Here is a 104595-nt window from a genome sequence, read left to right as displayed (position 1 = left end):
GCATCCCGATATTCGGTGACTGCATCCCGATATTCGGTGACTGCATCCCGATATTCGGTGTCGGCATTTCGATATTCGGAGTCGGCATCCCGATATTCGGTGACTGCATCCAGATATTCGGCGTCGGCATCTGGATATTCGGATACGGCGTAATGCCGGGCGCTTCCTCCTTCAACGGCGCTTGCGGCGCCTCCGGCATCATCGGCGCCTCCTCAACCGGCAGCGGAGATAACGGCATTACGGACGTATCCGCTTTGGCCAAGTGGTGATGCATTGACGGGCCCGTGTCGGATTTCAGCTTCGGAATGTACACGATCTCCCCGGTCATCAGCACGTTCGGATTTTTCAGCTGCTGGTTCGCAGCCACCATATCGGCCAACGGCACGCCCCAAGCTTTGCCAAGCTTCCACAGGGTGTCGCCCTGCACCACGACATGCTTATATAAGTAATCCGTCGGCTGCTGGACAGGCTTAGGTGAATCCGGGATTTTCACCTTCATCCCGACATCGATCACATCGGGATTAGCGATTTGCGGATTGGCGGCAATAAGTTGGTCGAGCTCCACGTGATATTTTTGGGAGAGCTCGTAAAGGGTGTCACCTTTTTTCACAAGATGGATTTTCAATTGCATAAACCTCCTTAGTTTTGCGCTTTGTGCTACCGGAACAAAATGACATTACAGTTTATGCACGAAGGTAGGCATTTGACCACGCAAACTTGAAAAATTTCCATCCTGTCGCTGATAAGGTCCTATTTCCAGGTTTCCCGGATGCCTTGGCTCTAATCTCCGACGATTAGCGCAGAACTGTCCACCTTCCCGCTATACGCTCCGTATGCGATTCAGGCTCGAGCCCCCAACATGACGTTACCCGGCAGCGTTGCCGTTCGCCTGCACTTCCGTATACCGGAACAATTCCTGTGAGCCCGTCCCCCCCTAACCCGAGCCACTTTCCTATCTAACGAAAAAATAGCGGAACTCTGACATCTTATTCCTTATACTTCGCCGCCAAACGGCGTCAATTTGCAGGAATAAGATACTGGAGTTCCGCTATGTTTATCGTAAGGGCACAAACACGCCGCGTTCGGCGGCGGACCGTGAAGGTGCGCGAGCCTACTCGTACACCTTCACGCCGTCTACTTGGACGAGCTTGCGGAATTCCCGCAGCAGGCTCGTCGTGATCGGTCCGGCTTTGCCTTCGCCGATCGTGCGCGCGTCGACTTCGCGCACCGCGATGACTTCCGCCGCCGTACCGGTGAAGAACACTTCATCGGCGACGTACACATCGTGCAGCGTGAAGGGCTCTTCCTTCAGCTTATAGCCGAGCTTGCCGCACAGCTCGATAATGGCTGCGCGGGTAATACCTTCCAGCGCCCCGCAGTAGCAGGGCGGGGTAAACACAACGCCGCGTTTGACGATAAAGATATTGTCGGACGAGCCCTCGGCTACGTAGCCTTGCGAATTCAGCATGATCGCTTCACCCACGCCGGCAAGGTTCGCTTGAATTTTCACCAAAATATTGTTCAGGTAATTCAGTGATTTGATCTTCGGATTGAGCGCGTCGGGCACATTGCGGCGCGTCGAGACGGACACCGTCCTCAGCCCGTTGACGTAAGCTTCTTCCGGGTAAATCGCCAGCTGTTCCACGATGATAATGACATTCGCCTTCGGGGAACGGCGCGGGTCGAGGCCGAGATCACCGGGTCCGCGGGAGACGACCAGCCGAATGTACCCGTCGCGCAGCTCGTTGCGGCGAATCGTTTCGACAAGCACGTCCTGCATCTCGCCAAAGGTCAGCGGGATTTCAAGCATGATCGACTTGGCCGAATCGTACAGCCGGTCCAGATGTTCCTTGCATTTGAAGATGTTGCCGTTATAAACCCGAATGCCTTCGAAAATACCGTCTCCGTACAAAAAACCGTGGTCGTACACCGAAACTTTAGCGTCCTCTTTGCTCACAAAGCCGCCGTTCAAGTAAATGACTTGGGCCACGTTCTTTACACCTCCGCTTGTTCTGGGTCATAGGAATACGTCGGGTAACAACCTAAGATGCGCACCTGGCAGCCGATCGCCTCAATTTCCTGCAGCGCGGCCGGCAGCAGCACGGAATCCATGGAAGCCTCGATGTCGATATAAAAGTAATAATTACCGAGCCGTTTTTTCGTCGGACGGGATTCGATCTTGGACAAGTTGATGCGCCGCCAGGCGAAAGCCGACAGCACCTGATGCAGTCCCCCCGGATAATCTTCGGGCATCGTTATAAGAATCGTCGTCTTCTGCTGCGGCGACGCCTTCAGCTGCGGCTTCTCCTGTCCGATCAGCACGAACCGCGTATAGTTGTTCTGGTGATCCTGCACGCCTGCCGCCACCGTCGACAACCCATACAATACGCCGGCACCTATCGGAGCAAGCGCCGCGACCGACGGATCGCCCAGCTCCCGCACAAGGCGGGCCGCTTCACCGTTGCTGCCGACCTGCTCCAGCTCGACATGCGGCAGGAATTTGCGCAGAAACCGTTGACACTGCGCCAGTGTGACGCTGTGCGAGTATACTTTACGGATCTCCCCGCACGCCGCCTCCAGCTCGGTCCCCTGCCCTTCGCCGCTCGGCAAACGGAGCAAATTGATCGAAATCGGGTACACCCACTCCGCTTGTATCGGCAAATCCACCTCATGGACCAGCATATCCACATGCAGCGTCACCGAGCCTTCGAACGTGTTCTCGATGGGAATAACGCTGTAATCTGTTGTTCCGTTCACGGTCGATTGGAACACATCCGCGATCAGTTTGCAGTTAACATATTCAAATTCATCCGTTCCGAGCACATAATGAGCCGATTCCTCGGTGAATGTCCCCGGACCGAGAAGTGCGATTCGCTTCATCCCAAGGTCTCCCCTTTAACGAATTCAAGCAAGGAACACCCTTGCTCCTCAGGCGCCAATACTTGGGCAGCGACGCCCTCCCGATCGGGCTTCAGCCACAATAAAGTCGCTTCGATCCCTTCGGCCCGAAGCTTGCCCCGCATGAATGATTCCAGCTCGTTCTTCCTATCCGAATCCCGATCCACCAGCGTCAATATCGTCGGCCCCGCGCCGCTCAACGCGACACCTAGCGCGCCGTGGTCGGTCGCTTCCGCGAGAATGCCGGCAAGGCCAGGCACAAGCGGAGCCCGGTACGGCTGGTGCAGCGCATCCTTCATCGCCACACGGATCATATCGAGCCGGCCCGTGCAGAAAGCGGCGACCAGCACCGACGAGTGACCCACGTTGAACACGGCGTTCTCGAGGCTTTGCTCACGCGGCAGCACGCCGCGCGCTTTCTCCGTAGACAGCTGAAAATGCGGTATCGCCACAAGCACGTCCAGCCTCTCGTGCGGCTCTACGCGAATATATTCTGCCCGCTTGCCGTCCCAGAATGCCACGACGATACCCCCGAACAAGGAAGCACCGACGTTGTCGGGATGCTTCTCCAATTCGGTGGCGATTTGAAACAGCTCATCCTTCGTGAACTTGTCCCCAATCAGCGCGTTTGCCGCCGTCAGCGCTCCGACGATGGCCGAGGCGCTGCTGCCGAGTCCCCGGGTCAGCGGAATGTCGCTGTACATCGCGATATCGAGTTCCGGAATTTCGACTCCCGCCCGCTTGAACACGAGCTGAGCCACTTCATAGATCAGGTTGCTTTTATCCGCAGGCACGCCGTTCATCTGATCCCCGTGCAGCGTAATCCGGGTTTCGTCCGACACGCTCATGTCAATCCATGCATACAAATCCAGCGCCATGCCGAGCGTATCGAAGCCGGGTCCGAGGTTCGCCGTGCTGGCCGGCACCTTCACACGCACTCTGCGTTTATTGATATCCGTCATGTCTGTCCGCGCCCCTAACCTTCAAGCTTTCGAATGGCTTCCATAACCGCTGCTTCGGAATCCTTCACCACAACCGGCTCGGCGGCCACGCTCTTAATGGCGATGTTCGGATCTTTCAGCCCATGGCCGGTCAGCACGCAGACGACGCGTTGACCTTTCTCGAAATACCCTTCGCGCTTCAGTTTCATCACGCCTGCGATCGAAGCCGCGGATGCCGGTTCGGCAAAAATCCCTTCGCGTGCAGCGATCGTTTTGTAGGCGTGCAAAATTTCGTCATCCGTGACAAAGTTGATTTGACCTCCGGAATCTTTAGCCGCCGCTTCGGCGCCCTTCCAAGTGGCCGGGTTCCCGATGCGGATCGCGGTTGCGATCGTTTCCGGATTCGGAATCGGCTCTCCGCGCACGATAGCCGCGGCGCCTTCCGCTTCGAAACCGATCATTTTCGGCAGCGATCGGGACTTGCCCTTCTCGTAGTATTCCTTGAAGCCTTTCCAGTAAGCCGTGATGTTGCCTGCGTTACCGACCGGAATCGCAAGATAGTCCGGCGCTCCGCCGAGCTGGTCGCACACTTCGAAGGCGGCCGTTTTTTGCCCTTCGATGCGGTATGGGTTGACGGAGTTAACAAGCGTGATCGGATGCTTGGCCGTAATTTCGCGCACGATTTCGAGCGCCCGGTCAAAGTTGCCTTCGATCGCGATGACTTTCGCGCCGTAGATGATCGCCTGCGCCAGCTTGCCGAGCGCAATGTTGTTGTTCGGGATGAGCACGATGCAGTTCAAGCCGCCGCGAGCCGCGTAAGCCGCAGCTGCCGCCGAGGTGTTGCCCGTCGACGCGCACATGATCGTACGGCTGCCTTCTTCCATCGCTTTGGCTACGGCCATAACCATACCGCGGTCTTTGAAAGAGCCGGTCGGGTTCAGCCCTTCGTATTTAAAGTACAGATCCAGGTCGAGCTCGTTTGACAAGTTCTCCGCGCGTACAAGCGGCGTATTGCCTTCCTGCAAAGTAAGCAGCGGCGTGCTCTCATTCACCGGCAAATAGGGTCTGTACGTTTCCAGAAGTCCCTTCCATCTCATGTCTTGCTTAGCCCTCCACTCGGTAGACGCTCTTGATCGCTTGAACGACGTTCATGGACTCGATTTGCTTCAACACGTTATTCATCGCAGCTTTATTGGCGTCATGGGTAATGATGATAATTTCGGCAAGCGGGTTGGTCGCGTTCGGGTGCTGAAGCACCGACTCCAGGCTCACTTCGTGCTGGGCGAACACTTGCGTAATTTGCGCCAGTACGCCGGCTTTGTCTTCCACATGCAGTAAAATAAAGTTCTTCGACGCGATTTGCTCGTCCGTCTTCAGCTTCTTCTCCTTATAAGGCACGAACCCGCGGCGGCCGTTGATGCCAAGGTTCAGGTTGCGCACGACGGCCACCAGATCGGCCACGACAGAGGTCGCGGTCGGCATTTCGCCGGCGCCCGGTCCGTAGAACATCGTTTCGCCCACCGCTTCGCCATAAACGTACACGGCGTTAAACACGCCGTTGACCGATGCGAGCGGATGCGAATGCTTGACCATCGTCGGCTGCACGCTGATGCTAATGTGCTCGTCTTGACGCTCCGCGATGCCGAGCAGCTTCACTTCATATCCGAGACGTTTGCCGTACGCGATGTCTTCTTTGGATACTTTGGAGATGCCCTTTACGGACACGTCCGACAGCTCTACGTTCGCACGGAAGCCGAGCGTGGCGAGAATCGTCATTTTGCGCGCCGCGTCGAAGCCTTCCACGTCCGAGGTCGGATCGGACTCCGCATAGCCGAGCTGCTGCGCTTCCTTCAGCACATCGTCGTACGCAGCGCCTTCCTGGCTCATCTTCGTCAAAATATAGTTGGTTGTACCGTTGACGATCCCCATAATTTTCGTAATGCGATCCGAGGAAAAACCTTCGACCAGCGTCCGGAGGATCGGAATACCGCCGGCGACGCTCGCCTCGTAGAGCACGTCGCAGCCTTTCTCTGCCGCTTTCGCCAAAATCTCCGGCCCGTGCAGCGCCATCAAATCCTTGTTGGCGGTGACCACATGTTTACCGCGATCCAGCGCTGCGAGAATCAATTGTTTGGACAGCTCGATACCGCCCATCACTTCCACAACGACGTCGATTTCCGGGTTCTCGATCACGTCCCACGGATTTTCCGTGATTTTATCCGCAGCCACATGAATGCCGCGGCTTTTGCTGCTGTCCTTGACCAATACTTTCACGATTTCGATCGGGGAGCCCGATTGGCTGAGCAGATCGGGCTGGTGTCCTTCCACAATACGAACGACCCCGGTACCGACTGTACCTAGACCGAGTAATCCTACTTTGACGGGTTTCATATGTGTCCTCCTTATGCGTTGTTGTACGATAAGTCCCGGTTCGTAATAAAGACCTCCAGCCTGGATTGAACATGAATGCTTTGAACGATAGCCCTAGGCGATGTTCGAATTCATTTTCAAAGGCGTTGCACGCCCCGGTTCTTTTTTACTGCCCTTATCATCATCCAAAACGCTGCTATTATTTAGTATTAGCCTTGCCCGGCGAGGGTGGCGCGGGTGACGCCGTCCTGGCTGCGCAGCGTGTCGAGCAAATGGCTCACGTTCTCGCCCATCATCGACGTCTCTACCGAGATGACGACATTGGCGATGCCCTGCAGCGGAATCGTTTGGTGGATCGTCAGCACATTGCCTTCCAGCCCGGCGATCAGCGCGAGCACGCGGGACAAGATGCCGGATCGGTGCTCCAAATCCATGGAGATCGTGACGATCCTGTCGCGCTCCAGCTTGGTGAGCGGGAAGATGCCGTCTTTGTACTTATAAAAAGCGCTGCGGCTTAATTCCACCTGCTCCACCGCTTCGTGGACCGTCTTCACTTCGCCGCGGGCCAGCAGCTCCTTCGCTTGCAGCGTCTTGAAGAGCGCTTCCGGCAAGATGTCCTCGCGGACCAAGAAAAATCGCTGCCCCTGCGGCGGTTTTCCCTCGGTATGTTTGTCAGGCACGATAACAGTCCTCTCTACACAGACGATTGTTTTCATCTAGTGGACATTATATCGCAACACGCTCTCCCCGGCAATAGGCTTTCCACTTGAAAATATGATAAAGTGATGATATACACCTGCGAAAAGGAGCGATTCCGGTTGATCCGAGCGAGGATGATAGCGACTGCTATATTATTCCATCAGAACGACATGCTGATGATGAAGCGTTCTCCGTACCGTACGTTATCCCCCGGTATGTGGGCGGCCGTCGGCGGTCATTTGGAGCCTCATGAAATTAATGATCCCGAATCGGCCGTGCTTCGCGAGATCCATGAGGAAACGGGGCTGCTTCCCGAAGATTTGCGCGACCTGCGCCTGCAGTACATCCTTATCCGGTTAAATCAACAGGAAGTGCGCCAGCAGTTCATTTATACGGGAAGGACCGGGAAGCGCACGGTCAATCAAACCGACGAAGGCGAGCTGTTCTGGATTCCCCGCGAACAGGTGCTGAATCGTGAAATCCCTTTTATTTTCCACCGCTTGCTTGAACATTATTTCGAGCACGGACCGAGCCCCCACGTCTGGGTCGGAACGGCAGGTTACGAACCGGACGGCTCGCCCGCGGTTCACTGGACGGAGCTGGTGGATCCGCAGCAAAGGTAACGATTTAAACGGAAGAAAGGGGCGAGACATCATGGCCATTGCCGAAATTACGGTTATACCCGTCGGGACGGCGTCGACCAGCCTGAGCGCCTATGTCGCCGACATTCACCGGTACTTGACGGATGAACAAGCCAAGGGCGCCATATCGTTTGAGCTGACCGCGATGAGCACGATCGTCGAAGGGGAATTCGACGAGCTGCTGCGCGTCATTCGCGGCATGCACGAGCTGCCCTTCGCCTCCGGCGCGCAGCGGGTGTGTACTTCGGTCAAGTTCGACGACCGCCGCGACAAGCAAGGCTCCGTCGCGCAGAAGCTGCGCTCGGTAGCGGATAAACTGGACTAGAGCCCCGTATGGGAGTGGGAGGAAAACGGAACGTGATCGATGAGAACCCGAAAGATGAAAGATACGTTTACGATATTGACGTGCAGGGTATCACCTACAACAGGGATCAGAAGACGCTGCTTTCGGACGTCACATGGCGCGTTCGCAAAGGGGAGCACTGGGCGCTGCTCGGCTTGAACGGCTCGGGCAAAACGACGCTGCTCAACATGATCACCGGTTACATCTGGCCGACCCGCGGAAGCGTCGCCGTGCTTGGCGAAACGTACGGGACGGTTGATCTGCGCGAGCTGCGCAAGTCGATCGGCTGGGTCAGCTCGTCTTTACAGGAAAAGCTGCACGCCAGCGATCGGACGCAATACGTCGTGCTCAGCGGCAAATTCGCTACAATCGGCTTATACGATAAGCCAGATGACGACGACTTCGAACAGGCTGCAGAGCTGATGCGCCAGCTTGGCTGCGCCCACCTGTGGGATCGGCCGTATCAGACGTGCTCGCAGGGCGAGAAGCAGAAGGTGCTGATCGCCCGCGCGCTGATGGCTTCGCCGAAGCTGCTCATTTTGGACGAGCCGTGCAACGGGCTCGATCTGTTCGCGCGCGAAACGCTGCTTGGCGGCATTGAAGCGTTGGGGGCGCAGGCGGATGCGCCTACCTTTGTGTACGTTACGCACCATACGGAGGAAATTTTGCCGATGTTCGGCCATACGCTGCTGCTGCGCCGGGGCAAAGTGTTCGATGCGGGCGCAACGAGGGCGCTGCTTACCGAAGAACGTCTCTCCCGCTTCTTCGAACTTCCCGTAGACGTGCATTGGCGGCAAGGACGCGCTTGGCTGTCGCCGCGGGAAAGCTAGCGAGCGCTAGGCCGCCTGCCGCAGCCGGACGAGGCCGCTTACGCCGGCCGTTTGCCGGGCGGCCGCAGACGAGCCCGTTACGCCGCTTCGTGCCGGACTCCAGACGCTGCGGCGGCTGACGGCAGCCTGCGCGCTTCCCTTTGCTCCGCTGAATGAAATCCATAAAAAAATAGCGGAACTGCGATGCGCTATTCGTCCCGAGATCTGGTTGTTCTACCAGAAATCGGGACAATACGGCATCCTAGTTCCGCTATTTATTTGGAATTGCGCCGCCCGGCAGTGATGCAGCAAGCGGCGTCCCCTCCTACTCCTGCTCGACAAATTCAAATTCGAAGCCGCCGATCCGTACCGTCGTACCATCCTTCGCACCACGCTCGCGCAGCGCTTTGTCAATGCCCTTCTTGCGCAGGATGCGCGCGAATCGCATAACGGCCTCCTGCGTGCTGAAGTTGGTTCGTTTGATCAACTTCTCGATGCTCGGACTTTCGACCACGAACGCCTCGTTGTCCCGGCGAATAACGAAGGAGTCGTCATCGCCCTCTTCCAGGCGGTACACTTTGCGCTCCGACAAATCGACTAGCTCCTCCACCATCGGCATCTCCGGAATCGTCTCGAGCAAATCCATGACTTTGTAGAGCATCTCCTGCACGCCCGACTTGGACACGGCCGAAATCGGGAAGATCGGTATATCGAGCCCGCGGGCAGCCAGCTGTTCCTTGAACGACTCGAGGTATACTTCGGCGTCCGGGATGTCCATCTTGTTCGCGGCTATAAGCTGCGGGCGCTCTTCCAGCTTGGCGTTGTACAGCTTCAACTCTTCGTTGATTTTCAACCAATCTTCGAAAGGATCGCGTCCTTCCGTACCGGCCATATCCACGACATGCAGAATGATCCGCGTTCGCTCGACGTGCCGCAGAAATTCGTGCCCGAGTCCGACGCCCTCATGCGCGCCCTCGATCAAACCGGGCAAATCCGCCATCACGAAGCTGCGTCCGTCGCCGACGTCTACAACCCCCAAATTCGGCGTCAGCGTCGTAAAATGGTACGCGCCAATCTTCGGCTTCGCCCCGGACACAACGGACAGCAGCGTCGATTTCCCTACGCTCGGGAAGCCCACTAAACCGACGTCGGCCATGACCTTCAGCTCCAGCACGACCCAGCGCTCCTGGCCTTCTTCGCCATTCTCGGCGATTTCCGGCGCCGTATTGTTCGCCGTAGCAAACCGCGTATTCCCGCGGCCCCCGCGGCCGCCCTTCGCAATGACGACCTCTTGGCCGTGACGCGTCAAATCGGCGATGATCTCCTGCGTGTCGTCGTCGATAACGACCGTGCCGGGCGGTACGCGCACGATCATATGCTCCGCATTCGCGCCATGCTGGCTTTTGTTGCGCCCCTTCTCGCCCCGCTCTGCCTTGAAATGCTTCTGATAGCGAAAGTCGACTAGCGTCCGCAACCCTTCGTCCACACGGAATATGACGTTGCCGCCATTCCCTCCGTCGCCTCCGGCCGGCCCGCCTTCGGGTACGTATTTCTCCCGGCGGAACGCAACCAGACCGTCGCCTCCGTCGCCGCCTTTAACATAAATCTTAGCCTTATCTACAAACATAACCCGTTCACCCTCTTTATGTATCCATCCTGCAAATTAATAGGTCCAGGCTGCCGCCCAAACGACCGAACGTTCATCGTACCGGCTCCGGATGCTCCACCCGCCCGTTTTCCAACGGGAGTTTAGGCTCGCTTCTAGCCGCTGCAGCCGCTCCGGAAGATAGCCGCCTTCATAGCTGATATCCAGGCATAGCGTCCGATCCTGCTTGGACCATGTCAATTCCAGCGTGTTGACCTCCGAATTCGTCGAAGAGACCGCTTCCTGCTTGAAGCCTTCCATCAGCGCCTTCACGCCCTCGGCCACCTCATGCGCGTGCGGCAGCTCCTGCAGGCGAATTTCTTCGCTCATCCGCATGTGCAGCTGCAGCTCCTTCACTTCCGTCTGGAACGAGAGCAGGTACACAATTAAAGACGGAATGCCAAGCTTCGAAATCAAGCTTTCCTGCTGCACCTTGTCTTTTATTTTTTCCATCATCGCCTGCAATTTATCATACTTTTTTAATTGCACGTAACCCATTAAGATTTGGATGTCGTTCATCCAATCGTGCCGGTAGTGATTGAATAAACGAAGCACAAGCAAGTCCTGCTCCGACGCAAGCGCAGCGGACTCCAGGGCAAGGCGCGGTGCCGGCTTGTCCGTATTATGCTGTTCGTTATCGCCATCATTTACCCTTGGGGCCATGCTCCGATCTCTCCGTTCCGCTCATGGATATCCTTAACAGTATAGCATGCCGTATAGCAAAGTTCACGATTTTCTGCAAAAAAAACAAACCCTGGCGAAGCTCAGTTCGCCAGGGTTTGGACGTTTGCCGTTTGTTACACTTCTACCGCAGCGGCTACCGGAGCTGCCGTTGCTGGGTAGACGCTCACTTTTTTACGATCGCGACCGAGACGTTCGAATTTCACGACGCCTTCCACTTTCGCGAACAGCGTGTCGTCGGAACCGATCCCCACGTTATTGCCCGGGTGAATTTTCGTTCCGCGTTGACGAACGAGGATGCTGCCGGCCGTTACGGTTTGACCGTCGGCACGTTTCACGCCAAGACGTTTCGCGATACTGTCACGACCGTTCTTGGTGGAACCTACACCCTTCTTCGATGCGAACAATTGAAGATTCAATTGTAACATGTCTGTCTACCTCCTTACTTGGATGATGTCTGGTCTTGCATTGCTATATATGCGCTATACGACTGTTCAATAGATTTCAGCATGATGACCATGCCTTCAAGTAACAACTGCATCTTGCTTTCCGTCTGGGCATCGGCCGCTGGCGGAATGTCCGCCGACAGAAATCCGTGCTTCATCCGGGTTTTCAACTGCACACCGGTTAACGCTTCAATCGCGTTGACCGTGCCGACCGTGACTGCCGATACGCCGGCACAAACGATATCTTTGCCCGGTTCGTCGTACTGCGCATGACCGTCCGCATGAAAACGCTCGATCCGACCGCTCGCTCCCCGTTTAATCGTGACGCGAATCATATCGTTCTTACGCTTGGATCTTTTCGATCACAACTTTTGTGTACGGTTGACGATGACCTTGCTTACGGCGATAGTTTTTCTTCGCTTTGTATTTATAAACGATGATTTTCTCGCCTTTGCCGTGTTTCTCGACTTTACCGGAAACGGTAGCGCCGGAAATGAGCGGAGCTCCTACGACCAAGCCGCTTTCCTTGGAAACGGCCAGCACGCGATCGAACGTTACGGCATCGCCTGCGCCTGCTTCCAGTTTCTCGATGTAAAGAACATCGCCTTCGGAAACTTTGTATTGTTTACCGCCTGTTTCAATAATAGCGTACATTTGTTGCACCTCCTCATGTCTCAGACTCGCCTAAGCCAAGGTGGCTTGACCCGAAAGACAAGCGCTTGAACGGAACCCGCTTCGTGCGGTTACAGCATGCTATAGCAACACACCATGATATTCTATCATAAACACCTGGAGCAATGCAACGGTTATTTCTCGCGGTTCGCGAAGCCGGTGCCGCCGCAGGCCCGGCAAGGCTCGGGCGACGTAATCTCCTTGCTGTCGCGCACCTTCTTACGGGTCATTTCCACCAAGCCGAGCTTCGTCCAGCCGACGACAACGGTTTTCGTCCGGTCCTTCTTCACTTCCTTGATCAGCTCGTCCAACACTTGCTGCCGCAGAGCTTCCGTTTCCATATCGATAAAATCAATGATAATAAGTCCGCCGATATCCCGAAGACGCAGCAGCCGGGCAATTTCCCGGGCCGACTCCATATTCGTGTCGTAAACGGTCTGCTCCAAATCAATCGATCCGGTATACTTGCCGGTGTTCACATCGAAAACCGTCAGCGCTTCCGTCCGGTCCACGATCAAATATCCGCCGTTATCAAGCCATACCTTCCTGCGCAGCCCTTGATCGAGAAGCTTGCCGACGCCGAAGTCATCCATCACGTCCGCGCCGGTATGAACCTTCACCCGTTCAGCCAGCCAATGCGAACCGGGAATCGATACGATCCCCCGTACCTCGGCCATGACGTCCGGTGAGCTCACCAGCACTTCCTGCACGTCCTCGCGAAACAAGTCGCGGATCAGGCGCGGCAGCATCTCCAGATCGCTGTGTATTTTGCGCGGCACGGAACCCTCCTGGTTCAAGGCCTGCTCCAGCCGCTGCCACCGGTTTCGCAGCTCCTGCAAATCAGCGGCAAGCGCCTCTTCCGTCTCGCCGAGCGCTGCCGTCCGGACGATAAACCCTTCGCCCGGCTGCAGCTGGCGCTCGGCCATCTTCTTCAGCCTATCCCGCTCCGAAGCGCTGTCGATCTTGCGGGATACGCCGACATAGTCGGCATAAGGCATATACACCCCGAAACGCCCGGGAACCGAATAATGGGTGGTCACCCGCGCGCCTTTGGTGCCGACCGGCTCTTTCGCCACTTGCACCATCACTTGTTGGCCGACGCTGACCAAATCGTGTATCGGGGGCTTCTCCTTCGGCTGCTTGTCCAAATTCGCGGGAAGCAAATCATCAATATACAAAAATCCGTTCCGTTCCAACCCGATATCGACAAACGCCGACTGCATGCCCTGCAGCACGCGCACGACGCGGCCGATGTAGATGTTGCCCGCAAGCTGGCCTTGATCCCTCCGGCCTTTATAATACTCGGTTAATTTGCCGTGCTCTAAAATCGCCAATTCGGTATGCTCGTCATCGCATTTCACCAATATTCGTTTCATGTGCAGCAACACCTCGGCTATATTGTACCATAATCTTTGGCGAATCGCGCGCTCGCCGCGCTCATGCGAACAGCTCGGCAACCGTCCTTCCCCGCTTCGTTTGGTCAAAATAGCAATCGAGCATCGCCTGCTCGGGAATAATATGGCAAATGCGCGCCGCCCGGTCATCGAGGACATAGACGACATGATAGCGGTCCCGCATAAACAGCTGTACGACGTCCACCGCTTTGCGGTGACCGTGCACGACAATAGGCCCGGCGAGGGTGCCGTAGAAGACCCGCTCCTCAAACCGCCGCTCGCGGTGCAGCAGGAAACGCATGAAGCGATACGGAACCCCGCGCCATTCGTACCAATTGGAATAAAACAAGAAGCCGCCGATCAACAGCCCATTCAGTTGAATGCCCCCTCGGTCCGTCAACAGGTGAAAGACCGACACGGCGATAAACAGCGCGCTCATAATTAAACTGACCATGGAGGCCGCTTGCATCGTTTTTTGGTAAGGAAGCCATAAACCGATCACCGCTTGCATCACTTTGCCCCCGTCGAGCGGAAGCACCGGCATCAAGTTGAACAAAGCGATCAGCAGGTTCGCTTCTATGAAATATTGCCCCCAGACGGGCGGAATGATTCCAAGCAGCATCAGCATATAACCGACCAGCATCATCCAGACGTTCTGCAGCGGCCCGGCCAGAGCTACAGCCGCCTCTTGATAAGCGGGCGTGCCCGCCGCTTCCTCGACGACCGCCACGCCTCCGAAAGGAAGCAGCTGCACTTCGCGGATATCCCAGCCGAAGCTTTTGGCCGCCGCCACATGCCCCATTTCGTGAATCAGGACGATCCCGAACAGCGTGAGCATCTCGACGACATACCCGGTGACGACGGATAATAGAAGCAGCAGCGTGAACAGCGGATGAAAGCGAAATGTAATGCCGAACCATAAGTTCCAAGAGATGCCCCGGCGTTTATTCAAATGTAATCACATCCGAAGGGTCGAGAGGCTTGCCCGCCTTGGAAACGGCGAAGAACAACGCCCCGGACGCCTGTCCCGCTTTCGGTTTGGCCAGCGTGCCCACCGTCTCTCCTCCTTTTAGCCAATCCCCCGCCTGAATGTTGCCTGCGGCCAAATGCCCGTATACCGTCTCCATCCCGCCGGTGTGCCGCAGCACGACCGTAAAGCCGGTATCGTCCTTCTCCCCGGCGAACGTAACCATTCCCGTATCGATCGCGGAAACCGGCGTCCCCGCCTGCGCTCCCAGCAGCACGCCGCCCTGCTCGGGCGTAAATTCGGCGATCAGCCTGCCCTGTACCGGCGCAAAATAATGCTTCGGAAGCGCGGCCACCTTCTCCGCATCCTGATGCTTGGCCGGATTAATCGCCGGCAGAAACGAAGGCGGCCCGCCGAAATACCGCTCGTACCAGACGGCGAGCGCAGCGGTATCGAGCGGCTCCGACAAAGCGGCGGATACGATGTCCTTCCCCCGTTCGGCCCAAGGATGGTCCAGCTTATATAAGCCCCAGACGGCGGCAAAAAGCAGCCCGCTCAGCAGTATTCGGACGGCAAACCGGTTGAAGCGCGGACGATCGGCCACCCCGCCGCCTGCCGGATAGCGTTTATCGTAAGCCGCCCATTCCCGTTGATACTTGCGGTTCCATTCCTCTTCAGGATCGGAACGTACGGGCGGAATGCCATCATTGCGCCGGTTGAAGCGCCCCTGTTCCTCGCCAGGCTCGTCCGGATACGCGTAACGCGGATCGGCGTTCAGCGGAAAATGCATATGGGTCAAGTCCGGCTCCCCGAAACCGCGCCGCCAATCATGCTCCTGGAGCTTGCGGATTTTTTCGTTCCTTCGTTCACGCACATTTTTTCTCGTATTCAAGCCCCTGCCCCTCCCTCGCCCTATAGCTAGCTTGTTTACTTCATCCTATGAGCCTGCAGGGGCAAATATACGGGCCGCCGCGCGAAAAACTCCCATCCGTTCTGCGCCAGCAGCGGATGGGAGTTGCAGGGAAAACCTAACCATGTACGCGTTCGACTTGAACCGCGCAAATTTTAAATTCCGGCATGCGGCTTGTCGGATCGAGCGCGTCAACCGTCAACCGGTTAACCGACATTTCCCCGCCCCAATGGAAAGGAACGAAGACGGTGCGAGGCTGAATCCCCTCCGTTACCTTAACCTGAAAGACAAGCGAGTCGCGGCGGCTCGTCAGCCGGATTTTGTCTCCGACGCCTAGCCCGATCTTACCGGCCAGCCACGGGTGAATTTCCGCAACCGGCTCCGGCGACTTCCGGTTCAAGCCTTCGGTACGACGGGTTTGCGCCCCGCTCAAATAATGATTCGGGATCCGGCCGGTCGTCAATACGTAGGGATAATCCGTATCGATCGGCTCCGCAGGCATTTTCGGCGTAATGCCGAACAGCCGGGCTTTGCCGTTCGGATGATGGAAGCGCTCCTCGAACAGGAGCGGCGTGCCGGCATGCTCCGGAGACGGACAAGGCCAGAACAAGCCTTTCTCCCGCTTGAGCCGATCGTAGCTTATGCCGCTGTAATCCGCTTTGCCCCCGGCGGAGGCAAGAGCCAGCTCGTTGAAGACATCTTCGATGGTTTCGTATTGAAAATATTGACCGCGGCCCAGTTCTTCCGCCAGCTCGCAAATGAAGCGGTAATCCAGCTTCGCCTGACCCGGCGGCTCGAGCGCCTGCCCGCGGTGAAACACCCGGCCTTCGAGATTCGTCAGCGTCCCCTCGCCTTCGAGGAACGATGACCCGGGCAGCAGCCAGTGCGCGTACTTCGCCGTCTCCGTCTCGAACATATCGACGACGACGAGCAGCTCGAGCTTCTGCAGCGCCCGCTCCACCATCCGGCTGTTCGGACTGGAAACGATCGGATTCGAGCCGAGCACAAGAAGCGCTTTGATTTCGCCCTCGTCCACCTTCTTCAGCAGCTCGTAGGCGGAAACGCCTTTCCCGGGAAGCTCCCCCGGATCGATGCCCCATACTTTCGCGACATGCTCGCGCGCCGCCGGATCTTCGATCAGCCGATAACCGGGAAGCTGATCCGCCTTTAACCCGTGCTCGCGTCCCCCTTGGCCGTTCGCCTGTCCGGTAACGGCGCCGTAACCGCAGCCTCGGCGCCCGATTTTACCGGTCAGCAGCGCAAGATTGATATAGTTGAGCGTATTCTCCACGCCGTTCACTTGCTGCTCCAAACCGCGGGCGGTCAGCACCATGCCCGTCTCCGCCTTCGCGAAGCCGCGCGCGATCGTCCGAACGACGCCCTCGAGCACTCCGGTCAGCTCTTCCACTCGTGCGGGCGTGAACGGCATTACCGCTTCAACAAGCTGATCGAAGCCGGTCGTCCGCTCGTCGACGAATGATTTCGCAACCAGCTGTTCCGTAATGATCACGTGCAGCAATCCGTTCATAAACACGGAGTCGAAGCCCGGCTGCAGCCTGACGTGAATGTCGGCCATCTTCGACGTCATCGTGTTGCGCGGATCGATGGTGACGATCTTGGCGCCGTTCTTCTTCGCTTCGAGCAAATACGGCATCATGGTCGGCTGGCATTCGGCGATGTTCGTGCCGGCCAGAATGATATACTTCGCATTCGGAATCTCCGACAGCGGCATCGTCATGCCGCGATCGAGCCCAAACGCTTGATTGCTCGCCGCCGCCGCCGAAGACATGCAGTACCGACCGTTGTAATCGACATACCTGGAGCGCAGCGCAACACGGGTGAACTTGCCGAGCAAGTAGCACACCTCGTTGGTCAGCGAACCGCCGCCGTAAACGGCTACCGCATCGTTGCCGTATTGCGCCTGCAGCGCCTGGATTCGCGACGCGATATCCTTCAGCGCGATATCCCAGGGCGCCGAGCTCCACGCGGCTCCGGCCGAACGTGCCGAAGGAAACGCCGCAGCGGGAGCTTCCTTCCCTGCAGCCGTCTCGCGCAGGCCTTCTTCCGCGGGGCGGAACGGCAGCTTCAGCCAGTCCGTCCGGAACAAAGGAGCGGTAATCCGCTCCGGATGCAGCACATGATCCAGCGCGTTCAGCCCTTTTTGGCAAAGAAGGCCTGTCGCTACCGGAAAGTCAGGGCTCGGTTTCACGGTCAAGCCCGGGCTTCCCCCGCTCGGCTGCAGGGTGAGCCCGCACTGCATGCTGCAGAAGCAGCAGTGCGAGGCGGTTTGTTTGTTTGTTAATGACATTAAGGTTGCAATCACGGCACCTCACACTCCCGCTAGAAATGACGTCAGCTGGCTAATTCTTCCGCTTTCGAGAAGCCGATGAACACGAGGCCGTCCTGGATTTTCGTCGGATAGGTGCGTACGCAGCCCGTATCGGGCTTTTGCACAACCCCGGTCGGCAGATGAATTTTGCGGTCGTGCATCGGACAAAAGACGTGCTCGTCGCAGACGATGCCTTCCGCGAGTACCCCCTGTTTATGCGGGCAGCGGTTTTGAATGGCGTGAAGCTTGCCGCCGCTCAATTTGAACAGCGCCACCTCTTCCCCTTGATAACGAATCGTCTTTCCCGTGTTCACGGCCAAATCCTCGTAGGAAACGGCCTTGACCCATACCGTTTGTTCTTCTTGTACGCTCATCGCAAACGCTCCTTCCGGCACCTGTTTGTCTGTCGGATTCCTCTTACGAATTAGTTCAGCTCGACCACTTCATACAAATCTTTTTGAAGCTTTTCGCTGTGAATCGCTTCTTTCCACGGATCCTCCGTGACGGACAAAGCGATGTCCATTCTGGCGCAGAGCGCTTTACGCTGCTCTTCGTCCTCGACGACTTTACGGATATGGTCGATGCCTAAACGGTTGACCCACTCGCTTGTGCGCTCGCCGTATTTGCCCGTTTCCCGGTAATATTGCATGTAAGCTTCCGTATATTCGATAATTTCGCTTTCCGTCTTCACCGTCGTCAGCAGATCGCCCACGCGCACCTTCACGCCGCCGTTACCGCCCGCATACAGCTCCCAGCCGCCATCCACGGATACGATGCCCAGATCTTTAATGCCGGACTCCGCACAGTTACGCGGGCAGCCGGATACGGCCATCTTGAATTTCGCCGGCGTATTCAACCGCTCGAACCGTTTCTCAAGCGCGATGCCGACGCCCATCGAATCGCCCGTTCCGAATCGGCAATAGTCTTCGCCGACGCAAGTTTTGACGGTCCGGAGCGCTTTGCCGTAGGCGTAACCGGACGGCATGTCGAGCTCTTCCCACATCGCGGTCAAGTCTTCCTTCTTCACGCCGAGCAAGTCGATCCGCTGACCGCCGGTCAGCTTCACCGTCGGCACGTTATATTTCTCCGCGACTTCGGCAATCCGTTTCAGGTCGGCCGGATTCGTTACGCCGCCGTAAATCCGGGGGACGACCGAGTACGTGCCGTCCTTCTGAATGTTCGCGTGCATCCTCTCGTTCACGAAACGCGACGCCTTGTCGTCTTCATAGGTTTGCGGATGAATCATGCCGAGGTAGTAGTTCAGCGCCGGACGGCATTTGGAGCAGCCTTCCTCGTTCTTCCAGCCGAGCACATGCATCACTTCGCGCACGTGGCTGAGCCCTTTGTCGCGGATCGCCTCCACGATTTCTTCACGCGTGTGCCCGGTACAGCCGCACATCGTTTCCTTCGTATGCGATTTATCGTAAGCATCGCCGAGCGTGTAAGCCAGCAAATCGCTGACGAGCGGTTTACAGCCGCCGCAAGAACGCGAAGCCGTCGTACAGTTTTTCACTTCCTCGACGCTGGTTAATCCTTGATCGCGGATCGAAGAACAGATCGTTCCTTTCGTAACCCCGTTACATCCGCAAACGATCGTACCGTCGCTCATGTCCGCCACGCCGCCGCCCGCGCCGCCTGTCCCCGCCGTATCCTTCAGAATGGCTGTCTTCTCCATGCCGCTAATATCCGTGCCTTCGCGAATCATTTGCATCAAGCGGGTGCCGTCGGACGTGTCGCCGAACAGGACGGCCCCGATAATTTTGTTGTCTTTAATGACGACCTTCTTGTAGACGCCCGAGAAATCGTCCTGTACGCGAATGGCTTTGGTTCCTTCGGCATCGTTGAAGCTTCCGCCGGAGAACACATCCACGCCGGACACTTTAAGCTTGGTGTACACGACGGAGCCTTCGTACGGCCCGGTTTCCACCCCGGCGAGATGCTTCGCGAGTACGGCACCCTGCTCGTATAACGGAGCGACAAGGCCGTAAGCAATGCCCCGGTGCATCGCACATTCGCCGACTGCATAAACGTTCGGCGCGCTCGTTTGCAAGTAGTCGTTGACGACGATGCCCGGGCTGCATTCGAGGCCGGCCTCTTTAGCCAGCTGCACGTTCGGCCTGATGCCGACGGCCATGACGATCAGATCGGCTTCGGCGATCGTGCCGTCTTTGAATTTCAGTCCGGTGACGCGCTGATCCCCGACAATCTGTTCCGATTGCTTGCCGAGCAGAAAGTTCATCCCTTGCGATTCAAGCGCTGCCTGCAGCATCTTCGACGCGGTCCGGTCCAGCTGACGATCCATGATCGTATCGACGATGTGCACGACGTCCACCTTCATCCCCAGGTTAAGGAAGCCCCGCGCCGCCTCAAGCCCGAGCAAACCGCCGCCGATGACGACTGCCTTCTTATAGGTCTTCGCTGTGGCGATCATCTTCTCGCAATCGTGAATCGTACGGTAAGCCATAACTCCTTCTTTATCGGCTCCCGGCAGCGGAAGCATGAACGGATTGGAACCCGTTGCCAAAATTAATTTATCGTAAGCAACCGTCAGCCCTTGATCGCTCGTGACGGTTTGCGCCGCCGTATCGATAGCCGTCACGGTTTGCCCCGTATATAACGTAATTCCGTTGTTTTCATACCATTCAAAAGGATGGATGACGATATCGTCAACACTCGAATCGCCCGCCAGCACGTATGACAGAAGAATCCGATTGTAGTTCGGATGCGGTTCGCTCCCGAAAATGGTAACGTCGTACTTTCCTGGAGCCAGCTTAAGCAAATGCTCGACAGCGTTCACCCCGGCCATTCCGTTTCCAACCAATACGAGCTTCTCTTTTTGTGCCATGCAGAATCATCCCTTCCCATTATGTGTTCTCAATATCGCCGTATATCTATCCACATCCCGCCGGAAAAAAGGTCACCGGGAGCCGTGCGCTTCCTCACTCCCGAATGACGAAAGTTGGGATATCGAGCTAGCCTAGTTCGACCCGCGAACTACCAAAGACGAGTGGTCGTAAACGTCTTTGCGTATGCAGCCCACAGGCCCAGAGCTGCATATGCCAAAACGTTTGCGCGGATCCGGCTGCCGCTGGCCGATCGGCCAGCGTGCCCGAACGATCCCGCGGTCCGTTATGCGCTGACGCCATCTAACCCGCTTGTCTTGACTTTACCGCCTTCGCCGATCCAAGTGCGCTTCCACTTGCCTTGAACGACCGCAATGACAACGATGCAGACGAGAGCGATGCCGCTCAGGATCAGGAAGCCGGGGGTGAAAGAGCCGGTTGAAAGCTTCAAATTGCCGAGAATTTTCGGCAGGAAATAGCCGCCCAAGCCGCCGGCCGCGCCGACGATGCCTGTAATGATGCCGACCTCCTGACTAAAGCGCTGCGGCACCAGCTGGAACACGGCGCCGTTCCCCATGCCCATAGCCATCATCGCGATGAACAAGAGTCCGGTCGTGAGCCACAAAGCAGGAAGCGTGGAGACAAAAGCCAGCATGATGCCGATTACCGCGTACAGCGTTATGAGCATCCGGATGCCGCCCATCTTGTCGGACATCCATCCGCCGATCGGGCGGAACAGGCTTCCCGCGACAATACAGATGGTTGCGAAATCCGCCGCCGTTACCGCACTGAGCTTATATTCCGTATTGAAAAAGATGGTCAAGTAGTTTGCCATACCGGAAAATCCGCCGAACGTCACCATGTACAACAGACAGAACAGCCATGTGTCTCTCTGACGAAGCACCCGTCCGTAGTCGGCCAGCTTTAATGGAGCAGGCTGCGTCGGGCTGTCTTTCGCCAGGAAGATAAAGATGAGGAAAACGATGACAAGCGGAATGAGCGCTATGCCGAAGACGACGTGCCAGTCTCCGTAATGCCCGGCCAGCCGGTTGGCGAACAGGGTGCTGAAGATCGTTCCGCTGTTGCCCGCGCCGGCGATCCCGAGCGCCAAACCTTGATATTGCGGCGGATACCAGCGGCTGGCCAGCGGCAGCGCTGCTGCGAAGCTCGCTCCCGCAATCCCGAGCATGAGAGCGACAAAGTACATGTCGTTAAGCGTATCGGCAGCTTGCCACCCGTAAATCAAAGGAATAACGGTCAAGAGCATGCCGGCGATTGCCGTTTTCTTTGGTCCGATACGGTCGGTTAAGTATCCCAATACCAATCGGAGAATCGATCCGCCCAGAAGAGGCAGCGCGACCAAGTTTGCTTTTTCCGCGGCGTTCATGTTAAAGTCGTTCGCAATCAAAACCGCCATCGGACCGATCAAAACCCATAACATAAAACTCACGTCAAAATACAAGAATGCGCTGATTAACGAACCTTTGTGCCCGCTTTGCAAGAAACCTTTCCGATCGACCATGGTATCCTCTCCCTTGTATAAGCTTGAAGCCTGCCTATCCGCAAGTTTCTGTCTCTGTTTCTGTCTCTGTTTCTGTCTCTTTCTTTGTCTCTGTCTCTTTCTGACTCTGTTGCCGTTTTTTTAGTGTTGTGCCGTGATGTCTTGATGATCACATACGCAAAAAGGCCGACGGACAAACCCGCGCCAGTAGGGCACAGCGTCCATCGGCCTCATTGCCGCAGCAGCCACAGCATTGTGAACTGCATGTAAGATGGCGTCGCGTGTAAGCGCACATAAAAAGCCTATCCGTTTACGTAATTGTAAGGGATAGGCGCCATTGCCTCAAGGTTTGACACACCATTGTGTCAACGAACGTTTACTGTTCATATCGTTATTATAGTACGGGATTTTTGATGTGTCAATAAACATTACATAAAAAAACCAGAACCTAACCATTTCCTTTCGTTTGTCGACAAAAAACAGAGTCTTATGTTATATTTCTAATTGGAAAGCGAGCATCATCAACCAAAACCTAACATATACATGACGCAATATGAAATTATAATTCGTGGGGGCGTTGACATGTTACAGTCTTTTTTACTTATTGACGAGTTGGAGCCAACTCGCGCTGCCGCCTCCATGCCAAGTATCCGGAAAGACCCCGACGCCGTCATTAAGGAATCCGTGCCCGAAGCGATGCTGAAAGATATGGGATTTCGCGTTTACGCGGCCTTCAGCTCCAAGGAGCTATCCTTTCACATCGGAAAAGCGGATGCGGTCCTGTTATCGGTGCCGACCGATCAAGTGGCGAACTGGCGCAGCCGGGTGCTTGCCGAACGCAGTCTCCCCGTCTTCTGGTGGTGCGACCGCGAGACATTCCCGAGCCACGCATGCAAGCTCGATCCGGGCATTGACGGCTTGCTCGGTTCCTGTATGAGCGAGTTGGAAATTCACTGCGCGCTGCTGCTCGGTGTGAACCATTACTTCCAAAGGACCGAGTGGCAGCAGGAACGGGAGCAGTTGTTATCCAAGCTGGAGGAGCGCAAATGGGTCGATCAGGCGAAACGAATCCTGTGTGAAATCAAGCACATTTCAGAAGCGGAAGCTTACGATTTTTTACGCAAGCAGGCCATGAACGAACGAAAACGAATGGTAGACGTCGCCACCTCCATCGTCAAGGTATATCAGCTGCTGCAGGATGAGAATAAAGGAGGCCGAAGACGATGATATCTTTACTTAAAGAAGTAGGTCGCGGCAAACGCGGCGCCAGAGACCTCACTTACGACGAAGCCGCACAAGGGGCCGAGGCCATTCTCACCGGCGAAGCGACCCCGGCTCAAATCGGCGCCTTCCTGGTCGCGGAACGGATCAAAATGGAATCGCCGGTCGAGCTGCGCGCCTTCATCGACGCTTTGCGCAAGCGCATCACGCCGTATCCGATTCGCGGCAGCTTCGATTGCGCCGGCCCTTACGACGGCCGAACGCGCACGTTCATCGCCACGTTCCCGACCGCGTTCGTTCTGGCTGCCTGCGGAATGCCGGCGACGCTGCACAGCAGCCCGAGTCTGCCGCCGAAGTACGGCGTCACCCTTGCGGACGTGCTGCAGGCGCTTCATATTCCAGCCGTCCACGCCTCCCGGGATGCGTTGATCTCTGCAGCAGAGCAAACCGGATTTATGTTCGTACCGACCGAGCGCTGGTGCAAGCCGCTGGGCGAATTGCGCGGGCTCAGGCAGGAACTCGGCTTGCGCACCGTGTTCAATACGGCCGAGAAGCTGCTTCGCTTTACGGATGCCGAAGCGATGGCCGTCGGCGTATTCCACGGCACGGTGTTCGAGAAAATCGCCGGCACACTAATCGAACTCGGAGTAAACCGCGGCATCGTCGTACAAGGGATGGAGGGCTCCGAGGACTTGGCCGTCGATAAGCGTACCCGTACTTATGTGATACGGGACGGCGCCAGGGAGCTGTTCATCGTCGATCCGGAATTGTTCGAGCTGATGGTCGAAGTGCCGGAAGGCGAATGGACGGCGGAGCGTCAAGCCAGCACCGCGCTCTCCGTGCTTCGCGGCGACGCCGAGCTGCCCTACTTGAACATGGTGCTGCTGAACAGCGCCGTTCGTCTCTGGACGGGCGGAATCGCCGGTTCCATTGAAGAGGGCGTCTATTTGGCCCGTCACGCGCTGATTCAAGGAACCGCGCTTCAGACCTACAAGGATTGGACGGAAGCGGTCAATCCGGTTTCGACGCTGTAATTCCAAGAAGACCCGAGGCTTCTGTGGCCTCGGGTCTTCTTTTTGCGCTGCCGCACCGCTTGGACTCGCCACAGCCGGCAAGTGAAAGCAGCGAAACGATGGTGCGCTATCGGGCTTTTTTTGCGGCAGCCGTACGGTCCCGTCGTTCATTCTTCGTCCAACAGCTTGTCGTCATGCATACGAATGCTCATTACGAGCCCCATCGCCACCATGTTGATCAATAACGACGTACCGCCGTAGCTGATGAACGGCAGCGTAATCCCGGTGAGCGGCATAATGCCGATCATCATGCCGACATTCTGAAAGATTTGAAAGACGAGCATCGACACAATGCCGATAATGATGAACGAACCGGCATAATTGTCGCAATAAATGGAAATGAGGATCATCCGATAGATGAGCACGAAATACATTAAAAGCAAGATCGACGCGCCTACGAACCCGAACTCCTCGCCGACGACGACGAAGATCGAATCGGTATAGGCGACCGGAATGAAATTGCTGTGGATGGACGATCCGTTCAAATACCCTTCCCCCGTCAGCGAACCTGAACCGATTGCGCGGATGGCGTTATCGACGTGGTACGTATCGTTCTTATCGGCTTCGGTCGGGTTAACGAACGTATTGATCCGATCCATCCAGTGCGTCGGCAGCTCCTTCGATCTCAAGAACGCTTGCAGCGGCACATGGTACAGCTTGAACAAAAATATAAACAAGTACGAGAGGCCGGTGATGATCGCCGCGCCAAGAAAAGCGTAGATGAGCTTGATATTTCCGATCCAATACATACCGATCAAGATAACGCCCAAGATGATCGCATTGCCGAGATCGGGCTGGATAATGACAAGTGAAATCGGCAGCAGCGCGATCAGACCGATGGGAATGACATCGCGCAGCAGTTCAAGCGGTTCGCCCTTTCGTCTCGCCATGAAGGTAGCCAGCGTCAAGATTAAAATAATTTTGACAAGTTCGACCGGTTGAAAGTCGAGTCCGAACGGCAGTCCTTTGAACCAACCGCGGGCGCCGTTGATTTTGGAACCGAAGAAATAAACGGCCACCAGCAGCAAAATACCGATACCGTACAAATAATACGACGTCTTGATCAACACCCGGTAATCGAAAGCCGCCGTCAAAAAGAATGCCACAATGGAAATCGAGTAAACGATCGCCAGCTTCTTCGTATCGAATGTGAACATACTGTCATTCAAGGTCGCACTGTACAGCAGCAGCGTGCTGATCACCATAAAAGCGAGCAGCAGGAAGACGATCAGCGGGTCAATTTTTTTAAACTTGTGCAGCACTTGACTTTCATCCTATCCCGAAAAACTTTTTCATTTTGATGAACATACCGGAACGGTCTTCAAGCTGCATCAACGGCACGGAGTCGCCAAGTATACGGCGGGCGATATTGCGGTAAGCGATCGCCGCGCGGGAATTCGGGTTCATCACCGTAGGTTCGCCCATGTTGGCCGCTTTAATGACATATTCGTCATCAGGGACGATGCCGAGCAAATCGATGGCGAGCACCGAACAAATTTCATCGACGTCAAGCATTTCGCCCTTCTTGACCATGTTCGGACGAATGCGGTTGATCACCAGCTTCGGCGACTCCACGTTCGGTTCCTTCTCCAGCAGCCCGATGATCCGGTCGGCGTCGCGGACGGCCGCATTCTCCGGCGTCGTGACGACGATCGCCTTGTCCGCGCCGGCGATCGCGTTCTTGAAGCCCTGCTCGATACCGGCCGGACAATCAATAATGACATATTCGAAGTCCCGCTTCAGATCGAGCACAATTTGCCGGACCGCGTCCGGGGAAATCGCATGTTTGTCTTTCGTTTGCGCCGCAGGAAGCATGTACAGTTCATCAAAGCGCTTGTCTTTGACCAAGGCTTGCGGCAAACGGCAGCGTCCTTCGGCTACGTCGATCAGATCGTAAATAATCCGGTTCTCCAAGCCCATCACGACGTCCAGGTTGCGCAACCCGATATCGGTATCGACCATGACCACTTTCTTGCCCTGCAGCGCCAATGCCGTGCCGATGTTGGCCGACGTCGTCGTTTTACCGACACCGCCTTTGCCTGAAGTGATGACGATTGCCTCTCCCATAGGTCCCACTCCTTCAAGGGTAGTTTAAAAAGTACACAGTGATCACATGTATAGTTCCGGTCTTTAATTTTATTATAAGAGCGCAAATCGGTGCATGTGATGAATTTTGTCGATTTCCATTTTACCATGCTTCACATAAGCGAACTCCATATACGCATCAAAAGCTTCGCTGAGGTCCCACTCGTCCGGCGGACGACTGATGATACCCCCTATGCGAAGCTGCGTCGGCCGCATGTGCGAGGCGGCGATAACGGCTGTCTCGTCTCCGTCCGCTCCCGCGTGCGCCATTCCGCGCAGCGAACCCATAATATAGATGCTGCCCGTGCTGACGATGGCGCCCCCCGGGTTGATATCTCCAAGCAGAAGCATGTCGCCTTCATGCGTCAAGGTTTGTCCGGAGCGAACGATGCCTCTGACGATCTTCACGTCTGAGGCGTCCGGCATCTCCCTGTCTTGCGAGGGATCCAGCGACTCCATCGATTGGATCAACAGATTGCCCTTTTGACTAATAATCCGGCGCACCTGTTCTTTCTGTTCGTCCGTAACCGCCCGCTTTCCGAGCTTTACATGGACATGGATAATCGGTCCGGTTAAAATTTGCTGATGCGTCTTTTCCAACTTGTGGTTCAATTCTTCCAGCACGTCAGAAAATTCACATGTATCATCAAGTAAAAAGACGAGCCCGTCTTTAACACCTTTGATTGTCACATGATGTTTGGCTGCCGTCATAAACGTTCCTACCTCCTAAGCCTATACAATTCGGCTTGGCGCAGGCGTTCTCCTGCCGGGCCGCGGAAATTTATTCTTCGTTCTCCGCCGGTTTTCCGGGCATGCTCTCGAACAAACGACGTATCGGCACGTAAATGGCCAGTGCGAATAACAAATTAATGAGCATGCTGGGCAGCATCCGATGCAGGAACACCCACTCAAACTGGATATGGGTCACGCGAAATAAACGATAAATTCCGAATAAGGCTGCGTCGTAAAATAAATGGCCGAGACCGATCACTAGCATGCTGATCACAATGCTGGAATAAATCCTCCCCTGCATCAAGCCGGCCAAATACCCGGCCAGCCCCATGGCGAACGTCACCGGCCCCAGCATCGGCGAGAAGGTCATGAAATCGAACAGCATGCCGAAAATCAATCCGTACATCAGCGCCACATGCCGATGGATGTATAGCCCGATGAACAGAACGACAACGAGCACGAAGTGCGGGTTCACTTCCACGTTCGACTGCCAACTGAGGGGGATGATCCAAGGCAGCAGCGTCGTTTCCAACAAAAACAAACCGAACAAAATCAACCAAAGCTTCTTATAACTCACTTTTGCCCGTCACCTCAACTCTCCGGCACTTCAACGACGAACACTTCGCGAAGATGATTGAAGGAAGCGAACGGTTCTATCGTGGCGACGTGGGTAATGCCAAAATCGCCTTCGCGCCGTTCGATGACTTTGCCCACCTCGATGCCGCGCGGAAACACAAGCCCTTTGCCCGATGTAATGACCGTATCCCCAACCTGGAGCGGGTCGTTCGGATCGATTTTGGTCATGACGAGCTTGCCCGCCTCCGGATCGTATTTCTCGATCAAACCGAATGACTCGTTCTCCTTCGTCTTGACCGTGACGGATATCGCTTTGGACTCAAGCGCCGCTTTGTCGTCGATGCCGGTCAACAGCTGCACGTTCGAATAAAACGCAGACACCTCGGTCACACGGCCGATCAAGCCTTCTACCGATATGACCGCCATGTTCGGCCGAATGTTGTCCTTCTCGCCTAAATTGATCGTGATCGATTTCCCTTGTTGGACGAACGACACGACCTCGGCAATGCGGAATTTGTATTGATTCATCTGTTTTTGCCGTTCGGTAAAGCCAAGGGCGTCCTGCAGCCGCTGATTCTGCAATTCAAGATCGTTCAAACGCGTCGTATCGCGGGCATAACGGGACAACGTTCCCCGAAGCACCTTGTTTTCTTCGTAGATCGTCCACAGCTGGCCTACATCTTGAAAGAAACCGGTGATCATGCCCACCGGCTTATAAATCAATCCCTGCGTCCAGGAGATTGAGTCTTTGACAAACTTTTCCGGCCATGTTTCATATCCCCGCTTACCGAACGTCAATCCCATAAGCGCGATGAAACAAATCAGGCCGAGCATCAGAATAAGCAGTCTTTTGTTCCCCAGTAGCTTCAATGCTTACACCTTCCACCTGCAACCTTTAATGCGGTAAATCCGGCTATCGGAACAATCATCTTAACGTCTGGCTTTACTGGTAGGACCCGATCTCGTTTTGAACAAATGGATGTTCTCAAGCGCGCGGCCCGTTCCGATCGCTACGCAGTCGAGCGGATTTTCCGCCACAAGCACCGGCATCCCGGTTTCGCGTGCAAGCAGCCTGTCCAGGTTGCGCAGCAGTCCCCCGCCGCCTGTCAGCACAATACCGCGATCCATGATGTCCGCAGACAGCTCCGGCGGGCATTTCTCCAGCGTCACCTTTACCGCGTCAACGATGCTGTTCACCGTATCGCTCAACGCTTCGGTGATCTCATCCGAGCTGATCGACATCGTTTTGGGCAGTCCCGACACCAGGTCGCGGCCGCGGATTTCCAGCTTGGCCGACGTTTCCATCGGAAGCGCCGAACCGATTTCCATCTTGATCTGCTCGCTGGTCCGTTCTCCAATCATCAAGTTGTAGGTGCGCTTAATGTATTGGGTGATCGCCTCGTCCATCTCATCGCCGGCTACTCGGATCGAACGGCTCGTGACGATACCGCCGAGCGAAATGACAGCCACCTCGGTCGTCCCGCCGCCGATGTCAACCACCATGCTGCCGGTCGGCTCCCAGACCGGCAAGTCGGCGCCGATGGCCGCGGCGAACGGCTCTTCAATGGTATAGGCATCGCGCGCGCCGGCTTGCCGCGTCGCGTCTTCCACCGCGCGCTTCTCGACGGCGGTTATCCCGGAAGGCACGCATACCATGACGCTGGGGTGGCGCTGGAACAGCAACCGCTGCTTCTGCGCCTGGCGAATGAAATATTTGATCATCGTCGACGTCGTCTCAAAATCGGCAATGACGCCGTCCTTCATCGGACGGATGGCCCGGATGTTGCCGGGGGTGCGTCCGATCATTTTTTTGGCGGCCTCGCCGACGGCTTCAATTGTTTTCGTATCGGTACGGATCGCGACTACGGACGGTTCCCGGACGACGATGCCTTTTCCTTTGACGTAAACTAGTGTGTTGGCGGTACCGAGATCGATACCTAAATCTTTCGTAAATCCTTCGAAACCAAACATAAATAGGGTACTCCCTTCTCTATTTGAAGGCGTGTCTCACGCGTTTTGTATTATATTACATCAATCCGAGTTCCTTCAAACTCACGAAGCGGAGGTCGCCGATAATGAGATGATCGAGCACTTCGATTCCCACGATGTCACCGGCCTCCACAAGCCGTTTCGTCATTTGAATGTCCTCGGGACTTGGGGTCGGGTCGCCGCTCGGATGGTTGTGAGCACATACGATGGAAGCGCTGCTTCGTTTGATCGCGGCCCGAAACACTTCGCGCGGATGCACGATCGAAGCGTTCAAGCTGCCCATCGATAGCGTCTCCTGTCCGATCACATGGTTTTTCGTGTTCAGAAACAAGCAGACGAAATGTTCTTTTTGCAAATAGCGCATATCCTCCGTCAAAATCGCGGCGGCATCCTGCGGCGAACGGATGGTCACGGTTTCGTTCATCGCCGACCGCGCCAATCTTCGTCCAAGCTCGATCCCGGCTTTGATTTGCAGCGCCTTGGCGGCGCCGATGCCTTTGAAAGAAGTCAGCTGCTCCAGGCTTACATCGACGAGCGCCCGCAGCCCCCCGCTCTCCCGAAGCAGCCGCTCGGCCAAGCGGACCGCCGATTCCTGGTAGGTGCCGGTTCGCAGTAATATGGCGAGCAGTTCCGCGTTGCTTAAAGCCTCAGCCCCATGCTGCATCATTCGTTCTCTAGGTCGGTCTTCATTCGGGACATCGCGCAATGTGATATTGTGCGATTCCATGCATTCCCCTCTTTCTTCTCCCTGGCGGCCGACAGCGGACAAACCCGCCGTCACGCCTGCAGCCGGTTATTCTAGAACACCCATTATACCATTTCACCCGGTCAAAAAACAGCAATAGAAAAATCAGCCAACATGTCGGAAAGCAGCGACATCGGAAGTCCGACGACATTGAAATAATCGCCCTCGATTCGTTCCACGATCGTCGCGCCGATCCCTTGGATCGCATAAGAACCGGCCTTGTCCAGTGGTTCGCGGGTTGCGATATATCGGCGGATCCGCTCATCCGACATCGGCTTCATCCGGACGACGGTGCGCTCGTGGGCCACGCTCGTCCGTCCGTCGGCAAGTCCGATGCAAGTGACGCCGCTGTACACCTCGTGCTCGCGTCCTTGCAGCCGTTTCAGCATCCGGAAAGCGTCCTCTTCGTCGCGCGGCTTGCCGAGCACGTTCCCATCCAACACAACGATCGTATCGGAACCGACAATGACGCCGTCCTCCGCTTGGGCAGGTTCTCTCTCATAACGTTCGTAGATCGCCCTCGCTTTGCGTTCGGACAACTCTTCTACGATTTGCGACGGCGTCCTTCCAGGGTCCGTCGTCTCATCGACATCGCTGACTTCGATCCGATACGGAAGCGACAAAGAGCTTATTAATTGTTGCCGCCGCGGCGACGATGAAGCCAAAATGACGATTTTTGTCGTCGTAATCGACATAAAACGATCCCCCGCTTCGAATTTTTAATAAGGTAGCCGTTTCTTACAGTTTCCTAAAAGTCCAAAAGCCCGCCGCCAATCCGGCAATGCTGATCAGGTTAAGTCGGATATGAAAATCGAGGTAGTACCGGATGACGAGCAAATCCGCCTTCGGCTGCCAGGAGAGCTCGACCGACCTGGTCAAAAAGGCAAGTACGGAATAAGCCGACAATAACTGCCCGATGAGCGTTCCCGCAATGAGACCGACAAGCAGCAATAGAATGAGGGTAAACGTATTTTTTTTCAAGATATAGGTTACCTCTTTCGGGAAAATATTAACCCGTGCTGTCTGATTTTTATACGTCAGGGCCATTCGTTATTATACCATATTTGGAAGAGGCGGGCTGTTTTTTGTTGGAGGATGTTACCAGCTTACAGTGCTCATAAAAGCCTGTAGAATAATGACGGAAAGGGGGGGGACCGGATGGCACAACGTTGGCTTCGAGCCGCACTTGTTGCGTTATGCGTCTGGACGCTGCCCGGACAAGCCTCGGCGGCGACCGTGGTCGTCGATCCGGGGCATGGAGGTTACGATCCGGGCGCGATCGGCGTGAACGGACTGCAAGAGAAAGTTGTCAATCTGGACATTTCCCGTAAATTGCGCGATTTGCTTGAACAACGCGGCTACGATGTGCGCATGTCCCGCGACTCCGACGTTTATTTATCGCTGAGCGAGCGGGTCGCCTTCGCCAAAAACCAAAACGCGGATTTGTTCGTATCCATCCATGCGAATTCGTACTCGAATCCGTCCACTCGAGGCGCCATGGTTCTCTACTACGATGATGCTTATCCCCAAGCCAGTTATCCGGCCAGCGCGGAGATGAGAGCGCTGACCTCCGAAAGCCGCGAGCTCGCCAGGAAGGTGCTGGACAGCTTCGTTGCAACCGTCGGCGGCGAAGACCGCGGTCTGGTGCCGAGCGCCGTGTACGTCGTTCGGTCGGGTAATATTCCCAGCGTGCTGGTCGAGACGGCGTTTCTGTCGAACTCCGCGGATGCGGCGCTGCTGGCGAACGATTCGGCTCGTCTGACGATGGCGGAAGGAATCGCCAAGGGCATCGAGGCGTATCTGCCGCCGAATCTAACCTTCCCCGATACGCGCGGCCATTGGGCGCGCGAAGCGATCCAGCGCCTCGCGGATCAAGCCATCGTGACCGGCACCGGCAAGCGCTTCGAACCGGCACGTGCGCTGACGCGAGCCGAGTGGGTGACGCTGCTCGGCCGCTTGTTCGACCTGGACGCGGCCGCGGCTGAGAACCCGGCTTGCGCAAGCGGCGCCGCAGCGACGGTCGCACAAGCCGTGTATGACGCGGGCGGCTGCCGCAGCGACGCGACGAAGAAAGGCGCGGCCGCCTTCCGCGACGTGACGGCGGGGCACTGGGCTTACGCCGCGCTGGATCAGGCTGTGAAGGCCGGCCTGCTGGACGGCTACCCCGACGGCACGCTGCGACCGGACAACCCGGTCAGTCGCGCCGAGGTAGCCGCCCTGTTCCAGCGCTTGGCCAAGCCTGCGCCGGCGGACAGCGTCCGCCAGCCGTTCCGCGACGTGCCCGGGGACTACTGGGCGGCGGAGGCGATCGCGGCGCTGAAAGCGAGCGGCTTCATTGACGGCGTTACCGCAACCGAATTTGCGCCGGAGCGCGCAATGAACCGGGCGGAGGCCGCAGCGCTGATCGACCGTTATAAGAATCCCAAATAACGGCCAGTCCGATAAAATCCGATGTTCCCTGGTCAGGGAGCATCGGATTTTTCTAGTTAAACCAACCTTTTTTTCTAAACCAGGTAAACATGCCAAAACCGATGGCGAACATCAGCGCCAAAACGATAAAATAGCCCCACTGCCATTTTAACTCGGGCATGTTCTCAAAGTTCATGCCGTAAATGCCCGCAATGAAGGTTAAAGGCATGAAGATGGTCGTAATAACGGTTAAAGTTTTCATAATCGTATTCATCCGGTTTGAATTCAGCGAGATGTAGCTATCCCGCATATCGGCCGTTACATCCCGGTTGGAGTCAATCATCTCGGACAGCTTCAGCAGGTGGTCATGGACATCCTTGAAGTAAAACAAATGTTCCTTGATGCCTTCAATACGTTCGGAATTAATGACCCGGTACAGAAGATCGCGCATAGGTACAATCGTTCGCCGAAGCTTTAACAATTTGGAGCGGATTTCGAAAATATCGTCCATTAACGCCTGGATCGATTCCGACCTAACCTTATTCTCGATATCGTTCAGCTGATCTTCGATTTGATAAACACTGGGGAAATATTGATCCACCAGCTTGTCCATAATGAGGTAAGCCGCATAAATGGGGCCTTGGTCAACGCCTTTATTCTGCCCGCTGATCTTGGCCCAGGCATCCTCCACTTCCCTCGCAGGGTTCAAATGGAAGGTGACGACAAAGTTGTTTCCTAAAAATAAATCCACTTCCTCGGCGGCAAGTGTTTGGGGATGAATCGCGTGCATGACGAAAAAATGCACATCCTCATAATGATCTAATTTAGGCCTTTGCAGCAAATGGAAGCAATCTTCGACGGCAAGCGGGTGAAAATGAAAATGACTTTCTAAAAGTTTCGCTTCCTCTTCGGTTGGATCATTAAAGTCGACCCAATACCAACGAATATCGGCATCTGCAAGACGGTTTAATGAAACGTCCTCCATCACTTGCAAATCGTAGGTTACCGCTAATGAACGAATCATGAATAACTCCTTGGTCATTCGGTTTGTTGGTATAGTTCTGAGTATACCATAATCTTATTCTTTGCAAATGATTCGTCCCTACACCTGCAAACGCAGAAAGAAGAGCTCCTTACCGGAGCCCTTCGAGGAAGATATATTCGTGTTTTTGCCACAGCTGATCTTGCGATACAGAAACCGTTCGTGCTTCCCGACCTGAGTTCTACGGCAGCGCGATCGCCTTGAGCAGCTCTTTCTCAGCTACCAGGTACTGCATCAGCGACGTTTGCGCCTGCCATATGAACGCGGCGGAGGGGTTCTTCTTGTACTCCTCCATAGAGGCGACGGCCGTATTCAAGGCGCTGTTCATCTTGGGCAGCGCCGCCTTGCCCGCCTCGCCGAGCCCGTCGCTGACGGAAGCGGCCGATTGCGACCAGCTTTGGTGCGTCGTCTTGATCGTCTGCAGCGCCTTCTCGTCCAGCGCGCCGGCCGTCTTCTCGCCGGCGTGAACGGCCGTTTGTGCCGCGATGAGCTGCACCAGCTTGGCGCCCTGATTCATGTAGGCGCCGAATATATCGGTTTGCTTGCCGTTCCAACGGATTTTGGATACCGCCGGAATGTCGTAAGGCTTTAGCATCACGTCGATATCCTGGGCCTCGTAGACTTGCGAAAGCCCCAGAGCTTCATCACGGCCGGACGCCATACCGACATAGACCGTATGTTTGTCTCCCGCCTCGCTCACTGCGGCAAGACCTTTCTTGCGGAAGTCGGCCACCGCCGTCTCCGCGCTCTGCGCGGTGCTGAACACGCCGCCCTGCAGAAACGTATAGCTGGCAGCCGGCAGCGCGATCGCAACGCCGTCCGCGACCGCAGCCGGCACCGAGGCGCCTGCAGGCGCAGCTGCCTGCGTCCCCGTTCCGCTGCCGGAGGCGTCCGCTTTGTCCCCGTTCTGCGGCTGCGCCGCGCCGCCTGCCGAGGCTTGCGCCTGCGTCGGGTCGGCGGTCGTGCCGCTCCCTTCGCCGCCGGAGAACATCGACAGCACCAAAAAACCGAAGGCGACGCCCGTAATAACCGCTCCGGCCACCGAAGCCGTAATTTTCAAGAACGAGCCGCCCCCCGGCGCCTTGGAGTAATGTACATGATCATCTACGATCACCCCGCGGTGGGAGCGGCGGCCTCCGGACGGCCTCGGCTCGCGTTCGAAATAGCCTGTCTCCGGATCGGCGGCGGGTCCGCCGGCAGAGCGAATGATCTGCTCGACGCGCTCCGTCTCCAAATCGAAAGAGCTTTGCCAACCCCCAAAATCGGTCGTAAAATCGTTAAGCGGCTTCACGCTTGGCGAAGAGAACTCACTCCGGCCCGCAGGCTTTACCGATGTTCGGGACGTCCGGGAGGGAGCCTGTCCCGTATGGAACGGCGTCCCCCCGTTCGTTTCCGTGCCGCTGCCGAACCGCGCTCCCGCTTCCCCGCGCCTCCCCGCCTTATCGTCCAAACCAGTTTCCGTCTCCGTCTCCGTCCAAGCCTCAGACCCGTGCAACGGAACCTCGGCGCGTTGAGTTTCGGGCTCTTGCACCACACGATACTCTTCCGCATGCAGCGGAATCACTTTGACTTCCCTGCGCGGGGAAGAATCATCCTGCCGGCGTTCATGCGAAAATCGAAACGTCATTTTGGCTTTATTCATTGCTCCTACTCTCCCTTGTCCGGTTTCGTGTTACTAGACTATGAGAGTCGGACATGAAATAGAACAAAAAAACTCCGATTTCCTTCAAGCTTGCAAGGAATCGGAGCCTCTCTTCGCAGTACTATGAACTTTGCCGTTCTTCCAATGCTTTGGCGAGACCCGCCGCCGCTTTCCAAATGTCCCCCGCGCCCATCGTCAGCACCAAGTCTCCAGGCTGCACCGCACGGGACAAATACGCCTGAACCTCTTCCTTCGTCGGGATGTAACGCACGTTCCGATTGCTGTTCTGCTTAATCAGTTCCACGAGCTTGGCCGAGGTAATGCCTTCGATCTGTTTTTCGCCTGCCGGCGAGTAAATGTCCGTAATAATCACTTCGTCAGCCTCCGGAAACGAGCGGCTGAACTGCTCGAACAAGAAGTACGTGCGCGTATAACGCTGCGGCTGAAACACCGCCACAATGCGCTTGCCCGTCGCCTTCGCCGCTTGAATCGTCGCTTCGATCTCCGTCGGATGATGCGCATAATCGTCGATCACAAGCATGTCGTTCACTTCGCCGAGCACTTGAAAGCGCCGCTTCGCGCCGCGGAACGAAGGAATCGCTTCCGCCACCTGCTCGAACGACAGCCCCGCTTCCATGCAGGTGATCAGCGTGGCGAGCGCGTTATACACGTTATGCTTGCCCGGGACCGACAATCGAATCGTACCGAGCGTCCGGCCGCCGCGCACGACGTCGAACGAAACTTTACGGTCGCCGAGATCGATGTTGCGCGCGACGACGTCCGCTTCCGAATCGATCCCGTACGTGATGACCTCGCTTTGGATGTTCGGCATCATTTCCAGCAAATACGGATCGTCCTTGCAGATGACGGCTTTACCTTGCGGCTTCACTTGGCTAAGAAATTGCGCATACGCTTTTTTCAAATTTTCAAAGTCACCGTCGTAGTTTTCCAAATGATCCGCTTCGATATTGTTCACCAAAGCGATCAAAGGCTGATATTGAAGAAACGATCCGTCGCTCTCGTCCGCTTCGGCCACGACGTAATCGCCTTTACCGGCCTTCGCGTTGCTGCCGACGTTCAGAATTTCCCCCCCGATAATGAAGGTCGGATCTTGCCCGCACTGTTCAAGCACGAGCGCAATCATGGAGGACGTTGTCGTCTTTCCGTGCGCGCCTGCTACGGCAATCCCTTTCTTCGCATTCATCAGCTGCGCGAGCATTTGGGAACGGTGAAGAATCGGAATGTTCAATTCCTCAGCCGCCAGCATTTCCACATTATCTTTGGACAGAGCGGTCGAGTAAACGACGACGTCTGCGCCTTTCACATTTTGCGCTTCGTGCCCGATGAACACTTGCGCTCCCTTGGCTGCGAGCTTTTCCGTAAGCTCGGCTTGCGCCAAATCAGATCCCGAAACTTGGTAGCCCATTTCCAGCATCACTTTGGCAATGGCACTCATACCATACCCGCCGATGCCGATAAAATGGATGTGCTCCGATGTATTCACGCCCGTTTCACCAGCCTTTTTCAGAATCGGATTGATGCTTGATCCAGGAACGTATATCCCCCATCAAATATAACGTACCTGAAACGACGGCCAAGTCGTCTTGTGCCGTCAACTCTTTTGTTCGTTCAAACGCCGTCTTCCAATCCGGTTCGATGATCACTTCCACCTGGTCTCGGCCGAGCTCGGCGAGCATGGTACGGGCGATCGCGGCAAGATCCGCGGCGGACGCTTTTTTATGCCAATTCGGCTCGGTCAAGATAAGGGTATCCACTATTGGTAGTATATGCCTGAAGTAGCCTGAATGATTCTTGCCCGCCAGCATCCCCATCATAAAATGCAGCTTGCGGTACTTGTAAGTGGTCGTCAGCGAAACCGCAAGCGCTTCGGCTCCTTCCGGATTGTGCGCCCCGTCGATGACGATCCGCGGGTTGTCAGACACCTTCTCCAGCCGTCCCGGCCAAGATGTCGTCTTCATCGCCCGATACAAGTCCTCGTCGTCCACGATCAGCGCGTAATACTGGCGCAGCACTTCGAGGGTCATAAGGGCTACGGCCGCGTTTTTAACCTGATGCGGGCCGTTCATCGAGATCGAGACGTTCGGAATGCGCCTGAACAATCCTTCGAAATGAAACGTCTGCTCGCCTTCGACCGAAGCAACCGTCTCCAGGTGAAACTCGCGACCCAGCAAATAAACTTTGCTCTTCTTCTCGGCAGCCTTGTCTTCGATCGCCTGCAGCGCTTCCGGCTGCTCGACGGCGCTGATGACCGGAACTCCGGCCTTGATAATCCCGGCCTTCTCGGCGGCGATCGAGGCGAGCGAGTCCCCGAGGTAGTCCATATGATCGTGCCCGATGTTCGTAATGACGGATACGAGCGGCGATACGATATTCGTCGAATCAAGCCGGCCTCCAAGACCCGTCTCCCAAACAACGAAGTCCGGGTACGCGGTCCGGGCAAAATATTCGATCGCGATGACGGTCGATATTTCGAACATGGAAGGCTGCCCGTATTCGGCGGCGACTTCATCGATCAGCGGTTTAATTTTGTTAACGACCTGCAGCAAATCCTCGTCGCTGATGTTTTCCCCGTTCAATCGAATCCGCTCATGGAACGTTTCGATGTAGGGGGACGTGAACGTCCCCACATCATAGCCGGCTTGCCGGATCGTTTCGGTCAAATACGCGCAGACCGAGCCTTTGCCGTTCGTGCCCGCCACATGAATGAACTTCAAGCGGCGGTGCGGATAATCGAGCAGCTCCATCAGCTTCTCCATACGCTCCAGCCCAAGCTTGATACCCGTCATCGGAATGAAACGGACGATCCAGTCGATCGCTTCCCTCGCGGTGCGGAAGGAACCCTGGATCGGAGCGTTAGCGTCCTTCGTCATCTTACGTTCATCCTTTCAGTTCCGCGATACGAGCCGTCACTTTATCCCGCTTGCCGGAGTAATCGGCCAGCTTCGCTTTTTCTTCTTCAATCACTTTGGCCGGCGCTTTGGCGACAAAGCCTTCGTTCGCAAGTTTTTTCTCAATGCGCTCAACTTCGGCGTGGAGCGTCTGAAGCTCTTTCTCCAAGCGGCTTATTTCCTGGGCAATGTCGATTAATCCGGCCAAAGGCAAGAACAATTCCGCGCCTGTGACGATTCCTGTCATCGCTTTATCCGGCGCGCCCAGCGTGCTGTCGATCGTCAAGACCGACGTATTGCTGAACCGACGGAGGTACTCTTCGTTTCGCTTCAAAATATGTTCCGTCTCGGCGCCGGTCGGCTTCACTTGCAGCTCGATCTTCTTGCTCATCGGCACGTTCACTTCCGCCCGGATGTTGCGCACCGTCCGGATAATGTCCATCAACAGCTCCATCTCGCGCACCGCATCCGGCGCTTCGAACTTCGCTTCGAACGTCGGCCATGCGGCAAGCGTGATCGTATCGCCTTCATGCGGCAAGTGCTGCCAAATTTCCTCGCTGATGAACGGCATGAACGGATGCAGAAGGCGCTGGGTCCGGTCCAGCACGTAAGCGAGGACAGACTTCGTCGTCTTTTTCGCCGTTTCGTCGTTCCCGTATAAAGACAGCTTGCTGAATTCAATATACCAGTCGCACAAATCGTCCCAGATGAAATTGTACAGCAGCCTGCCCGTTTCGCCGAATTCGTACGCATCGATCAGTCGGGTTACCTCGCGTACCGTCTCATTCAGACGATGCAGGATCCAACGGTCCGCCGTTCCGAGTTGGCCGGTCAAATCGATATCTTCGTATTTGAAATCCCCGAGGTTCATGAGCGCGAAACGCGAAGCGTTCCAAATCTTGTTCGCGAAGTTTCTGGCCTGCTCGACCTTCTCCCAACGGAAGCGAAGATCTTGCCCCGGTGTAGAGCCCGTCGACAGCATGAAGCGCATCGCGTCGGCGCCGTATTTCTCAATGACGTCGAACGGATCGACGCCGTTGCCGAGCGATTTGGACATTTTACGCCCTTCGGCGTCGCGCACAAGTCCGTGAATAAGCACGTCCTTGAACGGAATGCGATCCGTAAATTCAAGACCGCTGAAAATCATCCGCGCCACCCAGAAGTAAATAATATCGTAGCCCGTCACCAGCAGGTCGTTCGGGTAATAACGCTTCATGTCTTCGGTCTGATCCGGCCAGCCCATCGTCGAGAACGGCCACAACGCCGAACTGAACCACGTATCGAGCACATCCTCGTCCTGCTTCATATGCGTGCCGCCGCAATGCGGACAAACCGTGACATCTTCGCGCGCGACAATCAATTCTTTACAGTCGCCGCAATACCAGGCCGGAATCCGGTGACCCCACCACAGCTGACGGGAAATACACCAGTCGCGGACATTCTCGATCCAGTGCAAATAAATTTTCTCGAAACGGTCCGGCACGTAGTTGACGCCTTGCCCGGACTTCTGCGCTTCGACGGCGCGTTCGGCCAGCGGCTTCATCTTCACGAACCACTGCGTCGACAAATACGGCTCTACGACGGCGCCGCTGCGCTCGCTGTGTCCGACCTGATGCACGTGCTCCTCGATCTTGATCAGCACGCCGAGCTCCTTCATGTCCGCCACGATCTGCTTGCGGCATTCGAAACGGTCCAGCCCTTGATATTTGCCCGCGTTCTCATTCATCTTGCCGGACTCGTCCATCACGAGCACCTGCGGCAAGCTGTGGCGGTTGCCCACCTCGAAGTCGTTCGGATCGTGCGCCGGCGTAATTTTTACGGCGCCGCTTCCGAACTCTTTCTCGACGTACTCGTCGCCGACGATCGGAATTTCGCGGCCGATAATCGGCAAGACAAGCGTCTTGCCGATCAAGTGCCGATAGCGCTCATCCTCCGGATGCACCGCTACCGCCGTATCGCCGAGCATCGTCTCCGGGCGAGTCGTCGCGACGACGATGAATTCTCCGCTGTCTTTGACCGGATATTTCAGGTGGTACAACGCGCCTTGAACTTCCTTATATTCGACTTCGATGTCCGACAGCGCCGTACGGGCCGCCGGATCCCAGTTGATAATATATTTGCCGCGGTAGATTAAACCTTTCTCATAGAGACGGACGAATACTTCGCGAACCGCCTTGGAAAGCCCTTCGTCCAAAGTAAACCGTTCCCTGGAGTAATCGAGCGACAGGCCCATTTTGGCCCATTGTTCACGGATCGTGCCGGCATAATGCTCCTTCCACTCCCACACTTTCTCGAGAAACTTCTCGCGTCCGAGATCGTATCGGGACAGGCCTTCCTCGCGAAGCTTCTGCTCCACTCTCGTCTGCGTCGCGATTCCCGCGTGGTCGGTGCCCGGGAGCCAGAGCGCATCGTAGCCCTGCATCCGTTTGGCCCGGATGACAATGTCCTGCAGCGTGTTATCCAGCGCGTGTCCGATATGCAGCATCCCCGTCACGTTCGGCGGCGGTATGACGATGCTGTAAGGCTTGGCGTCCGGCCGTTGGCCGGCTTTGAAATATCCGCCCTGCAGCCAATAATCGTACCATTTCTTCTCACTTTCCTTCGGATCGTACGTGGTCGGCATCGACGTTTCCGGTGCCGCTGGTTTCGTTTCTTCCATAACCTTTTCTCTCCTCCAACTGGTTACTGTTCGCTGTATCGGCAAGCTTACGGCTTGAAGCCGCGATTAACGGCCACGCTTTCCTTGTCCGGCAAGGAAACGCGCCTTCGTCAAGGTTGATGCCTTCTATCAACCAAAAAAAGCCTCTCGCCCGTAAAGGACGAAGGCTTTCGCATCCGTGGTACCACCTTTATTCCGCATGAGCCTGCAGGAGCGCGGGATACCCGCATTCCATCGGGATGAAAGCCGCCCATACGGCGCTTAAACAGATAACGGCTGTGACCGGCCGAATCTAAGCCGCATGGCTTTCAATTCGGCAACTCCGGGGCGACTTCGACAGGTACGCATCCTGCGGGAAACCTCTCAGCGTGGTGCCGGTTCCGCTCTCTGAAGGGCTTGCTGCCTACTATTCCCTTTCCACGTTATTACAGCATCTTATGCGTATTATGATAAACAATCGCAACGGCAGAGTCAATACGAGGCCGCGTTTAATACCATCCACTTTCCGGGCCGCGAACCTCCATCCGATCAGTATAACCAAAAAAACGCCCGGACAAGCCTGCTTCAGGCTGTCCGGACGCATTGTTTTGGGTGCGCGCCGTTATTTCGGGATATATACGATTTGTCCGGCGGCCAGCTCGCTTTCGCCGAGCCGGTTATGAAGCGCGATTTCCCGCGGACTCACATTGTATTTTTTGGCAATGGTTTCGAGCGTTTCTTCCTTCTGCACGATCACCAGCCGCAGCTTCCGGAACTCCTGCTGCCCCTGCCTGCCCGGGAGCAGGTTTTTCCACTCCACCTTCTCGTCGGCCTGGCTTTGCGCGGCTGCGGCTGCGGCTGCGGCGGCTGCGGCTGCAGCCTCTTCCGCTTCGCGCGCTTCCGACTTCGACGCCGCGTACTGAACGAGCGAAGTGAATCCGAACGGCTTGCCGCTTGCCGGTTGTGCCGGGGCCGGAGACGGCTCGACGGCGGACGAGCCCTTGATGCCGAAGCCCACTTTCACATCTTTCTTTTCCTCCGCAGGTTGCGCAGGTTGCTCATGTTGCTCTAGTTGGGCAGACTCGGGCGCAAGCGCAGGCTCAGCAGCCGCTACGCTCTGCACGGACGCTTTCTCGGACGCCTCCGTTCGGGGTTCCTCCGGCGTCCATCCGTTCTGCCGCTCCTCTTGACGGGACGTAAACGGACTTGCAGGCTCCGCTGCGGAAGAGTGAAGAATCGATGGCTCCCGCTCCGCAACTCTTTCTGCCTGTTCTTCAGCCCATGGTTCAGCCGCAGCCTCACGCTGTGGAACCCGGGCTTCATGTACGAAGACGACCTCTTCTTCCGTCTCGCTCCAGGACCGCTCGCCTTCGGAAGAAGAGAACACTTCCAGACCGTTTAACGATAACACGCCGGTAATATTCAAGCTCCGCTCGGACAGCAAATCGACGTCGAAGTTTTCGATTTCCACCGCGATATCTTCAACGCGTTGAACACGGTTCATCGGCAGCGTAATTTCGACCGGGATCAGATGCTCCAGCGTTTGCGCCTCGCGGCCTTGTTCATCCACATAGGCGCCGGTCAAGAGCAGATTGCCGCGCAGAACGGCTTGTTCTCCTTGAGACAACACTTGAATATGCGGGACAAGCTCGACGCTCTCCAGCTCCTTAATGCCGAGCACGCCCTCACTTAAATGTACACGCTCGTAAATATCGAATCGCAATCCGTTTTGATCAGTTGCCAAGGTTAAGTCCTCCCTTTCGTATGACTTCCTTTTCCCGTAAGAAAAGTAAGATACTAGACCGCATTGTCATATAACAACCTCTACAACATGTATATGGGTTCGGGAGGAGCAGCATGACTACAAATTTTTCAACCGTTCTTGCAGTGCGCCGAAATCGGCAGGCCAAGGCGATGAAACCGCCACGGGCTCATTCGTAAAAGGATGCGGAAAAACCAGCGCTTCCCCGTGCAGCGCTTGACGGCCGATGGCATCCCGCCGCCCGCCGTACAACGCGTCTCCGATCAACGGGTGACCCAAATGACTCAGGTGCACGCGAATTTGGTGCGTCCGCCCCGTTTCGAGCGTCAACCGCACGAGCGCAGCGTCCGGATACGTTTCCAGCCGTTCATATAAGGTGACGGCTGACTCGCCTGTCGGGGAAACCCGGCGACGTGTCGGGTGATGCCGGTCACGGCCGATCGGTGCGTCGATCCGGCCCTTCGCTTTCGCAAGCCTGCCTTGGACGAAGGCGACGTACGTGCGGCCGATGCTTTTCTCGCGCATCCGGGCGTCAAGAATCGTCTGCACCCAGTCGTACTTGGCAAACAGCACCGGACCGGTCGTGTCTTCGTCCAACCGGTGAATATGCCGCGGACGGCAGAGCTGCCCCTCGGCGGCAAGCCTGGAGGCTGCCGCTTGCAGCAGCGTCCCCTTCTCGCCTTCCGCTGTCGGGTGTACCTTCATCCCGGCAGGCTTATCCGCCACGAAGCAAAAATCGTCTTCATACAAGAACTCGATATCCGTCCACTCGTCCGCTTGAACGTTCGGCTCCTCGGGAAATAACCGCAGCCGCAGCCGGCTGCCCTGCCACAGCAAGCCGCCGTTATGCAGCAAGGTGCGGCTCCACTTCTCACCTATCAAAGCCGAAGCGAGCTGCCTCGCCTGCTCCCTGCCCTGGATATCGCCGGCCGCACGCCATTCGAGCCATTCTCCTTGTCTGCGCCATCCGCTCATGCCGAGTCCTCCCCGCCGCGGACTCTTCGCGGTTTGCTCCTGCGCCGCTGTTCCAGGAAGGCGTAACCGACGATAAGTGCAAGCAGCAGCCCGAATATGCCGAATACGAGCAGCATGTCCAGCGTGATTCCGTAAAAACTGTATTTTTTTAACACATGTACAGCTCCCGTCCTCGATAAATAGATACCGAAGCTTATTTTACCAAACCGGTCCCCATTATCAAAGCGGTTACACTGCCAATTGTGCCTTCATCTAACTCTAGCAATTGCTGTTAAATGCAGCCTTGATATGATAGAATATTGTAGATTCATAGATAGAATACGGCATTAAGCCTGTTATTAGGAGAGGAATATATTGAAAGGCAGCTTGCAAGCGATCCAACAGTGGAGTTTGATGAAAAGAACGTTGTTTTATATCGCGCTGCTCACTTTTTTGACCTCCAGCTTTTTGTTCCTGACCCCGCCTGGCGGAAAAGTGCGCGAATGGATGGCACAGACCGTCATTACGACGCAGCACCGCAGTTGGGCCTGGATTTTCGTGGGCGCGGAACGACGCGATTTGCTAGTGAAGAAGATGCAGGACGATATCGAATTGGCGTCCTTGGAGAAGCAAAATCTGGGGCTCGTCTCCGTTCGCAAAAAAAGCGGGAAAGCGCGTTCCATCGATGAATTGATCAAAGTCGAAGATATTTCCGGCCCGCTCTGGAAAGGTAAAAAAATGTATGTCTACGATCCGACGACGATCAAGATCATGACCCCGAACAAGCCCGGCGAAGGCGAACGAATCACGTCCATGGTTAACCGTACGGGCGCTGTGGCCGGCTTAAACGGCGGCGCCTTCGACGATCCGGAAGGCTTGGGCAACGGTTTTGCCGCACTCGGCATGATCATCTCCGGCGGAGACATCATCTTTACCGATCAGGACGGCTCGATCCCGCAGCACATCGTCGGCTTTACGAAGGAAGGCCATCTGGTCGTCGGGAAATACGACGCCTTCGAATTGCGCGATATGGGCGTATCCGAAGCGGTTTCGTTCTATCCGCGGCTGATCGCTAACGGCAAGCCGATGATCACGAGCGGCGACGGCGGCTGGGGCCGCGCGCCGCGTACCGCCGTCGGGCAGCGTGCCGACGGAACGGTTATCTTCGTCGTTATAGACGGACGTCAAAAGCACAGCGTCGGCGCCACCTTGAAGGAAGTGCAGGATTTGCTGCTGGCGGAAGGCGCCGTTATCGCAGGCAATCTGGACGGAGGGGCCTCCTCAGAGCTTGTAGTCGACGGTCAGCTCGTCACGAAGCCTTCCAGCCGTTACGGCGAACGCCGGCTTCCTTCAGCGTTCCTCGTCTACGACGATCCCGATTCGGTGCAAGCGACGCGCGTCTGGGACGGCATCGACAAGATTGATGCGGGCGGGTCGCACGACCATCCCGACTTCTTGCGCGAGCAGGCGGAGAAGCGGGCGAAGGGCCAGACGACGACCCCCAAACCGGCGACGGAAACGAAGCCGCCTGCGCCTGCGCCGAAGACGGAACCGGCCAAGCCCGATACGAGCGGCAAAGCCCCGGCGAGCAGCGGGACGTCCGGCGAGGCAAAGCCGGGGACGGCGCCAAGCGGCAAGGAGCCGGCAGCTGGCGGCGGCGGTACCGGCTCGGCCGGAAACGGCTCTGGCACGGGCGCTGCGGGCTCTGGCGGCGAGCCGGCGAAGCCCGCAGGCACGCAGGGCCAGACGGGTACGGAGCCCGGCGGGAGCGGTACGGCGCCTAAGCCCGCAGGCGCCGGCGCTGCCCCGTCAACGGACTCGACGCCCGCGCCTTCGGCGGCTAAGCCAATCACGCCCGACGGCGGCGGGACAGCGACCAAGCCGGTGGAAGCCGGCGACGCCGCAACAACGCCGGCAGCGACGCCTGCACCGGCAGCAACGGCTGCAGAGCCTATTAAGACGCCATAAAGTACGATACATAACAGCAAAGCAAAGCCCATCCGGACCTGCGCCGGATGGGCTTTCGTTTGTTCGAACCTATAGCTGCGAAGCCCGGGCGGGAGCCGGGAAGCTCGCTCCGGCCTCTTGCGCTTTCCCCACTCAAGGACTTCAGCGCCTCCTGGTTCCGTTAACCGCGAGTCTCCGCTTTGCGACTATAACCGCTTCAAAGCCTCGCGCTGCGCTTCGATCGTCGCTTCAATATCTTCCTCGCTGTGAGCGGTCGAAACGAACATGCCCTCGAACTGCGACGGCGGAAGACTGACGCCTAAATCGAGCATCGCGGCAAAATAACGGTTGAACCGCTGCAAGTCGGACCGTTTGGCCGTCTCGTAGTCGGTCACCGGTTGGTCCGTGAAGAACGGACATACCATCGAGCCTACCCGGTTGATGGTCAGCGGCACGCCAAGCTCGCGCGCATTCGCGGCGAAGCCTTCCTCCAGCCGTGCGGAACGGCGCTCGAGCTGTTCGTACACGCCCGGCTCGCCCAGCAGCTTCAGCGTCGTATAACCCGCCGCCATCGCCAGCGGATTGCCCGACAGCGTGCCTGCCTGATAAATCGGCCCTGCCGGAGCGATCTGCTCCATAATCTCCCGCTTGCCCCCGTAAGCGCCAACCGGTAGTCCGCCGCCGATCACCTTGCCCAAACAGGTCAAATCCGGCGTTATGCCGAACAGCCCTTGAGCGCTGTTCAAGCCGACGCGGAAGCCCGTCATCACTTCATCGAAAATAAGCAGGCTGCCCTTCGCCTTTGTGACCTCACGCAGCCCTTCCAAGAAGCCCGGTGCAGGCGGCACGACCCCCATATTACCGGCAATCGGCTCAACGATCACCGCGGCGATCTCGTCCCCGAATCGCTCGAACGCCAACCGGACGGCCTCCAGGTTGTTGTACGGCAGCGTAATCGTATTCGCGGCAATGCTCTCCGGTACGCCCGGACTATCGGGTAAACCAAGCGTCGCAACGCCGGAGCCCGCCTTGATCAAGAGCGAATCGGCATGGCCGTGATAACAGCCTTCGAATTTCACGATCTTGCTGCGCCCGGTATAACCGCGCGCAAGCCGCAGCGCGCTCATCGTGGCTTCGGTACCGGAGCTGACCATGCGCACCAGGTCAATGGACGGGATACGCGCCGCCACCAGCTTGGCCATTTCCGTTTCCAGCTCGGTCGGCGCGCCGAAGCTCGTGCCGAGCTCCGCCGCCCGTTTAATCGCTTCGACGACTTCGGGCTTCGCATGACCGAGAATGAGCGGTCCCCAAGAGCCGATATAATCGATAAATTCGTTATCGTCGATATCGGTAACGCGGGAGCCGGCCCCTTTTTTCATGAAGAGGGGGGTCAATCCAACTGATTTAAATGCGCGGACGGGGCTGTTGACTCCGCCGGGGATAACTTGTTTCGCTTCCTCAAAAGCTGTCGCGGAGCGCGCTGCGAAGCGTTGTTGCGGTTCGTTCATTCCATCCACACCTTTACTAGAATATGCTTGAAAACGAAGAAAAACCGAGCCGGGATTTTCAAGAAAAGCAAATTCTCGCGCTCGCAGGGAACGATATCCTATTGGATTTGGCCAAACTTCGCGGATAAGCCCGGTACTCACACCGGGCTTTTTTCTTTAAGCAGCCGGGAAAGCTCCAGCGCCGATTCTTTGCCCTGCTTCACGCAATCGGGAAGACCGACGCCGTGGAACGCGGCTCCCGTAATCAGCACCTCCGGCATCCGCTTCGCTAATCCTTCGCGTATACGGCGAATCCGATCCAGATGGCCGACCGGGTATTGCGGCATCGAGTGCATCAGCGGCGTCAGCTCCGTGAATAACGGCTCGGCCGTAATGCCCATCGTCGCCTTCAGATCCTGGCGCACCGCCCGGACGACTTCGTCCTCGGACATGTGCAGCCAGCGGTCGTCGCCCGAGCGGCCGACATAACAGCGCAGCAGCGCTTTGCCGTCAGGAGCGGTGTGCAGCCATTTCTTCGAGGTCCAGGTGCAGGCCGTGATGAAGCGCCCTTCCCTGCGCGGCACGACGAAGCCGGATCCGTCCAGCTCCCGCTTCATATCCTTCTCATCATAAGCAAGGATGACGTTGCCGACCGATACATAGTCGACCTTCCGCAGCTCCTGCGCTTCCGGTTTCGAAGCCGCCAGCAGATCGGCGGCGGCGTAAGCCGGGAGCGTCAGGATGACGCCGTCGGCCTCCTCGATCTCGCCGTCCTCGCGGGTCAGCCGGTAACCGCGTCCGTCCGCCGCTTTCTCGAGTTTGGCAATGCCGCATTGTTTCACGAAACGCACGTTGTCCAGCGCATCCAACAAACCGTGTACGATCGTCTCCAATCCTTCTCTGAAGGTGAGGAACGTCGTATTCCGCGCCGATTCCGGCAGCGTCCGGCTTTCCTCGCCGCCTTCTTTCCGGTTTTTCATCATCCCGAGAATCAGGCTGCGGTGTTTTTGCTCGATGCTATGAAATTGAGGGAACGTCGCCTTCACGCTCAAATCATACGTGTTCCCGGCATAAATACCGGCCAGCAGCGGCTCGGCGATTTGCGAAAGCACCTCGGAGCCGAGCCTGCGTTCCAGGAAGTGGCCGAGCGATTCGTCTTCGTCCGCCGTCCGTTTGGGCAGCACCAGGTCAAGCGCCGCACGCGCTTTAGCTGCGGGCGAAAGCAGGCCGGTCCGCATAAACGGCATAATTTCAGTCGGAATGCCGAGCATTAAGCCCGGTGGCATCCGGTGCAGCTTGCCCCGCGATAAAATGTATGTCTTTTTCGCATTCGGATTCGTTCCCGTTAATTGATCCTCGAGTCCCAGCTCGCGCGCCAGCTCGACCAGCGCGGGCTTGCGGGCGAGAAAGGAATCCGGCCCCTTCTCGATGACGAAGCCGTCCCGCCGAAGCGTGCTGATCTTGCCGCCGAATCTGTCGCTCTTCTCCATGACGGTAATCCGGCAAGCCTGCCCGGTCTCTTCCATCTGCTTCTTTAAATAATAAGCGGCGCTTAGTCCGGTAATCCCGCCGCCGATGACGACCACATGCGGTTTGGTGTCCATGGTGTCAGTCCTTCCGGGCGAGGGCGTACACGACGTCGCTCAAGGTCTCCATATATAGCGGATCGGTATTGAGCGAACGCGTCCGCTCCAGCTGAATGCCGAGCTCCCGCGCTACTTTTTGCGCTTCGATGTCAAGGTCGTACAAGACCTCCAAATGGTCGGACACGAAGCCGACCGGACATACGAGCACATGCTGCGCGCGTTCTTCCTGCTTGATCGTACGCAAGACATCCAAAATGTCCGGTCCGAGCCACGGTACGCCGGTTTGGCCTGCGCTTTGCCAGCCGAATTGCCACTGCGTAATGCCGGTTCTGTCCGCAATCGCCCTCGACGTCTCGAGCAGCTGCTCCGGGTAAGGGTCCTTCATTTCCAGTATTTTCTCAGGCAAGCTGTGCGCGGTAAACAGCACCTGCACCCGCTCCTTCGGCACCTCAAAACGGGCCAACGCTTCCTCCACCCGCAGCGCCAGCGCTTCAATCAGCTTCGGATGCAGATGATAGCTGCGCACGAACGCGATGTTCAAGCCGAGCTCATCCGCTTTCTCCTGCGCCCGCTTGATGTAACCGCCGACGCTCATCGCGGAATAATGCGGCGCCAGTACGACACCCACCGCTTCCGTAATGCCGTCTTGCACCATCCGCTCTACGCCGTCTTCGATGAAAGGCGACGCATGCTTGAGCCCTTGGTAACAGACGAACGTGATGTTCGGATATTTTTCGTTCAAACGCGCTTCCAGCGCCTTCACCTGATTGTCGGTGTTCTCGCGCAGAGGGAATACGCCGCCGACGATCGCTTCGTAACGATCCTTCAAATCCTGCAGCTGTTCGGGCGTCGGCGCATGGCCCCGGCGAATATGCGTATAATACGCTTCGATCTGATCGATGCTCTCGGGTGTTCCGTAAGACATCACCAGCACGCCGATTCGTTGAATCCGGTTCTCGCTCATCTTATACACCGCTTTCCTGCTTCAATGTGCCGCGTTGTTGAATCGCTTGACTGGAATACGCATGAATAAAGTCGGTCAATTCCTTCAGTTTCTCGAGCGACGCCTCCGGGAACAAGCCGTGTCCCAGATTAAACACGTAGCCCGGCTCTTCAATGCCCGCATCGATAATGGCTTTCGTCTGCTCTTGAATGACGCTCATCGGCGCCGTCAGCACGTATGGATCGAGATTGCCCTGCACCGCATAACGGCTGCCTAACCGCCGCCGCCCTTCAGGAATCGAAACCCGCCAATCGAGTCCGATCACGTCGGCTTGGACACCCTGGAGCGTGGGCAGCAGTTCGCCCGAGCTGACGCCGGGGAAATAAATTTTCGGCTGATCGAGGTGGCTGAGTTCATCGAAAATACGCTTGATCGTCGGCAGCACGTACGTTTGAAAGTCGACCGGCGACAACGCGCCCACCCAGCTGTCGAACAACTGGAACGCTTTAGCCCCGGAGGCGACGTGCGCCTTCAAATACGTGATGACCATGTCCCCAAGCTTATCCATCAGCTGGAACCACACTTTCGGTTCACTGTACATCAGCGTTTTGGTGCGAATATAGCTTTTGGACGGCTTGCCTTCGATCAAATAACTGGCGATCGTAAACGGCGCCCCCGCGAACGTAATGAGCGGCACTTCCAGCTCCGCGACAAGCAGCTCGATCGTCCGCAAAATATGCGGCAGGTGCTCCTCCACTTGAATCGGACGAAGCCGCTCGACATCCGCCGCCGTACGGATCGGGTTATGGATGACCGGTCCGATATTTTTGACAATGTCAAAGTCGATGCCGATGGAAGCGACCGGATTCATGATGTCCGAATACAAGATCGCCGCATCGACGCCAAGCTTTTTCACCGGCATCATCGTCACTTCCGCGGCCAATTCCGGCTGCGTACAAATTTCGAGCAGGCTGTACTTCTCCTTAATTTTCCGGTAATCCGGGTCATAGCGGCCCGCTTGGCGCATGTACCATACCGGCAGCCTATCGACCGGCTGCTTTTTACATGCGCGAATAAACAAGTCGTTGTAACTCATTCCCGTACCTCTTTTCCGTATACTTCCATAGTCTAAGTATCATTATGCCCTATTTGGAACCGGGTAACAACGGAAATCATCCGGTTGTTTCCGACAAATCTTTGACATCAGGCGTAACCTGCCTGCAAAAAAAGTCCTGATTTCCCGGAAGGAATCAGGACGCAATGCCGTCGGAACGGCTCGGGTTTAAGCTTCTTGCCTTTATGCCTGCAGCCAACGGACGATATCTTTCGCAAAATAAGTAATAATCAGATCGGCGCCGGCCCGTTTGAAGCCGAGCATCGTCTCCAAGACGATCGCGCGCTCGTCAATCCAGCCTTGAGCGGCAGCTGCCTTCACCATCGAATACTCGGCGCTCACATTGTAGGCGACAAGCGGCAAATCGTAACGGTCGCGCAGCATCCGCAGCACATCCATGTAAGCCAGAGCCGGCTTGACCATCAGGAAATCAGCGCCTTCCGCCACATCGCTGTCCGCTTCGCGCAGCGCTTCCCGGGCGTTAGCGGGATCCATTTGATACGTTTTGCGGTCGCCGAATTGCGGAGCGGAATGAGCGGCGTCGCGGAACGGGCCGTAGAACGCAGAGGCGTACTTGACGGAGTAAGACATGATCGGCACGTTCTCATAACCGGCCTCGTCCAAGCCTTGGCGAATCGCATAGACGAAGCCGTCCATCATGTTCGACGGGGCAATGATGTCCGCGCCGGCCTCGGCCTGCGATACCGCTGTCTTGACGAGCAGTTCGAGCGACGGATCATTCAGCACGTCGGCCCGCCCTTTGGCCTCGTCGTAATGCACCACGCCGCAATGGCCGTGATCCGTAAATTGACATAAGCACGTATCCGCGACCACGAGCAGATCCGGCGCCCATGCCTTCACTTGGCGCGTCGCCTGCTGGACGATCCCGTTCGGATCGTAAGCCGAACTCCCGTGAGCGTCCTTCTCATGCGGAACGCCGAACAACAGCACGGCCTGGATGCCCAGCGAGACGACCTCGCGGATTTCTTCCTCCAGCCGATCCAGCGACAAGTGATATACGCCCGGCATCGAGGAGATTTCCTCTTTCACATTCGTGCCGTGCGTGACAAAAATCGGATAAATCAAGTCGTTCGCCGTAACGGCATGCTCGCGGACTAAATTCCGCATAGCCGCCGACGTGCGCAGACGACGGTTACGAACGATCGGAAAACCCATGATTGTTACCTCCTTGCAGATCTGGGCGGGCCGGCCTGAACAAGACCGGCCTTATGCCATTTTTTTAGGCGTACAAGCTTTGAACGAGCGCGTCAACGGTCGCTTCCTTAGCCAAATAATCGACCTTCAAGCCGGCTTTCTCGGCCGTTTGTGCGGTCATCGGCCCGATACAGGCGATTTTACAGCCTTGCAGCAGCTCAAGCGGCGACTCTACCCCAAGCCGTTTCAGCGCTTCCAGCAGGTTGGTGACCGTAGACGAGCTCGTAAACGTGACGATATGAAGCTGGCCTTTCCGGAGGAAGTCGACGATCTCGTCGCCTCCCTCGGTTTCCAGCACGTTTTCATAGATATCGATTTTGGTAACGTCGAGGCCCATCTCCCGCATTTTATCGGGCAAGTAGGTTCTCGCAATATCCGCGGTCGCGAGCAGCACCCGCTCGCCCGCCTTCAGCTGCGGCGCTAACGACTCCAGCAGCGCATCTCCTTGGAACACCGGCGGAATCGCCTCGACCAGCAAGCCCCGCGCCTCCAGCGCGGCGGCCGTCTTCGGTCCGACGGCAACGAGACGCGCCCCGGCCATGGCCCGAATGTCCACACGCAGTTCCTTCAACCGCTCAAAGAACGCATCCACCCCGTTAACGCTTGTGAACACGATCCAATCAAAGCTGCCCAGACGGCTCAACGCGGCGTCGCGCGCTTGCTGCGCCTCCGGGCGGCTGGAAGGCTGGGTGCGGATCACCGGAAACTCGACCGCTTCGCCGCCGAGCTCTTCGATCTGGCCAACCAGCTCGCTCGCTTGACTGCGCGCCCGGGTCACAAGAATGCGCCGTCCGAATAGCGGCTTCGTTTCGAACCAGGCGAGCTTCTCGCGCAGCTTGACCACCTGGCCTACAATCGTAACGGCTGGCGATTGAAAGCCTGCGGCGCGCACCTTCTCGACGATGTCGGTTAATGTGCCCGTCAACGTCTCCTGTTCCATCCAGGTTCCCCAGCGAATAAGCGCGACCGGCGTATCCGCCGGCTTTCCGCCCTCAACCAGGCTCTTGCAAATCGTCTCGAGGTTGGCAACGCCCATTAAGAAGATGAGCGTACCCGACGCCTGCGCCAAATTGGGCCAGTTCACGTTGGAATACGTCTTGTTCTTGTACTCGTGCCCGGTTACGATGGAGAACGACGAAGTGAAGTCGCGATGTGTGACAGGAATGCCCGCATAAGCCGGAACCGCAATGGCCGACGTAATGCCCGGTACGATCTCGTACCGGATGCCGTGTTCCGCCAGCAACTCGGCCTCTTCGCCGACGCGGCCGAACACGCTCGGGTCTCCCCCTTTAAGACGCGTAACCGTCTTGCCCTGCAGGGCGAGATCCACGAGCAGCTGGTTAATCTCTTCCTGCTTGAGCATATGTTTATCGGGCAGCTTCCCGACGAAAATTTTCTCCGCACCCGGTTTCATATGCCTCAAGAGCCGCGGATTGGCCAACCGGTCGTACACGACAACGTCCGCGCGCTGGATCGCCTCCAGGCCGCGCAGCGTAATGAGTTTAGGGTCCCCGGGTCCAGCTCCAACCAAATACACGCTCGCCTTACTCATACCGCTTCTCCCCTTACTTCCGAATCCGAATCTCTCTATCCCATGGCATTCTTTGTCCTTGTACGAACGGGTTATTCCTGAACGGCAGCGAGCAGCTCCGCCGCCCCTTTGGCGAGCAACGATTCCGCCAGCCCTAAACCGAGCGCCTCCGGATCGGTTCCACGCTGCGTATCTTTAAGAATTTTCGCGCCGTCCGGCGAACCGACCATCCCGGTCAGCTCGATTTGAGGCCGCCCGTCGCGACCGGTCTCGCCGGTCAGCTTGGCGTACGCGCCGATCGGCACCTGGCAGCCGCCGTTGAGCTTCCCCAGGAAGCTGCGCTCGGCCGCAACGGCGACCGTCGTCGCCTCGTGCCGGTATTTCGCCAGTAAATCCAAAATGAATGGATCGTTGTCCCGGCATTCGATGCAGAGCGCCCCTTGGCCGACCGCCGGCAAGCAAAGCTCCGGATCGAGATAGGCCGATATCCGGTCGCTCCAGCCGATGCGGTGCAGCCCCGCGCCTGCCAGCAAAATCGCATCAAAGCCTTCCGTCTCCAGCTTGCGCAGACGCGAATCGATGTTGCCCCGCACCGGTTCAATTTTCAGATCCGGGCGGTAATGCTGGAGTTGGCTGGCCCGGCGCAAGCTGCTCGTTCCGACCTTCGCTCCCTTCGGCAAGTCGTCGATGCCGTACCCGTCGCGCATGATCAGGCAGTCGCGCGGATCTTCCCGCTCCGGCACTGCGCCGACCGTTAAGCCCGGAGGCAGCTCGAACGGCATGTCCTTCATGCTGTGAACGGCCAAGTCGATATCCCCGTCGAGCAGCGCTTGTTCAATTTCTTTGACGAACAGCCCTTTGCCTCCCACTTTGGAAAGCGTCACGTCGAGAATCCGGTCGCCTTTGGTCACGATTTTCTTCAATTCGAATTCCGCTTCGATGCCGTTATCTTCGCACAGCTTGCGCAAATGCTCAACCACCTGTCCGGTTTGAGTCAAAGCAAGCGCGCTCTGCCGTGTTCCCACTACAATTTTGCGCATATGGTTAACTCCCTAGCTTAGTGAATTCATTCGATTCTGTAACGTCACGTTCCCTCGTCCAGCCGCAGCAGCGACTCGCCGATTCGCCGGATGCCCGAGAGCGTCGGGTGCTGCCTGACCTCGTGCAGCAGCATCTGCCGCAGCCCGGCAGGCACCTCCGTTTCTCCGCGCAGGCGCGGAAGCAGCTCCCACTGCAGCATGGCGCGAAACATCGCCTGCCGCTCGCCGGAGTCCGCCACCAGCTCCTGCAGCGTGTGGCGCAGCTCGTGCAGCAGCTCTACGTACGGAGCATAGCCGTCCTGATCCAGCCGGCGCTCGATGTCCGTGCGCACGAGCCGGGACAAGCCGGGGCTGGCGCCTGCCGTCGAGACCGCGACCGTCAGCCGCCCGCGCCGCGCCGTCGCCGGCAAGATGAAATCGCCGTGATCCGTATCGCCCGCTCCGTTAACCCAAATGCCGAGCGAGCGGCCCTCCTCGCACACAAGGGCGTTGACCGCGGCGTCATTCGTAGCCGCGAACAGCAGCTGCGCGGACCGCACTTCCGCCATGCCGGGCGCGTACGGCCGGCGAATCGCATGAACGTCGCCTGCGGCCGCCAGTCGGTCCAGCTCCGGCGTGAAGGCCGGGCTAATCATCGTCACGGCCGCGCCCGCCTGCAGCAGACCTCTGGCTTTCCGCTCCGCCACCCGACCGCCGCCGACGACACAGCACGGCTTTCCTTCCAGATCAAGCATAATCGGGTAATACGTTTTCACCGCCGCATCCCTCCGTTACGACCATTGATGAAACGTCGAATAATAGTTGGTCAGCACGAAGTTCAACAGCGTAATGGCGAAGGCCGCCAAGTTCCATACCGCCAAACGGTTGCCCGGGGCTTTCAACAACAGCCGCTGAAACATATAAAATACATAGGCGAGCAGAACGAACCAGGAATTCAGCACCTTCGGATCGAAGAACAACCGGTAATCGCCCTGCAGCGCGATCCACACAATGCCCAGCGAGAGGGACAAGAGCAGCAGCGGGGCCCCGATCACTACCGAAACAAGCGCGTAATGATCCATCTTCTCCAGACTGGGAAGCCGCTGCATGCGCTGGGTCCACTTCTTCTCTTTGAGCTTGCGGTGCAGAAACAAGTACATGCCCGAGAACACGGCCGATACGACAAACGCGGCGTACCCGGTAACGGCGAGCGTAATATGTATGAATAGCAGCTCGTCCGTTACATTCCAACGGGACAACGTTGGCGCCAGGCCCGGCTTGCTGAAGATGTTCAGAGCCAGCATGGCGAATCCGAACACATTGACGAAAAACACGAACAGTTCGATTCGAAAAAACCGGCTCATCGCCAGCGACACGGTAACAAGGAGCCACCCGAATATGAACAGCGTCTCAAACATCGAGAACGCCGACAAGCTGAGATGTGAGGTCAGGCTGTACACCAAATAAATCGTCTGCAAAACCCATACAAAAAGAAGCAACCCTGTCCCCATCCGTTTCGCACTTCGGTTCGGATTGCTGAAATCCGCGAAGTAAAACAAGAGGCTCAGGGCATAAATATACAGTATCGCATCGTAAAACCAGGTTTGCGTGACCATGGTCTTCCTTTCCGGTTAAGCCTTGGCCAGAGCATCGCCGCCAGGCACCGCATGCCGCACCTTCGCAAGCAGTTCCTCTTTCGCCCGCTCCTGTGCCGCCTCGGCTTCCCGCTGCCGCAGTTCCTGCTCCGCCCGCTTTTGCCCTTCCAATTGCTCTTCCAAAGCAAAAATTTTCGTGAACATGTCCAGCGCGTCATCCCCGTGACGCTCGGCAGCCATTTCTTTGATGCGGACAATGGGATCGCGCAGCATTTGATTGACAATGCTCTTCGTTAGTTTACGTATAACCTTCAGCTCGTGTTCGTCGAGCTCCGGCAGCTTCTTCATTAAGCTGTCCATCGTTTCCTCATGGATCGCGGACGCTTTCGTTTGCAGCGCTTGGATAACGGGACTGATGCCCAGCGTTTTGGACCATTGCTCGAATGCGGCTATCTCGGCCTTGATCATCTCTTCGATTTTCACCGCCGCTTTATGGCGTTCTTCCATGTGCGAATTGACAAGCGACTGCAAGTTGTCGATATCGTACAGGAACACATTCGGCATATCCCCGAGACGCGGATCCAAATCGCGCGGCACGGCAATATCGATCATGAACAGCGGTCGCGATCTGCGCCGCTGCAAAATACAGGACACCTGCTCCGACTTCAATACGTAACCTGCGGAACCGGTGGAACTGATTACGATGTCGGCATCCTCCAGATGCGTAAGCAGCTTGTCCATCGTACTGGCTACGCCCCGGAACCGTTCCGCAAGCTCTTGAGCACGGGTTAACGTACGGTTGACGACCGTCACCTTATTGGCGCCGTTGCTGACGAGATGCTTGACGGTGAGCTCGCTCATTTTGCCTGCGCCGACGATCAGCACGTTCTTGTTCTCATAGCTGCCGAAAATTCGTTTGCCAAGCTCAACCGCGGCGTAGCTGACCGATACCGGATTCTCGCCGATGCCCGTTTCCGTATGCGCCCGCTTGGCCATCGTGATCGCCTGCTTAAACAGCGTGTTGAACAGAACGCCCGTCGTCTTCTCTTGCTGAGCGAGCAGGAAGGCATCCCGCACTTGCCCCAAGATTTGCGTCTCGCCAATAACCATGGAATCGAGACCGCTCGTCACCCGGAACAAATGCTGGATGGCCATCTCGTTCTCATAAATATATAAATGCTTGTTGAACTGCTCTTTGGGCACGTTGAACCATTTCTCGAGAAAGGCACGCAAATGGTGCCCGCATAAGTGCTGCGTATCCACCGCCACGTACAATTCCGTCCGGTTACAGGTGCCCACAACGACGCATTCCATCACGCTCTTGGTCGCTTTCAGCTCCTGCAGCGCTAACGGTAAATCTCCGTCGACGAATGCAAACTTTTCACGAATCGACACCGGTGCCGTACGATAATTCAAGCCCGCTACGACGATATGCATCTGGTTCACCTGCCTCCCCCTCTATAAATTTCAATTTATTATACCATACGATACTTGATACTTCGATCTTATTTATGAAGATTTTATTACAGCCACAGCCTGAAGGACAGTTCTGCCAATTTAGTTTCAACGGAAAATCGTTCCGTTATACTTCTGACGGTTAATTCTTATGTACCCGACCACCGCTTATTACATCTCTAGGGCAGCAGCTTCCGGTCGAGCAGCTCCGCCAGCGCCTTGTCGGCTTCCGTCAGCTTGGTGTTCTGCGAACTGACGACCGCGTCGCCCGGCGACATCAGGCTGCCGTAAGCCGCGAACAATGCTGCGAAGCCGCGCGCCGCTTCGGCAAGTGTCTGCTGCTCATCGGCTTTCAAAGGGCGCGTTCCGGCAATTTGAAGCCGCACCAAATATTGAAGCAGCTTCGAGGGCGCCTCCAGCTTCGCCAGCTTGCCTTCCCCGTAGGCTAACACCAGATGCTCGTGCGCGTAAGCCGCGGAATACGCCGCCTGCCGCAATGAATTGAGCCCGTCGGTATCTTTCGCTTTCGCGCTTTCCGTCAAATGACTGCCGAGCAGCTCCATCTGAAACCGCGCGACTTGATACAGCATTTTATCCGCACGCTCCACTGGCGTCCCGCGGCCGGCCAGCTCGACGATTTGCAGCCCCGACCATAATACAAGGACGCCCACGACGGCGTACATAAACCATTTTTTTCGCTGCCGCTTCATTTACCGGTTCCACCTTTCCCGCACCGGACAACAGGCGCCGATGCCCATACAAGCCTTCTCTGAGATTGTATGGGCCAAGCGAAAAAGAAATAACCTCGGAATTTGACCTCCGAGGTTACCATATATGCATTGCCTTATTATTTAACCAATTGCGCTTGCTTCAGAACCGGTGTTTCAACTTGCAGCTCGCCCATCCCGCGAACCAGCTTCTTCGCATGAACCGTCTCAGGCTTCAAAACGGACAGCATATGCTCGATTGCGAGCTGTGGATCAACCGTTTCACCGCAGGTGTAACAGTCAAGGGCCGCGAATCCTTTCTCAGGATACGTATGAATGGAGAGATGGCTTTCCGAGAGCAATACGAGAACTGTTGCTCCTTGGGGTTCAAATTGTTTGGATTGTACCGACAATACAGTTGCTCCACATACCTCAGCAGCTTCTACCATTTGCGCCTGCAACCATTCTGCATTGTTGAGAAGATCAAAATCGACTCCCCAAGTGTCTACAGCTACGTGTCTTCCGAAAGTTGAGTATTCCATCTTTCGGTTCCCCCTTCCTAGGAATAAAATGTTTTGAAAATTTCATCCGCTAGGACCTACGTCATTCACTTCTCGAGGGAATAATCTCTCGCAACATTCAATGTCCTGAGTGAATCCTGGTTCCTATTTTGTTTTCAACGAGAATAAAAATAACATCTATTGAACAGAAATGCAATACTTTTTTTATGAAGATTATTTCCATGTCCCCGCTTCCTCTGCGCATGACACCCTGTATTCGATGCCCTGAGCGGTGTGATCGCCGCGGAATCCGCCAACTAGCCCGCTTATGCACGGTTGAGCTGAATAAAAAAAAGAACCCTGATCCCCTGCTGTGTGCGCCAGGGAATCGGGCTCTCGGCCAATCCTGTATATTAAGCTTCAAGTACGAACAGTCGGTGTGTGAGTTTGTGCAAACGGCCGTCGATATGTTCGCGGATGCCGTTCTCTGCGATCTCGTTTCTCAAATCGAGCAAGCTGTTGATTTGAGCCCGGATGGCGTCGATCTCGGCTTCCACTTCGTTTTTGTTATACAACCGCTCCAACTGGCCGGCCGTATCGCGGTATTCGTAAACGATTTTTTCGGACGTTTCGGTATTTTCCGTAATCTTTACCACGGCGCCTTGCTTGTACGTATAAACCATCGTGTAGCCCGTGTAAATCCGGTGAACGATAGCATCGCCTTTGAAGACAGACACTGCTTTTCGCATCAAATTGACGATGTTTTTGTTATGAATGCGGCAGGTTCCTTGGCACACGTACAAGTTCATTTTTCGTTCGAACGACAGGACGATTTCTTCGCCCGCGTCATCCTGCAATACCACCTCTTGATTTCCGTTTTCGAGTACTTTGACTTGCATAGAAGCTCCATGATCTTTGAACATCCGAATAAAGCTGTCCATTTCGGCTTCCGTTAACTGTAGGCAGGTTTTGACATATTCAGTCGCTAACCTATTTGCCATAAAAATCCCTCGATTCATTTTTTTCGAACCATTTCGAACCATGCTGCTTGAGATTATTTTCGTTGCTCTATATACATTATACTACATATTTATTTAATATTCCTGCTAGACGAATTGTGTTTTTCGCCAGAATTCAGAAAATAATCCATTCTCCCGTGAGGAAGACGACGGAATGTTCAAAAAACTCGAGTTCCCTATCGATGTTCCGCAGTTCGCTCCCTGATGTAAGGAACGGGCACGGCCAAAACTCTTGGCCCGGGATAGGCCAAAAAGCCCCCGGCCATGTAGCGGCAAGAGGCTTTGTTTATAACGGGTACGAGGATACGCTTCGTTCTACTCGCCGTCGATAGACGGTTCTTTGACTTCGTCCTTGTCAGCGGCGTTCCCGGCCTTATCCGCCTGCTCGCCGGACGCAGCATAACCGATTCGCTGCTCGATCACGCTCCACAGCTCTTCTTTGCCCATGCCGGTTTCCGAAGAAAACAGCACGAGCGGGTCGGACTTGTCCGCCTGCAGCGTTTCCTTGATGATCTTGATATGCTTTTGCCACTTGCCCTTCGGTATTTTGTCGGCCTTCGTCGCGACGATGCAGATCGGTACCCCGTGATGCTTCAGCCAAGCGTACATCGCCTGATCGTCTTTGGAAGGCGGATGGCGCAAGTCAATCATATGCAGCAGCAGCTTCATCGGCTCGCGGTGCATTAAATATTGTTCGATGAACTTGCCCCATTTCTCACGCTCGGTTTTGGACACTTGAGCGTACCCGTAACCCGGCAAATCAACGAAATACAAATCGGAATTAATGCGATAATAGTTCAATTGCTGGGTTTTGCCAGGCTTCGAGCTTGTTCTTGCCAAATTTTTGCGGTTGATCATCCGGTTAATCAGAGAGGACTTCCCTACATTAGAACGCCCTGCCAGAGCAATCTCCGGCAAGGCATCGACAGGGTACTGACTCGGACCAACCGCGCTGATAATAAACTCAGCTTGATTGACCTTCATGTTCGTTCACTCATTTCACAAAGTTATACGCGCGCGGGCTTCACAAGCGCATGCTCGAGCACCTCATCCATATGCGACACCGGAATGAACGTCAGCTCGCGGCGGACGCTTTCCGGTATTTCTTCAATATCCTTCGCGTTATCCTTCGGCAGGATGACCGTGCGAATGCCTGCGCGGTGCGCAGCCAAACATTTTTCCTTCAGACCGCCGATCGGCAGCACACGGCCTCGCAGCGTAATTTCTCCGGTCATCGCCACATTCTTGGAAACCGGTATGTTGGTAAGCGCCGATATTAACGCCGTTCCCATCGTAATCCCCGCGGAAGGACCATCCTTCGGAATCGCCCCTTCCGGAATGTGAATATGGATGTCGAACTTCTCGTGGAAGTCCGGTTGAATGCGAAACTGATCGGCGCGGGAGCGGGTGTAGCTGAACGCGGCTTGCGCGGACTCTTTCATGACGTCCCCGAGTTTCCCCGTCAGCGTCAGCTTGCCGTTGCCCGGCATAACCGTCACTTCGATCACGAGCGTATCGCCGCCCACCTCTGTCCAGGCCAGACCGGTAACGGCGCCGATTTGGTCACGTTCCTCCGCCATGCCGAAGCGGAATTTCGGAGGTCCGAGAAAGTCCTGCAAATTATCCGGCGTCACGTGTACGGAGGCGGTGCCGCCGACCACCTGTTTCGCCGACTTCCTGCAGACGGAAGAAATCTGCTGCTCCAAATTGCGCACGCCCGCTTCACGCGTGTACTCACGCACGATACGCATCAGCGCAGATTCTTCGACGTGCAGTTGGCCGTCCTGCAACCCGTGATCGCGCTGCTGCTTCGGCAGCAAGTAATTTTTCGCGATATGCAGCTTCTCGATTTCCGTGTACCCCGGAATATAAAGCACTTCCATCCGGTCGAGCAGCGGCCGGGGGATATTATGCACAGCGTTGGCTGTCGTCACGAACATGACGTTCGACAAATCAAACGGCACTTCGACGAAGTGGTCGCTGAACGTGCTGTTCTGTTCCGGATCGAGTACTTCGAGCAAAGCCGAAGCCGGATCGCCGCGGAAGTCCATCGCCATCTTATCGATCTCGTCCAATAGAAAGACGGGATTGTTTGTACCCGCCGTCTTCATCCCTTGGATAATCCGGCCCGGCATAGCTCCTACATAGGTGCGGCGGTGACCGCGGATCTCCGCTTCATCGCGCACGCCTCCAAGCGAGATGCGTACAAATTTACGGTTGAGCGAACGGGCGATCGAGCGGGCAATCGACGTTTTGCCGACGCCGGGAGGCCCGACGAGGCACAAAATCGGCCCTTTCAGCTTCTGGACCAGCTTCTGCACGGCCAAATACTCCAGCACCCGTTCCTTTGGCTTCTCCAAGCCGTAGTGGTCCTCGTTGAGGATCTCTTCCGCTTTGCGGATGTCGAGGTCCAGATCGTCATTCCCCGCCGGCGACCAAGGCAGGCCCAGCAGCCAATCGATGTAATTGCGGATGACCGAGCCTTCCGCGGATGTCGCCGGCATTTTCTCCAGCCGGTCAATCTCCTTCTCGATCTTCTCGCGCACCTTCTCAGGCACTTCGCTTTGCGCCAGCTGATTGCGCAGATCGTCAGCTTCTCCGGCCCGGCCTTCCTTGTCGCCAAGCTCCTTCTGGATCGCTTTCATCTGCTCGCGAAGGTAGTACTCCTTCTGCGTCTTCTCCATCTGCTTCTTGACGCGCTGGCTGATCTTCCGCTCCAGCTCAAGCACTTCCCGCTCGTTGTTGAGGATGCCCAGCAGCTTCTCCAAACGCTGCTTGACGTCGACCGTTTCCAATATTTCTTGTTTATCTTTAATTTTTAACGATAAATGACTGCAGATGACATCGGCCAGACGGCCGGGCTCATCAATGTCCGACACCGCGGCAAGCGTCTCGGGCGTTACTTTCTTGGACAGGTTGATATAGTGTTCGAACTGGTTCAATACCGTACGCATCAGCGCATCGATCTCCGGGTCGGACGTTTCCTGCTCCGCCAACTCCCGGATGTTCACTTCATAGTATTCGTCGTTCGTCAAAAACTCAACGATTTCTGCACGGATGACGCCTTCAACCAGCACGCGGATCGTACCATTCGGCAGTTTCAGCATTTGCCGTACTTTCGCAATGGTCCCGATGCGGTAAATATCTTCGGTCTTCGGTTCCTCGATGTTGACTTCGGACTGCGAGCACAGCAGTATCATGCTGTCGTCGACCATCGCCTTCTCGAGCGCACGAACCGACTTCTCTCTGCCGACGTCCAAGTGCAGCACCATACTCGGGTACACCAACAGACCCCGCAGCGGCAGCAGCGGCAAGCGGCGCATCTTATGTTTGCTCGGTCCCATCCGCGAGCACCTCCAGACTATACTAACTTGCGTGTGAATTACATTTTAACAAAATTAAAATCAAAACACCAATGAGGGGCGGTTCGATCACCCCTCATGGAAAGACGCTCTCTATTCGAGCGCATCAGCGTGCAAAATCGTAACGGAAGCCGGCGACATCGCATCCTGCTGCGGCAGCGCTTCAGGTTCGGACGTTACGGCGAACCGAAGCCCGAGCGAATGAAACAACGCTTCCTCCACACTATCTACAGGAACGACCTCAAGCCCGTTCAACCCCGCGAATATTTCCTGCCAATTTTCTTTCGGAATGATCACTTTCGTAGCCCCCGCTTGAAAAGCAGCCTCCACTTTAGCGACGACGCCGCCCACCGGCTTCACTTTACCGTGGATGCTCATTTCGCCTGTCATGGCAATATGGTTATCCACCGGAATTTGCTTAATCGCGGAAGCGATGGCAACGGCCATCGAGATTCCGGCCGACGGACCGTCAATAGGCACCCCGCCGGGAAAGTTGATGTGCAAATCATAATCGTTCGGCTTCAATCCCAGACGCCGCAGGACGGTCAGCACGTTCTCCACCGAGCCGCGGGCCATGCTTTTGCGCCGCAGTGTCCTGCTGCCGCCGCCCATCTCCTCTTCGTCGACAACCCCGGTAATGGTGAAGCGTCCGGCTCCAGGCGCGGCTGCAGGCATCGAGGTGACTTCGATGTCCAGCAGCATGCCAAGATTCGGACCGTATACGGCGAGTCCGTTCACTAAACCGATTTCCGGACGGCTGTGAATTTTTTTCTCGGGACGCGGCGCAATTTGCGAGCTGTTGACAACCCATTCCACATCGGCGGCCGATAACTCCCTCCGTTGGTCCGTTAGCGCCATCCCCGCAGCCAACTGGATGATATTAACCGCTTCGCGGCCGTTGGTCGCATACTTCTTCACGACTTCAACGGCGGCCTCATTGTCGGGGAAGCCGATTTTCTTTAGTGCCTTGGCCGCAATCAAACCAATTTCCTCCGGCAGCAGCGGGCGGAAATAAATTTCCAGGCAGCGCGACCGAATCGCCGGCGGCAGCTCCTGCGGATTGCGCGTCGTCGCCCCGACAAGGCGGAAGTCGGCGGGCAGACCGTTTTGAAATACATCGTGAATATAACTCGGTACATTCGTGTCCTCAGAGTTGTAGTAAGCACTCTCCAAAAACACCTTGCGATCCTCCAGCACCTTTAATAATTTATTCAGCTGATGCGGATGCAATTCACCAATCTCGTCAATAAACAATATGCCGCCGTGCGCCTTCGTCACCGCCCCCGGTTTCGGCTGCGGAATCCCCGCTACGCCCATCGCGCCGGCGCCTTGATAAATCGGATCGTGCACCGAGCCGATCAATGGATCCGCGATGCCTCTTTCGTCAAAGCGGGCCGTCGTCGCATCGATCTCGGTAAATTTGGCGTCCGGCCGAAACGGCGACTCCGGATTTTTCTTCGCTTCCTCCAGCACGACTCGTGCAGCGGCCGTCTTGCCGACGCCCGGCGGCCCATAGATGATCACATGTTGGGGATTGGCTCCGCACAGCGCCGCTTTAAGCGCCCTCAGCCCTTCCTTCTGGCCGACAATGTCCTCCATCGCTTGCGGCCTTGTTTTTTCAGCCAGCGGTTTATTTAAGGAGATGTTCCGCAGCCTGCGAAGCTTCTCCAATTCTTTTTTCGACTCTTTATCCACCGCTGAACGGTTGGTTTGTTGGTTGCGCAGCAAATTCCAAAAATACAAGCCGATGACAATGGCAAAAAACAATTGAATCACCATCAAAACTACACTGATACTCATCCCACGGATCGACCTCCCGTTACTTAATATATTTGGTAGTATTGCCCTCCGTTGGTAGCATTAATCCCCCTATGCGCAATCTTTTTCGGGGAAGCTATGGACGATGCGATTTGCAAGCATCGTACACTCGGAAGAGGATGGTGACTGATGATGAAACAACGCGTTAGGGCCTTGCTTTACGCCGTAATTTTAGCGATAGCCTCGGTTTGGCCTGCCTCGCCGACCGCAGCCGGCTCCGTTCTTCCGGATTCGTTCTTACTGCCTGAAATCAAAACGGATCACCCGGCTATCTCGGGGGTTGACATTGTCATAGACGTCGGTCACGGCGGTATCGACGGCGGGACGTCCCACGGCTCCATTCTGGAAAAAAACATCAATTTGGCCATCGCCCAAAAAACGTATGAGGCACTGCGCCGCAACGGTTATTTGGTATTGATGAACCGGATGAACGACTATGCGCTCAGCGGCGAGAACCTTTGGCTGCGCAGCCGCTCCCGGCATATTAAAGACTTGGCCCAACGCAGCCATCTGGCTAATGAAGTAAACCCGAAGCTGCTGATCAGCCTTCACGTCAACTCGGCCCGCAACGCCAATACGCGCGGAGCGCTGCTGCTTCATCAAAAAAACGAGCAAAGCAAATCGCTCGCTGCCGCCTTGCAAAGCCGCTTAAACGAATTGTACGGAATCTCGAACGATGCGGTATACGGACGGACGTATTACCTTCTCAAGCATACGAACGCGCCCGCCGTTATCGTCGAGATGGGCTTTCTGACCAACGCGTCGGATCGCGCGTTCCTGACCAATGCTGCCGGCCAACAAGCGATTGCCGACAAAATTGCCGAAGGCGTCGTGGCTTACTTGAAATCCGCTGAGCAGCCGAATTGAACGCGCAAAACACGCAAAAAGCGTTCCAAGGATTATCCCTGGAACGCTTTGTTCACTTTACGCCAGCATGATGTTTTCTTCCGGGAATTTCCCCGGTTCGTTCGTAATGCTCCACGATGAGGTCGATTTCTTTCTTCAGCTCGGACAACAGCTCCGCTTCCGGCACTTTACGAATCATCTCGCCGTAGCGGAATAACATGCCCTCGCCCCGCGCGCCGGCGATGCCGATGTCGGCTTCGCGCGCTTCGCCGGGACCGTTAACCGCGCAGCCGAGCACCGACACTTTGATCGGCACCTTCAGCTTAGAGATGTAATCCTCCACCTCATTGGCGATCGAGAACAAGTCGATGTCCAGTCGGCCGCATGTCGGGCACGATATGAGGGTAGCGGCGTTGGTTATAAGGCCGAACGACTTTAACAGCTCGCGACAAACCTTCACTTCTTCAACCGGGTCGGCGCTGAGCGAAATGCGGATCGTCGATCCGATGCCCATGCTGAGCAGCGCTCCGAGTCCGGCCGCGCTTTTCACCGTACCCGAGAACAGCGTCCCCGCCTCCGTGATCCCGAGATGCAGCGGATATTTAAAGGTCGACGCCGCTTGCGTATAGGCGGCAATCGCCATAGGCACGTCCGATGCTTTCAGCGAAACGATAATATCCCGGAAATCGAGCTCCTCGAGAATTCGAATGTGGTATAAGGCGCTCTCCACCATCGCTTCAGGTGTCGGGTAACCGTACTTCTCCAGCAAATGGTTCTCGAGCGAACCAGCATTCACGCCAATACGGATAGGAATGCCGCGCTCCTTGCAGGCTTTCACGACCGCTTCGACCTTCTCCCGGCGGCCGATATTGCCCGGATTGATGCGCACTTTGTCGATGCCGTTCTCAATCGCCATCAAAGCCAGACGGTAATCGAAGTGAATATCGGCGACGAGCGGAATCGAAATTTGCTTCTTGATGTCTTTAATCGCTTCTGCCGCTTCCTTATTGTTTACCGTCACGCGCACAATTTGGCAGCCCGCATCTTCCAGACGGTGAATTTCCGCGACGGTCGCTTTTACATCGGCCGTCTTAGTCGTGCACATGCTCTGAATGATAACGTCATTGCTTCCCCCGATGGTCAAATTGCCGACTTTAACCGGTATCGTTTCCCTTCTGTGGAACATGCGTTTTCTTCTCTCCCATGATACCAAACATCCTCCGCTCCGCTGACGGATTTCGCCTGACAAGAAGACGATCCATCAACGGATTGGAGGTGTCCGGTTTTTTTAGTATACGTGCGCTTACGCGCTTTCTTCTTTTTTCTTGACCGGCGGCGCATCGGCAGCCGTTATCGGCGGCGCGATTTTCGCTTGAACGGCATCCTTCGTGACGAGGCATTTGGACGATTCGGTGCGCGAAGGCGCTTCATACATCACTTCCAGCATAATGCCTTCGATGATGGCCCGCAAACCGCGGGCTCCGGTATTCCGCTTGATCGCTTCCTTGGCAATTTCTTCAAGCGCCTCGGAATCGAATTCAAGCGTCACGTTGTCCATCTCCAGCAGTTTCTGGTATTGCTTCACCAGTGCGTTCTTAGGCTCTGTCAAGATACGCACAAGCGCAGCTTCATCAAGCGGCTCCAGGGTGGAGATGACTGGCAGACGACCGACGAACTCGGGAATCAAGCCGAATTTGAGCAAGTCTTCCGGCAGCACGAGCGACAAATATTCACCCGGTTTCAGGTCGGCTTTGTGGCCGTCCGTACCGAAGCCGATCACTTTCTTGCCGATACGGCGTTTGATGATCTGCTCCAGGCCGTCGAACGCCCCGCCGCAGATGAACAAGATGTTCGTCGTATCGATCTGGATAAACTCTTGATGCGGATGCTTACGGCCTCCTTGCGGAGGAACGGAGGCAACTGTGCCTTCCAAAATTTTCAGCAACGCCTGTTGGACGCCCTCGCCGGATACATCGCGCGTAATCGACGGATTCTCGGACTTGCGGGCCACTTTATCGATCTCATCGATATAGATAATGCCGCGTTCCGCTTTTTCCACGTCGTAATCCGCCGCTTGAATCAGCTTCAGCAAAATATTCTCGACGTCTTCGCCTACATAGCCGGCTTCCGTCAAAGACGTCGCATCGGCGATCGCAAACGGTACGTTCAAAATTTTGGCCAGCGTTTGGGCAAGCAGCGTCTTACCACTGCCCGTAGGGCCGACAAGGACGATGTTGGACTTTTGCAATTCCACGTCCTCGCCTTTGCTTGCTTGAGAGTTAATCCGTTTATAGTGGTTGTATACCGCGACGGACATGGACTTCTTCGCTTGCTCCTGGCCGATGACGTAAGAATCCAGAATGGCGCGGATTTCTTTCGGCTTCGGCACGTCCTTCAAGTCGAGCTCTTCCTCGTGACCCAACTCTTCCTCCACGATTTCGGTACAAAGCTCGATGCATTCGTCGCATATATAAACGCCGGGTCCGGCGACCAGCTTACGCACTTGTTCCTGCGACTTGCCGCAGAAGGAGCATTTCAGCTGACCTTTCTCATCGTTAAATTTAAACATGGGATCACTCCTTTTCTAAGTCAAATCACTCCGAGTGATAACCGCATCAATAAGCCCGTAAGCTTTCGCTTCTTCCGCGCTCATGAAATTGTCGCGGTCCGTGTCGCGTTCGATTTTCTCGTAAGGTTGACCTGTACGGTTCACGTAGATTTGGTTGAGCTTTTGCTTCGTCTTAATGATCCAGTCAGCGTGGATTTTAATGTCCGACGCCTGTCCCCGAACCCCGCCGAGCGGCTGATGAATCATCACTTCGCTGTTCGGCAGCGCAAATCTCTTACCCGGCGCGCCTGCCGTGAGCAGCAAAGAGCCCATGCTGGCAGCCATGCCTACGCAAATCGTCGACACGTCCGGCTTGATAAACTGCATTGTATCATAAATACCCATTCCGGCAGTAACTGAACCGCCCGGCGAGTTAATGTACAAGCTGATATCCTTCTCGGAATCTGTAGCAGCCAAAAACAACAGCTGCGCAATAACCAGGTTGGCGACGTCATCGTCAATCGCGCTTCCCAGAAAAATAATGCGATCCTTCAGCAAACGGGAGTATATATCGTAAGATCGTTCTCCGCGTCCTTCCTGTTCCACTACCATAGGTACTAGAGTCAAATGTCCCAACCCCTTTACGCCAAAGTGCCTAACCTTTTACGCCTCAACCAACATTGTAACACGTTTGAAACCCAAAGTCATATTCCGCTGCCCCATGCTTGTTTTCCCGCGACGTTCCCGGGCTTCCTTGCCCGCCCTGCGGCTATTGTCACCAAGGTCTGCCCTATGTATGTATAGCGTTTGAAGGTAAAACAAAGGCACGCATGAAGGTACACGTGCCTTTGTTAACTATGTGCGCCGTTCGCGACGCTTAAGCCGTTTTGCTGTTGTCTACAAGGAATTTAACCGTTTTGCGGGCTACGATATCTTGCACCAGTGTACCAAGCGTACCGTTGGAAGCGAAAATGCTGCGAATCTCGTCCGCGGAACGGCCGTACATTTTGGACAAGCTTTCAAGCTCGGCTTCGATTTCTTCTTCCGAAGCCTCAATGTTTTCCGCTTTCGCTACCGCTTCAAGCACCAGGTTGTTGCGTACGCGTTTTTCCGCATCGCCTTTCATTTGGGCTTTCAAGTCGTCGGCGCTTTGACCGGTGAACTGGTAGTACATTTGGATGTTCATGCCTTGCGTGCGCAAACGGTTTTCGAATTCTTTCACCATTTGCTCCGCTTCATCATCCAGCATAACTTGCGGGATTTCCACTTGGGCAGCGGCTGCCACTTTCTCGACAACTTCCGCTTCTTTTTTGCTGTTGAGCTCGTTTTGCTTGCGTTCCTTCAGCTTCTCGGCAAGATCCGCTTTGTACTCGTCAAGCGTTTCGAATTCGCTTACGTCTTTAGCGAATTCATCGTCGAGCGCCGGCAAGTTTTTACGTTTGATGTCGTGCAGCTTGATTTTGAATACAGCTTCTTTGCCTTGCAATTCCTCGGCCTGATAGTTCTCAGGGAACGTGACGGTGATCTCTTTCTCGCCGTCTTTGGCCAGTCCTACAACCTGCTCTTCGAAGCCAGGGATAAAGCTGCCGGATCCAAGTTCGAGCGAATAACGCTCGGCTTTACCGCCTTCGAACGGTTCGCCGTCGACGAAGCCTTCGAAATCGATCACGACCACGTCGCCATTCTCGGCTACGCCTTCTTCAACAGGCACAAGCTCGGCATGACGTTTTTGCAGTCTTTCCAGCTCTTCGTTGATTTCTTCTTCCGATACGGATGCATCGCCGGCTTCAACCTCAATGCCTTTGTACTCGCCAAGCTCCACTTCCGGCTTAACGACGACTTTCGCTTTGAATTTCAAAACCTGGCCTTTACCAAATTGCTCGACGTCCACTTCAGGACGGTCGACCGGAACAATGCCGGTTTCTTGTACAGCCGCCACATAAGCGTCCGGTACAATAATGTCAAGCGCGTCTTGATACAAGCTTTCCACACCGAATTTCGATTCGAAAATCGCGCGCGGCACTTTGCCTTTGCGGAAGCCCGGGACGTTCACTTTTGCTACAACTTTCTTAAATGCCTTGTCCAGAGCGGCGGCCACCTGTTCCGCATCCACTTCGATATCCAGAACGCCGACGTTCTTCTCTATTTTTTCCCAACTTGCTTTCATTTTATGCCTTCCCCTCCAAAAATGTTCCTTCGCGTATTTTTTCACGTGCGGCTGCCAGCCTCCGATCATTCGGACAAGCCCGCCCATATAACCATTCTATTATAACCATAATGAATTTCGTTTTCAAGGTATGGATCAAACGGAATCGAGAGAGTTACAACCTCCGCGTAAATACGGCCGATGCGAAATGCTGCATAATCCGATACGACTGCTCCCACTGAAAAGAAAGCTCGGAGGTGATTCCGTAAAGTTCCATCAATTCGGCCTTATCTCCGCCCTCGAAAACATGCTCAAGCAGCGTCAGATGCAGGGCGGCCGCCCACACATCCACACATGCGGCGTCCTGCCTGAGCATTTGCCGGTAAGCGGACGTACCATAAATGTAAGCAAGAAATTCGTTCCACATCTCGCTGGCGAAATACGCCAGCGCCGGGTGGTTCATTTCGCTGATTTCCTGCACGCGGGCGATAATGTCCTGGATTTGCGAAGGAAATCTTTCGAAATTTTCAGGCGTGTCTTCGATGTCGCAAATGACGTCTTCGCCGTTTTTCCGGATCGAAACAGAGCCCGCAGCTCCCCGCTTCTTCAACGTCTGCAGCGTTTTGAACTGGATCAGGGGGTGAAGCTCCTCCTCCTCCAGCCATCCGGTCAACGTTTCGTCGATCCCGGGGTGCTCGAGAAACGCAAGCTGGTCGAGCGCCAGCATCAGCTTATCGGGCGCATGCTGACTGCGAATGCTCTCCAGCAGCCGCTGCGCGTAGGCTTCGCTCTGCTCGCCCTTCGCCAGCATTTGCTGCCGCAGCAAATCGGACTCGCTCTCATCCTCCTCATCCGGTTGGTCCTGATTCTGCAAGGCCATATCCGGAAACATCATCTGCAGCCATCCGAGCAAAGATTGCCATTCCTCCCGCGCGGTGACATCATCCGAACGGCAGCCCAGCAAAAAGCGAAGCATCTTCATCGCTTCGGCGTATCGTTCCGCTTCAAGCAGCCGAGTCAGCTCGTATTGGTAGTACTCGACGGTTTTCGGAAAAAGAATCACGTTTTCATGGGGCAGCGAATTCATCAAGTCACCGCCTTTCCTCGGTACTTTCGTCTTTGAAAGCCAGTGTACCGGAATTTGTTGGCGAAAGCAAAACTTCTATCCGCCATGCAAAAAAGCAGCCGGAGTGCGATCCCCGGCTGCCGTATGTAACAGGCCTATTCCATTTTCATGGCGGCTTGAATCAGCTGCGCTTTAATGTTCGGATTTTGATCGATGAATGCGTACATACGATCGACGGAATCTTTGTTTTTCAAATAGTCGCGCTCATTCTGAATCATTTCGTGCGACCATTCAAGCAGTGCCTTCTCCGCAGCCCCGAGCCGGTTTAAAGCGGTGTGCAGCCCCGTATCCTCGACCAAACGCTCCATCACTTCCTGAGTGACCTTCCCAAGTTTCTTGGTCGTAGCCAGCTTTTTCTCAAATTCGCTGTTTGCTTGTTGGAAAAGCTCCTTGGCTTCTTTATATTCCTTTTGCTGCTCAGACATTGTCCTTTTCAATGTGACGACCACCTTTCATGTTGATCCATTCCACCCTGCCCTCGTCCTAAGGATAGATTGGGACAAAACCAGCCTTTTCTATTCACGGAGAAGTTGGCGGGACCTACCAAGTAATTACTGTTCTATTAGTGTAGCTTGTCCGAAGCCTTTTGTCCAATCTGTACCTGTCAATTTCGGATTGTCGAAACGAAGCGGACAGACATGAACCGCCCCCCGCCCGCATAACCTTTATCATCTTGCTGTCGCCTGCGAAGGCCTAGAAAAGCCGCTCACTTATGAGACCAGAGAGGATGAGACGTATGTGTGGCATAACGGGATGGATTGATTGGAACCGAGATTTAACCCAGCATCCTTCCATTCTTGTCAATATGACGGATACGCTGTCGCTGCGCGGACCGGACGCATCCGGGACGTGGATCACTCCGCGATGCGCACTCGGACACCGGCGCCTTAGCGTTATGGATCCGGCGAACGGCTCCCAACCGATGACGCGCAAATACGGCGACAATACATTCACCGTGGTGTATAACGGAGAGCTTTACAACGCCCCCGAATTGAAGAGGGAGCTGGAAGCGAAAGGCCACCGTTTTACTACGACGTGCGATACGGAGGTGCTGCTCGTTTCGTTTATTGAATGGGGCCGCGCTTGCGTAGACCGTTTTAACGGCATTTTTGCATTCGCAATATGGGAAGACGAGGAACAAACGTTGTTTCTCGCCAGGGACCGGCTCGGCGTCAAGCCGCTGTTCTACTCGCATTCCCCGGGTCGGCTGCTGTTCGGCTCGGAGCCGAAGGCGATTTTGGCGCATCCCGATTTCCCTGCGCAGATCAACGGGGAAGGGCTCGCTGAAATATTCGCCGTCGGACCGGCGCGCACGCCCGGCCACGGGATCTATAAAAATATGCATGAGCTCAAACCCGGCCATCTGATGGTGATGGATGCGAACGGCATTCAAATACGCGCCTATTGGAAGCTGGAAAGCAAGCCGCATGAGGACGACGTGGACACGACGGCGGCCACCGTGCACGATTTGCTGAAAGACACGGTAATCCGCCAGCTGGCGTCCGACGTGCCGATCTGCACCCTGCTGTCGGGAGGTCTCGATTCCAGCGCGTTAACCTCGTTCGCCGCGGCCTATTACAATGAGCAGGACCTCGGTACGCTTCATACGTACTCCATCGATTATGTCGACAACGATAAACACTTCAAGGCGAACGTCTTCCAGCCGAATGCGGACGCCCCGTGGATCAAACGGATGACCGAATACCTGGGCACGGTTCATCATTATAAGGAATTCGATACCCCGGAGCTCGTTGAGTCGCTGAAAACGGTCGTAGCGGCCCGCGATATGCCGGGGATGGCCGACGTCGACGGCTCGCTGTACTTGTTCTGCCGGGAAATCAAGAAGGACGCTACGGTCGCGATATCCGGCGAGGCCGCCGACGAAATCTTCGGCGGGTATCCCTGGTTTCACCGGGAGCAATCGCTTAACGCGGATACGTTCCCTTGGGCGCTGGCCACCCCGGACCGCGTGTCGCTGCTGGCGCCGGACTTCGTGGACTGGGTGAAGCCGGAGCAGTACGTGCATGAGCGCTACCGTCAAGCCTTATCCGAAGTGCCCCGGCTCGCCGGGGAAAACCAGCAACAAAACCGGATGCGCGAGATGTCGTATCTGAACATCACCCGCTTCATGCCGACGCTGCTCGACCGCAAAGACCGGATGAGCATGGCTGTCGGCCTCGAGGTTCGGGTGCCGTTCTGCGACCATCGCCTCGTCGAATACGTCTGGAACATCCCCTGGGAGATCAAAACGTCCGGCGAACGGGAAAAAGGCATTCTGCGCAAGGCGCTTCGCGGCGTGCTGCCGGAAGACGTGCTCGGCCGCAAGAAAAGTCCGTACCCCAAAACGCACAACCCGAACTACTTGGCCGCCGTCCGCAGCTGGGTGCTTGAAATATTGAACGATTCCTCCTCGCCGCTGCTCCAATTCATCGACGTTGCCAAAATCCGCGCGCTCGCGGAGAACGACAACGGCGCCTTCAACCTGCCGTGGTTCGGCCAGTTGATGACGGGTCCGCAGTTGTTCGCCTATTTGGCGCAGGTGGATACGTGGCTGCGTCAGTATAAAGTCGCGATTCGTTGAGGAACACCGACCCGATTGGCGGAAAGCGATGCCGGTCGGCGGGGCGCTCGGGAGGGCCCGGCGCGATGCGCTGGGCGGCAGCTAGCCGCGCCTGTTACGGGCGCGTACTTTTCCAAAAAAGGCGAGTTTCCGCAGCCGCGGGAACTGGCGGAACCGCAACACAAATAGCGGAACCACCGTACCTTATTTCACCCGAAACCGTGCCGGAGCACGGATTTTCGAGAAATAGAGTACCAGAGTTCCGCTATTTGGTATACCCATAAATAAACGGCGAAATAAGGCATCGTAATGCGGCTCTAGCCCTGCTTGTCCATGGCCTGCCACAGCTTGCGCAGCGCTTGCCCCCGGTGGCTGAGCGCGTTCTTCTCTTCCATCGACAGCTCAGCCATCGTGCGGCCGAGCTGCGGGATGTAAAACAGCGGATCGTAGCCGAAGCCGTGTTCGCCTCTCGGCTCCGCCGCAATCGCGCCGTCGCATTCGCCCTCTACCGCCGCAAGGACTGTCCCGTCCGCGTCAACGAACGCCATCGCGCAGACGAACTTCGCGGCGCTGAGCAGCTTCACGCCGCCCGGATTCGCGGCAGCGCCGGCCGTCGCCCCAAGCTGCCCGAGCTCGGCGAGCAGCTTGCGGTTATTCGCCGCGTCGTCGGCCGGTTCACCCGCATAACGCGCCGAGTAGACGCCGGGGGCGCCGTTCAGCCGCTCCACGGCGAGACCCGAATCGTCGGCGACGGCAGGCGCGCCGATAGCCTTCGCTACCGCTCTCGCCTTGATGAGCGCGTTCGCTGCGAACGTTTCGCCGTCCTCCACGATATCCGGAATATCCGGATAATCCCGAAGGCTTCGGACGGCGATTCCTCGTTCACCGAACAGCGCTTGAAATTCCTTCACCTTACCGGCGTTCTTGGTGGCGATGACCACCTCAGGACCGGGAAGCGGCATGCGAATTCCCCCTTATCCGATCTGCGATCGGCCCCAGGGCTTGCTGCTGTTCCGCGATCATCGCCTGGATGCCCGCTTCGGCTAAAGCGAGCAGCTCGTCGAGCTCCTGGCGGGAGAACGGAGCTTCCTCGCCGGTTCCCTGCACTTCGACGAACTTTCCTTGACCGGTCATCACGACATTCATGTCGACCTTGGCTTTCGAATCCTCTTCGTAATTCAGATCGAGGCAGGCGGCGCCTTGAATGATGCCGACGCTGAGCGACCCGAGAAAATCGTTGATCGGAAAGCGACTCAAATTTTTCTCCCGCGATATTTTATCGATCGCGATCGCCATCGCGACGAATGCACCCGTAATCGACGTCGTTCGCGTGCCGCCGTCCGCTTGAATCACGTCGCAGTCAAGCGTAATCGAGCGTTCGCCGAGCGCTTCCAAATTAACGACAGAACGCAAGCTTCGGCCGATCAGACGCTGAATTTCCATCGTGCGGCCTCCCAGCTTGCCTTTGGCCGACTCCCGCTGATTGCGAACCGTCGTAGCCCGGGGCAGCATCGAATATTCCGCCGTCACCCAGCCTCGCCCTTGTCCTTTCATAAAAGGCGGCACCCGTTCCTCAACCGTCGCCGTGCAAATGACCTTGGTGTCTCCGACTTCGATTAATACGGACCCTTCCGCATGTTTATTATAGCCCGTCGTAATCCGGACCGGTCTTGCCTGATCGGCTCTTCTCCCGTCGCTTCTCATGAACTCGTCGAATCCTCCTTTTACTTTAACGTACCCATTGTACCAAACGCTTCCTGGAAAACCAAACGCCTGATGACCGGCCGCGTCAAAGAAAAGCGCCCGATCCCCGAGGCGTCGAAGCTTCCGGAGAGGGCGCGGCTTGCGGCGAAAGCCCTATAATTTATTCGGGTTGACCGTCGAAGGGCGGCTGACCGGCTTGGCATAACTTTGATTGTCGGTTCCGTTGACTTTGGCATCGCCGTTCACGAGAATTTGCACCTTCGTGCCGGTCCCGGCATTTTCGGTAATCGACAGAACGACCGCCTTCAACGCTTCAGCCGGCGCTTTGGCATCCGGTCCGAGCACTTTGTCAGAGAAGTTGACGGTGATCACGTCGGACGACTGACTGACGCCGAGCAGCTCGCTGCCCGCGTTCAAGACGGCTTCAAGCCCTTTGCTTTGATCCGGTCCCGCGATCAGCTGCTGTACGACCGCTTCGGAGATTTGGTCTGTACGTTTAATCAAACGGGTAACCGGCACATAATACGGATACTCTTCTTGGTTTTGGCTCAGGAAGTACAGCGTGACCGGCGTCGTCTGCCCGTACTCAACGCCGTCCGGCTTCTCAATGTTGATGCCCATTGTGCGGGACAGCGGCTCGTCGAGCGGCGTTCCGCCAACCGGCATCTCTTTGATCGCCGTGCCTTCGACCCGGATTTGCACCTTATCGACAGTCGGAAATCCGGTCACGGTCCACGTTACGGCTTCCAATATTTTACGCTCGTCCTGCAGGTTGTAGTCGTTAAAGGCTTTGGAAAAGTCGACAACCGCGAGCTTCTGATCTTTGATAATGTTGATGCCCTTGACCTCGGTGCCTTTGGGCAGCAGCGCGCTGAAGCCCGCAGGCAGACGTCCCTCGGAAGGACCGCCTTCGACCATATACTCGAGCGCTTTCTTCGCTGTGCCTTCGGTTTTCTCCACCTGCAGCGAAATCGGGGCTACGAACCCTCGCTCGTCTTTGGCGTACACGGTCAGCTGCATCGGATTGGCGATCTCCGCGGACGGCTGTACACTCGTCGTTTTCGCTTCTATACCGCTCGGAGGCTGGTCGATGGGCTGCGATTGTTCCTTCGTGTCCAATAACGAGCAGCCTGTCGTCACAACCATGACAAGGCCGGTAACGGCGGCCCACCGGATCCACTTATCCTGTTTCATTTACGTTTCCTCCTTGGTATTGGGGTGTTGTCCGTTTACCTCTATATATACGGGAGGAAGACAAGTTTATGCCTGTACTTTGTCCATTTTGAGCAGAAACTTATTTGCTTCCAAAGTCGCATATTATCTTGATTTAACTAGCCCCCGAAACCTATAATAAAGGAGAGTTTTTCCAAAAAGAGGTGATTCCGATGGAAAACCGTCTCCCCGATTCTTTCACCGACCGTCTATACCGGACAGCCGTTCAGCAATCGCCGGACTGGTTGTGGCTGTTTGATGCAGCCGGAACGCCGATCGGCGTCTCTCCTGCTCACAATGCGGGCGAGCCTTTATATGCCAAGGTATTCGACGGGGATTTACAGGGGCTTCAAAACGCCTGCCAGGTGTTGCTTCAGCAGTCCCAATCCTTTGTCATGATGTTCCGCATCTTCCTGCCCGACGGCAAGCTGCTTTGGCTGGAAGCCAAAGGCTACCCGCTGAACCACGACGGAGCCTGTGGACAAGCCGCTCTATCCGCGAAAGACATCAGCTCCTATAAGCAGCAGGAAGAACGGCTTACTCGTCTTGCCTATCATGATGCGTTAACGGGGCTTCCTAACCGCCGTCTATTTCACGATCGATTCACGCAAGCGCTGCATATTGCGAGGCGCTATCATCATAAACTAGCCCTGTTGTACTTGGATTTGGACGATTTTAAGCGCATCAACGACACCTACGGGCACGCCATCGGCGATGAGCTGCTCGCTACCGCCGCCTCCCGTCTCTCCCATTCCATACGCGAGCCGGATACGATATGCCGGATGGGCGGGGATGAATTCGTTGTGCTGCTGCAGCAGTTCGAACTGCGGGAGGATGTCGCCAAGATCGGAAGGCGCATTGCAGAGGTGCTCAGCCAGCCGTTCGAGCTGAGCGGCCAACAGATCGCGATTACAAGCAGCATCGGAGCTGCTTTCTACCCGGAGGACGCCCCTGACGCCGATTCGCTCCTCCAGTGCGCCGATATCGCCATGTACGCGTCGAAGCAGCAGGGCAAAAACGACTTTCAGTTTTACACGCAGCCCAAAGGAGGATCCGCATGACCTACAGCTTGAACAGTCAACAAGTAGCCGAGGCTTCCAAGCAATGGCTGCAGGAGCGCGGCGTTCGTATCGAAGATATCGCCGAACTTACGTTCTTACTTCAGCAAAATTATTACGACACCTTGACGATCGAAGAATGCCAAACAAGTGTCGAGCAGGTGTTGTCCAAACGCGAGGTGCAGAACGCCATCCTGACCGGCATTCAGCTCGATATTCTCACCGAAGAAGGAAAGCTGCGTTCCCCGTTGCAGGAAATGATCGAGAACGACGAAGGCCTGTACGGCTGCGATGAAATTTTGGCGCTGTCGATCGTCAACGTGTACGGCAGCATCGGATTAACGAACTTCGGGTACATCGACAAGCTGAAGCCCGGCATCGTCCAAACCTTGAACGATAAATCCGGCCCGCACAAGCATACGTTTCTGGACGACATCGTCGGCGCAATCGCCGCCTCGGCCAGCAGCCGCATCGCCCATCGCAAGCAGGAGGAAAAAGAAAAGAAGGGCTTGCTCCCTCCTTCCTGACGAATTGAAAACGGCGCTTTCTCTTTGCGAGAAAGCGCCGTCTTCTTATGCATTCACTTTAAACCCTCCGCCGCTGCCGTTCGAACGAACCCGGTCCACAGTCCCGGCGTTGCGGCATGCGTCCAGCGTCAGATCGTTGCTGTACTGGTACAGGTTGGCTTCATCGAGCGTACGTCCGCGGCTCCATGCATACGTCAACCCTATATACGTCACGTCGTCGACCCGGTCCCGGATGTACGTCACCGCGTCGTACGTGCCGTAAATGCCGAGCGGCCAGCTCGCGCCGCCGTTGTCTTGCGCATACTGCCGCATCCGCTGCTGGACGCCTTCGAAATACCGCTCCACATTCGCCAGACGCGAATCTTGCGCCCTCACTTCGAAGTCGACGGCAAAATAAATCGGCGTGCCGGTCGGTTGACCGACGTCCGTTGCCCGTTGAATCGCCCTGCTGCAATCGCTGACCCCGCGCTCATACGTAAAATAGCCGGGGTTATTCGCCGCATCCTGATAAACCGTCACGATCCAAAGGCCGCGCGAAGAAATGAGCTGCGCTTCGCTGCGGGTCAAGTTTTTCCAATCGGAATTGCTGTAATATCTGCCGATAAACGTGATGCCGTTGCTGCGCAAACAGTCGAGCGGCGCCGCCGTCGTAAAAGGGGCCGCGCGGTCGATGCCTTCCGCCATGATGGATCCCTCCCGCAAGTATCGAATCGAACTGCTGCATTCATCCTATGCGCGCAAGGGACAATCGAGCTGAGAAGAACGCCCGTCTTCGCGGTCGGCAGGTACCCGTTACTTCATGGGCGCCAACGTTTCGGCGATGGCTTCAATTTCTTGCGGCGAGACGGATTTTGCCGAGCTTAGCGCCAAATACGTATCGCCGAGCTTCAAGTAGAGCGTAGGCTGCCCGGCGACGGTGACCCATTTGCCCGTGCCGATGTTGAGCTTGACCTCCCGTTCCGATTCGGGCTTGTCCGCCGGTTTGATTTCTTGAGCCGATTCGACAATTTGCATCTTCAAAAAGACAAGCGCGAACGCCTTCTCCATTCCCTGCACCTGGCTCAGTCTATCGTCGGGAGCGCCCTGCTGCGGCAAATAGACGGTTTTGACGCCGAGCTTATTTGCGGTTTCGCGAATAAACTTTTTCTCTTCTTCCAGATAGGAGAGCGGCGTTAATTTAACCGGCTCATTCGGCTGTGCAGCCGTTCCGCCGGGGGCCGTACCGGTCCCGCCCTGGCCGGCTGGAGGCGTTTGACCAGCCGATCCGGGCTGCTGCTCCCCACCGGTCGCCGGAGCCGGTGCGGTTTGAGCGTTATCCTCCGGCTTCTTTTCGCTTTTCTGGCATGCGGCGAGCAGTGTACCCGCAGTGAGCAGCGCCGCCGCGGCGAGCGCCGCTCTCCGCACCATCTTATTTGTTAGTCGATTCGTCATTGTGTGACACCTCCGCGAATGTGTACGTTCACGTCAAGCTGAATGCTTGCTTTAGCGAACGCCGATCTCCACCGATCCGCCGTCCAAAATCCGGGGTACTGCGAACGCATCGCTTCTCCCCAATTCAACGGATCGATCTCCAGCCGCTGCAGCTGCTCAATCAGCGCTTTCGCCTGCATGTACATCGACCGCTCGTAAGCGGATGCCTCGGCAGCAGTAACGGCGTCCGAAGCGTCAATGCCGTTCACATGCAGGGCGATGCGCAGGCGAGGCCGCTGCAAATCGCCGTTAGCGGCTACGCTTGTCCGGCAGGACACCGACGATACGGACAAGCCCCCGTTCCCGGCTTGCGGCTGTAACGCAGCTTGCGCCGCCCCCGCTCCGAGCGGCTCCTGAAGCGAGCTTCCTCCGCGCAAGCAGACCAGCAGCCGGCTTTGCTGCGGCGGGAGAATGGCGACAAGCTGTTGTTTTTTAAACAGCATCGCTTTCACTGAAACAAGGGGATTTCTTCCAATTTCATTTCCGTCCGTGCCAGTCCCCGTACCGGAAGGATCCAACGCAAAGAAGGGAAGCGCGAGATCGGATTCGTATTCCGGCTTCGCTTCGTACAGCGAGCTGCGAACGACCGCTTGCGGCTCCAGAGCCATTCGACCGAGCGAACCTGCGTCCGGGCGGCGGACGAAAGCTTCCGCCGTCCCTCCGACAACGGCGACGGCCGGCCTGCTGCCTTGTCGAATCCCCATGCGGCGGAACTCGGCCAGCCAAGACGCCGGAATCCCGTGACGGCGCACCCAGGCCTCGCCGATGACCACCACCTGCGGCGGATCTTTCTGCTTCCATCGCATCGCCCCCTCGGCCAGCGAAACGAACGACCGCGCCTCGACATTCGTCACTGCGTTCGCCTGCAGGCCGCTCCCCGCTTGCCCGGGAACCGCTTGCCGCGTGGTCATGCGAATACCGGCGGGGTCTTCGTCCACTCCCGCTAACGTTACGGCAGTGCCGGCGGCTTCCTGCAGCCGGTATGCGGCGTCCTCCGTCCCCCCGCAGCCCGCGCACCCCCATATCAGCAGCAGCGCCGCCGGCAGCAGCAGTCGTCCCGGACGACTGCTCATCCTCCCATCCATCCGGCCGTCCTCCTTCGTCTACATAAACTAGGTATTCCCGATCGTATTATCGGTCGAATACCTACTATTTCCTAGTTTCAGCCTTTTTATGCAGCAATCCCCATCCGCCGAAGGAACGCCGGACGTTCATGAGAAGCTTGGGCCCGGGACAAGGACCTCAAAGAAAATAAAAAAAGCTCCTGATCGGAGCCCTTCAAGGAAGATACCTATTCATGTTTGGGTGGCAGCTTTACTCGCGATACAGAACCTGTCAGCTCCGCTGAAAACTTTATACTTACTGAAATAACTTAAAAAAACACGCCGCTGACGGTTCGGTTTCCGTCCCGGCGTGCTTCCAGCGCGTTTACCTGCCTGTTCAATTGTGCCCGAAAAATACGATGCCGTCCTGCTCTTCAACGCCAGCCCGCTCCGTTTCCCGCAAATAAATCAGATGCGCGATCGTTTCCGATAGCGCGAACCGCAGCTGGTGCAAGCTGAGCGCTTCGCCGAACGTCGCCCGGCATACCGCATAAGCCGTTGCCGGCTCCGTCAAGCAAGCCTGCATCGCCTCCAGGCGCTCGGCGTGATGCGCGATCAGCTCGGTTGCCCGCGCAGCCAGCCGTCCGAACGGCTCGCGATGCCCCGGATACGCAAGGCGAACCTCAAAGCGGCTAATCGTGCGCAAGCTTTCCAAATAACTGGCGAGCGGGTTCTCGTCGATGCCGCCCGGCAAGTAGCTGACGTTCGGCGAAATTTGCGGCAGCACATGATCGCCGCAAAACATTTCTTTCGTCTCCGCCTGATAAAAGCAAAGGTGCCCGGCGGCATGCCCCGGCGTGAGTATCGACGTGTAAGTCCGCTCGCCTAGCCGAATCTCCTCGCCCCCGGACAACACGGTCACCTCGGGCTGTGGCGACACAGCCGGCATGAAGCCGTCCATATGCTCGCGCATCGGCGCCTCGAGCTCGGCCGGCAGCCCATGCCGCCGAAACAGCGCAAGCAGCCGCTCCGTCATCGGCGCGCCCTCGCCCCAAAGCAGGCGCACCTGCTCCAAGCCCGGTTGCGACAGGAACACCTGCGCGTTCGTGCGCTCCTGGAACCAGCCGGCAAGCCCGTAATGGTCCGGATGGTGATGCGTCAGCACGATGCGGTCGATGTGCCGAAAAGATACGCCCAGCTCCGCAAGCGCCGAGGTCCAGACCTCTTCGGCGGCCGTCGTTCGAAGGCCCGGATCGATCAAGGTCCAGCCTGAGGGGCCGGGCAGCAAATAAGCGTTCACCCAGCGCAAAGGAAACGGGAGCGGAACTTTCACCTGCACGACGTCGCCATGCTTCGTCAAGACGGCCGGTTGCCCCGGAACCGGAACGCGGCTACTCATCTCCTTCACCCCTCCTGCCTACAAAGATCATCCGTTTTGCCGATTCTGACTCGTAAGGCGAGGCGTCGTAACCGCCGTATACGGCGTCGACTTTCAAGCCCGCACGGCACAACAGATCCAGGAACGTGTCGAGGTCGATCAGCTTCACCCGTTCCTCGTAGACGCGCGCCTCGTCTGATGTCTGGGCGTTTTCTTCCACCAGCCTGATCGTCTTGCATACGTAACCGTTCTCGATTCGGCGCGTTTCTTCGATGCGAAGCCCGTCTTCCGTCCGCACGGAATGCGGCACCAAATGGGCCCTCACGTATTCCGGGTTGAGGAAATCGACGATAAACCGTCCGCCGGGACGAAGCAGCCTCCAAATTTCCTTCAACACGCGCTCATGTTCGGCATCGTTGTCGAAATAACCGAACGACGTGAACAAGTTCACGACCGCGTCGAAGGGGCCTTCGAGCGGAACTTGCCGCATATCGCCGTGGACCCAGCGCACTTCGCCCTTCTTGTCCAGCTTGCGGGCTTCCCCTAGCAGCACTTCCGACAAATCGACGCCTGTGACCTTGAAACCGAAACCGGTCAAGGCCATTGAATGACGACCCATACCGCAGCATAAATCGAGCACTTCCGATCCTTCCGGCAGCTCCAGCCATTCCATCATGCGCCGGACTTCCTCGTAAGCCCCTTTCATATCGCGGTGTTTGTATACGATTAAATAGTCGTCTCCGAAACTTTTTTTGTACCATTCCGACATAGGACTCTTCTACTCCTTCTTCGCTTACACAGACTACGCCCTATTTTACCAGAATCGTGTTTGTAAAAGCTATGGTTAACCGGAAGGGCCTGTAGTATAATGATTTTCTGTAAAACAGGTCTCCAACCCATGGAGGAATATACGTGAACCGTACACGAATCGAACAAATGATCAACGGGCGGAAATCGAAAGAAATTTATGAGCATATCCGCAAGCACGGCGTCGTCTCGAAAATCGAGCTGTTGGAAAAAAGCGGCCTGACCGGCAGCACGTTGACCCGTACGCTGGAAGAACTGACGAACCAAGGGTTTATTGCCGAAGCCGGCTTCGGCGAGTCGACCGGCGGGCGCAGGCCAATCTTGTATACGATTAATTCCGATTATGCCTATGTGTTCGGACTGGATATATCCCGCATCTACTCCAAGCTGATGCTCTTCGACATGCAAATGAACCGGCTCGAAGCGAAACGCTGGGTCATGACCGAACAGACGACGCCGCAGGTACTTCTGGAAGAAATTGCGGCGGAAGCGGAAGCGATGCTGCTTAAGCGCGGTCTGACCGGGGACCGGGTGCTCGGCATGGGGATCGGCGCGGTCGGACCGCTCGACCGGGAATCCGGCGTTCTGCTGGACCCGCTTCACTTCCCGGCCCCCGGCTGGACCCAAGTGCACGTGACCGAGTTTCTGGAGCAGCGGCTCGGCTTCCCCGTCATGCTGGACAACGGAGCGAACACCGCGCTCATCGGGGAATCATGGTCCGACCGCGGACGCGACTACCGCCACTTGCTCTACGTGCATGTCGGGGTCGGATTGCGCTCGGCAATGATGACCGGCGGTCATGTCGTCTACGGCGCCGTCGACATGGAGGGCTCGATCGGTCAGATGATCATCCAGACGGACGGTCCCCGGCTCTGGGGGCAAGGAAACTACGGCGCGCTGGAATCTTATGTTTCCATCCCCGCGCTCGAACAGCAGGCGCGCTCACGCCTGAAGCAAGGACGCGACAGCGCGCTGCAGCGAATGGAACGGGACCCCGATCTCATTCAATTCGCCCACCTGCAGCAGGCGCTGCAGGAGAACGATCCGCTAACGGTAGAGCTGTTTACCCAGGCAGCGACTTATTTCGGCATCGGCCTGTCCAATTTGCTGAACATTTTGCACCCGGAGAAGGTTATTCTGGGAGGCGCGGTCATTGGCAGCCACCCCGGATTTTTCCACATCGCGACACGCGCAGCGATTCAGCGCACCTATTATTATCCGAAATATCAAGTCGTCTTCAGCCAAGGCTCGCTCGGCGATGACGCGCTTGCCGCCGGAGCCGCCCTGATGGTCATCAACCGGCTGAGCGTTGTATAGGCAGGCGGCCCGAGCCTTTTACCTAAAGGCCCGGCACAGAGCGGCGGCGCTGCCCCGGCTCTTATCCACAAAATGCGACCGATCCGCGCGTTTCATAAACCGCAAAAAGCTCTGCCCCTCGCGTTCGAGGAGCAGAGCTCATAACGTTCATGCCCGGATGCAGACGCACAGGCTGCATCCATATGCGGCATTATGCCGTTGCTTCGTCTTCCGATGACGGTTCGCCGTACAGCTCTTGGAACAGTTGAACCAATCGTCCGTGCTTGCGAAGCGATTTCTCGTGAATCAAATTCAGCTTGCCGTTATCGAGCAGACCGAATCGTTCGATCAAAAGTTCGTTCTCCTGCGTCCAATCGAAGCCTTCGAAGATGCGCAGACATGTCGTCCAATTTTTCGTATATTGACCGTCTGTGAATAAGTACCGGTGTGCAAACAAGGCGATGCTCTCCTGCATGGCGCGCGCCGACGAGCTGTATTGCGGCAAGCCCGGCTGCTCCGGCATAAGCGGAAGCAGCGTACTGTAGAACTGATGCAAAATTTCGATATACAGGGTCGGATCTTTTTTGATTTTGCGCGCCAGCTCGTAAGACGGCTGCATTTTGCCGGTAAACAGCATCGTCGCCGTCGAGTACAGCCAGCTGAACGACGTAAAGTTTTTGTTGTACGCCGTTAAGTTCGCCCGACGCTCCACCCCGGCCCCCTTCAGGAACATGTTGTGCTCGAGGACCTGCTGAATGACGAGGTTGAGCGGGTCGATCGAATCGAACGAATGACCGAGCTCCTTGCTTACGAGCTGCACCTTCGAGTTGATGTCGCCGAACAGCTGCTTCTCCTCTTCTTCACTCAGTCCGATGTAAATTTGCACCGCCAGCTCGCTCTCCATCAATTCCAGTCTGCGGCGTTCCAGCTGCTCGATCTGACCTTCCAGCAGTTCCAGCTCGGTCGCGGCTTCCGTGTCCTCCGGATTTCTGCGAACCTTGACCTTCAGACCGGACAATTTGCGTTCCAGCCGTCGAGACTCTTTCAGCATTTGCTCATTCACGTAACCGAGCGCCAAAATCCGGTGCTGACCGTCGAGAATGCTCAGCTTCGAACCCGGGCGCAAGCTTAATCCTTCTTCCGTCTTGGCTAAACTGGCCACATCGCGCAGCGACAGCGTCACCGGTCCGAAGAAGACGCGATCGAGCTCCCGCTCCTGCAAGTAATTGGCGATTTTCCGACGCTGGCCCCCGCTCAGCTTACGCTGCACCATCGGGTCGATCGTCGTGTAATTTAACAGATCCTGAACCTGGATCGGAACCGTCGCGAGACCGAAACGGTCGCAAAACGGATGAATTGTCATTTTCAAACGCAAGCCGTCCATTAACCGACATCCTCCTTAGCTTCCTTCTCGTCCTCCATCTCATCTGCCATGTCCGATTCGCGAATCAGGAACAAGTGGTGCTCCTCATAAAAACCTTTCACGTATTGGAAAGCTTTCATAATGCGCGAACGTCTAGGCAGCCGGTCTTTCTCGTCTCCGGAATAAATCGCGTTCCAATCCAAGTGCGGCAAAATGTGAAGCGCATAATCAAGCGCATATTTGTTAAACGTGCCGCTTTTCGTCGCTTCCCCGTGGAAGAACATCGCCAGTGCGATCTGCAGGTTCTCCGTCCAGCACAGCTCGCCCTTCTCCGGCTCCGGCAAGTGTCGCAGCATGCCTTCGAAATAATGCTCCGCCACTTTCATCTGGCTTTCGATTTCATGATCCTCGAAGTAGTAGCCATTGCCCCGCGAAGCCGATTTCAGCCTGCCCTCGAACAATCCGATCAAGATTTCGATCAGCAAATGGTACGAGAACAAAAACTCCGGTCCCTTGCCCCGCTCCGTGAACATATCCACCGGAATCCGCTTCATGATCGGCGATTCCTCCACCAGACGCGTGGCGAGGACGTGGTAGAAACGGCGCTGTTCGCGAAGCACAGCCAGATTGCCCCCGATTTTACGCGGAAGCTTGTTGATGTCGGAGAACAGCTGACGCTCCTGTCTGGCGTTGATGTCCAAATAAATCATCGTCGACATCGGGAAGGTGTACAGTTTGCTAAGCTTCTTGCCGATTTCTTCCATCCGGTCGTACTCCCGGCGGTCTTTGGCGCGCGCCATCGCGCTTTGCAGCGTTTCCATCAAACGGCGGAAAGCGGCCAACCGGTGCTGCCCATCCACGACATAGAGCTTCTCGATCGCTTGCAGGCGGTATACACCGGATGCCGGATCATATTCCCCGGCTCCTCGGGCAGACAGGATGATCCCCGGAAAATAAATGCCTTGGCCGTGGTCCAGATACAACATGATATAGTCCATCATCCGGGATAAATTAAGCGGAACGATGGAGCGCTGTACTTCGAGATCCACTTCGTAAATCGCGAACAGCTTGCTCATCGGCAGCGTAGTGGACAACGTCGTTTGACCGAACGTTCGGGAGAGCGTTCCCGGAATTTCGATGAACGACGACGTTTTTTGTACAGCCAACAATTCAGATAAAGATGAGATTTGATCCAAAGCTAAATTCCTCCTTTGCGGGTTCGTTATTAAGAAGCCGTCATGCCTTTCGAATCAAAATGGCAAAAATAGGTTGATATGACTCCATTATACACGTTTTAAGACCTAAACATTCAGCTTATCCCCGAATTGATTCGTTTTTTCACGAAAAAAGTGAATCTCTCCCTCTCGTTCCGCTAGAGTACCCCGGTCGATTCACTAGCTTCTTAGACAAAAAAGCGTCGAACGAGCGGCCGAACGCATACATCCAGACAGACAGCGAATTGCAGCTACTCCCATCATAAAATAAAAACTGTGGCCGATTCAAATACTAACGGCTGACTGTGGAAGTGTAATTTTTGTTATTTTCATATTTTCGACAAATCTGTAGAACGACTCCCCGCGTATATGTTATATATTATTACATATATATGACTTTATAGCGGTCAGGATTTTCGGGGAGGGGTTGGCATGACCATCGGATTTCGCACGATCAAAACGGCGGTTGGCGTCAGCATCGCTATATTGATCGCACAATCGCTGCACTTGTCGTCTTATACGTCGGCCGGGATTTTGGCGCTGCTGTGCATTCAAAAAACAAGAAAACAGTCGTTCACAGCCGTCTGGGAACGGCTCCTCGCCTGCCTCGCAGGAATGGCGATGTCCGGCTTCATGTTTCACTTTTTCGGGCGTCATCCGTTAATTTTCATTCTGCTGTACATGCTGTTCATTCCGGTTTGCGTCAGGTTCAAAATTCAAGGCGGCATCGCCAGCAGCTCCGTCATCATCATGCACATCTATATGAACGGCGCGCTTAACACGTCCTTCGTGCTCAATGAGTTGGCCATCATCGCAATCGGCCTCGGCGTGGCGCTTATCGTCAATTTGTATATGCCGGGCATTGATAAACAAATTTCACAATACAAAGAAGAGATTCATGCCAACATGTCCGCCATCCTCGGCCAATTCGCTAAATATTTAGTCGAAGGTTACGGGCTGTGGGACGGCAAAGAGCTGCTCACGCTCGCCAAGCTGCTCGATAAAGGCAAAAATTTGGCCATTCTCGAAGTGGAAAACAACATGATGCGGAAGGATAATCCGTTTCTGTACTACTTCGAACAAAAGCAGCGGCAGTATCAAATACTCGAACGCATGCTGACGCTCGTCTCGATGCTGGACACCACCCTCGAGCAAGGCGTGCGCATCGGACGCTTGATCGACGAGCTCGGCCGTGACCTTCAAGCGGGGCAAGACCTCGCCTCGTACCATGAGAAGCTGAGAGCGATCCGCGAATACCACAAGCAGCTGCCTCTCCCGGTCACGCGCGCCGAGTTCGAGAACCGGGCAAACTTGTTCTCCTTAGCGAATGAGCTGGAGAAGTTCATTGAAACCATGTAATTCGCGCTCACAAAAGCCTTCTGCTTTGCACAGTCCGGACGGGATGCGCGAAGAGAAGGCTATTTGGCTGGGCTGAACGACTACTTCGCTGCAGAAGCAGCTGTCGCACTTTGTACCTAATCATAACAAATCTTATTGTCGAAAGATAGCTAAAAGTACCTAAGATTCGCCTTCATATCAAGGATTCCGGCTGTGCCCTAAATAAATAAACGCAGTGCGAACATGCTCAGAATGCCAATGAGGACCGTCCCCAGCAGGCTGCGTGTGATCATGGCTGCCGTAAAAGTAAGCAAGGCGGCTACTAACTCCGCTTTATTTATAAAAAACGAAGCCTCCCCTTGCGGTGCGAACAGTTCCTGTCCAATCAACGCAGCCATAATAGCAATCGGAACATGCTTCAACCACTGCAATGCCCAGCTTGGCAATTGAATACGGCTAAGCGCTACAAGGGGAAGAATTCTCGGAATGAAGGTTACAATAGCCGCTCCGATAATAATGAATACGATGTGCCATCTTATTTCCATTTATCCATCACCAATCCTATGGTTGAAGCTAGAACGGTAGCCACGATAACACCCAAGCTTCCGGATGAAATCATGCTCATGCCCACGATAATGAAGATCGCGCTGATTGCGACAACAACGTCTTTCATGATTTGACCGCGGCTTGCCATTTGCAGCACAAGAAGTCCTATAAACATCGCCGGCAAAGCAAAATCAAGACCATACCTCTCCGGATTTGTAATCCATTGGCCAAAATACGCGCCGGCCATATTCGCGACAAACCAGTTCAAGTATGCTGTCACGTTAAGACCGTGCATCCATCTTTCACTGATCCGCTCCTTGCCGGCTGCCCGGGTTAATGCCACTCCGAACGTCTCATCGGTTAGCAGGGAACCTATCCCAATATTTTTCATCGGAGAGAGATGTCGAAAATAAGGCGATAAGGCCGCGCTTAGCAAAATATGGCGGAGATTCACAAAAAAAATCGTAAAGATCATGGCGGTAACGGAATAACTGGCCGTGATCATCCCGGCAAAAATAAATTGTGCGGAACCCGCATAAAGCAGCAAGGACAGAAGAGCGATTTCCGCTAAGCTTAAGCCTGCGGTCTTCTCCACGACGCCTGCGGCGAACCCGATGCTTAAGTACCCGAGCAAAGTAGGAATACAATCCTTTACCCCCTGTATGAACGTATCGTCCTTGGGGGCAGCTGTCGTGTTTGTTTGCATGCGATCTGCTCCATCATCTCATCAGTTTTCAATGCCATATTCTATTAATTATATCATTTTCGCACTCGCCAACCAAAGAGTCCTCCTCATGCGCCCGCAAATTTTCTCCCGATTGACCAGACCTATGATGTTTTTCTCTATTTTTTTTGATATGATTATAGAATGTGTAATTTGTCAGACTAGAAAGCAGGTGTCTAGGAATATGCTTCTGAAGTATGACTCTAGCGGACATTACGTGCGTTCCCGGATGAAGACCGTGTGGTTAATCCTGGGGATATTGCTGGTCGCCGCAAATCTTCGGGCCGCCATCACAGGATTAGGCCCCTTGGTAGATGCGATTCGTTTAGAGACTCATTTATCGAATACGGTAACCGGCATGCTGACCGCTTTGCCGTTACTGGCCTTTGCCGCGCTCTCCCCGGTTGCCCCTAAAATTTCACGCAAAATCGGGATGGAAATGACGCTTTTCCTAAGCATGATCGTGCTAATTGTCGGGATTCTTCTAAGGTCCTATGCATCGGTCGTCACGCTATTCATGGGTACAATCATCATCGGTCTTGCCATTGCGATCGGAAACGTGCTGCTGCCGGGCCTTGTTAAACGGGATTTTCCCGAGCATGTAGGATTCATGACCGGTGCGTACTCGGTTTCGATGAACGTCTTTGGCGCACTGGCTTCGGGTATCAGCGTCCCCCTTTCGGTGGGGGCAGGACTTGGCTGGCGGGGGTCTCTCGCAAGCTGGGCTGTCTTAGGCGGATTGGCCGCGCTCTTCTGGCTGCCGCAGCTTCGTTCCCGCCAGGCAGCGTCAACTGCGGGCGGCGGCGGCTCCATCTGGCGCTCCTCCCTGGCATGGCAGGTCACCTTGTTCATGGGCTTGCAGTCGTGGCTTTTTTACATTAATGCGGCATGGCTGCCCGAAATTCTGCATAGCCGGGGGATGAGCGTCTCAGCCGCCGGATGGATGCTATCCGCCATGCAGTTTGTAAGCCTGCCGGTTTCATTCATCGTTCCGATTCTCGCCGGGCGCAGTTCCAACCAAAGAGGCATTGTAATCGTAACGGTGCTCTTTCACCTTATTGGATACCTCGGATTGCTTAGCGGGAATACCTCGCTGATCTGGCTTTGGATTATTTGTATTGGGATTGCAGTAGGTTCAAGCATCAGTTTGGCGCTTGCTTTCTTCGGGCTTCGCACGCAGAATGCGCGTCAAGCCGCCGAGCTGTCGGGGATGGCGCAGTCCGTCGGATATTTGCTTGCCGCGTTCGGCCCCGTCCTGTTCGGGTTTCTTCATGACGTGACCAACACTTGGGCAATTCCGTTGTTAATCACTGTGGCGGCCAGTCTTCTGCTGCTGTCCGTGGGCCTCGGGGCCGGACGCAACGCGTATGTGACAGCCGGCAGCAAGAAAGAATCATCATGAGATCAAAGCTTTGTTGGAGCGGATTTACCCGATGATTTAACTGGAGCGTAATCTGAAGCAGGACCTTCGCAATTGCGGAGGTCCTGCTTCAGATTCGTGCGGGGCAGGGGGCCGCCGGCACAAAAATCTTCGCTTGATATTACGGATAAAAGGATTCGTTCTTCAACCAAGTTCCACCCTCATCGGTGCTCCGGTAAAACATCGTTGCCGACCGGAGCGCTCCCCGTGCCGCCTCTTCGACTGAAGCAAACCTATTGTCCGTTGAAACGTACGGGTTGGCATTATCCGCTCCTCTATAATAATGACTTAGTTCATAAAAGTAATGACCGGCTTCATTCTTCAGGATTTTAATTCCGACTTCTTTACCATCAATGCGAGCCTTTAAAGCCTGGACGACCTCGTGAACAGCTTCAATATCAGGATGAAGATTCGCCAGCTCAAATAAATTCAACATCAGGTGCCTCCATTCGTGGATTTTGGTCTGAACGCAGCAGCTCTAATTAATGCTTCAAATGAAAAGGTACCGTCGAAATCGTAACGTCTTTTCGATTTAATAAATAGGCACGAATTAATATACTGGATTGATTATGCAGAAAATTGTGCCACCAGCTCCTTGTAATAAATTGCGGAATCATCACCGTTACATAATCCGTCTCGCTGGTTTTCCATTCAATTGTATCGATAAATTTAATTAAAGGTCTCAGTATGCTCCGATAACTGGATTTTAAAATAACAAGCCGAATGCCTGAATTCCACTCCTCCCATTTTTTCTCCATCTTCTGTGCATCATCGTCGTCAAAAGCAACATAAACGGCAATAATGTTCTCTGATATCGACTTGGCATACCCGATCGTATTTAAAACGACCCGATTAACCCCTGCCACCGGGACAACGATCACATTTCCTTTGGTCACTGGCGTCTCTGCTTTCGGATCAATCCGCAGTTCATTAGCCATATTCAGGTAATGCTTGTGGATACGAATAAAGAAATAGATAACAACCGGAAGGAAAAGGAATATGATCCATACTTGTGAAAATTTTGTAATCAAAAAGATTAAACAGATGGAGAACGTTGTGATCATTCCGATTGTATTGATTAAAAAGCTGATAGCCCAACCCTTCGGTTTCATTTTCCACCAGCGGCGCATCATTCCTGTTTGGGACAAGGTAAACGGAATAAACACGCCTAAAGCATACAAAGGAATCAGGCCTTCCGTATGTCCCTGAGCAATAACAATTAAAATAGCCGATAAAACACCGAGTACGATGATCCCGTTTGAAAACCCGAGTCGATCCCCTCTGGCGGTAAACATACGGGGCATAAATTTGTCTTTTGCCATCATGTAGGCAAGCAGCGGAAATGCGGCATAGGCTGTATTCGCAGCGAGAAATAAGATCAAAGCCGTAGAAGCTTGTATGGCATAATACATGGGCCCCCGGCCAAACGTGGAAGCGGCGATTTGGGAAACGACGGTTTCTTCAGGTCTCGGTGTAATGCCATAGGTATAGGCTAGAAAACTAATCCCCATAAATAAGCTGCCTAAAATAAGTCCCATCATCATCAGGGTTCTTGCCGCATTTTTCTCCGCCGGTGCCTTGAAGTTAGGTATTGCATTAGATACGGCCTCAACCCCGGTCAATGCGGAACAGCCGGAACTGAAAGCCTTAAGGAGTATAAATAAACTAATTCCCGAGATTGCCATATCATGAGTTTGGGGCGCTGCAGAAACACCGCCTGCAGCATATTTATATAACCCGCTCAGGATAAGAAGCACAATTAGAGTGACAAACAGGTAAACCGGATAAGCAAGGATAGAAGCCGATTCCGTGGTTCCCCGTAAATTCATGATGGTCAAAAAAGCAATCATCACAATAGCAATGAGAACACGATGGTCGTGAAGGCCAGGGAAAGCGGATGTGATCGCATCGGTTCCAGCAGAAATACTAACAGCCACAGTTAAAATATAATCAACTAATAAGGATCCCCCTGCTAATAAACCGACAGGCACCCCCAGATTCTCCTTCGATACGATGTATGCCCCGCCCCCCGTCGGATAAGCATATATGGTTTGGCGATAGGAAAGAATTAAAATCGTTAATAACCCTAATACAGCAATGGAAATCGGAATGGAATACCATAATGCCACAAAACCTACTGTCATTAAAACCAGCAATATTTGTTCCGTGCCGTAAGCAACAGAAGACAGTGCATCCGATGATAATACGGCAAGAGCCTTAAATTTGCTCAACTTCTCTTCCGCGAGTTCTTCGGATTTCAAAGGACGACCGATTAAGAACCGTTTCAAAGCAGACATCATCTTGAATGCTTCCCCCTTTTGAAGCCGATTCTCTGCTTCATGATTTGGATATTTTACCCGATGTTGCTGTGTTTTTATCCACATTAAATATCAACTCCTAAAGTCACAAACGGTTGTACATCTTCAAATCCTAAAGAGACATAAAAAAAGAAGCCTGACAGAAGAGGACTCTTCTCGCGGCTTCCTGGGTACGGCAAAAAAACCGTATCTTTCGCACGACAAAATCGCCTCTCTTTTTACGCTTACGAGGTTAGCTGACGGATTCGGACGTAAGAGTCGCCCTATTCTAAGCAAATGTACAAATGTACGGGATTGCTTTAGAAATTCACCCCAAAGTAATAAGCGGTGTAACAACCTTGCCCATTACCGAATGGTTCCCCCGATCCCCTAAAGGACTCAGCGATAAAGACGCATTTCATTTTTGATATCCCGGTTTTTGGCAATAAAAAGCCACAGAGGCGCTTCCCCTGTGGTCACGTTAGACGATCACAGTTTCCCCATCTCCTCCACACAACGCTTACGAGGTTAGCTGACGGATTCGGGTGGTGAGAGTTGCACCCTACCTCGGACAAAAACACTACCGATGTTTGTGTCCAAGGATTCACCCCTTCAAACTTTGATTTTTGGCTCTCACACCAATAAGCAAAGCTCGAGTTTGGTTCCCCCGCTTTCCCAAAGGGAAATTAAGCGAATTAGAATTAGAAACGTTATTTTGTTTTCATGAGTTGTATCATACGCTTATTCAAAAAAGCTGTAAAACAGATGAAATCAAGATATTAGACATCGTTTTGATAAAACGACGCGTGATACCGCTTACATATCATGCGGTCTTTTATTTCATGCTTTTTACTCGATGAATCGCGTTTTTTCTTTTCCCCAACAACCAAAAAGCCTTCATCTCACGATCCCTCTTATAGAGGAAACGTAAAAAGAAGGCTTGATTAGGGGGGCGACAGCTAAGAAATCTGCACACCTTTTTTAAGTGATTTAAAGTCGATGTTCGAGTTTAAGAGCAACGGCAGTATCTTCATGCTGCTTACCATCGGAGCAAGACACTGTCGGCAAATCGGCTGACATTCAAAGGCAAAGTTGTCACGAATCCAACCCTTACAGTCTTCATTTTCACATGACCAAATCATCGTATTTTCCGTAGGGATATCCTCTAACAATTTTTTCCGAAAATACATGATGAACCCCTCCTTATGATCCAAAAGAAAAGCTGCCCTCCATATTTGTTAGGGCAGCTTGCTTTGGGTTTTACAGCTTTACAACATTTTCGGCTTGCGGACCGCGATTTCCTTGTACGACATTGAATTCAACACGTTGACCTTCATCTAACGATTTGAAACCATCGCCTGTGATTGCACTGAAATGCACGAACACGTCGTTGCCGCCTTCCACTTCGATAAAACCAAAACCTTTTTCAGCATTAAACCATTTCACTGTACCTGTTTGCATAATATGACCTCCAAATTTTTATTTAACATGTACTTTTTATTTTTGGAAACAAATAAAAAATTCACACATTGAAAAAGGTACCATCGCACAAATGATAACCCTTTGCAATATGTGAATCAAGGTTTCAAATATATGATTAAAGTAATCATACCACACTCAAACGCAAAGGGCAAGTTTTTCTCTCCTCCACAAACCAAAAAGCCCTCGTCTTACGATTCTCCGCAAAGAAGAACCGTAAAAAGAAGACTTTGTTAGGTCCATTGGATTTCCTCAGATCTGCAGCTCCCCAAGCTTAATCAGCTCGACAACCGCTTGCGAACGCCCTTTTACATTTAATTTCTGCATGACGTTGGAGATATGGTTGCGTACGGTTTTCTCACTGATAAACAGCTGCTGCGCGATATCTTTCGTCGTTTTGTCCTGCACCAGCAGTTCAAATACTTCGCGTTCGCGATTGGTGAGTAAAAATTTACTTTTGTGATCGCTGCCCTTCAAATGTCACCCCTCCTTGCCCGGGTTTTTGTATCAATACAAGGTCTAGGGATACAGTCAAATTCAGTTTATGAAGGGTCACGTATACTGGTGCGGCAACCGTCCAAAAATGGGCGAGACGATGAGGCATCGCAACTATTGGCGGGGAATCCGCCAGGGTACGGTTTCCCGGCATACGGTTATGGTTACATCTTAAGATACCCAAAATGGAATGGATCTACTGAAGTGCCGCTATGGATCAGGCTTGTCCGTTCGCTTGCGCTTTCACGACAGCCGTGCAATATTTGCAGCGAATCGCTTTCTTCGGGATCTCGGATAAACATTCCGGGCATTCCTGCAAGCCGGCTTTCGGATCGGGCTTTGCCTCCTCCTTCTTGCGCAGCCGGTTCAATTGCTTCACGGCAATGAAGATGACGAACGAAATGATCAGAAAATCAAGCATTGTACTGATAAACAAGCCGTAGTTTAACGTCGGCGCCGACGCTTTCTTGGCATCTTCCAGCGTAGCGAAAGACCGGCCGTCCAGACTGATGAACAAGTCCTGGAATTTTACACGGCCCAGCAGCAGGCCGATCGGGGGCATAACCAAATCGTTGACGATGGACGTGACCACCTTGCCGAAGGCGCCGCCGACAATAACCCCGATCGCCAAATCAATCATATTGCCCTTCATGGCAAACTCTTTAAATTCTTTCCAGACCGTTGCTTTCATCTCGTTCAAACCTCCGTTTTTTTTATTAGTTTATAACAACAAACAAGCTCCCGCAAAGTTTGTGCTTTGCTGGAGCTTGCTCTGGTTTGGTTATTTAGAGATAAACATCTGTGTAAACATTTTGCCGCACGGACCGCCGTCGACGATGCCGACGCCGATGTGCGTGAAATCGTTACTCAATATGTTGGCGCGGTGTCCGGACGAATTCATCAGCGCTTGGTGTGCGGCCTCTACCCCTTTGTTGCAGGCGATATTCTCGGCGGCGTTGCGGTAGCTGATGTCGAACTGCTTCATCATATCGAAGGGCGAGCCATACGTCGGGGACTGGTGGGAAAAATAATTTTTATCCACCATATCCTGACTTTTCAACTTCGCCACATGGGACAACTGCGGATCGACAGTCAACGCCGGTAAGCCGGCCTGGGTACGCGCCCCATTGACCAAGTCGATCATCTGCTGCTCCTCCGCGCTAAGCTTGTTGTCGCTTGGCGGCTGCGGATTCGGAGCCGGAGCCGGGGTTGGCGTTGGCGTCGGAGCGGGCGCAGGCTTCTTCGGAATTTTCAAATTACCGTAAGCCCATAGGATCGATTGCAGCGTCTTATCGTCGACCGCCCCCGTTACCGGAAGGCCGTACGCCTTCTGGAACCTCTTGACCCCGTTCTCCGTGACGGGTCCGTAATAACCCGATATGGAGCCGGAGAAATAACCGAGCGACTTCAACATCCCTTGCACAGCGTAAACATCTGGTCCTTGGGCGCCTTTGCCGAAGGCGAACACCGTTCCTGAGACGGCAAAGCTAAGCAGCAGAGCGATCGTAAGCAGCAGTGTTGTTTTCTTCGTTCGTAATCGGTTAAACATGTGAATTTATTCCTCCTGAACAGAAGTGAGATGGGGCTGATCGATTGCCTACTTCCAGCATCCCCCGACGATTGCAATATTATGAACGGATATTCGGCCGGTTTCTCCACGCTTGCCGAAGCAGGCAGCAGGCGGAATCCGTGGAGCCGCGATCCGGTGAAGCGGAGCGGTATCGGCCGATCTGACGGACCGTATAAGAATGGGTTGTAGGGGAATGCGCGGATGCCGCAGGAGAAAGCGCCGCCGTTCTGCCGACAACGCAAAAAGCCTGCTTCTCCCGGAAGGAAGAAGCAGGCTTACCGCGAATCGGAAGTTCGCTTATTTCTTGCGCACCAGTGAAACAAGCAGAGACGCTGCGCTCAGCACAACGGCTGCGATCGATAAGTAAAGCGGCGTGTTCGATGCCCCGTCAGTCGAAGCTGCGGCTGGCGAATCGCCCGCTGACGGCGCTGCGGTATGTCCGTGGCTATCGGCTGCCGCACCTGCCGGCTTCGCATTCACCTTCGTCACGGAAGCCGGCTTGTCCGAACCTTCGGCGCCGACCCATTCGACTACGCTGCCGTCTTTATAAGTCTGATACGCCTTCCACGTAATCGCGGTAGCCGTATCGGCGACTTTGCCCTGCATGTAAAATTCGCCGAATTCCGTCGGTCCAAGGCCTTCTCCGGTTGCCGTCCAGATGACGCCGCTGATTTTATCGCCTTCTTTGGTCAGCTCGTACTTCCAGCCGGGCTTCGGCTCGAAGCGGGAAACGGTTACCGCGTCCAGCGGAAATTTCACTTCAACCTTTACGGTCGGTTCGTTTTTTTCCGACGGTACGCGGACAGTGAATTTCTCATAGCTTCCCTGTGTCGTTTCTTTCGGTTGCACGGTCACGTGAGCGCTTGCTAAGCCCGACAACAAGAGAGATAAAAGCAGGACGAGTCCAAACGTGAATGGCAGCTTTTTCATTTCCAAATTATCCCCTTCCCTGGTTACAACGATCAGTATTTCCATTCGTAATATATCGTAAACCGCTGCTTGGAAGAATGACTCAACCGGGCTATTTTTCGTTGTCTTTTTGGACGTTTTGTGACTGAGCGCATTCGGGCATGATCGCCTGCCGCTTCTCGCGCTTACTCCGGCCAATCAGAGTTGACTTTCCTGGGCCAACCGCACCACCCGCTGCCCGCCTTCCGCCAGCATCGATCGGATGAACGGCAGCTGTTTGCGATAATGTTTACGCCAGCTTTGCGCCGGGCTCGAGGCATTGGCGGCATGGCACAAGAAGAACAAGCTGACTCTGGCTGCCGCGATGGGCATAATGGCTGCTTCCTCCTCGGTCAACTTCCCGTAGCCCCGGAGAAAACAACGATCAAACGTATCCGCATGCTCGGGAAGCAGCAAGTTAATGACCCACAGCGCATAGGCGATGTCTTGAACACGCTGTCCCTGCTGCATAAAATCAAAATCCATCACGAGGCAAACGCGGTCTTCCGCATAACACTGATTCCAAAAATGCCAATCGCCGTGAAGCGTCGTGCAAGGCAAGCCGCTTGCGGCATCCCCCCACTGATCCAGCACCCGCCGGGTCAGCTTCTCGGCCTCGGCCCGTTCATCCACCGGTATACCGGACAAGCTGCGCATCCGCTCAAGCGCTTCCGTATAATAGGCCGCATCGGCATAGAACGACCACGAAGGACGGGGGCCTGCCGGAACTTGGACAAGCGATTCGTGAAACGCTCTTAACATGCGGGCGCTCTCAAAAACCTGCGCTTCTCTGCATTGAAACGAATCCGCGCTTACGAACGGAGTCACCTGTACCAGTTTTTCCTTATATCGGATAAACGGATCGCCTCCCACCGCCGTCAACGGGCACGCAGCGGGAATGCCGTTCGCACGCAGAAGCGCAATTGCCTGCCGGGCATGCCCCAAATGCTCCGGAGCGGCAGAGCGGTTCAGCACCCGGACCGCAAAGGTTCCGTCGGACGTTGTCATTTTCATGTTCACATTGAATGAACCGCCCAGCATACCGTCAAATCGGATGAATCTGCCCAATTGGAATCGCTCGCATACGAACTCCAGCAGCGCGTCGTCGAACGGTTTAGAAGGTTGGGAGCTTTCCATAGCGTTCACTCCTTGACTTGGAATAGGTGACCCCAAATGCTTCACCTCATAACCACTGCCAAACTTATTGGTACTACACTATATTCGCCTTCTGCAAAATTTTAATAGGATATATGCGTATTTAATAAAATTTTACAGCCTATCCACGAATGCACCTATCATTCCCAATCCATGAGACATATGCATGAGTATAGGTACGCCCCATCCTGATTGGAGGTGAAGTCTTGAAAAAAAGCAGACGCGCGTTACCTAAAAAATCCGTAATTCCGCTCAAAAAAAGAACGGCGTACAACGAAAGCACGATTCCGAAGTCATATGCCGGAATCCGAAAACGGCGGGCTAAGGCGGGCCCGCTCCGTTTGATTCTTCCCAGATCCGGGCTGGAATTCCCCGCCCCCCCCCTTCGGGTTCTGATGGTACTCGATCAGTTGAATATCGGCGGGACGGAAACCTATACGCTGTCTCTAACGAGAGAACTGCTTCGAAAAGGAGCCTCCGTCTTGATCGCCGCCAAAAAAGGAAAGCTGCTGGAGCCATTCCTGGGGCTCGGCTGCCCGGTATACGAGATTGATTTCGTCGGGGACGACTACGAGCGGGATGAGGCCAATCGCAGCGCCTACATGGCCATGCTTCAATCGATTATTCGAACGGAGAAGATCGATCTCGTCCATGCCCATCAAGTTCCCTCCGGGATCGTAGCCCTGGAGGCGGCTCGAACGCTGCGGGTGCCGTTCCTGTTTACGGTCCACGGCACTTACTATGATCCCGCATTTTTAAGCGTTCTAAGAAGAAGCGCGACCGTAACCTGTGTCAGTCCCGCCGTCTTGCGCATGCTTCAGAACGCGGGGATCCAGGCCTTTGTCGTTCCGAACGGCGTCGACCCATCGGAGTACCATCCCCTGGACACCGCTTACCGCTCTTATCTCAGGTGTAAATTAGGGCTTCCGCAGCAAGCCCCGGTCGTCATGTATGCAAGCCGCCTGTCGTGGGAAAAAGCGGACATTTGCGAAGAAACCATTCATGCTTTGACTCTGATGAAGCAAACCGACTACCCCGACCTGCAGCTGCTTATCGTGGGCGGCGGTAAGAAACAAGACGAAATCCAACAGATCGTCGAAAGCAAAAACGAACAAACGCAATCCCCGTTCATTCACTATGCCGGCGAGATTTTGAATATGAACGCCTATTATTCCATTAGTGATTGTGTCATCGGAACGGGAAGAATCTCGCTGGAGGCCATGTCATGCGAGCGCCCGCTTATTGCCGTAGGCAGCAAAGGCTTTTGCGGTCTCGTGAAACCGCAGCGGTACGAACAGATATGGAACTGTTGGTTCGGCGATCATGACGCCGATCTCCCCTTAACGCAAACCTTATTGACGGAACACGTGAGAAAAGCGCTGCATGAAGATCGGACGGACATCGTCCGGAACGTGCGGTCCGGAAGGTCGTTCGTGATCGACCGTTTCCATATTTCACAAACTACGGATAAGCTGATCGACGTGTACGCGCACATGCTCAAATCGAGGAAAGATGCCCGAATTTCCGATTTGTCGTGAATACATGTCGAATCGCTGAACTTGATGATGGAGTGATGACGTTGGAAGAGTACAGAATCGGTCCATGGGACCATCTGGAAGGTACAGTTGACCCGGGGATTGTCTTGGAACAATATGTTCCGCCCGAGCTGGAAGCGATCGCTTGGAAAGTCGCCGAGCTTTACGAGATGAAGGTCTCGGATATGACGCTTGTCACTTCGAAGCCTGACAAAGGCGGCGCTATCTGGAAAATGAATACCGATCGCGGTCCGCGCAGTATTAAGGTGCTCCACCGCGAACCGAAACGGAGCCTGTTCAGCGTCGGCTCACAGGAGTACTTGGTGAATCAGGGGGCACGGGTTCCGTCCTTGATTCGGACGAAGGATGATCGGCTTTATGTAGAGGCCGGCGGTAAGCTGTGGATCGTCACGGAGTGGATCGAGTCGCTCGTTCAGGCGTCCAAAATCGATTTGGAAGGCGCTGCCCAGCTATGCACAGGGCTTGGCGAATTCCACAAACTGTCGCAGGGCTACGTTCCGCCGTTCGGCGCTGCGCGTTCGACCCGGCTGCCGAGATGGCCGAAATATTACGAGAAAATTATTGCCAAAATCGGCTGGTTTCGAGATATCGCCCAAGCGTACCCGGAACTGTCCGCCAGCTCCCGGTTGTTGTCAATCGTTGACGATTACGACCGGCAGGCCCGGGAGATTTATGAGAAGTTTAAACTGTCGTCTTATCCCCGGATGGCAGCCATGGGCGATCCCCATTGGGGCTTGGCCCACCAGGATTACGGTTGGTCAAACGGGCAGATGGGTCCTGGCGGGATTTGGATTATCGACTTGGACGGCGTGGCGTATGACCTGCCGATCCGCGATTTGCGCAAGCTGATCACCAGCACGATGGATGATATGGGAGTGTGGGATTTAACCTGGATTCGCGGCATGATTGAAGCTTACCATCAAGCCAATCCGATCGACCGTGAAACCTTCGAGCTGCTGTGGCTTGATATGGCGTTTCCGAATGAATTTTATAAACATGTAAAAGAAATCGTTTATCAGCCGACCCTATTCATGGAGACGGAATTGAACGGCATTTTGGACCGGGTTCTGATTGCCGAGAGCACCAAATGGCAGGCGCTGGCCGAGCTGGAGCAGGACAAAGCGAATTACGTCCCTGGCCATTATCCGGAGCAGGAAGCGGCTGTGCTGCTGCCTGTCGAACGGACAGAGCGCGTGCTGGAAGGCCAAGAGCTTCCCATGCCGGAACTGCTCCCGCCCGCTGCCATGGTCGAACCGGTTACGACCCAGCCAAATATCATTCCTATCAGCCCGATGGAGCCGGTCGCCGTTTTGCCTCTTATCGAAACAGGTCAACCGACTCGACGAATCGCAGCGTCGCGTCCTCGACGTACCGCGAAGGACAAATCGCAACGTCGAAACGCGAAGGCCCTGCCGCCACAGCGAAATACGAAGACCCGACCGGCTCGTCAAGACGTGAAGGTCCTACCGTTAGCTCGGGACACGAAGGCCCAACCGGCTGCACAAGACGCAAAGGCTCTACCGGTTGCTCAAGACGCGAAGGCCCAACCGGCTGCGAAACGCAGAAGGAAGCCGGCCAGCTCCCAGAAAAGGTCTGCAGCGAAAAAAAGCGTACTGAAAAAGCAAGCTGCAAAGAAACGAAGCGTCCAAAAAAGCGCCTCCCTGCTTAAACCGGCCGTACGCGTAACACCGCCCAAACGCCGGACGAAACCTGACCGCTCGAAGCAGGCCCTGAAGCTCGCACCCAAACAGAAACAAAAAACAAGCCAAACGAAGAAGCCCGCCGGCGTCTTCAACCCGAATAAAAATAGGGCCGGGAAAACGACTCGCGTTCGGAAACCCGCCGCCGCCAATAATCGAAAGGCAGCTAGGCGGTAACGGACATTTTGAGACAGGATGGTGAGCTAAGAGTGAATGTATTGATGATTTGCACGGAAAAACTGCCTGTACCGAACATCCGAGGCGGAGCGATTCAAACGTACATCGTCGGAGTGGCCGGTTTATTGAATAAGCACCACAACCTTACGATTCTCGGACGAACGGACCCCGAATTACCGAATGACGAAGTGGTCAACGGAGTCCGTTATGTCCGTGTCCCTTCCGATGGCCTACTGGAGGTATACGCCGAAGGTGTGCTGGACTTCGTTTCAAGATTCGGCGGGAACTATGATCTGATTCATATATTTAATCGGCCGAAGCTTGTATTGCCCGTAAGGAAGGCAGCGCCCAGCGCCAGAATCGTATTAAGCATGCACAACGATATGTTTAACTCCGCCAAAATTCATCCCAGCGAAGGCGCCGCCGTCGTCGAAGTGACGGAGCGTATCATCACGATCAGCAACTATATCGGAAATGAGATTGCCGCTCTTTTTCCAAATGCGAGGGCTAAAGTGAAGACGGTTTATTCCGGAGTCGATTTAAACCGGTTTTCCCCTTGGTCGGAATCGGAATCGTCGCATCGCGATAGAGAGACGATCCGGTCCGAATACGGACTCGGATCTAAAAAAGTAATTTTGTTCGTTGGCCGGTTATCACGAAATAAAGGTCCGCATGTTTTGGTGAAGGCGATGTCCCAGCTCTCGCATAAGGATGCTGCGCTTGTCGTTGTCGGAGGTGCCTGGTACAGCGACAACTCGATCAGCGATTATATCGCTTACGTACGGGCGCTTGCCGAAAAATCACCGATACCCGTCATTACGACCGGTTATGTGGAAGCTCACGACGTACACCGCTGGTTTAATGCGGGAGATGTGTTTGTGTGCACCTCGCTGTGGCAGGAACCGCTGGCCAGAGTTCATTACGAAGCGATGGCAGCCGGGCTACCGTTTCTTACTACGGCAAGGGGGGGCAATCCCGAGATCGCAGCCGATCCGTTCGGCAAGCTTATTCAGAACCCGGAAGATCCGGCCGAATATGCCCAGAAGCTGAATGTGCTGTTATCGGATCTGCAATCGGCTCGTCGTCACGGACTCCAAGGCCGCCGTTTTGTCGAGAAGGGCTTTACTTGGGACCGGGTGGCCAGGGACATCTTAACCGTCTGGCAGCCGTAACCATGACGCTCTCCCTATCCGCCATGCAAGCTGAGCTTGCATGGCGGAGGACCGGAGGTTTGGCTGCAGCGCGCGTCCGAGCCACGAAACACTTATAGCCTCATTCATAAACGGTCTCTATGGACCGTAAATAAAAGAGGCCTGCAGGCAGGAGGCTTGTTCGATTTATTGGGCTGCGCGATTGGAGAGACGGGCGAGTGGCGCTGCTTGCCCGTCCCTCCAATCGCGCAGCAGCGGAAAAGAGTGGATCGTTTCAAGACGAAATTACAGCAGGTTAGTCAGTTTCGTCCTCATCTTCATCTTCATCTTCATCTTCGTCCCCGTCTTCTTCTTCGTCTTCATCTTCATCTTCATCTTCATCTTCGTCCCCGTCTTCTTCTTCGTCTCCGTCTTCGTCTTCGTCTCCGTCTTCATCTTCGTCCCCGTCTTCTTCTTCTTCTTCGTCTCCGTCTTCATCTTCATCTTCGTCTTCGTCTTCGTCCCCGTCTTCATCTTCATCTTCGTCCCCGTCTTCATCTTCATCTTCGTCCCCGTCTTCATCTTCGTCCCCGTCTTC

The 104595-nt window shown here is 55.2% G+C and carries 97 protein-coding genes, 2 riboswitches and 2 other annotated features; of the genes, 17 read left to right on the top strand and 80 right to left on the bottom strand.

The window, feature by feature from the left end:
• The 7 genes from PVA01S_RS12155 to PVA01S_RS12125 all read right to left on the bottom strand — a co-directional run.
• The coding region (locus tag PVA01S_RS12155) for a LysM peptidoglycan-binding domain-containing protein (protein WP_127607842.1) at nt 1-625 on the bottom strand (625 nt) is incomplete at its 3' end.
• Nucleotides 626-1111: 486 nt separating this feature from the next.
• On the bottom strand, nt 1112-1990 hold the full coding sequence (gene ilvE / locus PVA01S_RS12150; protein ID WP_127607841.1) for a branched-chain-amino-acid transaminase: 879 nt from the start codon (nt 1988-1990) through the stop codon (nt 1112-1114).
• A 5-nt stretch (nt 1991-1995) separates the two neighbouring features.
• Nucleotides 1996-2880, bottom strand: coding sequence for a prephenate dehydratase (gene pheA, locus PVA01S_RS12145; RefSeq protein ID WP_127607840.1), 885 nt, complete (start codon nt 2878-2880; stop codon nt 1996-1998).
• Nucleotides 2877-3860 (bottom strand): homoserine kinase, encoded by a 984-nt coding sequence (gene thrB, locus PVA01S_RS12140; RefSeq protein ID WP_127607839.1) that lies wholly within the window; start codon nt 3858-3860, stop codon nt 2877-2879. Before thrB ends, pheA begins: the two co-directional genes overlap by 4 nt.
• 14 nt (nt 3861-3874) lie before the next feature.
• A complete protein-coding gene (thrC, locus tag PVA01S_RS12135) occupies nt 3875-4936 on the bottom strand; it encodes a threonine synthase (RefSeq protein ID WP_127607838.1) in 1062 nt (353 codons plus the stop codon).
• Between the two features lie 7 nt (nt 4937-4943).
• A complete protein-coding gene (locus tag PVA01S_RS12130; protein ID WP_127607836.1) occupies nt 4944-6230 on the bottom strand; it encodes a homoserine dehydrogenase in 1287 nt (428 codons plus the stop codon).
• A 188-nt stretch (nt 6231-6418) separates the two neighbouring features.
• Nucleotides 6419-6889, bottom strand: coding sequence for an ACT domain-containing protein (locus PVA01S_RS12125; RefSeq protein WP_054798566.1), 471 nt, complete (start codon nt 6887-6889; stop codon nt 6419-6421).
• A gap of 138 nt (nt 6890-7027) precedes the next feature.
• Here PVA01S_RS12125 and PVA01S_RS12120 point away from each other — a divergent pair, with 138 nt between their 5' ends.
• From PVA01S_RS12120 to PVA01S_RS12110, 3 genes are read left to right on the top strand one after another with little or no spacing between them, the layout of a single operon-like run.
• Nucleotides 7028-7531 carry an NUDIX domain-containing protein gene (locus PVA01S_RS12120; protein ID WP_054798567.1) on the top strand — a complete coding sequence of 168 codons (504 nt, stop codon included), beginning with the start codon at nt 7028-7030 and terminating at the stop codon, nt 7529-7531.
• A 31-nt stretch (nt 7532-7562) separates the two neighbouring features.
• Nucleotides 7563-7874 (top strand): MTH1187 family thiamine-binding protein, encoded by a 312-nt coding sequence (locus PVA01S_RS12115; protein ID WP_127607832.1) that lies wholly within the window; start codon nt 7563-7565, stop codon nt 7872-7874.
• 32 nt (nt 7875-7906) lie between these two features.
• Nucleotides 7907-8722, top strand: coding sequence for an ABC transporter ATP-binding protein (locus tag PVA01S_RS12110; RefSeq protein WP_236595819.1), 816 nt, complete (start codon nt 7907-7909; stop codon nt 8720-8722).
• 304 nt (nt 8723-9026) lie between these two features.
• On the opposite strand, the gene obgE is transcribed toward PVA01S_RS12110, so the two are convergent.
• The 12 genes from obgE to PVA01S_RS12050 all read right to left on the bottom strand — a co-directional run bounded on the left by obgE (nt 9027) and on the right by PVA01S_RS12050 (nt 22110).
• Nucleotides 9027-10328 (bottom strand): GTPase ObgE, encoded by a 1302-nt coding sequence (gene obgE, locus PVA01S_RS12105; RefSeq protein WP_127607828.1) that lies wholly within the window; start codon nt 10326-10328, stop codon nt 9027-9029.
• A 36-nt stretch (nt 10329-10364) separates the two neighbouring features.
• Nucleotides 10365-11009, bottom strand: coding sequence for a Spo0B domain-containing protein (locus PVA01S_RS12100; protein WP_127607826.1), 645 nt, complete (start codon nt 11007-11009; stop codon nt 10365-10367).
• A gap of 134 nt (nt 11010-11143) precedes the next feature.
• Nucleotides 11144-11455 carry a 50S ribosomal protein L27 gene (rpmA, locus tag PVA01S_RS12095; protein ID WP_127607824.1) on the bottom strand — a complete coding sequence of 104 codons (312 nt, stop codon included), beginning with the start codon at nt 11453-11455 and terminating at the stop codon, nt 11144-11146.
• 14 nt (nt 11456-11469) lie between these two features.
• On the bottom strand, nt 11470-11808 hold the full coding sequence (locus tag PVA01S_RS12090) for a ribosomal-processing cysteine protease Prp (protein ID WP_054798076.1): 339 nt from the start codon (nt 11806-11808) through the stop codon (nt 11470-11472).
• A 7-nt stretch (nt 11809-11815) separates the two neighbouring features.
• Nucleotides 11816-12127 (bottom strand): 50S ribosomal protein L21, encoded by a 312-nt coding sequence (gene rplU / locus PVA01S_RS12085; RefSeq protein WP_054798075.1) that lies wholly within the window; start codon nt 12125-12127, stop codon nt 11816-11818.
• Nucleotides 12128-12139: 12 nt separating this feature from the next.
• Nucleotides 12140-12228 (bottom strand) — a sequence feature (ribosomal protein L21 leader region).
• Nucleotides 12229-12279: 51 nt separating this feature from the next.
• The gene (locus PVA01S_RS12080; RefSeq protein ID WP_155613761.1) at nt 12280-13521 is read right to left on the bottom strand and encodes an Rne/Rng family ribonuclease; all 1242 of its coding nucleotides are present in this window, start codon (nt 13519-13521) and stop codon (nt 12280-12282) included.
• Nucleotides 13522-13582: 61 nt separating this feature from the next.
• On the bottom strand, nt 13583-14491 hold the full coding sequence (locus PVA01S_RS12075; protein WP_127607822.1) for a M50 family metallopeptidase: 909 nt from the start codon (nt 14489-14491) through the stop codon (nt 13583-13585).
• Nucleotides 14484-15398 carry a M23 family metallopeptidase gene (locus PVA01S_RS12070; RefSeq protein WP_127607820.1) on the bottom strand — a complete coding sequence of 305 codons (915 nt, stop codon included), beginning with the start codon at nt 15396-15398 and terminating at the stop codon, nt 14484-14486. Before PVA01S_RS12070 ends, PVA01S_RS12075 begins: the two co-directional genes overlap by 8 nt.
• A 136-nt stretch (nt 15399-15534) precedes the next feature.
• Entirely contained in the window at nt 15535-17739 is a 2205-nt protein-coding gene (locus PVA01S_RS12065) for a molybdopterin oxidoreductase family protein (RefSeq protein ID WP_236595818.1), read from the bottom strand.
• Nucleotides 17740-17768: 29 nt separating this feature from the next.
• Nucleotides 17769-18119, bottom strand: a complete 351-nt coding sequence (nirD, locus tag PVA01S_RS12060; RefSeq protein ID WP_054798074.1) for a nitrite reductase small subunit NirD — start codon at nt 18117-18119, stop codon at nt 17769-17771.
• A gap of 50 nt (nt 18120-18169) precedes the next feature.
• On the bottom strand, nt 18170-20590 hold the full coding sequence (gene nirB / locus PVA01S_RS12055; RefSeq protein WP_127607818.1) for a nitrite reductase large subunit NirB: 2421 nt from the start codon (nt 20588-20590) through the stop codon (nt 18170-18172).
• Nucleotides 20591-20874: 284 nt separating this feature from the next.
• Complete coding sequence (locus PVA01S_RS12050) at nt 20875-22110, bottom strand: nitrate/nitrite transporter (RefSeq protein WP_127607816.1); 1236 nt, start codon at nt 22108-22110, stop codon at nt 20875-20877.
• 561 nt (nt 22111-22671) lie between these two features.
• On the opposite strand from PVA01S_RS12050, the gene PVA01S_RS12045 reads away from it, so the two are divergent.
• Both PVA01S_RS12045 and PVA01S_RS12040 read left to right on the top strand, forming a co-directional pair.
• Nucleotides 22672-23316: an ANTAR domain-containing response regulator gene (locus PVA01S_RS12045; RefSeq protein WP_164751808.1), complete on the top strand. Its 645-nt coding sequence runs from the start codon at nt 22672-22674 to the stop codon at nt 23314-23316.
• Nucleotides 23313-24344 carry an anthranilate phosphoribosyltransferase gene (locus PVA01S_RS12040; RefSeq protein WP_054798071.1) on the top strand — a complete coding sequence of 344 codons (1032 nt, stop codon included), beginning with the start codon at nt 23313-23315 and terminating at the stop codon, nt 24342-24344. The genes PVA01S_RS12045 and PVA01S_RS12040 overlap by 4 nt, the downstream gene beginning before the upstream one ends.
• A 146-nt stretch (nt 24345-24490) precedes the next feature.
• On the opposite strand, the gene PVA01S_RS12035 is transcribed toward PVA01S_RS12040, so the two are convergent.
• The 9 genes from PVA01S_RS12035 to PVA01S_RS11995 all read right to left on the bottom strand — a co-directional run bounded on the left by PVA01S_RS12035 (nt 24491) and on the right by PVA01S_RS11995 (nt 31491).
• A complete protein-coding gene (locus tag PVA01S_RS12035; RefSeq protein ID WP_127607812.1) occupies nt 24491-25645 on the bottom strand; it encodes an FtsW/RodA/SpoVE family cell cycle protein in 1155 nt (384 codons plus the stop codon).
• Nucleotides 25646-25652: 7 nt separating this feature from the next.
• The gene (minD, locus tag PVA01S_RS12030) at nt 25653-26450 is read right to left on the bottom strand and encodes a septum site-determining protein MinD (protein ID WP_054800146.1); all 798 of its coding nucleotides are present in this window, start codon (nt 26448-26450) and stop codon (nt 25653-25655) included.
• 72 nt (nt 26451-26522) lie between these two features.
• The gene (minC, locus tag PVA01S_RS12025; protein ID WP_054798070.1) at nt 26523-27179 is read right to left on the bottom strand and encodes a septum site-determining protein MinC; all 657 of its coding nucleotides are present in this window, start codon (nt 27177-27179) and stop codon (nt 26523-26525) included.
• A gap of 70 nt (nt 27180-27249) precedes the next feature.
• The gene (gene mreD / locus PVA01S_RS12020; protein ID WP_054798069.1) at nt 27250-27777 is read right to left on the bottom strand and encodes a rod shape-determining protein MreD; all 528 of its coding nucleotides are present in this window, start codon (nt 27775-27777) and stop codon (nt 27250-27252) included.
• Nucleotides 27778-27791: 14 nt separating this feature from the next.
• The gene (gene mreC / locus PVA01S_RS12015; RefSeq protein WP_127607809.1) at nt 27792-28646 is read right to left on the bottom strand and encodes a rod shape-determining protein MreC; all 855 of its coding nucleotides are present in this window, start codon (nt 28644-28646) and stop codon (nt 27792-27794) included.
• A 60-nt stretch (nt 28647-28706) separates the two neighbouring features.
• Nucleotides 28707-29747, bottom strand: a complete 1041-nt coding sequence (locus PVA01S_RS12010) for a rod shape-determining protein (protein ID WP_127607807.1) — start codon at nt 29745-29747, stop codon at nt 28707-28709.
• A gap of 55 nt (nt 29748-29802) precedes the next feature.
• Entirely contained in the window at nt 29803-30492 is a 690-nt protein-coding gene (gene radC / locus PVA01S_RS12005; protein WP_054800144.1) for a RadC family protein, read from the bottom strand.
• Between the two features lie 101 nt (nt 30493-30593).
• Nucleotides 30594-31205, bottom strand: a complete 612-nt coding sequence (locus tag PVA01S_RS12000; protein WP_127607805.1) for a Maf family protein — start codon at nt 31203-31205, stop codon at nt 30594-30596.
• 43 nt (nt 31206-31248) lie between these two features.
• Nucleotides 31249-31491, bottom strand: a complete 243-nt coding sequence (locus PVA01S_RS11995) for a DUF4321 domain-containing protein (protein ID WP_127607803.1) — start codon at nt 31489-31491, stop codon at nt 31249-31251.
• A gap of 177 nt (nt 31492-31668) precedes the next feature.
• Between PVA01S_RS11995 and PVA01S_RS11990 the strand changes: the two genes are divergently transcribed.
• Nucleotides 31669-32940: an N-acetylmuramoyl-L-alanine amidase gene (locus tag PVA01S_RS11990; protein ID WP_127607801.1), complete on the top strand. Its 1272-nt coding sequence runs from the start codon at nt 31669-31671 to the stop codon at nt 32938-32940.
• Nucleotides 32941-32992: 52 nt separating this feature from the next.
• Here PVA01S_RS11990 and corA read toward each other — a convergent pair whose 3' ends face one another.
• The 8 genes from corA to PVA01S_RS26600 all read right to left on the bottom strand — a co-directional run bounded on the left by corA (nt 32993) and on the right by PVA01S_RS26600 (nt 44042).
• Nucleotides 32993-33943: a magnesium/cobalt transporter CorA gene (gene corA, locus PVA01S_RS11985; RefSeq protein ID WP_127607799.1), complete on the bottom strand. Its 951-nt coding sequence runs from the start codon at nt 33941-33943 to the stop codon at nt 32993-32995.
• A 199-nt stretch (nt 33944-34142) separates the two neighbouring features.
• Nucleotides 34143-35603, bottom strand: a complete 1461-nt coding sequence (locus PVA01S_RS11980; RefSeq protein ID WP_127607797.1) for an SPOR domain-containing protein — start codon at nt 35601-35603, stop codon at nt 34143-34145.
• A 121-nt stretch (nt 35604-35724) separates the two neighbouring features.
• Nucleotides 35725-37107, bottom strand: a complete 1383-nt coding sequence (murC, locus tag PVA01S_RS11975) for a UDP-N-acetylmuramate--L-alanine ligase (RefSeq protein ID WP_127607795.1) — start codon at nt 37105-37107, stop codon at nt 35725-35727.
• Between the two features lie 7 nt (nt 37108-37114).
• Nucleotides 37115-38494, bottom strand: a complete 1380-nt coding sequence (locus tag PVA01S_RS11970; RefSeq protein WP_127607793.1) for a bifunctional folylpolyglutamate synthase/dihydrofolate synthase — start codon at nt 38492-38494, stop codon at nt 37115-37117.
• Nucleotides 38495-38501: 7 nt separating this feature from the next.
• Entirely contained in the window at nt 38502-41171 is a 2670-nt protein-coding gene (locus PVA01S_RS11965; protein WP_127607792.1) for a valine--tRNA ligase, read from the bottom strand.
• Between the two features lie 153 nt (nt 41172-41324).
• Nucleotides 41325-41600: a binding site (T-box leader), on the bottom strand.
• Between the two features lie 172 nt (nt 41601-41772).
• Nucleotides 41773-42894, bottom strand: a complete 1122-nt coding sequence (locus PVA01S_RS11960) for a LysM peptidoglycan-binding domain-containing protein (RefSeq protein WP_127607790.1) — start codon at nt 42892-42894, stop codon at nt 41773-41775.
• A 117-nt stretch (nt 42895-43011) separates the two neighbouring features.
• Nucleotides 43012-43887: an RluA family pseudouridine synthase gene (locus PVA01S_RS11955; protein ID WP_054800460.1), complete on the bottom strand. Its 876-nt coding sequence runs from the start codon at nt 43885-43887 to the stop codon at nt 43012-43014.
• Nucleotides 43884-44042, bottom strand: coding sequence for a hypothetical protein (locus tag PVA01S_RS26600; protein WP_155613752.1), 159 nt, complete (start codon nt 44040-44042; stop codon nt 43884-43886). Before PVA01S_RS26600 ends, PVA01S_RS11955 begins: the two co-directional genes overlap by 4 nt.
• Nucleotides 44043-44241: 199 nt before the next feature.
• Here PVA01S_RS26600 and PVA01S_RS11950 point away from each other — a divergent pair, with 199 nt between their 5' ends.
• Nucleotides 44242-45834 (top strand): phosphodiester glycosidase family protein, encoded by a 1593-nt coding sequence (locus tag PVA01S_RS11950; protein WP_236595815.1) that lies wholly within the window; start codon nt 44242-44244, stop codon nt 45832-45834.
• Nucleotides 45835-46019: 185 nt separating this feature from the next.
• Here PVA01S_RS11950 and hemL read toward each other — a convergent pair whose 3' ends face one another.
• The 16 genes from hemL to lonB all read right to left on the bottom strand — a co-directional run bounded on the left by hemL (nt 46020) and on the right by lonB (nt 65146).
• Entirely contained in the window at nt 46020-47321 is a 1302-nt protein-coding gene (hemL, locus tag PVA01S_RS11945) for a glutamate-1-semialdehyde 2,1-aminomutase (protein ID WP_127607788.1), read from the bottom strand.
• 137 nt (nt 47322-47458) lie between these two features.
• Complete coding sequence (gene hemG / locus PVA01S_RS11940; RefSeq protein WP_127607786.1) at nt 47459-48904, bottom strand: protoporphyrinogen oxidase; 1446 nt, start codon at nt 48902-48904, stop codon at nt 47459-47461.
• A gap of 4 nt (nt 48905-48908) precedes the next feature.
• Nucleotides 48909-49850 (bottom strand): ferrochelatase, encoded by a 942-nt coding sequence (gene hemH, locus PVA01S_RS11935; protein WP_054798547.1) that lies wholly within the window; start codon nt 49848-49850, stop codon nt 48909-48911.
• 1 nt (nt 49851) lies between these two features.
• Entirely contained in the window at nt 49852-50925 is a 1074-nt protein-coding gene (gene hemE, locus PVA01S_RS11930; protein WP_127607784.1) for a uroporphyrinogen decarboxylase, read from the bottom strand.
• A gap of 201 nt (nt 50926-51126) precedes the next feature.
• Complete coding sequence (gene hemB, locus PVA01S_RS11925; RefSeq protein WP_054798546.1) at nt 51127-52119, bottom strand: porphobilinogen synthase; 993 nt, start codon at nt 52117-52119, stop codon at nt 51127-51129.
• 64 nt (nt 52120-52183) lie between these two features.
• On the bottom strand, nt 52184-53710 hold the full coding sequence (gene cobA / locus PVA01S_RS11920; protein WP_127607782.1) for a uroporphyrinogen-III C-methyltransferase: 1527 nt from the start codon (nt 53708-53710) through the stop codon (nt 52184-52186).
• Between the two features lie 71 nt (nt 53711-53781).
• Nucleotides 53782-54729: a hydroxymethylbilane synthase gene (hemC, locus tag PVA01S_RS11915; RefSeq protein WP_054798545.1), complete on the bottom strand. Its 948-nt coding sequence runs from the start codon at nt 54727-54729 to the stop codon at nt 53782-53784.
• 44 nt (nt 54730-54773) lie between these two features.
• On the bottom strand, nt 54774-55484 hold the full coding sequence (locus tag PVA01S_RS11910; RefSeq protein WP_127607780.1) for a precorrin-2 dehydrogenase/sirohydrochlorin ferrochelatase family protein: 711 nt from the start codon (nt 55482-55484) through the stop codon (nt 54774-54776).
• A 15-nt stretch (nt 55485-55499) separates the two neighbouring features.
• Nucleotides 55500-56324 (bottom strand): cytochrome c biogenesis protein CcsA, encoded by an 825-nt coding sequence (gene ccsA, locus PVA01S_RS11905; RefSeq protein ID WP_127607778.1) that lies wholly within the window; start codon nt 56322-56324, stop codon nt 55500-55502.
• A 15-nt stretch (nt 56325-56339) separates the two neighbouring features.
• Nucleotides 56340-57740 (bottom strand): glutamyl-tRNA reductase, encoded by a 1401-nt coding sequence (hemA, locus tag PVA01S_RS11900; RefSeq protein ID WP_054796938.1) that lies wholly within the window; start codon nt 57738-57740, stop codon nt 56340-56342.
• A gap of 197 nt (nt 57741-57937) precedes the next feature.
• A complete protein-coding gene (locus tag PVA01S_RS11895; RefSeq protein WP_127607776.1) occupies nt 57938-58468 on the bottom strand; it encodes an S-adenosylmethionine decarboxylase in 531 nt (176 codons plus the stop codon).
• A gap of 137 nt (nt 58469-58605) precedes the next feature.
• A complete protein-coding gene (speD, locus tag PVA01S_RS11890) occupies nt 58606-59007 on the bottom strand; it encodes an adenosylmethionine decarboxylase (protein ID WP_054796898.1) in 402 nt (133 codons plus the stop codon).
• Nucleotides 59008-59378: 371 nt separating this feature from the next.
• On the bottom strand, nt 59379-59966 hold the full coding sequence (locus PVA01S_RS11885; protein ID WP_174817579.1) for a non-ribosomal peptide synthetase module: 588 nt from the start codon (nt 59964-59966) through the stop codon (nt 59379-59381).
• A gap of 333 nt (nt 59967-60299) precedes the next feature.
• Complete coding sequence (gene yihA, locus PVA01S_RS11880; protein WP_127607775.1) at nt 60300-60968, bottom strand: ribosome biogenesis GTP-binding protein YihA/YsxC; 669 nt, start codon at nt 60966-60968, stop codon at nt 60300-60302.
• A 23-nt stretch (nt 60969-60991) separates the two neighbouring features.
• A complete protein-coding gene (gene lon / locus PVA01S_RS11875; protein ID WP_127607773.1) occupies nt 60992-63328 on the bottom strand; it encodes an endopeptidase La in 2337 nt (778 codons plus the stop codon).
• Nucleotides 63329-63439: 111 nt separating this feature from the next.
• Nucleotides 63440-65146 carry an ATP-dependent protease LonB gene (gene lonB, locus PVA01S_RS11870; protein ID WP_127607771.1) on the bottom strand — a complete coding sequence of 569 codons (1707 nt, stop codon included), beginning with the start codon at nt 65144-65146 and terminating at the stop codon, nt 63440-63442.
• Between the two features lie 147 nt (nt 65147-65293).
• Between lonB and PVA01S_RS11865 the strand changes: the two genes are divergently transcribed.
• Nucleotides 65294-66031, top strand: a complete 738-nt coding sequence (locus PVA01S_RS11865) for an N-acetylmuramoyl-L-alanine amidase family protein (RefSeq protein ID WP_127607769.1) — start codon at nt 65294-65296, stop codon at nt 66029-66031.
• Nucleotides 66032-66083: 52 nt separating this feature from the next.
• On the opposite strand, the gene ispG is transcribed toward PVA01S_RS11865, so the two are convergent.
• The 6 genes from ispG to PVA01S_RS11835 form a co-directional block, all read right to left on the bottom strand.
• Nucleotides 66084-67196 (bottom strand): flavodoxin-dependent (E)-4-hydroxy-3-methylbut-2-enyl-diphosphate synthase, encoded by a 1113-nt coding sequence (gene ispG, locus PVA01S_RS11860; protein WP_054796901.1) that lies wholly within the window; start codon nt 67194-67196, stop codon nt 66084-66086.
• 117 nt (nt 67197-67313) lie between these two features.
• Complete coding sequence (gene clpX, locus PVA01S_RS11855) at nt 67314-68579, bottom strand: ATP-dependent protease ATP-binding subunit ClpX (protein ID WP_127607767.1); 1266 nt, start codon at nt 68577-68579, stop codon at nt 67314-67316.
• 15 nt (nt 68580-68594) lie between these two features.
• On the bottom strand, nt 68595-69185 hold the full coding sequence (gene clpP / locus PVA01S_RS11850) for an ATP-dependent Clp endopeptidase proteolytic subunit ClpP (RefSeq protein ID WP_127607765.1): 591 nt from the start codon (nt 69183-69185) through the stop codon (nt 68595-68597).
• Between the two features lie 250 nt (nt 69186-69435).
• Nucleotides 69436-70725: a trigger factor gene (gene tig, locus PVA01S_RS11845; RefSeq protein WP_127607763.1), complete on the bottom strand. Its 1290-nt coding sequence runs from the start codon at nt 70723-70725 to the stop codon at nt 69436-69438.
• Between the two features lie 154 nt (nt 70726-70879).
• On the bottom strand, nt 70880-71791 hold the full coding sequence (locus PVA01S_RS11840) for a hypothetical protein (RefSeq protein WP_127607761.1): 912 nt from the start codon (nt 71789-71791) through the stop codon (nt 70880-70882).
• Nucleotides 71792-71925: 134 nt separating this feature from the next.
• A complete protein-coding gene (locus PVA01S_RS11835) occupies nt 71926-72267 on the bottom strand; it encodes a hypothetical protein (protein WP_127607759.1) in 342 nt (113 codons plus the stop codon).
• 299 nt (nt 72268-72566) lie between these two features.
• Between PVA01S_RS11835 and asnB the strand changes: the two genes are divergently transcribed.
• On the top strand, nt 72567-74411 hold the full coding sequence (gene asnB, locus PVA01S_RS11830) for an asparagine synthase (glutamine-hydrolyzing) (protein ID WP_127607757.1): 1845 nt from the start codon (nt 72567-72569) through the stop codon (nt 74409-74411).
• Nucleotides 74412-74707: 296 nt separating this feature from the next.
• Here the strand turns inward: asnB and PVA01S_RS11825 are convergent, their stop codons facing one another.
• From PVA01S_RS11825 to PVA01S_RS11815, 3 genes are all read right to left on the bottom strand, one after another.
• The gene (locus PVA01S_RS11825) at nt 74708-75352 is read right to left on the bottom strand and encodes an XTP/dITP diphosphatase (protein WP_054796904.1); all 645 of its coding nucleotides are present in this window, start codon (nt 75350-75352) and stop codon (nt 74708-74710) included.
• The gene (gene rph / locus PVA01S_RS11820; protein WP_054800177.1) at nt 75333-76094 is read right to left on the bottom strand and encodes a ribonuclease PH; all 762 of its coding nucleotides are present in this window, start codon (nt 76092-76094) and stop codon (nt 75333-75335) included. Before rph ends, PVA01S_RS11825 begins: the two co-directional genes overlap by 20 nt.
• A 153-nt stretch (nt 76095-76247) precedes the next feature.
• Nucleotides 76248-77288 (bottom strand): GerMN domain-containing protein, encoded by a 1041-nt coding sequence (locus tag PVA01S_RS11815; RefSeq protein ID WP_054796905.1) that lies wholly within the window; start codon nt 77286-77288, stop codon nt 76248-76250.
• Between the two features lie 191 nt (nt 77289-77479).
• Here PVA01S_RS11815 and PVA01S_RS11810 point away from each other — a divergent pair, with 191 nt between their 5' ends.
• Nucleotides 77480-78367 (top strand): sensor domain-containing diguanylate cyclase, encoded by an 888-nt coding sequence (locus PVA01S_RS11810; RefSeq protein ID WP_054796939.1) that lies wholly within the window; start codon nt 77480-77482, stop codon nt 78365-78367.
• Nucleotides 78364-78891: a phosphatidylglycerophosphatase A family protein gene (locus PVA01S_RS11805; RefSeq protein WP_054796906.1), complete on the top strand. Its 528-nt coding sequence runs from the start codon at nt 78364-78366 to the stop codon at nt 78889-78891. Before PVA01S_RS11810 ends, PVA01S_RS11805 begins: the two co-directional genes overlap by 4 nt.
• Nucleotides 78892-78936: 45 nt before the next feature.
• Here the strand turns inward: PVA01S_RS11805 and PVA01S_RS11800 are convergent, their stop codons facing one another.
• The 5 genes from PVA01S_RS11800 to PVA01S_RS11780 all read right to left on the bottom strand — a co-directional run bounded on the left by PVA01S_RS11800 (nt 78937) and on the right by PVA01S_RS11780 (nt 83551).
• Entirely contained in the window at nt 78937-79575 is a 639-nt protein-coding gene (locus PVA01S_RS11800; RefSeq protein WP_127607755.1) for a DUF1906 domain-containing protein, read from the bottom strand.
• 108 nt (nt 79576-79683) lie between these two features.
• Nucleotides 79684-80322 carry a hypothetical protein gene (locus tag PVA01S_RS11795; RefSeq protein WP_127607753.1) on the bottom strand — a complete coding sequence of 213 codons (639 nt, stop codon included), beginning with the start codon at nt 80320-80322 and terminating at the stop codon, nt 79684-79686.
• On the bottom strand, nt 80319-81446 hold the full coding sequence (locus tag PVA01S_RS11790; RefSeq protein ID WP_127607751.1) for a Ger(x)C family spore germination C-terminal domain-containing protein: 1128 nt from the start codon (nt 81444-81446) through the stop codon (nt 80319-80321). Before PVA01S_RS11790 ends, PVA01S_RS11795 begins: the two co-directional genes overlap by 4 nt.
• A gap of 355 nt (nt 81447-81801) precedes the next feature.
• The gene (locus PVA01S_RS11785; RefSeq protein WP_127607749.1) at nt 81802-82803 is read right to left on the bottom strand and encodes an MBL fold metallo-hydrolase; all 1002 of its coding nucleotides are present in this window, start codon (nt 82801-82803) and stop codon (nt 81802-81804) included.
• Entirely contained in the window at nt 82796-83551 is a 756-nt protein-coding gene (locus PVA01S_RS11780; protein ID WP_127607747.1) for a class I SAM-dependent methyltransferase, read from the bottom strand. The genes PVA01S_RS11785 and PVA01S_RS11780 overlap by 8 nt, the downstream gene beginning before the upstream one ends.
• Before the next feature lie 167 nt (nt 83552-83718).
• Here PVA01S_RS11780 and PVA01S_RS11775 point away from each other — a divergent pair, with 167 nt between their 5' ends.
• Nucleotides 83719-84906, top strand: a complete 1188-nt coding sequence (locus tag PVA01S_RS11775) for an ROK family transcriptional regulator (protein WP_127607844.1) — start codon at nt 83719-83721, stop codon at nt 84904-84906.
• Nucleotides 84907-85096: 190 nt separating this feature from the next.
• Here the strand turns inward: PVA01S_RS11775 and PVA01S_RS11770 are convergent, their stop codons facing one another.
• The gene (locus PVA01S_RS11770; RefSeq protein WP_127607745.1) at nt 85097-86269 is read right to left on the bottom strand and encodes a DNA sulfur modification protein DndB; all 1173 of its coding nucleotides are present in this window, start codon (nt 86267-86269) and stop codon (nt 85097-85099) included.
• The gene (locus tag PVA01S_RS11765; RefSeq protein ID WP_127607743.1) at nt 86269-87444 is read right to left on the bottom strand and encodes a DGQHR domain-containing protein; all 1176 of its coding nucleotides are present in this window, start codon (nt 87442-87444) and stop codon (nt 86269-86271) included. The genes PVA01S_RS11770 and PVA01S_RS11765 overlap by 1 nt, the downstream gene beginning before the upstream one ends.
• 450 nt (nt 87445-87894) lie before the next feature.
• Between PVA01S_RS11765 and PVA01S_RS11760 the strand changes: the two genes are divergently transcribed.
• A complete protein-coding gene (locus PVA01S_RS11760) occupies nt 87895-88821 on the top strand; it encodes an aromatic acid exporter family protein (protein WP_127607742.1) in 927 nt (308 codons plus the stop codon).
• Between the two features lie 197 nt (nt 88822-89018).
• Here PVA01S_RS11760 and PVA01S_RS11755 read toward each other — a convergent pair whose 3' ends face one another.
• Together PVA01S_RS11755 and PVA01S_RS11750 are read right to left on the bottom strand one after the other, a co-directional pair.
• Nucleotides 89019-89345 (bottom strand): AzlD domain-containing protein, encoded by a 327-nt coding sequence (locus PVA01S_RS11755; RefSeq protein WP_127607740.1) that lies wholly within the window; start codon nt 89343-89345, stop codon nt 89019-89021.
• Complete coding sequence (locus tag PVA01S_RS11750) at nt 89336-90052, bottom strand: AzlC family ABC transporter permease (RefSeq protein WP_127607738.1); 717 nt, start codon at nt 90050-90052, stop codon at nt 89336-89338. The genes PVA01S_RS11755 and PVA01S_RS11750 overlap by 10 nt, the downstream gene beginning before the upstream one ends.
• A 202-nt stretch (nt 90053-90254) precedes the next feature.
• On the opposite strand from PVA01S_RS11750, the gene PVA01S_RS11745 reads away from it, so the two are divergent.
• A complete protein-coding gene (locus PVA01S_RS11745; RefSeq protein WP_127607736.1) occupies nt 90255-91472 on the top strand; it encodes a CynX/NimT family MFS transporter in 1218 nt (405 codons plus the stop codon).
• A gap of 139 nt (nt 91473-91611) precedes the next feature.
• On the opposite strand, the gene PVA01S_RS11740 is transcribed toward PVA01S_RS11745, so the two are convergent.
• The 9 genes from PVA01S_RS11740 to PVA01S_RS11700 form a co-directional block, all read right to left on the bottom strand.
• Nucleotides 91612-91926 carry a hypothetical protein gene (locus tag PVA01S_RS11740; protein ID WP_127607734.1) on the bottom strand — a complete coding sequence of 105 codons (315 nt, stop codon included), beginning with the start codon at nt 91924-91926 and terminating at the stop codon, nt 91612-91614.
• Between the two features lie 46 nt (nt 91927-91972).
• The gene (locus PVA01S_RS11735; protein ID WP_127607843.1) at nt 91973-93790 is read right to left on the bottom strand and encodes an APC family permease; all 1818 of its coding nucleotides are present in this window, start codon (nt 93788-93790) and stop codon (nt 91973-91975) included.
• A gap of 223 nt (nt 93791-94013) precedes the next feature.
• Nucleotides 94014-94202, bottom strand: a riboswitch (cyclic di-AMP (ydaO/yuaA leader).
• 87 nt (nt 94203-94289) lie between these two features.
• A riboswitch (cyclic di-AMP (ydaO/yuaA leader) is annotated at nt 94290-94490 on the bottom strand.
• A 256-nt stretch (nt 94491-94746) separates the two neighbouring features.
• Nucleotides 94747-94977 (bottom strand): cold-shock protein, encoded by a 231-nt coding sequence (locus tag PVA01S_RS11730; protein WP_127607732.1) that lies wholly within the window; start codon nt 94975-94977, stop codon nt 94747-94749.
• A gap of 70 nt (nt 94978-95047) precedes the next feature.
• The gene (locus PVA01S_RS11725; RefSeq protein ID WP_054796919.1) at nt 95048-95248 is read right to left on the bottom strand and encodes a cold-shock protein; all 201 of its coding nucleotides are present in this window, start codon (nt 95246-95248) and stop codon (nt 95048-95050) included.
• Between the two features lie 270 nt (nt 95249-95518).
• The gene (locus PVA01S_RS11720) at nt 95519-95743 is read right to left on the bottom strand and encodes a helix-turn-helix domain-containing protein (protein ID WP_010493958.1); all 225 of its coding nucleotides are present in this window, start codon (nt 95741-95743) and stop codon (nt 95519-95521) included.
• 235 nt (nt 95744-95978) lie between these two features.
• A complete protein-coding gene (gene mscL, locus PVA01S_RS11715) occupies nt 95979-96452 on the bottom strand; it encodes a large-conductance mechanosensitive channel protein MscL (RefSeq protein ID WP_127607730.1) in 474 nt (157 codons plus the stop codon).
• Nucleotides 96453-96542: 90 nt separating this feature from the next.
• On the bottom strand, nt 96543-97310 hold the full coding sequence (locus tag PVA01S_RS11710; RefSeq protein ID WP_127607728.1) for a peptidoglycan-binding protein: 768 nt from the start codon (nt 97308-97310) through the stop codon (nt 96543-96545).
• A gap of 318 nt (nt 97311-97628) precedes the next feature.
• A complete protein-coding gene (locus tag PVA01S_RS11705) occupies nt 97629-98261 on the bottom strand; it encodes a YcnI family copper-binding membrane protein (RefSeq protein ID WP_127607727.1) in 633 nt (210 codons plus the stop codon).
• Nucleotides 98262-98438: 177 nt separating this feature from the next.
• On the bottom strand, nt 98439-99416 hold the full coding sequence (locus PVA01S_RS11700; protein ID WP_127607725.1) for a phosphotransferase: 978 nt from the start codon (nt 99414-99416) through the stop codon (nt 98439-98441).
• A gap of 224 nt (nt 99417-99640) precedes the next feature.
• Between PVA01S_RS11700 and PVA01S_RS11695 the strand changes: the two genes are divergently transcribed.
• From PVA01S_RS11695 to PVA01S_RS11685, 3 genes are read left to right on the top strand one after another with little or no spacing between them, the layout of a single operon-like run.
• On the top strand, nt 99641-100972 hold the full coding sequence (locus PVA01S_RS11695; protein ID WP_127607723.1) for a glycosyltransferase: 1332 nt from the start codon (nt 99641-99643) through the stop codon (nt 100970-100972).
• A 41-nt stretch (nt 100973-101013) separates the two neighbouring features.
• The gene (locus PVA01S_RS11690) at nt 101014-102867 is read left to right on the top strand and encodes a CotS family spore coat protein (RefSeq protein WP_127607721.1); all 1854 of its coding nucleotides are present in this window, start codon (nt 101014-101016) and stop codon (nt 102865-102867) included.
• 32 nt (nt 102868-102899) lie between these two features.
• Complete coding sequence (locus PVA01S_RS11685) at nt 102900-104039, top strand: glycosyltransferase family 4 protein (protein WP_127607719.1); 1140 nt, start codon at nt 102900-102902, stop codon at nt 104037-104039.
• Nucleotides 104040-104313: 274 nt separating this feature from the next.
• Here PVA01S_RS11685 and PVA01S_RS26955 read toward each other — a convergent pair.
• Nucleotides 104314-104595 (bottom strand): hypothetical protein (locus PVA01S_RS26955; protein ID WP_176587339.1); only part of this gene is annotated, 282 nt, incomplete at its 5' end.

The organism is Paenibacillus validus NBRC 15382 (assembly GCF_004000985.1).
Lineage (GTDB): Bacteria > Bacillota > Bacilli > Paenibacillales > NBRC-103111 > Paenibacillus_G > Paenibacillus_G validus.
Note: the sequence above shows the minus strand (reverse complement) of the source record. Positions and strands in the feature narration are given on the sequence as shown.

Bases quoted from the DNA above. Each gene is read 5' to 3' on its own strand.
- pheA (WP_127607840.1), bottom strand. From the start codon at position 2,880: ATGAAGCGAATCGCACTTCTCGGTCCGGGGACATTCACCGAGGAATCG.
- thrB (WP_127607839.1), bottom strand. From the start codon at position 3,860: ATGACGGATATCAATAAACGCAGAGTGCGTGTGAAGGTGCCGGCCAGC.
- thrC (WP_127607838.1), bottom strand. From the start codon at position 4,936: ATGAGATGGAAGGGACTTCTGGAAACGTACAGACCCTATTTGCCGGTG.
- PVA01S_RS12130 (WP_127607836.1), bottom strand. From the start codon at position 6,230: ATGAAACCCGTCAAAGTAGGATTACTCGGTCTAGGTACAGTCGGTACC.
- PVA01S_RS12115 (WP_127607832.1), top strand. From the start codon at position 7,563: ATGGCCATTGCCGAAATTACGGTTATACCCGTCGGGACGGCGTCGACC.
- obgE (WP_127607828.1), bottom strand. From the start codon at position 10,328: ATGTTTGTAGATAAGGCTAAGATTTATGTTAAAGGCGGCGACGGAGGC.
- PVA01S_RS12100 (WP_127607826.1), bottom strand. From the start codon at position 11,009: ATGGCCCCAAGGGTAAATGATGGCGATAACGAACAGCATAATACGGAC.
- rpmA (WP_127607824.1), bottom strand. From the start codon at position 11,455: ATGTTACAATTGAATCTTCAATTGTTCGCATCGAAGAAGGGTGTAGGT.
- PVA01S_RS12090 (WP_054798076.1), bottom strand. From the start codon at position 11,808: ATGATTCGCGTCACGATTAAACGGGGAGCGAGCGGTCGGATCGAGCGT.
- rplU (WP_054798075.1), bottom strand. From the start codon at position 12,127: ATGTACGCTATTATTGAAACAGGCGGTAAACAATACAAAGTTTCCGAA.
- PVA01S_RS12080 (WP_155613761.1), bottom strand. From the start codon at position 13,521: ATGAAACGAATATTGGTGAAATGCGATGACGAGCATACCGAATTGGCG.
- nirD (WP_054798074.1), bottom strand. From the start codon at position 18,119: ATGAGCGTACAAGAAGAACAAACGGTATGGGTCAAGGCCGTTTCCTAC.
- nirB (WP_127607818.1), bottom strand. From the start codon at position 20,590: ATGGCACAAAAAGAGAAGCTCGTATTGGTTGGAAACGGAATGGCCGGG.
- PVA01S_RS12050 (WP_127607816.1), bottom strand. From the start codon at position 22,110: ATGGTCGATCGGAAAGGTTTCTTGCAAAGCGGGCACAAAGGTTCGTTA.
- PVA01S_RS12045 (WP_164751808.1), top strand. From the start codon at position 22,672: ATGTTACAGTCTTTTTTACTTATTGACGAGTTGGAGCCAACTCGCGCT.
- PVA01S_RS12040 (WP_054798071.1), top strand. From the start codon at position 23,313: ATGATATCTTTACTTAAAGAAGTAGGTCGCGGCAAACGCGGCGCCAGA.
- minD (WP_054800146.1), bottom strand. From the start codon at position 26,450: ATGGGAGAGGCAATCGTCATCACTTCAGGCAAAGGCGGTGTCGGTAAA.
- minC (WP_054798070.1), bottom strand. From the start codon at position 27,179: ATGACGGCAGCCAAACATCATGTGACAATCAAAGGTGTTAAAGACGGG.
- PVA01S_RS12010 (WP_127607807.1), bottom strand. From the start codon at position 29,747: ATGTTTGGTTTCGAAGGATTTACGAAAGATTTAGGTATCGATCTCGGT.
- radC (WP_054800144.1), bottom strand. From the start codon at position 30,492: ATGGAATCGCACAATATCACATTGCGCGATGTCCCGAATGAAGACCGA.
- PVA01S_RS12000 (WP_127607805.1), bottom strand. From the start codon at position 31,205: ATGTCGATTACGACGACAAAAATCGTCATTTTGGCTTCATCGTCGCCG.
- PVA01S_RS11990 (WP_127607801.1), top strand. From the start codon at position 31,669: ATGGCACAACGTTGGCTTCGAGCCGCACTTGTTGCGTTATGCGTCTGG.
- corA (WP_127607799.1), bottom strand. From the start codon at position 33,943: ATGATTCGTTCATTAGCGGTAACCTACGATTTGCAAGTGATGGAGGAC.
- PVA01S_RS11980 (WP_127607797.1), bottom strand. From the start codon at position 35,603: ATGAATAAAGCCAAAATGACGTTTCGATTTTCGCATGAACGCCGGCAG.
- PVA01S_RS11970 (WP_127607793.1), bottom strand. From the start codon at position 38,494: ATGACGAAGGACGCTAACGCTCCGATCCAGGGTTCCTTCCGCACCGCG.
- PVA01S_RS11965 (WP_127607792.1), bottom strand. From the start codon at position 41,171: ATGGAAGAAACGAAACCAGCGGCACCGGAAACGTCGATGCCGACCACG.
- PVA01S_RS11955 (WP_054800460.1), bottom strand. From the start codon at position 43,887: ATGAGCGGATGGCGCAGACAAGGAGAATGGCTCGAATGGCGTGCGGCC.
- hemL (WP_127607788.1), bottom strand. From the start codon at position 47,321: ATGAACGAACCGCAACAACGCTTCGCAGCGCGCTCCGCGACAGCTTTT.
- hemG (WP_127607786.1), bottom strand. From the start codon at position 48,904: ATGGACACCAAACCGCATGTGGTCGTCATCGGCGGCGGGATTACCGGA.
- hemH (WP_054798547.1), bottom strand. From the start codon at position 49,850: ATGAGCGAGAACCGGATTCAACGAATCGGCGTGCTGGTGATGTCTTAC.
- hemE (WP_127607784.1), bottom strand. From the start codon at position 50,925: ATGAGTTACAACGACTTGTTTATTCGCGCATGTAAAAAGCAGCCGGTC.
- hemB (WP_054798546.1), bottom strand. From the start codon at position 52,119: ATGGGTTTTCCGATCGTTCGTAACCGTCGTCTGCGCACGTCGGCGGCT.
- cobA (WP_127607782.1), bottom strand. From the start codon at position 53,710: ATGAGTAAGGCGAGCGTGTATTTGGTTGGAGCTGGACCCGGGGACCCT.
- hemC (WP_054798545.1), bottom strand. From the start codon at position 54,729: ATGCGCAAAATTGTAGTGGGAACACGGCAGAGCGCGCTTGCTTTGACT.
- ccsA (WP_127607778.1), bottom strand. From the start codon at position 56,324: ATGGTCACGCAAACCTGGTTTTACGATGCGATACTGTATATTTATGCC.
- hemA (WP_054796938.1), bottom strand. From the start codon at position 57,740: ATGCATATCGTCGTAGCGGGCTTGAATTATCGTACGGCACCGGTGTCG.
- PVA01S_RS11895 (WP_127607776.1), bottom strand. From the start codon at position 58,468: ATGAAGCGGCAGCGAAAAAAATGGTTTATGTACGCCGTCGTGGGCGTC.
- speD (WP_054796898.1), bottom strand. From the start codon at position 59,007: ATGGAATACTCAACTTTCGGAAGACACGTAGCTGTAGACACTTGGGGA.
- PVA01S_RS11885 (WP_174817579.1), bottom strand. From the start codon at position 59,966: ATGGCAAATAGGTTAGCGACTGAATATGTCAAAACCTGCCTACAGTTA.
- yihA (WP_127607775.1), bottom strand. From the start codon at position 60,968: ATGAAGGTCAATCAAGCTGAGTTTATTATCAGCGCGGTTGGTCCGAGT.
- lon (WP_127607773.1), bottom strand. From the start codon at position 63,328: ATGGGACCGAGCAAACATAAGATGCGCCGCTTGCCGCTGCTGCCGCTG.
- lonB (WP_127607771.1), bottom strand. From the start codon at position 65,146: ATGAGTATCAGTGTAGTTTTGATGGTGATTCAATTGTTTTTTGCCATT.
- PVA01S_RS11865 (WP_127607769.1), top strand. From the start codon at position 65,294: ATGATGAAACAACGCGTTAGGGCCTTGCTTTACGCCGTAATTTTAGCG.
- ispG (WP_054796901.1), bottom strand. From the start codon at position 67,196: ATGTTCCACAGAAGGGAAACGATACCGGTTAAAGTCGGCAATTTGACC.
- clpX (WP_127607767.1), bottom strand. From the start codon at position 68,579: ATGTTTAAATTTAACGATGAGAAAGGTCAGCTGAAATGCTCCTTCTGC.
- tig (WP_127607763.1), bottom strand. From the start codon at position 70,725: ATGAAAGCAAGTTGGGAAAAAATAGAGAAGAACGTCGGCGTTCTGGAT.
- PVA01S_RS11840 (WP_127607761.1), bottom strand. From the start codon at position 71,791: ATGAATTCGCTGCCCCATGAAAACGTGATTCTTTTTCCGAAAACCGTC.
- asnB (WP_127607757.1), top strand. From the start codon at position 72,567: ATGTGTGGCATAACGGGATGGATTGATTGGAACCGAGATTTAACCCAG.
- PVA01S_RS11825 (WP_054796904.1), bottom strand. From the start codon at position 75,352: ATGCCGCTTCCCGGTCCTGAGGTGGTCATCGCCACCAAGAACGCCGGT.
- rph (WP_054800177.1), bottom strand. From the start codon at position 76,094: ATGAGAAGCGACGGGAGAAGAGCCGATCAGGCAAGACCGGTCCGGATT.
- PVA01S_RS11815 (WP_054796905.1), bottom strand. From the start codon at position 77,288: ATGAAACAGGATAAGTGGATCCGGTGGGCCGCCGTTACCGGCCTTGTC.
- PVA01S_RS11810 (WP_054796939.1), top strand. From the start codon at position 77,480: ATGGAAAACCGTCTCCCCGATTCTTTCACCGACCGTCTATACCGGACA.
- PVA01S_RS11805 (WP_054796906.1), top strand. From the start codon at position 78,364: ATGACCTACAGCTTGAACAGTCAACAAGTAGCCGAGGCTTCCAAGCAA.
- PVA01S_RS11800 (WP_127607755.1), bottom strand. From the start codon at position 79,575: ATGGCGGAAGGCATCGACCGCGCGGCCCCTTTTACGACGGCGGCGCCG.
- PVA01S_RS11795 (WP_127607753.1), bottom strand. From the start codon at position 80,322: ATGACGAATCGACTAACAAATAAGATGGTGCGGAGAGCGGCGCTCGCC.
- PVA01S_RS11790 (WP_127607751.1), bottom strand. From the start codon at position 81,446: ATGGATGGGAGGATGAGCAGTCGTCCGGGACGACTGCTGCTGCCGGCG.
- PVA01S_RS11785 (WP_127607749.1), bottom strand. From the start codon at position 82,803: ATGAGTAGCCGCGTTCCGGTTCCGGGGCAACCGGCCGTCTTGACGAAG.
- PVA01S_RS11780 (WP_127607747.1), bottom strand. From the start codon at position 83,551: ATGTCGGAATGGTACAAAAAAAGTTTCGGAGACGACTATTTAATCGTA.
- PVA01S_RS11775 (WP_127607844.1), top strand. From the start codon at position 83,719: ATGATCAACGGGCGGAAATCGAAAGAAATTTATGAGCATATCCGCAAG.
- PVA01S_RS11770 (WP_127607745.1), bottom strand. From the start codon at position 86,269: ATGGACGGCTTGCGTTTGAAAATGACAATTCATCCGTTTTGCGACCGT.
- PVA01S_RS11760 (WP_127607742.1), top strand. From the start codon at position 87,895: ATGACCATCGGATTTCGCACGATCAAAACGGCGGTTGGCGTCAGCATC.
- PVA01S_RS11755 (WP_127607740.1), bottom strand. From the start codon at position 89,345: ATGGAAATAAGATGGCACATCGTATTCATTATTATCGGAGCGGCTATT.
- PVA01S_RS11750 (WP_127607738.1), bottom strand. From the start codon at position 90,052: ATGCAAACAAACACGACAGCTGCCCCCAAGGACGATACGTTCATACAG.
- PVA01S_RS11745 (WP_127607736.1), top strand. From the start codon at position 90,255: ATGCTTCTGAAGTATGACTCTAGCGGACATTACGTGCGTTCCCGGATG.
- PVA01S_RS11740 (WP_127607734.1), bottom strand. From the start codon at position 91,926: ATGTTGAATTTATTTGAGCTGGCGAATCTTCATCCTGATATTGAAGCT.
- PVA01S_RS11735 (WP_127607843.1), bottom strand. From the start codon at position 93,790: ATGATGTCTGCTTTGAAACGGTTCTTAATCGGTCGTCCTTTGAAATCC.
- PVA01S_RS11730 (WP_127607732.1), bottom strand. From the start codon at position 94,977: ATGTATTTTCGGAAAAAATTGTTAGAGGATATCCCTACGGAAAATACG.
- PVA01S_RS11725 (WP_054796919.1), bottom strand. From the start codon at position 95,248: ATGCAAACAGGTACAGTGAAATGGTTTAATGCTGAAAAAGGTTTTGGT.
- mscL (WP_127607730.1), bottom strand. From the start codon at position 96,452: ATGAAAGCAACGGTCTGGAAAGAATTTAAAGAGTTTGCCATGAAGGGC.
- PVA01S_RS11710 (WP_127607728.1), bottom strand. From the start codon at position 97,310: ATGTTTAACCGATTACGAACGAAGAAAACAACACTGCTGCTTACGATC.
- PVA01S_RS11705 (WP_127607727.1), bottom strand. From the start codon at position 98,261: ATGAAAAAGCTGCCATTCACGTTTGGACTCGTCCTGCTTTTATCTCTC.
- PVA01S_RS11700 (WP_127607725.1), bottom strand. From the start codon at position 99,416: ATGGAAAGCTCCCAACCTTCTAAACCGTTCGACGACGCGCTGCTGGAG.